Consider the following 112186-nt stretch of genomic DNA (forward strand, 5'->3'; position numbering starts at 1 on the left):
CGACCGCGAGGCCGTACGCGTACGAGCCGGCCGCGGGCAGGCCGGTGGAGGCCAGCCCGGCGGCGGTGAGCAGGCCGAGCAGCAGGTCGGCCGCGTACGTCACGAGCAGCGCGGCGGTCAGCCCGGCGTACCGGCCGAGCACGGTGGCGCCGAGCAGCTCCCGCCGGCCGGCCTCCTCCTCGGTGCGGGTGTGCCGGATGACGGTGAGCAGGCTGGCCAGCGCGATGATCACGATCAGGAAGCCGCTGCGCTGGGCGGTCAGCGCGCCGACGCTGTCGCCGTACACCGGGCCGAGCAGGGCCACGATCGACGGGTTGCGCGCGGTGCCGGCGGCGTAAGCGGCCCGCTGCGCGTCCGTCGGGAAGAGTTCGAAGAAGCTGGTCGCGTAGGTCATCGGCAGGACCGCGAGGACCAGCACCCAGAGCGGGAGCAGGACGCGGTCCCGGCGCAGGATCAGCCGGACCAGGTGGCGGGTGCCGGTGAGCGTGCTCATGCGGCCACCTCTTTTCGCTCGGCGGCCGCCTGAGGCACCACCGCGCTGTACTGATGATTCGCTCGCTGACGCTCGTTCATCGGATCGCCTCGGGGACCGACTCGTAGTGCCGCAGGAACAGCTCCTCGAGCGTCGGCGGCGTGCTGACCAGGCTGCGTACGCCCAGCTCGGTCAGGCGGCGCAGGGCGGTGTCCAGGGCGGCGGCGTCCACGTCGAAGCGCACCCGGTTGCCGTCCACCCGCAGGTCGTGCACGCCGGGCAGGTCGGCCAGCCCGTCCAGTGGGGCGGCGAGCTCGGCGTCGATCGAGGTGCGGTGCAGGTGACGCAGCTCGCCGAGGGTGCCGGACTCCACGGCGCGGCCGTTGCGGATGATCGTCACCCGGTCGCAGAGCGCCTCCACCTCGGCGAGGATGTGGCTGGAGAGCAGCACGGTGCGTCCGTCCTGCTTGGCCCGGCGTACCCAGTGCTGGAAGACCTCCTCCATCAGCGGGTCCAGCCCGGAGGTCGGCTCGTCGAGGATGAGCAGCTCGACGTCGGAGGCGAGGGCCGCGACCAGGCCGACCTTCTGCCGGTTGCCCTTCGAGTAGGCCCGGCCCTTCTTGCGCGGATCCAGCTCGAAGGACTCCAGCAGCTCGGCCCGGCGCTTGGGGTCGAGCCCCCCGCGCATCCGGCCGAGCAGGTCGATCACCTCGCCGCCGCTCAGGTTGGGCCAGAGCGTGACGTCGCCGGGGACGTACGCCAGGCGGCGGTGCAGGGCGACGGCATCCCGCCAGGGATCACCGCCGAGCAGCCGGACGGCCCCCGCGTCCGCCCGCAGCAGGCCGAGCAGCACCCGGATGGTGGTCGACTTACCGGCGCCGTTGGGCCCCAGGAAGCCGTGCACCTCGCCGGAGCGGACGGTCAGCTCGAGTCCGTCGAGCGCTCGGGTCCGGCCGAAGGTCTTCACCAGGCCGGACACCTCAATTGGGGTTTCCATGCTTCGGAAGCTACGCTCGTTTCACAAACTTGTGAAGACAGTAAGAGCTGAGGCACCATCAGCTTCACGACTTTTTAACGCGAGGAGCGACCGCCGATGTCTGACGACCACCGCCCGGCCCCGAGCGAGGAGGAGGTCCACCTCTTCGTCGAGCGCATGGCGATGGCCTTCGCGGACGTCGGCTTTCCCCGGATGGCCGGCCGGGTGCTCTTCACCGTGATGAGCGCGGACGGCCCGTTGACCGCCGCCGAGATCGCCGAGCGCCTCGGGGTCAGCGCGGCGGCGGTCTCCGGCGCGGTCCGCTATCTGACCCAGTTCAGCATGCTGATCCGCGAGCCGGTCAAGGGCTCCCGGCGGGACCGCTACCGGATGCCGGACAACCCCTGGTACGAGGCCACCATCACCAAGACCGGCCTCTACAAGAACTTCATCGACATCGCCAGCGGCGGCGTCGAGGCGCTGCACGGGCGGACGACCGCGGCCGGCGAGCGGGTGGCCGAGATGCGGGACTTCTTCCTCTTCGTACAGGAGGAGATCGACGCCCTCGGCGCGCGGTGGCGGGCCCGGCGGGCCGCGACCGGGCACGGCGACCGAGCCGACTGAACGATCAGCTCTGGTTGCCCCAGCGGGCCTGCTCCAGGAGGTCCATCGCGCGCACCCGGCCCTCCGGGCTGTCGTCGGCGCGCAGCAGGGCCGTCGCCTCGTCCACCGCGTCGGTGAGCACCCGCCACTGCGCGTCCCGCTCCCGCACCAGATCCGACTGGGCGGCGAGCTGCCGGCTCTTCACCCACAGCTCGACGAAGACCGACACCTTGGCCCGCAGCACCCACGGATCGAACGGCTTGGTCAGGTAGTCGACCGCGCCGACCGCGTAGCCGCGCAGGGCGAGCTGGGCGTCCTTGTCCGCCGCGGTGAGGAAGATGATCGGTACGTGCCGGGTCCGCTCCCGCCGCTTGATGTGGGTGGCGGTCTCGAAGCCGTCCATGTCGGGCATCTGGGCGTCGAGCAGGATGACTGCGAAGTCGTCCACCAGGAGCTGCTTCAGCGCCGCCTCGCCGCTCTCCACGGCAACCGACTGCACCGGAAGCCCCTGGAGGATCGCCTCCAGCGCCATCAGGTTCTCCCGCCGGTCGTCCACCAGCAGCGCCTTGGCCGTCTGGGTCACGAAGTCTCCTCGCCTCGGCTGCGGCTGATCCAGGACGCCATCATCTCGATCAACTCGTCCAGGTCCACCGGCTTGGTGATGTAGTCGCTGCCCCCGGCCGTGATCGCCGACTCCCGGTCACCGGGCATCGCCTTCGCGGTCAGGAACACGATCGGCAGGTCCGCGAAGCGGTGGTTGCGGCGGATCTGCCGGGTCGTCTCGTACCCGTCCTGGTCGGGCATCATCGCGTCCATCAACACGATGTCCACCTCCGGATGCTCGGCCAGCTGGCGGACGCCGTCCGCCCCGTTGTCCGAGTACAACACGGTCATCCCATGAAGTTCCAACGCGGAGGTAAGGGCGAACACGTTGCGGACGTCGTCGTCGACGATCAAAACCGTCACGCCCTCCAGCCGGCGGGTAGCCGGGGTCTCCACCGGCTGGGGCAGCTCCATCGGCATCAGCAGGGACGACGGCAGGCCCGCGCGGCTCGGCGAGGGCGGCGCCGGCGCCACCACCGCATCCGGCGCCAGCACGTCCGGTACGAAGAGGGTGAACGTCGAGCCCTGCCCGGGCGCCGACGAAACGGTGATCGTGCCGCCGATCAGGCGGGCCAGGTCCCGGCTGATCGACAGGCCCAGCCCGGTGCCGCCGTACCGCCGGCTGGTGGTGCCGTCGGCCTGCTGGAACGCCTCGAAGATCAGCGAGAGCTTGTCGTCCGAGATGCCGATACCCGTGTCGATCACCGTGAACGCGATGACCCGCTGGGCGTTGGTCAGCGCCGGCACGTCGAAGACCGCGTTCTCGGCGGCCGGGGCGATGCGCAGCGTCACGGCGCCCTGGTCGGTGAACTTCACCGCGTTGGAGAGCAGGTTGCGCAGGATCTGCTGCAACCGCTGGGCGTCGGTGACCAGGGCCGGCGGCAGCTCCTTGCTGACCCGGACCTGGAAGTCGAGGCCCTTCTCCTCGGCCTGCGGGGCGAACGCCTGCTCGACGTAGCCGCGCAGCTCGGAGAAGCGCAGCTCGGTCGGCTCGACGTCCATTCGGCCCGCCTCGATCTTGGCCAGGTCCAGGATGTCGTCGATCAGGGAGAGCAGGTCCGATCCGGCGCTGTGGATGGTGCGGGCGAACTCGATCTGCTTCGGCGTGAGGTTCTGCTCCGGGTTCTCCGCGAGCAGCCGGGACAGCAGCAGCAGCGAGTTCAACGGCGTCCGCAGCTCGTGGCTCATGTTCGCCAGGAACTCCGACTTGTACGCCGAGGCCCGGGTGAGCTGCTGCGCCTTCTCCTCCAGCCCGAGCCGGGCGAGCTCGATCTCCCGGTTCTGCGTCTCGATGTTCGTCTTCTGCTCGGAAAGCAGCTTCGCCTTGTCCTCCAGTTCGGCGTTGGTGCGCTGCAGCTCCGCCGACTGGTCCTGGAGTTCGAGCGCCAGCCGCTGCGACTGGGACAGCAACTCCTCCGTACGCCGGTTGGCCTGGATGGTGTTGACCGCCACGCCGATGGTCAGCACCAGCCGCTCCAGGAACGCCAGGTGCAGCTCGGAGAAGGTGGTCACGCCGGCGAACTCGATCACCCCGAGCAGCTCGCCCTCGAAGAGGACCGGCAGCACCACCAGGTCGGCGGGGGGCGTCTCGGCCAGCCCGGAACGCAGCACCAGGCGCCCGTCGGGCTGGGCGTTGACCCGGATGGTCCGCCGGGAGAGGGCGGCCTGCCCGACCAGCCCCTCGCCGGGCCCGAAGGTCACGTCGTGTCCGCGCGCCACGTACCCGTACGAGGCGGTGAGCCGCAGCCGCATGCTCCCCTCGGAGCTGTCCACCAGGAAGAACGCGCCGAGCTGCGCGTCGACCAGCGGGGTCACCTCCATCATGATCATGCGGCAGACCTCGCCGAGGTCCCGCTGACCCTGGAGCAGGCCACCGATCCGGGCCAGGTTGGAGTCCAGCCAGCCCTGCTCGGCGTTCTTCTTGGTCGTCTCCCGGAGGGTGACGATCATCTGGTTGATGTTGTCCTTCAGCTCGGCGACCTCGCCCTGGGCCTTGACCGCGATCCGCTGGGTCAGGTCGCCGCGGGTCACCGAGGTGGAGACCTGGGCGATGGCCCGGAGCTGGGTGGTGAGGGTCGAGGCGAGCTGGTTGACGTTCTCGGTGAGGTCCCGCCAGGTGCCGGAAACGCCCTTCACCTGCGCCTGACCACCCAGCTTGCCCTCGGTGCCCACCTCGCGGGCCACCCGGGTCACCTCGTCGGCGAACGACGACAGCTGGTCCACCATCGTGTTGACCGTCGACTTCAGCTCCAGGATCTCGCCCTGCGCGTCGACGGTGATCTTCTGCGACAGGTCACCCTTGGCGACCGCGGTGGTGACCGAGGCGATGTTGCGCACCTGCGACGTCAGGTTCGACGCCATCGAGTTCACGTTGTCGGTCAGGTCCCGCCAGGTGCCGGAAACCCCCTTCACCTGCGCCTGACCACCCAGCTTGCCCTCGGTGCCCACCTCACGGGCCACCCGGGTCACCTCGTCCGCGAACGACGAGAGCTGGTCCACCATCGTGTTGACCGTCGACTTCAGCTCCAGGATCTCGCCCCGCGCGTCCACCGTGATCTTCTGCGACAGGTCACCCTTGGCCACCGCCGTCGACACCTGGGCGATGTTCCGCACCTGGGCGGTCAGGTTCGACGCCATCGAGTTCACGTTGTCGGTCAGGTCCCGCCAGGTGCCGGCGACCCCCCGGACCTGGGCCTGACCGCCGAGCTTGCCCTCGGTGCCCACCTCACGGGCCACCCGGGTCACCTCGTCGGCGAACGACGAGAGCTGGTCCACCATCGTGTTGACCGTCGACTTCAGCTCCAGGATCTCACCCCGGGCGTCGACGGTGATCTTCTGGCTCAGGTCGCCCTTGGCGACCGCGGTGGTGACCGAGGCGATGTTGCGCACCTGCGACGTCAGGTTCGACGCCATCGAGTTCACGTTGTCGGTCAGGTCCCGCCAGGTGCCGGAAACCCCCTTCACCTGCGCCTGACCACCCAGCTTGCCCTCGGTGCCCACCTCACGGGCCACCCGGGTCACCTCGTCGGCGAACGACGACAGCTGGTCCACCATGGTGTTCACGGTGTTCTTCAGCTCCAGGATCTCGCCCTGCGCATCCACCGTGATCTTCTGCGACAGGTCACCCTTGGCCACCGCCGTGGAGACCTGCGAGATGTTCCGTACCTGGCTGGTCAGGTTGCCGGCGAGCTGGTTGACGTTCTCGGTGAGGTCCCGCCAGGTGCCGGAGACGCCCCGGACCTGGGCCTGGCCCCCGAGCTTGCCCTCGATGCCCACCTCACGGGCCACCCGGGTCACCTCGTCCGCGAACGACGACAGCTGATCCACCATCGTGTTCACGGTGTCCTTGAGCTCCAGGATCTCGCCCTGCGCGGCCACCGTGATCTTCTGCGACAGGTCGCCCCGGGCAACCGCGGTCGAGACCTGGGCGATGTTGCGCACCTGCGACGTCAGGTTCGACGCCATCGAGTTCACGCTGTCGGTCAGGTCCTTCCAGGTGCCGGCGACGTTCGGCACGTCGGCCTGGCCGCCCAGCTTGCCCTCGGTGCCCACCTCCCGGGCCACCCGGGTCACCTGCTCGGCGAAGAGCCGCAGGGTGTCGGTCAGCGAGTTCATGGTGTCGGCCAGCTCGGCGACCTCGCCGCTCGCCCCGACCGTGATCTTCTGCGACAGGTCACCCTTGGCCACCGCGGTCGCCACCTGGGAGATCGACCGCACCTGGCCGGTCAGGTTCGACGCCATGGTGTTCACCGAGTCGGTGAGGTCCTTCCAGGTCCCGGCGACGCCGCGTACGTCGGCCTGGCCGCCGAGCTTGCCCTCGGTGCCCACCTCGCGGGCCACCCGGGTCACCTCGTTGGAGAAGGAGGAGAGCTGGTCCACCATCGTGTTGACCGTGCGGCCGATGCGCAGGTACTCACCACGCAGCGGGCGGCCGTCGATCTCCAGTGCCATGTGCTGGGAGAGGTCGCCGTCGGCCACCGCCACGATGACCCGGGCGATCTCGGTGGTCGGGCGCCCAAGGTCGTCGATCAGCGAGTTGACCGCCCGCTGCCCCTCCGCCCACGAGCCGTCCAGCCCCTCGTCGTCGAGGCGCTCGGTCAGCCGGCCGTCCCGGCCGACCACCCGGCTGATCCGGCGCAGGTCGTGGTGCTGCCGCTCCTGAAGTGACACCACGTCGTTGAAGGCGTCGGCCACCTCACCGGCCAGCCCGGCCCGCCGGGGCAGCCGGACCCGGAGGTCGCCCCGGCGTACCCGCCGCAGCGCCTCCACCATTTCGCCGAGGAGCACCTCATGGTCGTCCGCGGCTACCGACTGTTTCGCCGTGGTCATCATTCCTCGCTCAGCTCGGGGCCAACCGGCTCGTGCCGACACGCAGCCATCCCACCATTCTGCCCGCGTCACGTCGAGGCGACGACCTGCTGGCACGCGGCACGCGTACGCGTCGTGACCGGTCCCACGCGGAGTGCGATCGGAAGACGGCTTGGCACCCGAGGTGCCGGCGGTACAGGATACGGGGGTGTCAGCGGAGGCGGAGCCGGCGATGAACGGCGGCTCGGACGAGCATGTCCGGCGGGTCCGGCTCCCCGCGGACCGGCGTACGCCCGCCGCCGCGCGGGCGCTGGTCCGGTCCGTTCTGGCCGAGGCGAACCTGGACGAACTGCTCAACGAGGCCCTGCTCCTCACCACGGAACTCACCACGAACGCCGTCGAGCACGCGCGTACCGAGCTGGACATCGAGGTCGAAGCCGACGGAACGGGACTGACCGTGACGGTCACCGACTTCGCGTCCGGGCCGGTGGAGGAGCTGGTGGTCGGCGTCCGTAACGACGCCTCGGAGATCACCGAGGTGGCCGAGCGCGGGCGCGGGCTGCTGCTGGTGGACCACTTCGCCAGCCGGTGGGGCACCACCTACGTGCCCACCGGTAAGGGTGTCTGGTTCCGGCTCGACCGGCCCGACGCGGCGCCGTCCGACCGGCCGGCGGCGGCCGAGACCCGCACCGCGGTGGCCGGCCCGGGCAACACCGGGGAGAGCACCCCGAGCGCCGCCGCGATGAGCGAGCTGATGCAGACCAACCCCGACCCGTACGCGGACGACCCGCTGCCGGAGTTCGCCACCGACCTGCTGACCCGGCTCGCCGAGATGGTCGGCGCGGCGGGCGGCGTGGTCCGGCTGGACCGGGGCGACGGGCAGGGCGTCCAGCAGCTCGCCCGGTACGGCCGGCCGCTCCGGGAGGGGCACGACCTGCTCCGGGTGCCGCTCGCCGTGCACCGCCCGTACGCGGGGGAGCTGGAGCTGGACGCGGCGCCCTCGGCGTACGCCCGGCCGCTGGCCGTGCTCGCCGCCGAGCGGCTCTCGCTGCACCTGGAGAACGACCGGCTGCGCCGGGCCGATATCCGCCGGTCGGCCTGGCTGACCTTCCTCGCCGAGGCGAGCGAGCTGCTCGCCCAGTCCCTCGACGTCGAGCTGACCATGGCGCTCATCCCGCAGCTGGTGGTGCCCCGGCTCGGCCAGTGGTGCGCGGTGCACACCACCGACGAGTGGGGCCGGCTCCGCCTCGCCGCGTCCAGCCACGCCGACGAGGCGGTGCTGCCGCAGCTGCACCGGGTGCTCCAGGAGACGGGGCCGGACTCGATCCAGGCCCGGCTGCGGGAGGCGTCCCGGAGCGCGTCGCAGGTGCCGCTGAGCGGGCCGATGGAGGGCTTCGCGGTGCCGCTGATCGCGCGCGGCCAGCGGCTCGGCACCCTGGCGGTCGGCCGGCACCAGCGGCACCGGCACGACCCGGACGAGGTCTCGGTGCTGGAGGACGTGGCCCGGCGGGCCGCCCTCGCCATCGAGAACGCCCGCATCCATGCCGAGCGGCGTCGGGTCGCGCAGACCCTCCAGCAGTCGCTGCTGCCCCCGGTGCTGCCCGTGGTCGAGGGCATCGGCTTCGCCGCCGAGTACGTCCCGACCGGCGACGAGGCGGAGGTCGGCGGCGACTTCTACGACGTGCTGCCGCTGTCGGACGGCCGCTGGCTGGTGGTCATCGGCGACGTCTCCGGCAAGGGCGTGCAGGCGGCGGCGGTGACCGGCCTGGTGCGGGACGTGATCCGGGTGCTGGTCGGCGACGGCAAGCCGCTGCCGGAGGTGCTGGGCCGGCTCAACGAGACGCTGGTCGAGCGCGGTGGCGGCCGGTACTGCACGCTGGCGCTGGCGGCGGTCGGGCCGGGCGAGGGCCAGCGGCTCGACGTCTCCCTGCACCTGGCCGGGCACGACCGTCCGGTGCTGCTGCGCTCCGGCGGCGGAGCCGCCTTCGTCGGCACCGGCGGCACCGCGCTCGGGCTGCTCGACTCGATCGCCACCCCCACGGCCGAGCTGACGCTCGGGCCGGGCGACACGCTGATCTTCTACACCGACGGGGTCACCGAGCGGCGGCGTGGCCGGGAGCTGTTCGGGGTCGACCGGCTGCGCGAGTCGGCGGCCCCGCTCGCCGGCTACTCCGCCGACGTGGTCGCGGCCCGCCTGCGCGCCACGGCGATCGGCTTCTCCGTCGAACCGCCCCGCGACGACATCGCCGTCCTCGTCCTCCGCAACGACGCCCTCTGACCGGCCCGCCCGGCGCCGGGTCAGAGGCCGCCGGGGAGGCGGCCGGGGGCCAGGCGGTGGTGCGGGTCGAGGTGGGCCTTCGCGCTGCGGAGGCGGGGCAGGGCGGGCAGCTCGCCCCAGAGGTCGACGGCCCAGCGGACCGGGGCGGGGGCGGAGACCACCACGCACCGGCCCTGGCGCGCCACCAGGACCCCGCGCACCGCCGCGAGGATCGACGCCACCCGCTCCGGCGGCATCGAGCCGGGCAGCGCGGCGTGCACGGTGCCCACCCCGGCGGAGCCGCGGACCGGCACCACCGCGCCCGCCGCGTCGCGCAGCGCGTAGACCGCCGCGTGCAGGTCGTTGATGGGCACCTCGATCCGCAGCGCGGTGTCACCGGGACCGAACGGGTAGCGCCCCCACCACTCGGGCGCCGCATGACTGGCGACCGCCTCGCCGCCGAGCACCGCGACCAGTTGGTCGGCCCGCTCCGCGACGTCCGCCGGGCCGCCCTCCAGCAGCACCACCAGGCTGCCCGCCGCGGCCGGCCCGGCCGACCGCCCGGTCACCGCCGGGTGGTCGGGGCGCCCGACGACCGAGGGGTGCGACGGGTGGACCCGACGGCGCGGCAGCGGCACCGGCACGGGCAGGTCCAGCTCGACGGCCGCCGGGTAGAGCCGGGCGGCGAGCACCGCCCGGACCAGGTCGTGCACCTCCAGCGGGGTCCAGACCGGGCGGGACACCCAGACCCGGCCGGCCGGCATGGTCTGCACCTGCATGGTGGCCGAGACGAGCACCCCCAGCCCGCCCTGCGAGCCGCAGAGCAGCCGGGCCACGTCCAGCCCCGGCAGGTCACCCCGGCCGAAGAGGGCCGCCGCGCCGCCGGCCGCCGCCGGGGCGGCGGGCGCCGGGGCGGCGGGCGCCGGATCGGCGGGCGCCGGGGCGGCCCGGCCCAGCAGCGCGGTGCCGGCCTCGCCCAGGCTGACCAGCTCGCCGTCGGCGTCCAGGTAGCGCAGGCCGACGAGCTGGGCGCACGGGGTGCCGTGCCGCAGCCGCAGCGGGCCGGCCTCGTCGGCGGCGAGCACCCCACCCAGGGTCGCTCCGGGGGAGGGCGCGTCGATCGGCAGCCGCCGGCCGGTGCGTTCCAGGGTCGCCTGCACCGCCCGCAGCGGGGTCCCCGCGCCGACCTCGGCCACCGCCGAGCCCTGCGGCTCGTGCCAGATCCCGGCCAGCCGCCCGGTGTCGAGCATGATGTCGACGTGTTCCGGGGCGGCACCCCAGTCGATCTTGGTGCCGGCACCGCGTGGCACCACCGTGAGGTCATGCGCGGCGGCCAGCCGCAGCACCTCGGCCGCGGCGTGCGGACCGCCCGGCACCGCCACCCAGCGGGCGGTCCGGCCGGCCACCTCGTCGGCCGGACCGGCGAAGCGGGCGAACGGCGGGCCGCAGATCTCCGCCAGTCGCCGGGTGATCTCGAGGGCTCCGGGTCGGTTGGTGGAACTCGCTGCAGCCGCCATGGCGGTCATCGTACACATGTTCGAAAGACCCGTCGGCGAGTCGCCGGAATCCGCTGGCGCGCCCGCCCGGCGGCCGGGTCCCGGCCGGTAACCTGACGCCGTGACCACCGAGACCCCCGACACCTCGCCCGTGCCCGTGGCCAAGCGCGTCCAGACCGAGCGCACCCACCACGGCGACACCGTCGTCGACGAGTACGCCTGGCTGGCCGCCAAGGACAACCCGGAGACGATCGCCTATCTGACCGCGGAGAACGCCTACACCGAGGCGCGCACCGCGCACCTGGAGGCGCTGCGCGGCGAGCTGTTCGAGGAGACCCGCCGGCGCACCCAGGAGACCGACCTGTCGGTGCCCACCCGCAAGGACGGGTACTGGTACTACACCCGCACGGTCGAGGGCCAGCAGTACGGCGTGCAGTGCCGCCGGGCCGTCCGGGACGGCGAGACCGCGCCCCCGATCAGCGCCGACGGCGCCCCGCTGGACGGCGAGGAGGTGCTGCTCGACGGCAACCTGCTCGCCGCGGGGCACGACTTCTTCGCCCTCGGCGCGTTCGACGTCAGTCCGGACGGGCGCTGGCTCGCCTACTCGACGGACTTCGCCGGGGACGAACGGTTCACCCTGCGGGTCAAGGACCTCAGCACCGGCGAGGTGCTGCCCGACGAGATCCCGGACACCTTCTACGGCACCGCCTGGTCCAGCGACGCCTCCACGCTGTTCTACGTCACCGTGGACGACGCGTGGCGGCCCAACCGGGTGTGGCGGCACGCCGTCGGCACCCCGTCGAGCGACGACGTGGTGGTCCACGAGGAGGACGACGAGCGCTTCTGGGTGGGCGTCGAGCTGACCCGCTCCGAGCGCTTCGTGGTCATCGACATCCACAGCAAGATCACCAGCGAGGTACGGGTCATCCCGGCCGCCAACCCCACCGGCGAGCCGGCCGTCGTGGCCCCCCGCCGGCAGGGCGTCGAATACTCGGTCGAGCACCACGGGCACCGGTTCCTGATCCTGCACAACGACGGCGCGGAGGACTTCGCGCTGGCGTTCACCTCGGCGGACACGCCCGGCGACTGGACGCCGCTCATCCCGCACACCCCCGGCACCCGGCTGGAAGCCGTCGACGCGTTCGAGAACCACCTGGTCGTCTCGCTGCGCAGCAACGGGCTGACCGGGCTGCGGGTGCTGCCGGTCGGCGGCGGCGACGCGCACGACATCGACTTCCCCGAGCCGATCTACAGCGTCGGGCTGGACGCCAACCCGGAGTACCGCACCACCGAGGTGCGGCTGCGCTACACCTCGCTGGTCACCCCCGACTCGGTCTACGACTACGACCTGGTCACCCGGCAGATGGTGCTGCGCAAGCAGAAGCCGGTCCGCCCCGGGCCGGACGGGCGGGCGTACGACCCGGCCGACTACGAGCAGCACCGGGACTGGGCGCTCGCCGACGACGGCACCCGGGTGCCGATCTCGCTGGTCTGCCGCAGGGACACCCCGCGCGACGGCTCCGCCCCCGCCGTCATCTACGGCTACGGCTCGTACGAGGCGAGCATGGACCCGTGGTTCTCCATCGCCCGGCTCAGCCTGCTCGACCGGGGCGTCATCTTCGCCGTGGCACACATCCGGGGCGGCGGTGAGCTGGGCCGGCGCTGGTACGACGAGGGCAAGCTGCTGGCCAAGAAGAACACCTTCACCGACTTCGTGGCCTGCGCCCGGCACCTGGTCAAGGCCGGCTGGACGGCCGGCGACCGGCTCGTCGCCCGGGGCGCCTCGGCCGGCGGCCTGCTCATGGGCGCGGTGGCCAACCTGGCCCCGGACGCGTTCACCGGGATCGTCGCGCAGGTGCCCTTCGTGGACGCGCTCACCTCGATCCTCGACCCGTCCCTGCCGCTCACCGTCACCGAGTGGGAGGAGTGGGGCAACCCGCTCGACGACCCCGAGGTGTACGCGTACATGAAGTCGTACACCCCGTACGAGAACGTGGCCGCGGTCGACTACCCCGCCATCCTCGCGGTGACCAGCCTCAACGACACCCGGGTGCTCTACCACGAGCCGGCCAAGTGGATCGCCCGGCTGCGGGCCGTCTCGCCCGCGGGCGACTACCTGCTGAAGACCGAGATGGGCGCCGGGCACGGTGGCCCCAGCGGCCGGTACGACGCCTGGCGCGAGGAAGCGTTCATCAACGCCTGGATCCTGGACCGCCTGCACCGCGCCTGACGGGAAAGGAGGGGCCCCTTCCTAACGCCTCGTGCATAGGAGGGGGCCCCGCCTAACACCCGGTGCCGAGGGCCGCCGCCAGCACCGCGGGGTCGACGTTGCCGCCGGTGATCACGGCGACCGTGCGGCCGGCGGGCAGCTCGTCGCGGTGGAACAGCCGGGCGGCCAGCGCGACCGCGCCGCTCGGCTCGACCACCAGCCGGGCGTCCCGGACCAGCCGGCCCAGCGCCGCACCGATCTCCTCCTCGGACACGGTGACGATCGCGTCGAGCCGCTCCCGCAGGTGGGCCAGGGTCAGCTCGGACAAGTTGGTACGCAGGCCGTCCGCGCTGGTCCGGTAGGTCCGCTCGACGTCCCACACCACCACCTCACCGGCGGCCAGCGAGTCCCGGGCGTCGGCGGCCAGCTCCGGCTCCACCCCGATCACGGCGGCCGACGGGCGCAGCGCCTTCACCGCCGTGGCCACGCCCGAGGAGAGGCCCCCGCCGCCCACCGGCACCAGCACCACGTCCACCTCGGGCAGGTCGGCGACGATCTCCAACCCGATGGTGCCCTGCCCGGCGATGATCCGCGGATCGTCGAAGGGTGGCACCAGGACGGCGCCGGTGTCGGCCACGATCCGCTCCGCCTCGACCAGCCGGCGGGCCGGCGACACGAGCCGCACCTCGGCGCCGAGCGCCCGGATCCGGTCCACCTTGACCTGCGGCGCGCCCGCCGGGACGACCACCGTGCACGGCACGCCGAACGCCCGGGCCGCGTACGCCAGGGCCTGGCCGTGGTTGCCGGAGGAGTGGGTCACCACGCCCCGGAACCGGGCGGCCGGGTCGAGCCGGGCCACCGCGTGGGTCGCCCCCCGCAGCTTGAACGAGCCCACCGGCTGCAGGCACTCCGGCTTGAGGCACAGCTCGTCGTCCCAGAGCGTCGGCAGCAACGGGGTACGCACCACCGTCCCGGCGACGTCGTCGGCGGCGAGCCGGATGTCGGCGATCGAGACCAGCTCCATCGCCCCATCCTGCCCGGTGCCGGGAACTTCGGCCGCCCGGGACAGGGGCACCTAGACTGCGCCGGGTGAGCGCGGATGACGAGCGGGGCACCGAAGCGGCACCGGGTGCGGCCCGGCGCGGGCCGACCTGGGTGATCCTCGCCGTGGTGGCCGCTGCGCTGCTGGTCTGCTGCTGCTCCGCGGTGATCGGCCTGGCCGTCTCCTGGTCCGCCGGCCTCTTCGGCGGCCGCTGACCGAACCCGCGGTGATAAGCGGGGGCCCCGCTTCTACCGGAGGCGTTAAGAGGGGGCCCCTCCTTGCACCAGGGCGGCCGCCTCGCCGGTGCGGACCATGCGCTGCCAGCGCAGCCGGTTGCCGACTGCGGCGGTGACCACCGACTGCACCACCACCAGGCACATCACCTGCCGGTAGACGAGCTGCTGGAACGGCAGCGTCCACAGCGGGCCGAACCGTTCCCGGTCCAGCCGCAGCGCGTACGCGGCGGTGCCGGCCTGGAGCAGGAGCAGGCCCAACCAGGCCAGCGCCAGCTCGGACCAGGGCAGGAAGAGCAGCCCGTAGAGGGCGAACACGTCCACCGCCGGCGCGGCCAGCGGCAGCACGATCTGGAAGACGGTCAGGTACGGCAAGCCCCGCCGGCCGAGCTTGCCGCCGGCCCCGGGCTCACGGAGCGCGTGCCGGTGCTTCCACATCGCCTGCATGGTGCCGTAGCACCAGCGGTAGCGCTGCCGCCAGAGTTGCCGCAGCGACGACGGCGCCTCGGTCCAGGCGATCGCGGTCTCCTCGTACACCACCCGCCAGCCGGCCCGGAGCACCTTCATGGTCAGGTCGGTGTCCTCGGCGAGGGTGTCGGCGGGGACCCCACCGACGGCGAGCAGCACCTCGCGGCGGAACGCCCCGATCGCGCCGGGGATGGTCGGCATGCACTCCAGCACGTCGTACATCCGGCGGTCGAGGTTGAAGCCGATCACGTACTCCAGGTGCTGCCAGCGGCCGAGCAGCCGCTGCCGGTTGGCGACCTTGGTGTTGCCGCTGATCGCGCCGACGGTCGGGTCGGCGAAGCCCTGGACCAGCCGGTAGACGGTGTCCGGCTGGAAGACGGTGTCCCCGTCGACCAGCACCAGCAGGTCGGCGCGGGCGGCGCGGATGCCGGTGTTCAGCGCGGCCGGCTTCCCGGCGTTGGCCTGCCGGATGACGCGTACGCCGCGCAGCCGCATCCGCTCGACGATGTCGGCGGTGCCGTCGCTGGACCCGTCGTCCACCACGATCACCTCCAGCGCCGGGTACGCGCTCGCGATCAGGGACCGCACGGTGGCGGCGATGTTCGCGGCCTCGTTGTACGCCGGCACGATCACCGACACCGGCGCGACCACCTCGGGCAGGCGGCGCCGGGGCCGGCGGACCCGGCGCAGGTGCAGCCGGGCGCAGACCACCTGCACCGCGAGCCGGGCCACGCCGAGCACCAGGGCCACCCCGAGCAGCAGGTTCATCGCCGAGGTCAGCCACCCGGCACCGGTCTGCGCCCAACGCAGCGCGGTGCCGCTCAGCCGGGCGCCGGTGCCGGCGGGCAGCATCGACGCGGGCGCGCCGATCCCCTCCGACACGGTGGTGAACCGGTAGCCCTGCCGGGCCAGCTGGGGCAGCAGCTGGTCCAGGGCGGCCACCGTCTGGCTGCGGTCCCCGCCGGCGTCGTGCATGAGCACCACCGCGCCGGCGCCGCCGGGCGGGGTGGCGGACCGGACGATGGCCGGCACGCCGGGGCGCTGCCAGTCCCTGGCGTCCCGATCGGCGAGCACCGCCACGTGGCCGCTGCCGGCGGCGGCCCGCATCGCCGCGTACTGCGGCTGGGTCAGCGAGGTCGTGATCGACGAGAAGGGGAGCCGGAGCAGGGTCACCTCGCGCCCGGTCGCCCCGGCGATCGCGTTCCGCGTCCAGGAGAGCTCGGCCGCGGCCCGCCAGCCCGGCACCGCGCCGAGGTCCGCGTGCGTGAAGGTGTGCGAGCCGATCTCGTGCCCCTCGGCGAGGATCCGCCGGACCAGCTCGGGATGCTCGTTCACCCGGGCACCGACCACGAAGAAGGTGGCGTGGGCGTGGTGCCGGCGCAGCACGTCGAGGATCTGCGGGGTCCAGCGGGGGTCCGGACCGTCGTCGAAGGTCAGCGCCAGGGTGCGCGCCGGCAGCCGCCGGGTGACCGGCGTCGGGCCGTCCAGCCGCAGCACCGGGCCACCGGTGGTGACCTGCCGGGGCGCGAGTGCGGCGGGCGCGCCGGACGGGCCGGCACCGCCGCCGACGTTGGTGACCAGAGCGTTGAAGCTCAGCGCCGCGAGCAGGACGAACAGGCTCAGCAGGAGGAGGAACCAGTGGGCCCGGGGGTCGGGGCGGGCGACGTGTCTCGCCATCGTCAGGGCTTGCCCGGGGTCCGGCTCGGCTTCGCGGTGCTGCGCCGCACGTCGCCCTGGCCCGGATTGCTGGTCGACGGCTGCGGGGCCGGCACGCTGGCGGCCCGGGTGGTGGTCGCCCCGGTGGGGCCGGGTGCGGATGACCGCAGGGGCGCGCCGGTGCTGGTCGCCGGTGCGGGCCGGAGGCTCGGGCTGGTCGCCTGCTGCGGCTGCCCCGGAGCGTCGACCCCGGCCTCGATCGGGGGCTGGCCCCTCGTGTCCGACCAGCCGGGGATCGGCACCGAGGAGTCGAAGAAGAGCCCGGCGAGGATCAGACCGAGGCTGGTGAGCAGGCCGAGGCCCATCGCGCTGCCGGCGATCACGGTGAGCCGGCGACGCCGCCCGGTCCGGTCGACGAAGACCGGTGGGGCGCCACCGGACTGGTTCTGCATGCTGCTCTGCTCTCCTGCTGTTCCGCTCCGCGCCGGCCGTTGCGGCCGGGACCCGGGGGCCCGGCGGTGGGCCTCCCGGTCCCAACAGCGCCGGCAGCGGATGCCGCGTCACATCAGGTTGTCCGCAGCTCCTCCACCGTCGTGCTGGCGCGCAGGAAGAGCAGGCCGACGCCGACCGTCACCAGCATCGCGGCCAGGCCACCGGCCGCGAACCAGGCGAGCTGCTCCCACGGTACGTCCGGCGTCACGGTCACCTTCGGCACCCACTCGGTGCGGACGTGCTGTGCCCGGGTCAGCGGATCGCTGCACAGCCGCTCCCCGGCGTCGCAGATCTCCTCCGGGTAGCCCCCGCCGCTCGGTGCCCGGTACACACCTCGCACGAGCAGGTAGCCGACGGTCAGGGCGAGGGCGATGGCCGGCACCGCCGGGACGAGCGACTGCCAGAGCAGGGAACGGCCGACTGTCGCCCGGGGCACCCCCGTCGCCACCAGCGCCGCGTACGCCCGCCGTCGGGTGGTGACCCCTTCCACCACCGCGACCAGCAGCCCGCCGGCCGCGATCGCCACCGCCACCGCGACGGCGAGGCCGACCAGGTCCAACGCGCGGAGGTAGAAATCCTCCGCGGCACCGAACCCGCCGCCGGTCCGCCGGTGCAGCTCGGCCTCGGCGAGGAAGTTGGCGCGGAACCCGGCGGCGCCCGCGCCGAAGATGAGCGCGGCCAGCAGTGCGGCGAAGGTGCGGCTGCCGGCCCACGGGTCGGCCGTCAGCCGGCGCGCGGCCAGCAGCGCCGCCGGGCGGCGGGCATACCGGTGCAGCACCCGGCCGGCGGCGTGGGAGATCCAGCCGGTGCCGGCCACCACGCCCACCATGGCGGCCAGGCCGCCGCCGATCAGCAGCGTCGGCAGCAGCCACAGCGGCGGTTCTTCGTACCGCCGCTCGTACCAGAGCCCCACCGGTCGGACGGCGGCGAACATGGCCAGCCCGAGCAGGATCAGCAGGCCCGGCCACGGCCAGGGTGCCCGGGTGCGGACCCGGCGGACCACGCCGAAGGGGGAGGTGGTCACCCGACGCAGCAGAACCGCGCTGGCCAGGGCGGCCACCAGGGGCAGCCCGACCACCACCGCCACGATCACCGCCAGGGTCGGACGGACGTCGGTGGGCAGCGGCAGTCGCCCGCCGGGGTCGGGCCGGTGCAGCACCCGGCGACCGACCAGGTGGACGGCGAGGCCGGTCAGGGTGCCGAGCAGGCTGGCCAGCCCGGTCTCCACGACCGCGATCCGGGTGACCTGACCGGGGGTCGCCCCGGCCAGCCGGAGCGCGGCCAGCCGCCGGTCCCGGGCCGGCGCGCCGAGCCGGGCGCACTGCCCGGCCAGGGCGAGCACCGGGACGCAGAGCAGTAGCAGGGCGAACGCGACGCCGCCGCGCAGCCCCGGCTCGCGCAGCAGCTCGTTGGTGTACTGCTCGGACCAGCGGTTCAGGTTGTCGTCGGTGGCCGGCGGGGTCGGGATGGCCAGCACGGTCAGCGCGGCCAACCCGGCCAGCGTGGCCAGGGCCGCGCTCAGCCCGGTCAGCACGACCCGGACGGTGTCGGTCCGGGTGCCGGCCACGGCGAGCCGGAGCAGGGTCCCCGGCCTCACCGGTGACCGCCCGGCACCGGCGCGTCCAGACCGAGGCCCGAGTGGTCCATCCTCCCGTCGCGCAGCGTCACCTCGCGGTCGGCGTACGCGGCGATCCGCGGCTCGTGGGTGACCAGCACGACCGTGGTGCGCTGTTCCCGGGCGAGCCGGACGAGCTGGGTGAGCACCTGCTCGCCGGTGAGGGTGTCCAGCGCACCGGTCGGCTCGTCGGCGAAGAGCACCCGGGGCTCGGTGACCAGGGCCCGGGCGGTCGCGCAGCGCTGCTGCTGCCCGCCGGACATCTCACCCGGCCGGGCGTCGGCCACCTCGGCCACGCCCAGCCGCTCCAGCCAGCCGAGCGCCGCCGTCCGCGCCTCTCGCCGCCCCGTGCCGGCGAGAAGCAGCGGAAGGGCGACGTTCTCCGCCGCGGTCAGCTCGGCGACGAGCTGGCCGAACTGGAAGAGCACCCCGAACTCGGTACGCCGCAGCCGGGATCGGGCGGCCTCCGACCACAGGTCGATCCGTTCGCCCCGCCAGATGACCTGCCCGGCGTCGGGGCGGAGGAGGCCGGCGAGGCAGTGCAGCAGGGTGGATTTGCCGCAGCCGCTCGGCCCGGTGACGGCGACGATCTCCCCCTCCGCCACGTCGAGCGTCACCCCGCGCAGCGCGGGGGTCGGGCCGTACGAGCGGACCACGCCGCGCGCCTCCAGATACGTCACGAGTGCACCTCCCGGTGCCAGTCGGCGACCCGCTCCAGGGTGGTGTGCAGCCACTGGAGGTCGGCGTCGAGATGGGCGATGGCGAAGTCGGCCGCGATCACCTCGTCGAGGCTGGCCGTGGGGGCGCTCTTCACCGCGGTCAGCTCGCGCAGTCGCGCGGTGTGCGCCCGGCGCTGGGCGATCAGGTAGTCGCGCGCCCGGTCGGCGTCGGCGACCAGCAACGCGACCACCACCTTGGCGAAGAGGGTGCTCGCCACGTACGGCATGGGCGGCTCGACGGCGCCCAGCCACCGGTCGAGGGTGACCCTCCCGTCCCCGGTGAGCGCGTACGCCGTGCGATCCGGGCCGCCCTCGCGCTCCTGCCCGGCGGCGATCACGAGCCCGTCCCGCTGGAGCCGAGCGAGGGTCGCGTAGACCTGCCCGAAGGCGAGCGGGCGGGCCCGGGGCAGCCGCTCGTCGTGGGCGCGCTTCAGCTCGTACCCGTGCCGGGGTCCGGTCGCGAGCAGACCGAGCAGGACGTGCGAAGTGGACACCCGGCCACTATTCACTCAGCGAATAGCACTGTCAAGAGCGGCCCGCGCGGCGCGGTGCCGCACGGGCCGGGACGGTTCAGGGAGTCCAGCCGGGCTGGCGCCCGGTCCGCCCGAGCAACCGGTCCAGCGGGGTCGCGTCCGGCGTGGTGGGTACGGGCGCGCCGAAGGCGCCCATCTGCTGGCCGGTGTCGCCCATCTTGTCCATGAAACCGTGCCCCGCCGCCAGCACCGCCGGGTCGACCTCCAGCCGCTGGCCGGTCGCCCGGGCCAGGTCCCAGCCGTGCACGGTGAGGTCGATCAGCGCCATCTCGCCGACCGTCTCCTGCGGCAGCCCCATCCCGGGCGAGACACCCTCCAGCGCCGCCGGGTCGGACCAGGCCTCGACCAGCCGTTCCGTCTCCGCCGCGAAGCGGTCCCGCCAGCCGTCGGTCAGGTGATCGGTCTTGCCCGACCAGTCCACGTCCCGTCGCCGGGCCAGGTCCTGGAAGTTGACCACCACGGTGAACAGGTGGCCGAGCAGTTCGCGCACCGTGTAGTCCGGGCACGGGGTGGGCAGGTCGAGCTGGTCGTCGGAGATGCGCTGGACCACCGCCACCGTCCGGGGCGCGGCGACGGCCAGCAGCTCACTAGTCTTCGTGGTCATAGGGCCAGCGTATGAAGGTGGTCTTGAAGAAATGCGACACGAACCGCGGCAGGACAGTCGGGGCATCCTGGACCCCGGCCGGCTGCTGCGGCGGGTCGACTTCCGCCGCCGGCTGCCCGCCCCGGCGCTGCGCCCGTACGTCGAGCACTACTGGCTCGTCGACTGGGCGCTGACCGAGCCGTTCGACCAGCGGGTGGTGCCGCACCCCGCGGTCAACGTGGTGTTCCAGGCACCGCCCGACGGCCCGGAGACCGCTGAGATCGCCGGGGTCGACACCGGCCTGTTCACCGTCACGCTGCACGGCGTCGGCCGGGTCACCGGGGTGCAGTTCCGTCCCGGCGGCTTCCGTCCCTTCTGGCGCCGGTCAGTGGCCGAGCTGACCGGGCAGCGCCGCCCGCTGCCCGCCGGGCCGGCGCCCACCGGGCCGTTCGCCGCCGGCCCGGTCTGCCCCGGCACCGACGACGACCGGTGCCGCCAGGTGGACGACCTGCTCAACGCCTGGGCCCCGGAACCGGACCCGTTCTCCGCCGAGGCCACCGCGCTGGTCGAGGAGATCCGCGCCGACCGGAGCATCCTGCGGGTGGACGACTTCGCCCGGCGGCACGCCGTCTCGACCCGGCGGCTCCAGCGGCTCTTCCTAGACCACGTCGGGGTCGGCCCGAAGTGGGTGATCCGGCGGTACCGGCTCCAGGAGGCGATCGAGCAGGCCGCCGCCGGGCCGCTGGACTGGGCCCGGGTCGCCGCCGACCTGGGGTACGCCGACCAGGCCCACCTGGTCCGCGAGTTCACCGCGGTCACCGGGGTCTCCCCCGCCGCGTACGCTCGCTCGCTGGTCCCGTCCGACGGCGGGTGACCGGCGGGGTCAGCGGCGGCGGACGGCGACCACCGCGACGTCGTCGTGGATCTCCGGGGGCGCCAACTCGACCAGCAACCGCTGGCAGAACTGGTCCAGGTCGTCGTCCACCCGGGCGGCGACCACGCTCAACGCGGCCAGCCCGTCGTCGATGGTGGCGTCCCGGCGCTCGATCAGCCCGTCGGTGTAGAGCACCAGGGTGGACCCGGCCGGCAGCACGAACTCCAGGTCCGACGGGCGCGGCGCGCGGACCCCGAGCAGCGGGGCGGAATGCTGCACGAACTCCACCCGCCCGTCCCGGCTGATCAGGGCGGGCAGGTGCCCGGCGCTGGCGAGCCGGACCAGCCCGCTGCCGGGGTGCAGCAACAGCAGGCAGACGGTGGCCTGCTCGTTGGGAAGCAGGGTGCGCATCAGCTCGTTGACCCGGTCCAGGATCACCCCGGGCTGGTGCCCCTCCACCGCGTACGCCCGCACCGCGTGCCGCAGCTCGGCCATCACCGTGGCGGCGTGCAGCGAGTGCCCGGCCACGTCGCCCACCGCCACGAGCAGGTGCCCGTCGAGCATCACCAGCTCGTAGAAGTCGCCGCCCACCTCGGTCCGGGCGCTGGCCGGCTCGTACCGGACGGCCAGGTCGAGGCCAGCGATCTCGGGCAGCCGGCGGGGCAGCAGGCTGCGCTGGAGGGTGACCGCGATCCGGTGCTCCTCGTCGAAGGAGCGCTGCGCCTCCGCCGCCGACGCGACGGCCTGGGCGAGCTGCACCAGCACCGGCGTACGGACGGTCTGGGTCGCGGTCGGCACCACCACGTAGAGCGGGGGCCGGTCCTCGCGCAGCCGGGCGGCGGCCACCGTGACGCTGTCGCCGGCCGGCCAGTCGACCAGGCCCCAGTTGCCCGGTTCGTCGATCCGGACCGTGGTGCCGATCGGCACTCCGGTGTCGTCCACCGTCCACGGCACGAGCCTCGGCGCCTCGTCCGGCCCGGCGGCCACCCCGGCCAGGCAGTCCCCGTCGAAGGTCTCGGCGACCACCGCCGCCGGGCTCCGGAAGATACGCGCCGCGCTGGCGGCCGCCGCCTCCAGCAGCCGGACGAAGTTCGACGCGGCGTGCATCTGCACGGTGGCGTCGGCCAGCGCGGCCAGCCGCTCGGCGAGCAGCTCGGCCCGGCGGCGGGCCTGGTAGTAGCGGAGCACGGCGTACGTGGTGGCGACCAGTTCCTCCGGCTCGATCGGCTCCGCCAGGTACGCGTCCGCGCCCCGGGTCAGCCCCTGGGCCCGGTCCCCCACGTCCACGGCGTGTGCCGAGACGTGGATGACCGGGGTCGCCGGGTAGGTCTCCTTGATCCGCTCGCAGACCTCGAAGCCGCTCATGTCGGGTAGCCGGACATCGAGCACCACCACGTCGATCCGGCCGGCCGCCATCCGGCTGAGCGCCTCGGCGCCGTTCTCCGCCTCGATGGTCGCGAAGCCGGCCCGGGTCAGCCAGCTCACCAGCAGATAGCGCTTGGTACGACTGTCGTCGACCACCAGTACGGTCGCCGTGCCGCCCTCCACGTCACGCTCCGCCCACCGGGAGGACGACCGTGAAGGTGCTGCCCCGGCCGAGCTCGCTGGACAGCTCCAGCGTCCCGCCGAGCAGCGTCACCAGCCGCCGTGCGTACGGCAGTCCGAGGCCGGTGCCACCGGCCCGGGTCTCCCCGGGCACCTGGTAGAACTCCTCGAAGATCCGTTCCTGTAGCTCGGGCGGGATGCCGACGCCCGTGTCGGTGACCGACAGCGACCAGGCGTCGTCCCGGCGGTCCGCCCGCAGCCGCACCTCACCCCGCTCGGTGAACTTCAGGCCGTTGTGCAGCAGGTTGCGCAGCACCTGGGCCAGCAGCACCTCGTCGGAGCGGACCGTCGCCGGGGCCGGCGGCTCCTCCACCATCAGCTCCACCGCCGACCGGGTGGCCAGCGCCCGCAGGGTGCCGCGGAGCTGCCCGAAGAGCCCGCGCAGGTCGACCTCCGCCCAGTTCGGCTCGATCCGGCCCGACTCGGCCTTGGCCAGGTCGAGCAGCTCGTTGACCAGGGTGAGCAGGTCGGACGCGGAGGACCGGATCAGTCCCACCTGCTGGGCCTGCTCGGAGGTGAGCGGGTCGGAGGCGGAGTCGGCGAGCAGCCGGCCCAGCCCGATGATCGCGGTGACCGGGGCCCGCAGCTCGTGGCTGACGTTGGCCAGGAACCGGCTCTTCGACTCGCTGGCCGCCCGGAGCTGGGCGGACTTCTCGTCCAGCTCGGCGTAGAGCGCCACCACACCGCGGTTGGTCTCCTCCAGCTCCGCGGTGAGCTGGTTGTAGAGCGCCATCACGCCCCGGTTGGTCTCCTGCAGCTCCGAGTTGAGCACCTCCAGCTCGTCGCGCTGGGTGCGTACCTCGTCGAGGGCGGCGATGAGCTGCGCGTTCTGGTCGGCCAACTCGTCCAGCGCGGTGCCCGGAGCGCTGCTGGCCAACTCCGCACGGAGTTCGGCGAGGCGCTCCGGCGTCAGTGCTTGGGCAGCGGCCGGGACACGTCGGGACATCCTCACGACCGTATCGCCCTCGTCCTGCACCACGCCCAGCATGTCCACCAGGCGTGCCACGGCACCGGACTGCGGCTCGTACCGGCCGTCGGGCAGCGGGCCCACCGGAGCCAGGTCCACCCGGAGCGCGGGCCGGCCGGAGCGGGCGTCCACGTCGAGCACGAAGGTGACGTCGGCACCGTCGGCCGTGCGCAGCAGGTCCCGGGCGACCTCGCTGAGCGCGGTGGCGAGGCGTACCTGGTCCTGGTGTTCCAGCCCGACGGCGGCGGCCACCTCCCGCCCGCGCTGCCGGACCAGGAAGATGTCCTGCTCCACGCGGAGTGCCATCTGCAGCAGCGGTTCCGACGGGTCGGGGCCGGTCATGGCTCCCCCCGGGCGACCAGCACACAGGCGTCGTCGCGGCGGATCCCGGCGTCCCGGAGCAGCGTCGCCGCGGCCGCCAGGGGCGAGCGCGCGGCGAGGCCGGGGTAGTCGGCGAGGTCCCAGCGATCCACCACGCCGTCGCTGTGCATGACGAGCAGCGCGCCGGGCGGGAACGGGTAGTGGTACTCGCGCACCACCGGGCGCTGGTGGCCGGCGATGCCGGGCAGCGAGACCAGGCCCCGCCGCCGCTCGCCCGACCCCACGATCATGGCTGCGATGTTGCCCAGGCCGGCGTACCGGAGCAAGCCTGACGCGGCGTCCAGCTCGGCGACCGCCAGGGCGGCCCCTCGGGTGTGCGACATGGTCGCGTGCAGATGCTGGACCACGCCGGCCGGCGGCCCGGCCGGCGCGGCGCGGAACGCGGCGAGCGCGGCCCCGCTGGCCGCGGCGGCCAGCGGCCCGTGTCCGAGGCCGTCGCAGACCAGCACCTGGCGCCGGCCGTCGACGACTCGGACCGCGTACGCGTCGCCGCTGACCTGCTCGCCGGTGATCGGCCGGGTCAGCCCGGCGGCCCAGTCCGGCTCCGGCAGCGGCCCGTCCCAGACCTGGACGGCCAGCACCGTGCCCCGCCCGGGCAGCGAGTATCCGTCGAACCAGCTCGCCTGCCGGACGATCGCACCCAGGCCGATGCCGAGGGTGCCGGTGGTGGAGTGCCCGTCCACGGAGGAGAGGGCGAGGTCGGCCATGCCGGGGCCGGAGTCCATCGCCACCAGCTCCACCCCGGCCCGCGCGGCCCGGCGTACCGGCCGGAGCAGCAGCGAGCCCTCCTGGGCGTGCTTGACCAGGTTGCTGATCAGCTCGGCGCTGACGATGGCGAGGTCGGCGACGCGCTGCTCGCTGAGTTCCAGCTGCCGCCCGAGGCGCTCGGCCGCCCGGCGCACACCGCTGGCCCCGCCACCGCTCTCCACCCGGAACCAGAGGCCGTGGTCGGAGACCACGTCGGCGTTCATCGAGACCACTTGGTGACGGTGATCCGGGTGCCCTCGCCCACGGCGGTCGCGATGTCGAACTCGTCGACGAGCCGGCGGGCGCCGCTGAGCCCGAGGCCGAGCCCGCCGCCGGTGGTGTAGCCGTCGGTGAGGGCCAGGTCGACGTCGGGGATGCCGGGGCCCTGGTCGACGAAGAGGATGCGCACCCCGCGCCGGCGGCCGTCCTCGACCGTGACCACCTCGGCGGTGCCCCCGCCGCCGTAGATCAGCGTGTTCCGAGCCAGTTCGCTGGCGGCGGTGACCAGCTTGGTCTGGTCGACCAGCGAGAGCTTGACCGCGACGGCGGTGGTTCGCACCAGCTGCCGCACCCGGACCACGTCCTCGTCGCTGCGGATCGCCTGGGCCGCCGGCACCCCCAGGTCGACTCCGGCGGTCATGACGTGGCCGTCGTCTCGGCGTCCTCGTCGCCGTCGACCTCGACCCACTCGTCGGCCCGGGCCGCCGCGATCAGCTCCATGCCGCGTTCGACGTTCAGCGCGGTACGGATGCCGTTGAGCGACAGCCCCAGCTCGACCAGGGTGATGGCGACCGCGGGACGCATCCCGACCACCACCGTGTCGGCGTCCAGCACCTTGGAGATGGACGCGATGGTGGAGAGCATCCGGCCGACGAAGGAGTCGACGATGTCCAGCGCGGTGATGTCGATGATCACGCCGTGGGAGCCGGTGGCGACGATCCGCTCGGCCAGGTCCTCCTGGAGCTGGACGGCCGTCTGGTCCGACATGTCGACCTGGATGGAGACCAGCAGGATGTCGCCGATCTTGAGAATCGGCACCCGCTCCATCAGGCCTCCCGACGCGGGCGGCGGGTGGTGGTCTCGACGCCGGTCAGCCGCAGCACGTGGCGCAGCGCGTCGGCGAGGCTCGCCTTGGTGGCGATGTCACCGAACTCGATACCGAGGGCGACGATCGTCTGGGCGATCTGTGGCCGGATACCGGAGATGATGCAGTCGGCGCCCATCAGCCGGGCGGCCACCACGGTCTTCAGGATGTGCTGGGCGACCTGGGTGTCCACCGCCGGCACGCCGGTGATGTCGATGATCGCGTAGGGCGACCCGGTGTCGACCAGGGTCTGGAGCAGCCGCTCCATCACCACCTGGGCGCGGGCCGAGTCGAGGGTGCCGACCAGCGGGACGGCGACCACGCCCTCCCACAGCTTCACCACCGGGGTGGAGAGCTCCAGGAGCTGCTCCGCCTGGTCGGCGATCAGGCTCTCCCGGGTGCGGACGAAGCTCTCGAAGGTGAACAGGCCCATCTGGTCGATCAGCGAGGTGAAGCCCAGGAAGTCGCGCAGGATCTGCGTGTCCTGACTCGTCTCCATCAGCTCCAGCAGGGCGTCCTTCAGGGCGAAGACGCTGATCGCGGTCTCGGTGGCGCTGAACCCCTGCTGGGCCCGGCCCCGGGACAGCTCCGTCAGCACGGCGCGCAGCTCGCCGCCGTGCTGGTCGGCCAGGTCAGTCAGTCCGTCCTGCAACGCGTCGATCATGGTACGGTGCAGCTCGCGCACCTGCCGGGCCAGTTCCGCCTGGCTGAGCCGGCCCCGCAGCGAGGCGGTGACGATCTCCGTCCAGCGCTCGATCAGCCGGTCGGTGTGCTCACTCAGCAGGCGGGCGAGCCGACCACTCGTTTCGGCGCTCAACGCCATCGTGACCTCCCTGAACTCTGGACGGGCGGACTCTATCATCGGCAGTCCGGTAAGTAGTTGCCGCGCGGCAAAGGCATGATCGAGCGCACCCGGGTCGGCTCCCGTTCTGCACACCACCCGCTTCGTGGGATACCGTTCCACCGAACACAGGAGGTCGGCGAATGTCCCTGACGGTGCAGACGGAACAGCGCGGCGACGTGGTGGTCGTGTCGGTCGCGGGCGAGCTGGACATGGCGACGGCACCGCAGCTGCAGGACCAGATCACGGATCTGTTGGACAAGGGGCGCAACCGCCTCGTCTTCGACCTGGCAGACGTGTCGTTCTGCGACTCCACCGGACTGTCGGTCTTCGTCCGCGCCAAGAACAGCTGCGACGAGGCCGGCGGTGTGGTCCGGCTGGCCGCCCCGCAGCGCGGCGTGCTCCGCATCCTCGAGGTCAGCGGCCTGGTCGAGGTGCTGCACACCTACCCGACCGTGGAGCAGGCGGTCGCGGGCGACCCGACGCCGGCCTCCTCCTGACCGCTCCCCCTCACCGCTCGTCCTCGATGTGACGGGGACGGGCGATCACCATGCCCGCCGTCGTCTGCACGGCGAGCGCCACCAGCAGAAAGCCGATCGGCGCGGTCCAGCCCCCCGTCACCTCGTAGAGGATGCCGACCAGCAGCGGGCCGAGCGCCGCGATCAGATACCCGGTGCTCTGCGCGAAGGCCGACAGCGCCACGGTGCCCTCGGCCGTCCGGGCACGCAGCCCGATGGTGGTCAGGATCAGCGGGAACGCGCCCTGGCCGAGGGCGAGCAGCAGCACCCAGAGCGGCGCCGCACCGTGCGGCGCGAGGGCCAGGCCGACGTACGAGGCCGTGGAGAAGACGGTCAGCGCGAGCACCAGCGGCCGCAGCGTGCGCAGCCGGCCGGCCAGGGTCGGCATGACCAGCGCCACCGGCACGCCGAGCGCGGTCACCCCGGCGAGCAGCAGTCCGGCGGACTCGGGTGCGTAGCCGGCGTCCCGGAAGAGCTGCGCCAGCCAGCCCATGATCGCGTACCCGCTGAGCGACTGCGCCCCGAAGTAGACCGCCATGGCCCAGCCGAGCCGGGTGTGTCCGGGGCGCACCCGCGCCGGGGTGGCGGCGACCACCGCCGGGGTCGCCGTCCGCCGGGCCGCGCGGGCCCGCAGCGCCAGCGGCACCCAGGGCAGTACGGCCACCGCGGCCAGCCCCGCCCAGACGCCGAGCCCGGCCCGCCAGGAGCCGAAGGCGTGCGCCACCGGCACCGCCGAGGCGGCGGCCACCGTGGTGCCCACGGTCAGGGTCATCGTGTACGCCCCGGTGACCAGCCCGGTGCGGTGCGGGAAGTGCTGCTTGACCAGCATCGGCAGCAGGATGTTCGCCACCGCGATGCCGGCCAGGGCGAGCGCGCTGGTGAGCACGAAGACCGCCGCCGAGTCGGTGACCACCCGGAGCACCTGCCCGACGGTGAGCGCCAGCATGGCCAGCACCAGCACCCGGGCCGCCGGCCAGCGGCGGACCAGCCACGGGGTGAGCGCGCCGAGCCCGGCGAAGGCGATGGTGGGCAGCGTGGTGACGAGGCCGGCCATCGTGCCGGAGAGGCCCAGCCCGCCGCGTACCTCGTCGAGCAGGGCGCCGAGGCTGGTCACCGCGGCGCGCAGGTTGAGCGCGACCAGCAGCATGCCGACCAGCACCAGCGCGCCGCCCCGGGCCGGGGTGATCGGGCGCGGGGGCGCGACCGCGTCCGGGGCCGGTCCGGGCGTCACGTCGGTGGTCGGCGCGTCGGTGACGATGGTCCGCTCGGCGGCGGTGGCCTCGGTGCAGGCGGCTGGCGGGGTCATGACCTCGAACCTACAATCATGGGATGAATTTCGGCAGGAGTTGTAACCGGTGACACCCCCCGTCGATTCCCTCGCGGTGCCCCCGCGCGGTCACCGGGTACGCCAGACGATCGAGCAGCTCCGGGCCCGGATCCTCGGCGGCGAGTGGCCGGTGGGCACCCGGATCCCCACCGAGCCCCAGCTGGTCGCCGCGCTCGGCGTCGGGCGGAACACGGTCCGCGAGGCGGTCCGCGCGCTGGTGCACGCCGGGGTGCTGGAGCCCCGTCAGGGCTCCGGGACGTACGTGGTGTCCACCGACGAACTGGCCCCGGTGGTGGCCCGCCGGCTCACCGACGACCGGATGGCCGAGGTGATCGAGGTCCGGCGCGCCTTCGAGGTGGAGGCGGCCCGGCTCGCCGCGGTACGGCGTACCCCGGCGGACCTGGCGGCGCTCGACGGCGCGCTCGCCGCGCGGGAGGCCGCCTGGCGCTCCGGCCGGGTGGACGAGTTCGTCGACACGGACGCCGCGCTGCACACCGCGGTGGTGGCCGCCGCGCACAACGCCATGCTGGCCGAGCTCTACGCCTCCGTCGGCACCGCGCTGCGCAGCACCGTCGCCCAGTCGATGGGCGACGCCCTGGTGCCCGAGCGGTACGTCGACCACTCCCGACTGGTGGCCGCGATCCGGGACGGCGACCCGGCGCGGGCGGCCATCGAGGCCGGCGCTTTTCTGGAGGGCCCGGGGGAATAGGTTGTCCCGGACCGAAAACCGGACAGCACGGGAGTGCGGATGTTCAAGGGCTTCAAAGACTTCATCATGCGCGGCAACGTCGTCGACCTGGCGGTCGGTGTCGTCATCGGCGCCGCGTTCACCGGCGTGGTCACCCAGCTGACCAAGTCGTTCCTGGAACCGCTGGTCCGCGTGTTCATCCTGCTGATCACCGGCAGCAACAAGGGCATCAGCGGGACCACGCCGATGTTCCGCGGCGAGATCCCGTTCGACTGGGTGGCCTTCGTCAACGCGGTGATCACCTTCCTGCTCACCGCGGCGGCGCTCTACTTCCTCGTGGTCTACCCGATGAACAAGCTCGCCGAGCGGCGTCGCCGCGGCGAGGAGCCCCCGCCGAAGGCCCCCAGCGAGGAGATCAAGCTGCTCACCGAGATCCGCGACGCGCTGCTCGCCGGCAACCACGCCACGCCCGGCCAGCGGGGCGCGCTGGACGACGTGCTGGGCCGCCGGCAGGAGCCGCCGGCCCCGCGCTGACCCAGCACCCGCACACCGGCCCCCGTGGGAATCCCGCGGGGGCCGGCCCATGTCGAACACATGTTCGATAGAGTCCCGGTCATGGAGCAGCGCAGGCACTGGTGGAACGGGAAATGGGGGCGGCTGGCCCGGCGGGACGTCTTCCTCCGGGTGGACGGCGACCGCTGGCACGTGGAGCAGCGCGCCGGGGGCGCCGAGGGGGTCTCCCAGTTCTACGAGTACGCCAGCGTGGACGAGGCGGAGGAGACGGTCCGGGCGCTGCTGGAGGGGACGGACAGCTGGCGGGAGCTCTCGCCCCGCCCGCCGAGCGGCTGGACCCCGCCCGTTTAGTGCCCGGGCGGTCCGGGAACCGCGCCTGCATGAGCCAGCGCGGTACGCAGCAGGAGAGCGTCTCCCGGGTCACCACCGGCATGCGGGTGATCGACTCGACCGGCGTCGAGGTGGGCACGGTGGATCTCGTCCAGCGCGGCGACCCGGCCGCCGTGACCGTGCAGGCGCCCGCTCCGGTGGACCCGGGGAGCAGCCTGGACGAACTGATCGAGTCGGCGGCGGTCGAGGAACCGGACGTTCCGGCCGATCTGGCCGCCCGGTTGCTGCGCAGCGGCTACCTGAAGGTCTCCACCGAGCTGGCCCGCAGCGGCGCGGTCTACGTGCTGGCCGACCGGATCGCCGCCGTCACCGACGACGGCGTACGCCTCGACGTCCCCGCCGCGGAGCTGCCCGAGGAGGAGTGACCGCGGGGCGTCCTGGCCGGGCCGGACCGCCTGGTCAGCCGACCCGCGCCGGGGCGGCCGGCGCGGCGTCCGGCTCCGCCGCCACGGGCGGCGCCGGGCGGCGGCGGAAGAGCAGGAGCATCAGCCAGCCGGCGACGAGGCCCCAGAAGGCGCCGCCGACGCCGAGCAGGCTCACCCCGGATGCGGTGACCACGAAGGTGACCACGGCCGCCTCGCGGGCGTCCGGCTCCGCGACGGCCGCCGAGACCGCGCCGGCCAGCGCGCCGAGCAGCGCCAGCCCGGCCACCGCCTCGACCAGGATCGGCGGGGCGAGCAGCACCAGGGCGGTCGCCACGCCGGCCCCGAGCCCGAGCAGTGCCATGCCGATCCCGGCGGTGACCGAGGCGATCCAGCGCCGGTCCGGGTCGGGGTGGGCGTCCGGGCCGGCGGCCAGGGCGGCGGTGATCGCGGCCAGGTTCACCGCGTGCCCGCCGGCCGGCGCGCCGAGCGCGGTGGCGAGCCCGGTGACCCGGAGCGCGGAGCCGAGCGGGGCCCGGTAGCCGTAGCCGGCGAGGACGGCCGTCCCGGGCACGTTCTGCGCGGCCATGGTGACCAGGAAGAGCGGCAACGCCAGGCCGACCACCGCGGGCACGGTCCAGGTCGGCGTGGTCAGCGCGACGCTCGGAGCGAGGTGCGTCGGGGCCGGCCCGGACGCGGTCAGCGCGATGGCCACCGCGGCCACGGCCAGCGCCCCGGGCACGGCCCAGCGGCGGGCGAACCGGTGCAGCAGCAGCCAGGCGAGCACCACCGGTCCGGTCAGCCGGGGCACCTCGACCAGCGCCCGGACGGGCGCGGTGCAGAGCGGCAGCAGCACCCCGGCGAGCATGGCGCTGGCGATCGGGCCGGGGATCGCGGCGACCGCGCGGCCGAGCGCCGGGACGAGTCCGGCGGCGGCGATCAGCACCCCGGTGAGCAGGAACGCGCCGACCGCCGCCGGCCAGCCGCCGGGCACCGGGCCGGTGGCCACCAGGAGCGCGGCGCCCGGGGTGGACCAGGCGACGGCCAGCGGCATCCGGTGCCGCAGCCCGAGCCAGACGGCGCAGCATCCGGTGGCGACGCAGAGCGCGAGCAGCCCGGAGGCGGCCTGCGCCTCGTCGGCGCCGACCGCGCGCAGCCCGGCGAGGACGACCGTGAACGAGCTGGCGAAGCCGACCAGCGCGGTGATCACGCCGGCCAGCACGGGTTGCAGTCGCCCTGCCATGCCATCCTCCGTCCGCCGTTCCGTTTACGGAACGACACGGTGTAGGACGATAGCCCCCATGGCAGCTGCCCCACCAGCCGGTGACCACACTGCGGAAGAGGTCGGCCGGCGGATCCGCGCCCTCCGCGAGGAACGGGGGATGTCCCTGTCCACGCTGGCCCGGCTCGCCGGCGTCGGGAAGGCCACCCTCTCCGGGCTGGAGAACGGCACCCGCAACCCGACCCTGGAGACCCTGTACGCGGTCACCGCACAGCTCGGCGTACCGCTCACCGCCGTGCTCGCCGGGCCGGCCGGGACGCCGACCGTGCGCGGCGCCGCGGTGGACGCCACCCTGCTGGAGGTGTTCACGGAGAGCGACGCGACCTACGAGCTGTACCGGATGCGGGTCAGCCCCGGCCCGCCGCAGCTCTCCCCCGCGCACCAGACCGGGGTCACCGAGCACGTCACCGTCTTCTCCGGCGTGCTGCGCGCCGGGCCGGTGGACGCCCCGATGACCGCCGGACCCGGGGAGTACCTGCGCTGGACGTCGGACGTGCCGCACAGCTACGCCGCCGTCGGCGACGAACCGGTCCGGGCGAGCCTGCTCCTGCGCTACCCGCGCGGCTGAGCACCCTGGACGGCGAGGACCCAGACATGCCGATCTTTCCTCGGCATACCCGGTGTGTAGAGACGGGGATGGTGTCTTCTTGGCAAGCTTGACCCCATGACGCTGATCCTCCGCTCGGCCATCCTCAACGACGTCGGCCTCGTCCGCACCAACAACGAGGACTCCGCCCTCGCCGGTGACCGCCTGGTGGCGGTGGCCGACGGCATGGGCGGCCTCCCCGCGGGCGAGGTGGCCAGCGAGATCGTCATCCGGATCCTGGACGAGCTGACCCCGCCGACCGTCCCCGACGAGGCCGCCGACGCGCTGCGCGCCGTGGTGAGCACCGCCAACCAGCGGATCCGGGCCGCCATCACCGTCGACCCCGCCCGCGACGGCATGGGTACGACGCTCACCGCCAGCCTGCTCGCCGATGACACCCTGGTCCTGGCGCAGGTCGGCGACTCCCGCTGCTACCTGCTGCGCGACCACGAGCTGACCCAGCTCACCCGGGACGACACCTTCGTGCAGGCGCTGGTCGACCAGGGGGCGCTCTCCCCCGACCAGGCCCGGCACCACCCGCAGCGCTCCCTGGTCACCCGGGCGGTGCAGGGCTCGGACGCGCCGCCGGCCATCGGCATGCTCACCGTGTTCCCCGGCGACCGGCTGCTGCTCTGCAGCGACGGCCTCTCCGACTACGTGGAGGATCCCGCCATCGCCTCCGCGCTGGCCACCTACTCCGACCGGCAGCAGTGCGGCGAGCAGCTGGTGAAGCTCGCCCACCAGGCCGGCGCGCCGGACAACGTCACCGTCATCGTCTCCGACGTCACCGAGGGCTGAGCGGGCCGATTCCGGTTGCGCGGTCCGCCGGACCGGGTTGGGATGGGCCAATGCGCATTCGCCGGCTGGCCGCCGAGGAACGCCCGACCACCAGCTTCCCGCTCCAGGCGTACGCGTTCGAGGCGTCGCCGATGGCCCCGTCCCGGACCGAGGAGTTCCGCGAGTACCTGCCGTACAACGCGGGCAACCGCACGCTGGTGGTCGAGGAGGACGGCAGCACCACGGCCACCGCCTCGGCGATCCCCATGCGGCAGAACCTGCGCGGCGCAGTGCTCCCGATGGCCGGCCTGGCCGGCGTGGCGACCCACCCGCTGGCCCGGCGGCGCGGCCACGTCCGGAACCTGCTCCACCGGCTGCTCGACGAGGTGCGGGCGGAGGGGCACGCGCTAACCGCGCTCTACCCGTTCCGCGCCTCGTTCTACGAGCGCTTCGGATACGTGGGGCTGCCCCGGCGCCGTACCGCCGTCTTCGGCCCGGCCGACCTGGCCCCGCTGCTCCGCGCCGAACTGCCCGGCGAGGTGGTCTGGGAGCGGATCGGCGCCGGCTACGACACGTGGCGCGGGTACACCGAGCGCTGCCTGCGCGAGCGGCACGGGTTCGCGCTCTTCCCCGACTTCCGGGCGGTCGGGCAGCGCGACCGGGACGACCGCTGGCTGCTCAGCGCCGTCCGCGACGGCGAGACGGTCGGCGCGGTCACCTACCGGATCGACGACCACGGCGGCGAACTGATCGCCGACGACCTGCTCGTCTCCGACCCGTACGCCCGGGCGTCGCTGCTCCAGTTCTTCGCCCGGCACGTCGACCAGGTGGACCGGATCAGCCTCCGGCTCCCCGCGGACGAGCTGCCCGAGCTGTGGCTCACCGACCTGGCCGTGCACGTGGAGGCACGGGTGTCCCGGCCCGGGTCGCCCGCGCCGATGGCCCGGCTGCTGAGCCTGGACGCGCTCACCGGCCTGCCGACCGGGGCCGGCCGGGTCCGCGTCGAACTGGTCGGCGACCGGTGGCTGGCCGGCAGTCACCTGCTCGACGGCGCCACCGGCAAGCTGGAGCTGCTGCCGGGCGACAGCACCGCCGTGGGCAGCGTGCCGACCGCGACGCTCACCGCCGCCGGGCTCTCCGCCCTGGCGTACGGGGTGCTCGACCCGGCCGAGGTCGCCATCCGGGGGTTCGGGGAGGTACCGGCGGACGCGGCCGCCGAACTGCGCCAGCTCTTCCCGCGCGAACTGCCGTACCTCTTCGCCGACTTCTGATCTCGTCTCCGGTGGCGGAGCGGGGGTAGGGTCGCGCGCGTGCCGGAGTGGTTGCAAGCGGGTCTCTGGGGGCTGCTGGCCGGGTCCGCCCTGTTGATCGGGGCGGCGGTCGGATTCTTCGCGCGGGTGCCGCGCCGGGTCGTCGCGTCCGTGATGGCGTTCGGCGCCGGGGTACTGCTCTCCGCCGTCTCGTTCGAGCTGATCGCCGAGGCGCACGAACAGGGCGGCCTGCTGCCGGTGACGATCGGGGCGGCGGCCGGGGCGCTCGCCTACACCGGGGCGAACGTGCTGCTGGCCCGGCGCGGCGCCCGGCACCGCAAGCGCTCCGGCGACGAGCAGCCGTCCGAACAGGAGCAGCCCGGCTCGGGCTCGGCCATCGCGGTCGGCGCGCTGCTGGACGGCGTACCGGAATCGGTGGTGATCGGCGCGAGCCTGCTGACCGGCGGTCCGGTCAGCCTGGTCACGGTGATCGCGGTCTTCCTCAGCAACGTGCCGGAGGGCCTGTCCAGCGCCGCCGGCATGCGCCTGGCCGGCCGGACCAGGCGGTACGTCTTTCTGCTGTGGACGGCGATCGCCCTGGTCAGCGGCGTCGCGGCGCTCGCCGGCTACACGCTGCTCGGCGGCGCCCCGCCGGAGGTGCTGGCGACGATCACCGCGCTGGCCGCCGGCGCGATCCTCGCGATGATCACCGACACCATGGTCCCCGAGGCGTTCGAGGACGCCCACCTGCTGGTCGGCCTGATCACCGTCCTCGGCTTCCTGACCGCCTTCGCCCTCTCCCACGTCTGACGCCCTGCGGGGTGGCCGGGCCGGCTTAGCGGTGGGTTAAGGATCCGGTGGACGGTCGTGCGGGGGCGGGGGACGCTCCTAGCATCGGGCGGGTGCGGGTGAAGTCGGCTGTCGTCCTTGTCGTCCTCGGTCTCGCCGGCGCCACGCTGCCCGCCTGCGGGTCCGACGAGCCGGCCGGGCCACGCGTCGCCGCACCCGTCGCGGCAACCGGCACCGCCGCCCCGCCGAGCACCACTCCGACGCCCGTCCCGACCGCCCGGAGCGGTCTCGGCGCCGCCCCGCCGAGCCCCTCGACGCCCGCCTTCCGCGCGGGCAACCCGGCCGGTCACGCCGCGGTGCCCGCCGAGGCGCGCGCGGTGGACACCTCGCACCCGACCCGTACGGTCGGCACCGGCACCCCCGCGAGCTGCACCTCGGCGGCGGTGGTCAAGGCCGTGGCGGCCGGCGGGATCATCACCTTCGACTGCGGTCCGGCCCCGGTGACCATCCGGATGACAGCCACCGCGAAGGTGGTCAACGCGCACGGGCCGCGGATCGTGCTGGACGGGGGCGGCAAGGTCACGCTGAGCGGCGGCGGCGAGCGCCGGATCCTCTACCAGAACACCTGCGACCGGGCCCAGGGGTGGACCACCTCGCACTGCCAGAACCAGGACCACCCGCAGCTCACGGTGCAGAACCTGACCTTCGCCGACGGCGACTCCACCGGCGACCGGACCGAGGGCGGGGGAGGCGGCGCGATCTTCGTCCGGGGCGGCCGGTTCAAGGTGGTCAACTCGCGCTTCGTCGGCAACCGCTGCGACCGCACCGGCCCCGACCTGGGCGGCGCGGCGCTCCGCGTGCTCAGCCAGTACGAGAACAAGCCGGTGTACGTGGTCAACAGCACCTTCACCGGCGGGAACTGCGCCAACGGCGGGGCGACGAGCAGCATCGGCGTCTCCTGGACGGTGCTGAACAGCGTCTTCCGCGACAACCGGGCGGTCGGCAGCGGGGCGAATCCGGCCCGGTCCGGCACTCCGGGCGGGGGCAGCGGCGGCGCGATCTACTGCGACGGCAACGAGTTCACCGTGCGGATCGCCGGCACGATCATCGAGGGGAACCGGGCCACCGAGGGCGGCGGCGCGATCTTCTTCGTCAGCAACAACCGCACGGGCACCCTCCGGATCGAACACTCGACCCTGCGCCGCAACCCCAGCCAGGGCTTCGAGACCACCGGCTTCCCCGGCATCTTCTTCCTCGGCGCCCGCCCACCCACCGTCCTCTCCTCCTCCCTCACCCGCTGACCCCCGCACCCCGCCGGGTTGATCAAGAAGTTTGCGTCGGAGTTGATCTCCCTGGAGACCGAAACTCCTTGATCAACGGGTCAGTAGGGGTTGGGGTGGCCGGGGAGGCGGGCCTTGAGGAGGGCGGCGGGGCGTCCGGGGAGGGTGGGGTCCGGGGAGAGCGGCGGGGCCGGGGTGCCGGCGCGGTGGGAGATGCCGGCGAACAGGTCCCTCAGAGCGGTGACCGCGTCGGCCCTCGGGGTCCAGCCCAGCTCGGTCTCGGCGCGGTCGCTGGACATCAACGGGGCGTTCAGCGCCAGGTCGACCCAGCCGGCGTCGACCGGTTGCAGCCGCGCGCGCCAGGTCAGCGCCGCCGCCGCGCGCAGCACCGGCGCCGCCACCGGCACCGTCCAGCCGTGGAAGTGCCGGGCCACCAGCTCCGGGGTCAGCACCGGGTCCGCGGCGACGTTGAAGGCGCCGCGCGCCTCACCCAGGACCGCCCTCGCGTACGCGTCGGCCACGTCGTCGGCGTGCACGGCCTGCATGCGCAGGCGACGGTTGGTCGGTACCAGCGGGATCCGGCCGTACCGGAGCAGCTGGACCGGGACCAGTGGGCCGAGGAAGTAGCGGCTGATCTCCGTGCCGGCGTCCCGCTGGAAGATCAGCCCCGGCCGCAGCCGGACCACCCGCAGCCCCGGGTGCTCCCGCTCGACCGTGTCGAGCAGCCCCTCCACCTCCGCCTTGTCCTCGCTGTACGAGGACCCGGGCACCCCGGTCGCCGGCCACCGTTCACTGACCGGATGATCCTTCGGCCCGGGCGCGTACGCCCCGACCGACGAGGCGTACACCAGGGCAGGGACGCCGGCCCGGACGGCCGCGTCGAGCACCGCGCGGCTGCCGCCGACGTTGGTCCGGTAGAGGGTGCGCCGGTCGTGGCTGGGCTGGATCTGCCAGGCCAGGTGCACCACCACCCGCGCCCCGGCGAAGATCGCGGTCAGCCGCCCGGCCGCGTCCGGCGCCCCGACGTCGCAGGAGTGCCACTTCACCCCGTCGTACGGCTCTCCCGCGCTCGGCCCGGGCAGCCGCCGCGCCACCCCGACCAGCTCCGGCCCGGACTCCCGCCGCAGCCGGCGCAGCAGCGCCGTCCCCACGTTGCCGGTGGCCCCCACGATCACGATGCGCATACCGGTGCCGTACCCGTTGAAGCGGACACCAACCCCCGGACCGGTCAGGGCCGGGGGTTGGTGCGCACCCAGCTCTTCTCCCCCTGCCGGCGGCCCAGGGTGGCGGCCAGGCAGCGCGGGCAGACCCAGCCCTCCGGGTCGGCCTCGGTGAGTACGTCGGTGGCCGAGTAGTCGAACGGCACGTGCGGGAAGCGCCGCAGCCGGGTACGGCTCAACGGCAGCCCGCAGAGCGTCTGGTTCTGCCCCGGCAGCCAGGCGTGCACCTCACCACCGGGCCGGCGCACCCCGTCGAGGCCCGGCACCTCGCTCGACGCGGCGACCGCGGGCGTGCTGCTCAGCCTCATGCCGGAGCCGGTTCCCCGCCCCGGCGATCCCATGCCCGGCGCTTGTCGGAAGATCGACGGCGGGGGAAGCCGGAAGGCCCGCGCGGGCGGGTTCCGGTAGCCTGGGCGGGCGGGCCGCTAGCTCAATGGCAGAGCTGTGGACTTTTAATCCATAGGTTCAGGGTTCGAGTCCCTGGCGGCCCACCATTTTCCGCCGCTGAGCCGCGGGAACGCCGGGAAGATCATCGGGCCCAGTCCGGGCACAAACGACGGTGGGCAACGCTCGGACTCGGCGGGCCTGAACAAGATCGGCCCCCGACCGCATCTCTGCTGGTCAGGGGCCGTCTTCGCACCTGGTGGCGGGTAGCGGACCCGAACCTCGGCGGCTTTCGCGGCGGACTTAGCGGCCGCTCCTGCGCGGCCCACGGGCGACCGCCCAACAGGGCATCGAGATCAATCGGCCCGGCCCGACGACTTCGGAGAAGATCAGCGGATCCCGATCGCGAGCTGCGTGTTGACCTGACGCACCTGGCTCGGCAGCGTGAACAGGTCGATCAGGACGCCCACGCCGAAGATGCCGACGGTGAACAGGTAGAGCAGACCCCGTCCGGTCTTGCCGAGGTAGAACTGGTGGCCACCGAAGACGCCGAGGAAGAACCAGAACAGGTAGGCGATACCGGTCTGCTTCTGGCGAACCTGCACGAGCATCGGCTGCGGCGAGGCGGTCGGCTGAGACATGGATGTACTCCTGATCTATGAGGCGGGTTCAGGCAGCGCCGACGCACGGGGTGCGTTCCCGCGCCTCGGGGAACATGGTCTTGCTTGCCAGATGGCAACAGTGCAGCAGAGGTTAGTTGGAAAGATCAACACCGTGATATCGGCCGTAGGGGCTGCAAGACCTCGGAGACCTGGCGGAGCAAGATCATCCAGCGCGGCGAGATTTGTCGACAGTCGGTCCGTATGCGTTGACCGGTCCGACAGCCACGGCACTGCGGGGCGCATGTCGCCCTTCATTAATGGGTGGCGTGAGCTCAGGGAGCCGAGCAGGCTTCGGTCGCATGACGAGCAGCGATCTGTGGGACGAGGACACTGCGGAGCGTTATGACGCCATCTCGGCGGAGATGTTCGCGCCCGACGTGCTCGACCCTGCCGTGGAGTTCCTGGCCCGCCTTGCGGGTGGCGGTCCGGCGTTGGAGTTCGCGATCGGCACGGGGCGGGTCGCGATCCCGCTCGCTGCCCGAGGCATCTCGGTCACCGGGATCGAGCTCTCCCAGCCGATGGTCGACCGGCTGCGACGCAAGGTACCCGCGCAGGAGCTGCCGGTGGTGGTGGGCGACATGGCCACCACCACCGTCCCCGGTCGCTTCTCGCTGGTGTACGTCGCGTGGAACAGCATCGGGAACCTGTGTACGCAGGACGAGCAGGTGCAGTGCTTCCGCAATGCGGCCCGGCACCTGTTGCCGGGGGGTCGATTCGTCGTCGAGCTGTGGGTGCCCGGCATCCGGCGGTTTCCGCCGGGGCAGTCGGCGGTGCCGTTCGAGGTGACCGACCGGCACGTCGGCTTCGACACCTACGACATGGTCACCCAGCAGGGGACGTCGCACCACTACCGGCGGCTGGAGGACGGGAGCGTCCGCTACGGCTACAGCAACTTCCGCTACATCTGGCCGGCCGAGTGCGACCTGATGGCTCGGTTGGCCGGGCTGACCCTGGAGCAGCGGGTGGCGGACTGGACCGAGGCGCCGTTCACCTCGGACAGCGAGAGCCACGTGTCGGTCTGGCGCAAGCCGCTCGACGCCGCTGACCAGGGTTAGCCAGCCGAGCTGGCAGGTTTTGTCCTGCGTGGTCCGGAGGCCGCTGCCGCGCCGGCACCGGCAGCCTGCCGCACGGTGGTGCCGAGCACGTGGGCGATGACGCCACCGACTCTGACCCCGCTCCCGCTCGCCCGGGGCAGCCGACCCCGGGCGAGCGGCCCGGCGCTGCGCTGACGCTAGGCGCGCCGCTGCCACCAGCGGCGCTTCTCGGCCGGCGCCGGCGCCGGCTCCTCCTGCTCATCGTCCTGCGCGGCGCGGGCCAGCACCGCCGTCGCCAGCGCCCGGTCGTCCGGGCGGCAGCCGGGCGTGACGAGCATCAGCTGCGCCAGCGACTCCTCGATCGTGACCAGCCGGTTCGCCGCCACGGCCGCGTCGAGCCGGGCCCGGACCACCTGGCGGACCTCCGCCCGCAGCTCGGGCTCCCGGTACGCGGCGGTGACGAGCGCGAACAGCGCCGCGTCGGCGACCCAGTCCTCGACGCCGAAGGCGAGGTCCACCAGCACCTCGCGCCGGACCGAGGTCGACCACGGCTGGTCCTTGGCGTGGTGCAGGATGCCGAGGCACACCCACGGCTGCATGAGCCGGTACCAGTAGGTCGGCGTCGACGTGGCCAGGTGCTGCCAGCGCGCGGTGTCCGGCGGACCGGGCAGGTGGGCGAGCAGCCCGAGCAGGTCGGCCAGGGGCAGCTCACCGAGGGGGGCGGCCTTCACGTACCCGGAGAGCGGCGACGCCCACGGCTCCCCGGCGACCTCCTGCAGCAGCCGGACCGCGGCGCCCGACGGCGCAGGCCCGGCGGGCACCGGCTCGGTGCCGTCGTACCGCCAGATCGCGTACCGACCGGGCCGTACGGGCGTGCGGATGTCGGGGGCCGGGAACTCGGCGATGCCGATGTCGACCGGGCCGGCGACCCGGTGGCAGGCGGTCATGGCGCTCGCCGGCTCCGCCGCCGACAGCCCGAGGCCGGTGACCTCAAGCTGCTCGCCCCGGGCCCGGCGGCCACCGATCTCGTTGGCGACATTGGTGATCGCCTCGCTCGGCATCGGCACCCAGTTGAGCCAGGGGCGCTTCGCTCCCGCCAGGGCGAACACCACGTCGGTCATCCCGCACGGGTGTGGATCGTCGTGTACGGCCACCAGGTGCGCGACGTCGCCGGACGCGCGGAACCGCACCGCGTGCCGGGCCGCGTCGCGGTGCGGAAAGTTGGGGTCGTCCGCCATCTGACGCAGGTCGGCATCGGCATCGCCGGAAAGCATGGCGCGGAGCGTAACAACCCGGGCGGTCCATGGGGGACCCCGCCGACGGGCCGGGCAGCACTCCCGGCGACACACCGCCGACCCCTCGTGTCCTTGATCCGGCTGCGTACGCCGTTCACCCTGGTACGACGGTGGGGAACACGCGACGCCCGGGAGGTACCGATGACCGGTAGGCGGGAGACCGTGGAGGTCGACCCGGTGGTGTTCCGCGCGGTCTACGACTCGCCCGCCTCGCTGCCGGGCCGGCACCGCTGGACCACCCCCGAGTCGGACGTACGCCGGCTGGAGAAGCTGCTGAACATGCCGACGCGCAGCATCGGCGCGCCGCTCTGGGTCAGCGGCGACGAGCCGGACTGCCCGAAGTGCGGTCGCCGGGTGAACTGGTACGACATCGTCTCCTCGGCCCTGCACGGCGTGCACGACCGGGCGATGATCGCCCGGGTGATCCTCGGCGAGCGCAAGTACGTCAACACCGAGGTTCCCGACGCCATCCCCGGGGTGCACTGCGCCGACTGCCGCACCGCTATCGACGGCCTGCGCAGCTTCAAGTGCCACAACTGGGCGTACGCCTTTGAGGCGCTGGAGGAGATCGTCGAGCGGATGTCCGGCGGGGTGGGGCAGCCGGCACAACGCCGGCCCGCCTCGTCCTGACCCGCGGCTGAGAGCTGTCTGAGACTTCGGTGCCCTGACCGGCATTCACCCGCCATCCTCCAGGTGAACGGAGTATGAACGGTGGGTGAGGTGGATTCATGACTGACGCCGTGGCGACGGACGTCCCGGACATCAGCGCCGACTGGTACCGCGACATCGTCCAGTTCGCCGACCACACCCCGCAGCCGGTCCAGTGGTTCGCCACCCACTTCACCGAGGGAGCGATCGTGCTGCTCGGCATCCTGATGGTGCTGGCGGCGCTGACCAGGCTGGTCGGCGGCGACCTCCGGGGCCGGGCACTCGCCCTGGCCGCGCCGGTGGCGGTGATGCTGGCGTACGGCGCGAGCGAGGGGCTCAAGGACCTGGTCGCCGAGGACCGGCCCTGCCGCAGCCCGGCCGACCTGGTGATCGTCGCCGGCCACTGCCCGGCGGTCGGCGACTGGTCGTTCCCCAGCAACCACGCCACCATCGCGGGCGCGTTGGCCGCCACCGCGCTGCTGCTGCACCGGCGGATCGGCCTGGTGGCCGCACCGCTGGCCCTGCTCGCCGCGTTCTCCCGCACCTTCGTCGGGGTGCACTACCCGCACGACGTGGCCGCCGGCCTGCTGCTCGGCGTCGTGGTCGGCACCCTGCTCACCCCGCTCGCCGCCCGGCCCCTGGCCGAGATGCTGCACCGCCTCCAGCGCCCGGCCACCGCCCCACCCCACCCCGCCCGCCGCTGACCCGGCGTCCCGCCCCGGAGACCCGGTCTCGCCCCAGGCCCGTGGTCGCCAACGCCGGGCGCCGGAGCGGCCGGTTACCGTTGCCGGTGTGCGGGCGGAGGTGGGCGAGACGATCGGTTTCTCGGTGCTCGGCTCGATCAGGGTCGTCCGCGCCGGCGCCGAGCTGCCGCTGGGCGCCCGCCAGCAGCGCCTGGTGCTCGCGATGCTGCTGGTCCGGGCCGGTTCACCGGTCTCCCTCGCCGAGCTGGTCGACCTGCTCTGGGACGAGGAGCCCCCGGCCAGCGCCGCGAACGTCGTGCACCGGCACGTCGGCATGCTCCGGCGCCTGTTCGAGCCCGGCCTGCCCACCCGGGCGGCGGGTCGGCACATCCTCCGGGAGCTCTCCGGCTACCGGCTGCGCGCCGACGAGGAGTCCCTCGACCTGCTGAAGTTCCGGTCGCTGAGCCGGCTGGCGGGCCGGAGCCTGCAGGACGGCGACCCGGAGTCGGCGCTGCGGCATTCCCTCGACGGGCTGCGGCTGTGGCGCGGCCGGTGCGCTGCCGGGCTGGAACCGGCGTCCCGCCTGCATCCCGCGTTCCTCGCCGTGGAGGCCGAACGCGCCGAGGCGGTGCGCACGGCCGCCGACGCCGCCGAGCGCTGCGGCCGGATGAGCGCGGTGTTGGCGCCGTTGCGGCAGGCCGCCGAGCAGCACCCGCTCGACGAGTCGCTGCAGAGCCGGTTGCTGCTGGCGCTGGCCGCCGACGGCCGCCAGGCGGAAGCCGTCGAGGTGTACCGGGTGGTGCGCCGCCGGCTCGCCGACGACCTGGGCGTCGATCCGGGCGAGGAGCTGCGGGAGGCGTACGACCGGCTGCTGCACCAGCGCACCCGGCCGGCGCGTACCGAGCCGCCGGCGCCGCTCCCGCGGCCCGCGCAGCTGCCGCCGGACCTGCCCTTCTTCAGCGGCCGGGACGACTTGATCGCGGAGGCCCGCGCGGCGGTCGCGCGCCCGGGCGGGCCGGCGGTGCTCGCGATCGACGGCATGCCGGGGGTCGGCAAGACCGCCCTCGCCGTCCACCTCGCCCACGGGTTCGCCGGCGGTTACCCGGACGGGCAGCTCTATGTCGACCTGCGCGGATACGACGGGCGGGAGCCGGCGATGAGCCCCGCCGAGGCGCTGCGCGGCTTCCTCGGCTCGCTCGGGGTGCCGCAGGAGGGCATTCCCGCCGAGCTGCACGCCCAGGCGGGCATGTACCGCAGCAGCCTTGCCGGCCGGCGCCTGCTGATCGTGCTCGACAACTGCCGGGACGCCGAGCAGATCCGGCACCTGCTGCCGGGCGGCCCCGGCTGCCTGGTGATCGTCACCAGCCGCAGCCGGCTCAGCACCCTGCTGACCACGGCCGGCGCCCACCCGTTGCCGGTCGGCCTGCCGAGCGTCGACGAGGCCCGCGCGGCGCTCCTGGGGCCGCTCGGCGCCGGCCGCGTCGCGGCGGATCCGGCCGCGATCGACGCCATCATCGCCAGCTGCGGGCGGCTGCCGCTCGCGCTGGCCGTGGTGGCCGCCCGCGCGGCGAGCCTGGCGGGGACGTCATCGACGCAGATCGCCGCCGAGCTGGCCCGAGCGCCGGGGAGCCTGGACGGCTTCGACGACGACGATCCGCAGACCGGCCTGCGTGCCGTCTTCTCCTGGTCCTACCAGGCGCTCTCCGCCCCGGCCGCCCGGCTCTTCCGGCTACTGCCGATCCACCCTGGCCCCGACATGTCGATCGCCGGGGCGGCGGGCCTGGCCGGCGTGCCGCTGCGGAGCGCGCGGGCACTGCTCGGCGAGCTGAGCCGCGCGCACCTGATCGGCGAGGATCTGCCGGGCCGCTACCGCACCCACGATCTGCTGCTGGCCTACGCCACGGAGCTGGGCGAGGAACACGACGGCCCGGCCGAGCGCGCCGCCGCGGAGCTGCGCTGCCTGCGGTTCTACCGGGCCACCGGCTATGAGGCGCACCGCTGGCTGCTGACCTCCGAGTACCAACCGATGATCGAGCCGGGGCCGGGCGAGACACCGCTGCGCTTCGCCGGGCACGGCGACGCCATGCGCTGGTTCACCGCCGAGCGGCAGGTCCTGACCGCGCTGATCGGCCGGGCCGCCCGCCAGGGCCGGCACACCGAGGCCTGGCAGCTCGCCCTGGGCATGCAGCACTTCTTCGAACGCAGCGGCCGGTGGATCGACTGGACGACGACCGGCGAGGTGGCCCTCGAGGCCGCCCGGGCGGGCGGCGACCTGGTCGGGCAGGCCCGGATGCACCGCAGCCTGGCCGGCGCGGCCTACTTCCGGCACGAGCACGAGACCGCGATCGGGCACCTCGACCAGGCGCTCGAGCTGCTCGCCCGGCTTGGCCTGCACGGCGAGATGACCAGGGCCGCGATCAACCGGGCGATGATCCTGGCCGCCCAGGGGCGACACGAGGAGGTCGTCCGGGCGCTCTCCGCGGCGGTGGGGCCATGGACGGCCGGAGACCACAAACTGCTCGCGGACGTCCTGGTGATCATGGCCACGAGCTACGCCGAACTGGGCCGGGAGGAAGACGCCGTGCGCTGCGCCGAGCAGGCGATGGCGCTGTCGCGCGGAGCACGGTACCGGCTGGGCATCGCCGAGGCGTGGGAGGTGTTCGGCCGGGTGCACTCCGCCCGCCGGGAGCTCGGCAGGGCGGTCGACTGCTGGCGCGAGGCGGCCGTCGCCTACCAGGAGGCCTCGGCGTCGGCGCCGGCCGCGGAGGTGCTGGCAATGCTCGGCGACGCCCTCGCCGCCGCCGGCGATCAGGACGCCGCGGTGCGGGCGTGGCGGGAGGCGCTGACCCTGATCCCGTCCGCGCAGACGCCGACCGCCCGGCGGCTGGCCGGCCTGCTCGCGGTGGTCACGTCGCATCCCTGACCGACTGCGATCGGTGACGGCACTCGATCCGCACTTGCGCGTCAGTTCATTCACATCGATCGTCCCTAGGCTCGTGCCTCAGCCACCGTTGCTCCTGCCTGTGGGGGATGCCGTGCTGCGGGAACCCGACGAATCACCGGCCGGCCGGGCCGAGCGCATGACCGCGCTCCATGCGGACCACGCCCGCGCCGTGCTGCGTCTCCTGCTCGTGCTGACCCGCAGCCAGCGGCAGACCGCCGAGGATCTGCTCCAGGAGACGATGCTGCGGGCCTGGCGGCACCTCGACTCGGTGCCGGCCGAGCCCGACGCCGCCCGCCGGTGGCTGCTGACCGTCGCCCGGCGGCTCGTCATCGACGGCGTCCGGCTGCGGCGGGGCCGCCCGGCCGAGGTCCATCTCGTCGACATGACCTGGATTCCCGCTGGTGACGACACCACCGGCGCCGCACTGGCGGCGCACGCCATCCGGCATGCGCTCGGCCGGTTGAGCCCGGCGCAGCGCAGTCTGCTCTCCGACGTCTACCTGGTCGGGCGGTCAGCGGAAGAGGTCGCCGGCCGGCTGGGCGTGCCGATCGGCACGGTGAAGTCCCGGACCCACCATGCGCTGCGCGCCCTGCGCACCGGCCTCGAGGCGGCCTGAGCAGGGACGACTCCGCGGGCTGGCGGTCGTCGCTGAGTCGAAGCTCATAGTGCCGCAGCGCGCGCCCCTGTCATGCTGTGGCGATCGTGGCAACCGGCCCTGGACGGATCGCAGCAAGATGACCAGCCCGCTCTCGTTCGCGGTTCTCGGCCCGGTGCGCGCCTGGCGCGGCCAGTCCGAAATCGGTCTGGGCACCCGGCAGCAGCGGCTGATCCTGGCGTTGCTGCTCGCCCGGGCCGGCGGCGCGGTCAGCGTCGCCGAGCTCGTCGACCTGCTCTGGGAGTCCGACCCCCCACCCAGCGCGGTCAACGTGGTGCACCGGCACGTCGGGATGCTCCGGCGGCGCTTCGAGCCGGGCCTGCCGACGCGGGCAGCGGGCTCGGTGCTGATCCGCGACGGCGCCGAATACCAGCTGCGGATCGACGGCGAATCGCTCGACCTGCTGCGGTTCCGGCGCCTGGTCGCCGAGGCCGGTGGCGGCTTCGGCGAGCCGGCCGTCGAGCTCTACCGGGAGGCGCTGGCGCTGTGGCGCGACCGGTGCGCCGCGGACCTGCAGGCCGGCCGCCGGGCTCATCCGGAGTTCGTCGCGGTCGACGGCGAGCGGGTTGCGGCCGTCCGGGCGGCGGCCGACGCCGCCTTGCGGGCCGGGTGCGTTCCCGCAGTGCTGCCCGCGATCCGGCTGGCCGCCGAACACGAGCCGCTGGACGAGGCACTACAGGCGCGGCTGCTCCTCGCGCTCGCCGCGGACGGCCGGCGGGCCGAGGCCCTCGCGGCTTATGCCGACATCGAGCACCGGCTCGCCGACGAGCTCGGCATCCAGCCGGGCGGCAACCTGCGCGCGGCGCGGGACAGCCTGCTCGACCACGACTTCCCGGGCGACGGCCCCAGGTCGCGGCGCGGCGTCAGACCGGCCATCATTCGGTCCGGAGCGCCGCCCATCGGCGCGGAGGCCGAATTTGGCCGCCCGGCCTTCATTCGGTCCGGAGCGCCGCCTGGCGGGGCGGAGGCCGAATTATGGCCACCGGCCGAGCTGAAGTTGTCGCAGCCGACCCGGGTCGAGCCGCCGGCGCAGTTGCCGGCCGACCACCCCCACTTCACCGGCCGCCGCGGCGTCCTGGCCGCCGCGGCGGAGCTGCTGGCCGGAGACCGGCAGACCACGGCGCTGGTCATCGACGGAATGCCCGGTGTCGGGAAGACCACCCTCGCGGTGCACCTGGCCCACCGGCTGGCCGCCCGCTACCCCGATGGGCAGCTGCACGCGGACCTGCGGGGTTTCGACTCCGGCGAGTCGGTGATGGCACCGGGGGAGGCGTTGCGCGGCTTCCTCTGGTCTCTCGGGGTCGCCCCGGCCGCGATCCCGGCCGAGCTGCACGCCCAGGCCGGCCTCTACCGCAGCATCCTGGCCGAACGCCGGATGCTGATCCTGCTCGACAACTGCCGCGACTGGGACCAGATCCGGCACCTGCTGCCCGGCACCGGCGGCAGTCTCGTCATCGCCACCAGCCGCCGCCGGATCACCGGCCTGGCCACCCCGGTCGGCGCCCAACCGCTGCACCTCGACCCGCTGACCGACGCCGAGGCCCGCGAGCTGCTCGCCCGCCGGCTCGGCGACGCGGTGGCCGCCGACCCGGCCGCCGTCGACGAGATCATCGCGCGGTGTGGCCGGCTGCCGCTCGCCCTGGCGCTGGTCGCCACCCGCAGCGTCGGCCGGCCCGGGCTCAGCCTGCCCGCGGTCGCCGGTGAGCTGGCCGAGGCCGACGGCCGGCTGGCCGGCTTCGGGGACGCACACGCCCATCTGGAGGCGACCTTCTCCTGGTCCTACCGGGCCCTGACTCCCGAGGCAGCCCGGCTCTTCCGGCTGCTGCCCCTGCACCCGACCGGGGAGCTGACCACCGAAGCGGCGGCCGCCCTGGGCGGCCTGTCCCTGCGCGCCGCCCGCGGCCTGCTCGCCGAGCTCGGGGCGCAGCTGCTGGTCCAGCCCGGCGACGGCCGGTGGCGGATGCATGGTCTGCTGCGCGCCTATGCCGTGGAGCTCGGGGAGGAACACGACGACGCGGCCGAGCGGAACGCCGCCATCGAGCGGGTCCACGACTATTACCAGCGGAGCTGCTCTGGCACCGGTGACCCGGACGCGGCGCCGGTGGGCGCCGCGTCCGGGGCCCTCGCTCAGTACCGGTAGGCGCGGATGATGGTCTGCTTGACCGTGTTACCGCTGGTGTCCGTCGCGGCGGCCCGCAGCGAGACGAAGCCGGTGCCGGCCGGGTTGCGCACCCAGGCGACCCCCTTCTCGCCGGACCGCTGCACCGTCAGCTGCTGCCAGGTCTGGCCGTCGTCGAAGGACGCCTCGACGGTCAGGCTCGTGGTCTGGCCCGGCTCCGCCCCGATCTGACGGTCGAGCGAGACCGGGATCGCGAACAACTGGTCGGCCGGCGCCCGGTTGTCGATGTCGAGCTCCGGGGTGAACCGGACCGCCGTCAGCGGCAGCTTCACCAACTCGCCGTCGGCCACGTGTCCGGACTTGAAGGTCCACTCCGCGTCGACCACCGTCGAGAGGCTGAACACCGGGTCGCTGCGGAAGGTCGCGGCCAGCCGGTAGTCACCCGTCTCCGCGGGCACGTGCCAGGCCCAGGGCGTCTCGGTCCCGTCGCCGACCTTGACCCCGTTGCGGTAGAGGCTCACGTCCACGCTGCCGCCGCGAGTGAACCGGAAGCCCATGTGCCCGGAGCCGTCGCCGTGCAGCGGCCCCGGCCCGCCGATCTGGTCACCCCAGTACCGGGTGGCGAACTGCTGGCCGAAGTTCGGCTCCGGGAAGACCGGCCCGGCCACCGCGTTGGCCCACTTCACGTTGTACGTGCGGCCGGCCTTGAAGCTGGTCCACGCCGACTCGTAGTACGTGAACCGCCGCTGGAACGAGGTCGACTGCCACACCGCCTGCTTGTCCTGGTTGTAGTACTCGGTGATGGTGTTCGGCGCGTCGTAGGAGAAGCTCGGCTGGGCCTGGTACTCGTCGCGGTAGACCGGCGAGTTGCCGGGCGCGTGCGCGATCGCGGTCCGCGACACCGGTACGCCGGCCACGTCCGCGCTGATCTGGGAGCGGACCGTGGCGAAGTCACCCGCGTGCAGCTTGCGGGTCAGCCCGGTCATCATCTTCTCCGGCTCGTAGAGGTAGACCCGGTAGACGTACGGAGTGTTGTACACGCTGCCGTTCTGGGCCACCCCGGCCCAGATCGCATTGACGTACGAGACGAAGCCGGGCGTCTTGCCGGTCCCGATCTGCGCGGTCCGCACCTTGTCGAACGGGACGTTCATCAGCACGCCGTACGGGTCGTTGCTGCCCCAGATCTCCGGCTGCTCGGTCCGGATCGTCCAGCCGGACTCCTGCCAGACCGCAGCGGCCTTCGAGTTCGGCACCGACACCGCGATCGGCTTCGCCTGGCGGGTGTCCATGGTGAGCGCCTGATCCTTGGTCATGTCGAGGCTCGGGCGCACCAGCGTGGTGATGTCCGGGTTCGCCCAGTCGCCGGTCAACAGGTAGGTCTGGACCAGGTAGCGGCCCGCGCGGACCCGGTACCTGGTGGTCGCGGGGTCGTCGAACACCAGGACGGTCTGCCGGTCCAGGTCGGTCAGGACGGTCACCCAGCCCTGCTCGGCCGTGGGCGCTCCGCCGTCCGGCCCGATGAACTTGACGGTCAGGTCGTGGCGGACGACGTCGAGCGCGACCGGGGTCTGCACCTGCGCGCCGCCACCGGTGGCGGTCACCTCACCGCCGAAGTAGCGGTCCGGCAGGTCCGTGCCGGCCTGCACGTTGACGGTCACGGTGGCGGTGCCGCCGGCCGGGACCGTCACCGAGGAGGCGCTGAGGCTGAACAGGCCGGCCGGCGCCGGGGCGCCGTCGGCGTCCTTGGCGTCGAGGGAGACGGCCAGGGTGAGGTCGGCAGAGCCGCCGTTCGCGTACGTGACGGTGCGCTGCTGCGCGGTGGTGTTCCGCTCGAAGGCGATGCTGACCGGGCTCGCCGTGACGTCCTGCCGGATCGCCCGGGCGACGTTGAGGAAGCCCGCGCCCTGCTCGTAGACCCCGATGGCGGCGTTCGGCTGCGCGGCCGCCATCAGCGTGGACTTGATCCGCTCAGGCGCCCAGTCCGGGTGCTGCTGGAGCAGGATCGCCGCCGCGCCGGCCACGTGCGGAGTCGCCATCGAGGTGCCGGAGAGGCTGGCGTACTGCGGGTTCTCGTCGTCCGGCCACAGGTCCGAGGTCGAGCTGCGGGCGGCGACGATGCCGACGCCGGGCGCGGTGATGTCCGGCTTGATGCCGGCGTCACCCACGCGCGGACCCCGGCTGGAGAACTCGGCAAGCTCACCGGTCTTGGTCACGGCGCCCACGGTCAGCGCCTCGGCCACGTCGCCGGGCGAGCTCACCGTGGACTCGCCGGCCAGGCCGGAGTTGCCCGCGGCGACGACGAAGAGCACGCCGTAACGGTGGGTGAGGTCGGCCAGGGCAGCCTCGATCGGGTCGGTGTCCGGGCTGTCCGGGCCACCGAGGCTCATGTTGGCGACCTTGACGCCCTGCTGCGCCGCCCAGGTCATGCCGGCCACGATCGCCGACTCCGGGCAGCCCTCCTGCATGCAGACCTTGGCGCTGTAGATGGTCGCGCCGGGCGCCATGCCCTTGTAACGGCCCTGCGACGCGGCCCCGCTGCCGGCGATGGTGGAGGCGACGTGGGTGCCGTGGCCGACCCGGTCCAGGTTGTCCGGGTCCGAGGTGAAGTTCTCCGCGGCGGCGACGCGGTCGGCCAGGTCGGGGTGGGTCAGGTCGACGCCGGTGTCGATCAGGCCGACCTTCACCCCCGTGCCCGTCCAGCCGGCCTGCCAGGCCTGCGGCGCGCCGGTCAGCGGGACGCTGACGTCGAGGGTGGGGTGGCGCAGCCCGTCGAGCCAGATCTTGTCGAACCCGGCCCGCAGTTGCCGCTCGGTGCCACTCGTGGCGGATGTGAGGCTGTTCCAGAAGGACACCGCGTCCGCGCGGTTCTCCGCGACCGCGCTCAATCCGGAGAGTTCCCGGGTGGTCCGGGCGCCGGCGAGGCGGGCGGGGGCGGCGCCGCTGTGCTGGACGATGAGCGGCAGGGTGGCCCGGGTGTCGTCGTAGCCGAACCCGACCTGCATCGAGATGTCGAAGAGCCGCTCGTCGAGCTTGCCCCGGTTGAGCAGGCCGACGGCGTCGGCGGGGATGACCCGCACGTCCTTGCCGGCGCTGTGGGTGATGAACGGGATCCGTTCCCGTCCCTTGCCCGGCACGACGTCGACGGCCGTCTGGCCATTCTTGGTGCTGACGTGGACGGTGTCGCCGGTGAGCAGAGTGACCGTCCGGGGTTTGGACGCGACCGCGGGTGGGGTCGCCGGCTTCGCGGCCTGCGGCTGCGCCGACGCCGGTGAGGCGCCCGGTGTCACCGCCGAGACGCCCAGCACGAGTAGTGCCAGCGCCGATATCTTGCGAACTGAACGCATCTTTCTCCCTGGATGAGCGCGAGAGGTAATCCGGGTGGTCCGGACGTGACCGGCGGGTGAAAGTTCACCTGGAGTGATCTGGGTCACAGTCGCGCCATCGCAGACCTGGGCGATCCGGCGTCTACCAGGCCCAGGTGGCGAGAAGGAGGGTGAGCGTGGTGGCCAGGATCAGGAACGGGCCGAAGGGCAGGTGGCTGGACCAGCGGACCCGACGGGCCGCCAGCAGCGCCAGGCCGACCAGCGCGGCGAGAGCGAGGCTGAGCACCAGGCCGGCGATCAGCACCGGCCAGCCGTACCAGCCGAGCAACGCCCCGGCCCCGAGCGCGAGCTTGGCGTCGCCGAGCCCGAATCCGCGCCAGCCGAGCAGCAGGGTGGTGCTCGCGAAGCCCACCCCGAGGACGAGCCCGGCCGCGACGGCGCGCAGCCAGGGCGCCGGCCCCGCCCCGGCCAGCGCCACAACCCCGAGCAGCGCCCAGGTGCCGGCCGCGGCCGGGTAGGTGAGCCGGTCCGGCAACCGGTGCACGGCGAGGTCGACCAGGGCCAGCGGCACCGCCCAGGCGAGCCACCACGCCATCGCCGCGCGCTCGCCGACCGGCCCGCCGGCCAGCACGACCACCGCCGTCACGGCCACCAGGGCCAGTTCCACCCCGCCGGGTGCCGCGCCGATCCGGTCGCGGCACGCCGGGCAGCGGGCCGAGCGCCGGCAACGGCCGGTCCAGGCCGATCGGCGCGCCGCAGCCGTCGCACCCCGTCCGGTCCGGCGATCCCGGGGGTACGGCGTACCGGGCGACCGCCAGCCGGATCAGCGGTACGACCGCCAGGGCGGCGAGCAGGCGTACCGCCGGACGGCCGGTGGCGGTCGCCGGGCGGGTGCGCCGGACCCGTTCGGCGGTCACGCCGGTTTCCCCGAGCGGTTGCACACCGTTCCACTATGGAGCACGGAGAGTGATTTTCCCCCGCCGGATGTGTGAATCGACGACGGCGCCCGGCAGCATGCCACCGGCCGACTGGTGGTGCGCCCGGCGTCCCCGTCGAAGCCGGCCCCGACATCCGGGGGCGGATCGGGCGCGACCGCGCACGGGAGCGGGGCCGGAACGACCGGTCAGACGCCGAAGGCCAAGCCCTCGCCGTCCCGGGCCGGGGCTCCGAGGTCGACGGAGCCGGCCGGCGCGCCCCCGGCGATGGCGGCGGGCGCCTCCCGGGCCACCGCCGACGACGAGGGGATCAACCAACCGCTGGCGATCTCGGCGGTGCTGGCGGTGGCGAGCATCGTCGGCGCGCAGATCGGCCTGCGCCGCCGCCCGGCCGCCCGCGCGCTGGTCACCGGCCGCCACCGCAAGGACTGACCGGGCCACCCGGTAGGGCGAGGGTCAGGGGAGGCGGGCCTCGAGACGGCCGTCGACGATGCGGGTGGGGAGGACGACCTGGTCGTTGCCGGACGGGCCGTGCACCACCTCGCCGCCGTTGAGCCGGAACGCGCTGCCGTGCCACGGGCAGACCACGCAGGCATGCCCGTCGATTTCCTGCACGTCGCCCTCGCCGAGCGGTCCACTCTGGTGCGGGCAGCGCTCCAGCATCACCGTCACGTCGTCGCCGTGCCGGTAGAGGATCACCGAGACGTCGTCGATCTCGCGGGTGACCAACTGCCGCTGCGGCAGGGTGGTCAGGTCGCCCACCGGGTGCCAGCCCTCGCTGATCAGGTGCAGCTCGGAGATGCTCTGGCTGACCTGGGCGCCCTGCTTGTACGCGAGGTGCCCGCCCAGGTACGCCCCGCCGCTCGCGGCCGACAGGCCGAGGTACGCCAGCGCCCGACCCATGCCGTGCCGGCCGTTCAGCCGGGCCACGAGGGAGCCCGCGTACAGGCTCAGACCCACGACGTTCGCGGCGGCGTGCACCAGGCCGACCCGGCGCTGGTCGCGGGCGAGCCCGGCCCAGTCGTTGAGCCCGGCCACGGCCGCCGGCAGTGCGCTGGCCGTACCGACCCCGATCAGGGCGGTGGCCGCCTTACGCTGGCCGGGCAGCAGATCGACGATCGCCGCCGAGATCCACGCGCCCACCGGCACCTGCACCATCGCCGGGTGCAGCGGGTGCCCCAGCCAGACGCCGTGCAGCAGGTCCCGGATCCGCTGCGAGCGCAGGGTGCCCTGGACGGCGCGCTGTAACCGGTCACCCGCCCGGTCCAGCGCCGTGGCCTGTTCGAGTTTCGTCAGAAGTTCGCGCACCTTCTCCGACTTCCCGGCAGGAGCGACCGCAAACCGGGTGACGGGTACAGAGCACGCCGGTCACCCGATCGAGGGTCACAACCCGACACGCCCACATCATCTGGTGTTCTGGCTTTTCCGTCACCACTACATCTAGGATCACTCGTACTGCTGGTTCGACCTCATGGTCGGCCAGGCGCGGCGCCCGCCAGGTGCCGCGCCGAACAGGGAACCCGGTGCGAATCCGGGACTGCCCCGCAGCGGTGAGCGGGAACGACCGCCGTCATCAGCACTGGGCCCGACGGGGCCTGGGAAGCGACGGCCAGTAGGCAAGCGCGGAGACGCGCCGGCCCGCGAGTCCGAAGACCTGCCAGCAGGGCGTGCCGTCCGGCGCGCGTACCACCTCGAGGCCTCGCGGGAGGGCCGCCGAGCCGTACGGAGCATCGCCGGCACACCGACCGGCGGCGGTCCGGCGTGCCGTCGCGCCCTCCCGGGCGGTCCACATCGACCACTCAGGGGAGCACATGACGGCGGCATCCACCCTCGCCCCGCCCGCGGCGGAAGCACTGCGGGAACTGTTGCACCGGCACCACCACGACCTGCCCGACACCGACCCGGACCGGATCCTGGCCCTGGTCGAGTCGGGGCGTACCGCCCGGGCCGACCAGGCCGAACTGATTGAGCTGGCGATCGCGGCGGCGGCCGGCCTGACCGCCGAGGAACCCGCGTACGCGAAGCTCGCCGCGCGGCTGCTCGCCGGGCGGATCGCGGACGAGACGGCCGCGCAGGGCATCGACAGTTTCAGCGACAGCGTCGCCGCCGCGTACGCGGAAGGGCTGCTGGACCCCGGATTCGCCGGCTTCGTCGCGGCGCACGCCGACGCCCTCGACGGCCTCGTCGACCACGCCCACGACGACACGTTCGAGTATTTCGGCCTGCGCACGCTGTACGACCGTTACCTGCTGCGCCACCCCGGCGGCCGGGCGGTGCTGGAACGGCCGCAGCACTTCTGGCTGCGGGTGGCCGCCGGCCTGTCGGACACCGTCGAGGAGGCCGGCGAGCTGTACCGGGCGATGGCCGGGCTGGCCTACCTGCCCAGCTCGCCGACGCTGTTCAACGCCGGCGCCCGGCACCAGCAGCTCTCCTCCTGCTTCCTGGTCGACTCGCCCCGGGACGAGCTGGAGTCGATCTACGAGCGCTACACGCAGGTGGCGAAGCTGTCCAAGTTCGCCGGGGGGATCGGCATCTCGTGGTCCCGGGTGCGCTCGCGGGGGTCGCTGATCCGGGGCACCAACGGCCGGTCCAACGGCATCGTGCCCTGGCTGCGCACGCTGGACGCCAGCGTGGCGGCGGTCAACCAGGGCGGCCGGCGCAAGGGCGCGGCCTGCGTGTACCTGGACACCTGGCACGCCGACATCGAGGAGTTCCTGGAGCTGCGGGACAACACCGGCGACGACGCCCGGCGTACGCACAACCTCAACCTGGCCAACTGGGTGCCGGACGAGTTCATGCGCCGGGTCGAGGCGGACGCCGACTGGTCGCTCTTCGACCCGAAGGAGGTGCCGGAACTGGTCGACCTCTGGGGTGACGAGTTCGACGCCGCGTACCGGGCGGCGGAGGCGGCCGGCCGGGAGGTACGGACCCTGCCGGCGCGCACCCTGTACGCGCGGATGATGCGGACCCTGGCGCAGACCGGCAACGGCTGGATGACCTTCCGGGACGCGGCGAACCGGACCTGCAACCAGGTCGGCAACGGTGGCGGGGTGTTGCACCACTCCAACCTGTGCACCGAGATCCTCGAGGTGACCAGCGACGACGAGACCGCCGTCTGCACCCTCGGCTCGATCAACCTGGCCGCCCACCTGCTGCGCCCCGGCGGGCCGGGGGCCGCCGCGGGCGTGGACTTCGCGGCGCTGGCGCGGACCGTACGCCTCGCGGTCGGCGCGCTGGACCGGGCGATCGACCGGAACTGGTTCCCGACCGAGCAGGCGGCCACCGCACACCGGCGGTGGCGACCCCTCGGTCTCGGCGTGATGGGGCTGGCCGACGTGTTCGCCGCGCTGCGGCTGCCCTTCGACTCCCCGGCGGCGCTGGCGCTCTCCACCCGGATCGCCGAGGAGATCGCTCTGGCCGCGTACGACGCCTCGGCGGACCTGGCGGCGGCCCGCGGGGCGCACCCGGCGTACCCGCTGACCCGGGCGGCCGGCGGGGTGCTGCACCCGGACCACTGGCCGGACGCCCGGCCCGCCCGGCCGGACGCCTGGGCGGCGCTCCGTGAGAAGATCGCCCGGCACGGGCTGCGCAACTCGCTGCTGGTGGCGATCGCCCCGACGGCGACGATCGCCTCGATCGCCGGCTGCGCCGAGTGCGTGGAGCCGCTGGTCTCCAACGTCTTCAAGCGGGAGACCCTGTCCGGGGAGTTCCTCCAGGTCAACCGGTACCTGGTCGCCGACCTGAAGCGGCTGGGCCGGTGGACGCCGCAGACCCGGGGCGCGATCAAGCGAGCGGACGGCTCGGTGCAGGACCTGGACCTGCCGGCGGAGCTGAAGGCGTTGTACCGCACCGCCTGGGAGCTGCCACAGAAGGCGCTGATCGACCTGGCCGCCGCGCGGGCGCCCTACGTCGACCAGTCGCAGTCGCTCAACCTGTTCCAGGCCGCCCCGACCATCGGCCGGCTCTCCTCGATGTACGCGTACGCCTGGCGGGCCGGCTTGAAGACCACCTACTACCTGCGCTCCCGCCCCGCCACCCGGATCGCCCAGACCACCGTGGCGGCCGAGAAGGTCCCCCTGGTCACCCTGTCCGTCAGCGACGGCGACGCGGTCGCCTGCTCCCTGGAGAACCCGGAAGTCTGCGAGGCCTGCCAGTGACGATGCTGCTCGACCCCGGCATGGACCTGACCCTGCGACCGATGCGCTACCCGGACTTCTACGAGCGGTTCCGGGCCGCCATCCGCAATACCTGGACCGTGGAGGAGGTGGACCTGGCCTCCGACGTACCCGATCTGGCGAAGCTCTCGGCCGGCGAGCGGCACCTGGTCCACCGGCTGGTGGCGTTCTTCGCCACCGGCGACTCGATCGTGGCGAACAACCTGGTGCTCAACCTCTATCAGCACGTCAACGCGCCGGAGGCGCGGCTGTACCTCTCCCGCCAGCTCTACGAGGAGGCGGTGCACGTGCAGTTCTATCTGACCCTGCTGGACACCTACCTGCCGGACCACGCCGAGCGGGCGAAGGCGTTCGCGGCGATCGAGCACATCCCGTCGATCCGCGACAAGGCGGAGTTCTGTTTCCGGTGGATCGACTCGATCGGGGAACTGCACCGGCTGGAGACCCGGGCGGAGCGCCGCGGGTTCCTGCTCAATCTGATCTGCTTCGCCGCCTGCGTGGAGGGACTCTTCTTCTACGGCGCCTTCGCGTACGTCTACTGGCTGCGCTCGCGCGGCCTGCTGTCCGGCCTGGCCACCGGCACCAACTGGGTGTTCCGCGACGAGTCGATGCACATGGAGTTCGCCTTCACCGTGGTGGACACCGTCCGGGCCGAGGAGCCCGAGCTCTTCGACGTCGCCATGGCGGAGCAGGTCCGGCAGATGCTGGACGAGGCGGTCACGGCGGAGCTGGCCTTCGCCCGCGACCTCTGCGGTGACGGCCTGCCGGGCATGAACACCGCCGACATGCGGCGTTACCTGGAGTACGTGGCGGACGCCCGGCTCGCCCGGCTCGGGCTTGCACCGGCGTACGGGTCGACCAACCCGTTCCCGTTCATGGAGTTGCAGGACGTGCAGGAACTGACCAACTTCTTCGAGCGGCGGGTGTCGGCGTACCAGGTGGCGGTCGGCGGCGCGGTCAGTCTGGACGACGAGTTCTGAGCGACGGGTGGTCCGGGTCCGCACCGCACGGACCCGGACCACCCGGTACGTACTGCCCGGCCGTCACTTGACCGCCCGTCGAATCATGGCGGGATGAGCGTGTTCGACGACGGAACGGTGCTGGGGCTCCTCCGCCTGCTGATCGTGGTCCTGAGCCTCTTCCTGATCGGAGTCGGCATCCGGACCGCCGTGACACGTCAGGTCCCGCCGCTCTGGCTCCGCTTCGCGCGTCCGGGCCGGACGGCGCGCACCCAGCCCGTCCGGATCGGTGGTGGCGTCGCGCTGGTCGGTGCGAGTCTCCTGCTCCAGCAGGTGCCGTTCCTGATCCAGATGCCCCACGCGCTCGCCGGCACGCTGCTCATGGTGGCGCTGGCCCTCGTGATCACCGCAATGGGATGGCTCCTCCTGCGCCGGGACTGACCCACCGCCTGGCCCGCCGCCAAGGACCTCGCCGTGGTTGATCCGTCCAGGTCATCAAGTTCGTAGTCTCTCCGCACGAGTCACCAGAGCAGGACCGGGAGCGACGCCGTGCATGACGACGACGAGGCACCGCCCGCCGCTGGGCGGAGGCCGGTGGCTGGCCCCGCAGAGGCGGGAAGCCTGGCGCGGCGGCCACCGTCGAGGGCATGCTGACCCGATGGGGGTACGCGTCGAGCACGCCGGACCGGTGACCACGGTGATCCTGGACCGGCCGGAGGCCCGCAACGCCGTCGACGGCCCGACCGCCCGGGCCCTGGCGGACGCCTTCCGCGCCTTCGAGGCCGACCCGGACGCGGCGGTCGCCGTGCTCTGGGGCGCCGGTGGCACGTTCTGCGCGGGCGCCGACCTCAAGGCCATCGGTACGCCGCGCGGCAACCGGGTCGAGCCGGAGGGCGACGGCCCGATGGGTCCGACCCGGATGCGGCTGTCCAAGCCGGTCATCGCCGCGATCTCCGGGTACGCCGTGGCCGGCGGCTTGGAGCTGGCGCTCTGGTGCGACCTGCGGGTGGCCGAGTCGGACGCCACGCTGGGGGTGTTCTGCCGGCGGTGGGGCGTACCCCTGATCGACGGCGGGACGGTCCGCCTGCCCCGGCTGATCGGCGAGAGCCGGGCCATGGACCTGATCCTCACCGGCCGCCCGGTCCCCGCCGCCGAGGCGTACGCGATGGGTCTGGTGAACCGGCTGGTGGCGCCGGGTGAGGCCCGGGCGGCGGCCGAGCGGCTCGCCGCGGAGATCGCCCGCCACCCGCAGACCTGCCTGCGCAACGACCGGGCGGCGCTGCTCGCCAACGCCGGCCTGCCAGAGCCGGAGGCGATGGCCACCGAACTGGCCTTCGGCATGGAGTCGCTGATCACGGACGCGATGAAGGGAGCGGCCCGGTTCACCGCCGGCGCGGGCCGGCACGGTGCCGCCCCGGAGGACGACACCGCGCGCGCCGAGGCGAGGGAGAGGTCTACCTGACGACCTCGGCGTGGGCCGGCGGCTCGACCTTTACCGGCAGGCCGTAGTCGGAGAAGGCCATGGTCACCTGGACGCTCGTCGGCGGACCGGTCTGTCCGTCCTTGTTCCAGACGAGGGTGACTTCGTAGTCCAGTTTGGCGATCCGGTCGTCGGCGTCGAGCGTCACGTCACCCACGACCTTCTCGCGCCCCAGCGGGGCGCCGGCATCGAAGCCGGCGGCCTTGCCGGTGGGCTCGACGCTGAAGTGATAGGCCCGCTGGCCGGTCTTGGTGACCGTCGCGCCGTTCTCCTTCAGCACCTGGAACAGCCCGTCCTGGCCCGAGGAAGCACCCAGGGCGCCGCCCATCGCCACGTCGAAGGGCAGGAAATCCCGCTTGCCCGGGTACCGCTTCCAGGGCATCTTCCGGTTGCCGTCGGCTCCGCCGACGTAGTACACCCCGTCGACCAGCCGGTCCTCCTGGAAGCTCAGCCCATCCGGGAACGGCGTGCGCAGGTAGCCGCTGGCCGTTGCCGGGTCGAATGCGCCCGTCGTGGTCTCCGACCAGTTCGGATCGACCTGGACGGCCCTGCGCACCGTGACCCGGTAGCTGGTGTTCTCGCTCGCGGCGACGGCGGCGGCCAGCTCCATCCGTGGGGACGCGACTGCCGGCGAGGACGCCTCGGCGACGACGGCCGGGCGGTCTGGCGTCGGCCGGTGGACCAGCGTGGCCGTACCGACCGTGCCGAGCGCGAGCACGGCGAGGGTGCCGCTGACGAGGGTGCCGGTCCGACGGCGGCGGGCCCGGCGGCCCCGCTCCAGCAGCATGCCGGCCGGCGCGGCCGAGTCCGGCTCGCCGTCGACGAGGGCGTGCAGCCGGCTGGCGAGTCGCTCATCGAGGTTGGTCATGCGAGGTCACCTGCTTCCCGTGTAGGAGGGCTGTTGCAAGAGGTGGCGGAGCTTGTCCAGGGCCCGGGAGTGCTGGCTCTTGACCGTGCCGACGGAGCAGCCCAGCAGCCGGGCCACCTCCCGCTCCGGCAGGTCCTCGTAGTGGCGCAGCACCACCACCGCGCGCTGCCTCGGCGGCAACGCGCGGAGCGCCCGACGCAGCCCGACGGCGTCGTGGTCGGGATCGGCCTGCGGCGCGGCCCGGTCGGGGACCTCGGCGACGAGGTTCTCCCGCCGGCGCCGCCGCCAGAACGAGGTGTGGTTGTTCACCAGTGCCCGGCGAAGGTAGGCGTGCAGGTCGTCGCTGTGGGACAACCTGCGCCACCGCTCGTACATCCGGACCAGGCTGTCCTGGAGCAGCTCCTCGGCCCGCCACCGGTCCCCGGCCAGGAGCATGGCCAGCCGGATGTGGCGGCGCCAGGCCTCCTCGACGAAGGCCACGTACGCGGCGTCCGCCGTCGACAGTCGCGTGTTCTGGTCGGTCACGCCCCTACCACGCACCGACCTTCCGAAAGGTTGTCCGGCCCGGGCCGGACGATCACTTCAGACTGCGCAGCGCGTCCTCGATGGCGCGGTGGAAGGTCGGGTACGCGTAGATCATGTGCCGGAGCTGGCTGATCGGGACGGCCGCGTGCACCGCCACCACCAGCGCCGCCAGCACCTCGCCACCGGCCGGGCCGACCGAGGTGGCGCCGACCAGCACGCCCTGGTCGGCGTCGGCGATCAGTTTGATGAAGCCCGCGTTACCCGCCTTGTGGATCCAGCCCCGGGCGGACGCGGTCAGGTCGGCGTACCCGATCTGGAGGTTGATGCCGCGGTCGCGGGCCTGCTGCTCGGTGAGGCCGACCGCGCCCACCTCGGGGTCCGTGAAGGTGACCCGGGGCAGCGCCCGGTAGTCGGCGATGGGGACGCTGCCGGCGGCGGCGGACGGCCCGCCGGCGCTCATCGCCCCGCCGACCGCGCTGACCACCCCGGCCGCGCCGCCGACCACGCTGGCGGTGCCGCTGGCGTCCGGGCCGCCCTGGGTGCGCCGCATGTGGTCGAGCACGTCGGCGACGACGATGCCCGCCTGGTACATGGCGATGTGGGTGAACGCGCCCTCGCCGGTGAGGTCGCCGACCGCCCAGATCCCCTCGGTGACGTGCATCCGCTCGTTCACCGGCAGGTAGCGCTGCCCGGCGTCCAAATCGACCGTGTCCAGGCCCAGCTCCTCCAGGTGCGCCCGGCGGCCGGTCACCACCAGCAGCTGCGCACCGGTGTACGCGGCGCCGTCGGCGTGCACGGTGAAGGTGGCACCGTCGTGGCTGACCCGCTGGGCGCGCACCCCGGTCTCGATGGTCACTCCGTCGGCGCGCAGCGCCGTCGCGGCGATCTCGGCGGCCTCCGGCTCCTCGACGGCGAGCACCCGGTCGGCCGCCTCGATCACGGTCACCCGGACGCCGAACCGGGCGAAAACCTGGGCCAGCTCCAACCCGATCGCCCCGCCGCCGAGCACCAGCAGCGTCTCCGGCAGCTCCTCGACCTCGATCGCCTCGTGGTTGGTCCAGTACGGGGTGTCGGCCAGCCCGTCGATCGGCGGGACGGAGGGGCGGGTGCCGGTGCCGAGCACGATCCCGAACCGGGCCTGGAAGACCTGGTCGCCGACGCGTACCCGGCCCGGGCCGTCGAGCCGGCCGCTGCCCCGGACGAACCGGCCGCCCTTGCCGGTGAAGCGGTCCACCGCCACCGTGTCGTCCCAGGTGTCGGTGGCCTCCTCGCGGATCCGCTTCGCCACCGGCGCCCAGTCGGGCCGCACCTCGGCCGAGCCGGCCAGCTCGTTGACCCGGTGCGCCTCGGCCAGCGCGTTGGCCGCCCGGATCATCATCTTGCTGGGAACGCAGCCCCAGTACGGGCATTCGCCGCCGACCAGGTCCCGCTCGATCCCCACGACGGTGAGGCCGGCCTCGGCGAGCCGCCCGGCCACCTCCTCGCCGCCGACCCCGAGCCCGACCACGACCACGTCCACCAGTTCCGGCTCCGCCATCCCGTCAGCATTCCGCACCGCCGGGTCGTCGGCCACCAGACCGGGCCGGAATTCCCGCGCCGGTAATCCTCGGGACCGCCTACCGTGGCCGGATGCACGCGCGCTTCGCCCCGGTCCGGGACTGCTTCCACGACCTCTTCGCCGCTGGCCGGGAGACCGGCGCGGCGCTGACGATCTGGTACGACGGCACGCCCGTGGTCGACCTGGCCGGCGGCTCCCGCGCGGCCGTGCCGCCCGGGAGCGCGGTTCCGGCGGCCGGGGCCGACCAGCCGTGGCGACCGGACACCCTGGTCAACGTCTATTCGGTGGGCAAGCCGGTGGCGGCGCTCTGCCTGCTCGCGCTGGTCGACCGGGGACGGGTCGACCTGGACGCGCCGGTGTCCGCGTACTGGCCGGAGTTCCGCACCCCGGCCACCGTGCGGCAGGTGCTCAGCCACACCGCCGGGCTGCCGGCGTTCCCGGTGCCCCGGCCCGCCGAGGCGGTCGCCGACTGGGGGCTGCTCTGCGCCGACCTGGCCGCCGCCGAGCCCGAGTGGGCGCCGGGGTCCGTCGCGGGCGAGCACGCCTGGACGTACGGGCATCTGGTGGGCGAGCTGGTCCGCCGGGTGGACGGGCGGCCGGTGGGGCGGTTCCTGGCCGAAGAGATCGCCGGGCCGTGGCGCCTCGACCTGGCCTTCGGGCTGGCCGCGGCGGACCAGCGGCGCTGCGCCGACCTGTCGTACGAGGATCCCGGCTGGCCGATTCGGATGCTTGGCGATCCGGGCTCGCTGCGGGCCCGGGCGCTCGGCAACCCGGCCGGCGGACTGGACCTGGCGGTGCTGAACGGCCCACGGTGGCGGTCCGCCGAGATGCCGGCGGTGAACCTGCACGCCACCGCCGCGGCCCTGGCCCGCCTGTACGCGGGCCTGCTGGCCGGCGGCACCCTCGACGGGGTGCGGCTGTTCAGCCCGGAGCTGGTCGCCGAGGCGACCCGGGTGCAGTACGACGGGCCGGACCTGGTGCTGGACCGGCGGGCGTACTGGACGTTGGGCATGCAGTGGGAGCCGGACGGGAGCTGGGGCATGGGCGGGATCGGCGGGAGCAGCGCCTGGGCCGACCCGGACCGCGGCTACACCTTCGCGTACGCGACCGCCCGCCTCGCCGACCACGACCGCGTCGAGGACCTGGTCGAGGCCCTCCACTCCTGCCTCTGACTGGTTAGGAGGGGGCCCCGGTACAACGCCAGGCGTTAACCGGGGCCCCTTCCTTTCAGGCCACCAGGGCCGGCTGGGGCGCGGGGCCGGGGAGCGGTACCGGCGTGCCGGTCGGGGTCAGGAGGGCTCGCGCGGCCACTGCCACCCGCCGCCGCTGCGGTACCAGGGCCCGCCGCACGAAGACGTCGTAGCCCTGGGCGGCCACCTCGTCGAGGATCCCGCCGTAGAGCGCGTACGCGGTGCGCATGCAGGCCTGTGAGGCGGGGACGAGCAGCGGGATGCCCGGCGCGGCGGCCAGGTAGTGGGCCTGGGCGCGGGTCACCTCGTACTCGATCAGGGCGCGGATGTTCGGGGTGGCGCGGCCGGCGGCCCGGGCGGCGAGCAGGTCGGCCCGGCTGACGTCGAACCGAGCCAGGTCCTCGTCCGGCAGGTAGGTGCGGCCCCGGTCCAGGTCCTCGGCGACGTCCCGGATGAAGTTGGTGAGCTGGAACGCGAAGCCGAGCTGCCGGGCCGGCTCCCGGGCGGCGGCCGGGTCGGAGCTGCCCAGGATCGGCAGCATCATGGTGCCGATCACGGCCGCCGAACCCTCCATGTAGTCGAGCAGGTCGTCGTAGGTCGGGTACGACGCGACCGTCAGATCCATCGCCATGCTGCGCAGGAACGCCGCGAAGTCGGCGCGGTCCAGGTCGAAGACGGCAATGGTGTGCAGCACGGCGGGGAGCAGCGGGTCGTCGGTCCGCTCCCCGTGCAGGCCGGCCAGGAAACGGTCGGACCACTGCCGGAGCCGGACGGCCCGCTCGGCGGGCGGCCGGTCCTCGGTCCGGTCGACGATCTCGTCGGCGTACCGGGTGAAGCCGTAGAGGGCGTGCACGTGCCGCCGTTTCCACCCGGGCAGCAGCCGGGTGGCGAGATAGTAGGTGCGGCCGTGACGTCGGTGCAGGTCGCGGCAGCGGTCGTAGGCAGCGGTGAGATCGGTGTCCACCGACCCTCCTCCCATTCGACGCAGCAATCGACGCAACTCGTAACCCTAAGGTACGCTCGCGCCCATGGCCAACGACGCCGCTACGGGTAACGCGCTCCGGGTCGCGCCGGCACAGCCGGGAGCGACCGGCGATCCGGTCGACGGCGTGCTGGCCGCGTTCACGATGGACCTGGTGCGGGCCGTCGACGAGACCCTGGTGGCGTTCCTCACCACCGAGGTGGACTCGCTCACCGAGATCGACGCGGCGATGGGCGGCTTCGCCGCGACGGCACGCGACTGCGTGCTGGCCGGCGGCAAGCGGGTCCGCCCGACGTTCGCGTACTGGGGATGGCGCGGGCTGACCGGCGGCGATCAGCCGCTCGCCGGGGTGCTGCCGGCGCTCGCCGCGCTGGAACTGCTGCACACCTTCGCGCTGGTGCACGACGACGTGATGGACGCCTCCGACACCCGACGGGGCCGGCCCACCGCGCACCGGGCCGCCGCCGCCCGACACCGGGCCGCCGGGCTCACCGGCGACCCGGACCGGTACGGCGAGACCGTGGCCGTGTTGATCGGCGACCTCTGCGTGGTCTGGGCCGACCGGCTGATGGCGCACGCGACGGTGCCCCCGGACCGCCTGCTCGACGTCCGGCGCTGCTACGACCAGATGCGGGTCGAGACCGTCGCCGGGCAGTTCCTCGACGTGCTCGGCGAGCACGACGCGGCGAACTGGTCGGTGGACCGGGCGCTGCGGGTGGCCCGCTACAAGACCGCCAGCTACACCGTCCAGCGCCCGCTGCTCTTCGGCGCCGCGCTGGCCGGGGCGGCTGCGGAGTCGCCGCTGATCGCCGCGTACACCCGCTACGGCCTGGCCGTCGGCGAGGCGTTCCAGCTTTGCGACGACCTCCTCGGCGTCTACGGGGACCCGACCACCACCGGCAAGCCGGCCGGGGACGACCTGCGGACCGGCAAGCCGACCGCGCTGCTCATGCTGGCCCGGCAGCTCGCCACCCCGGCCCAGCGCCGGGCGCTCGACCGGGCCGGCCCGGTCACCGGGGCCGGCGAGGTGGCCTGGCTGGCCGAGCTGGTCCGCGACACCGGGGCGGTGACCCGGGTCGAGCGGATGATCGCCGACCGGGTGACCGAGGCGCTGCGCGCGCTCGACACCGCGCCGATCGACGAAACCGCCCGCACCGCGTTGACGGGTCTCGCCACCGCCGCCACCACCCGACCGGCATGATGGGCAACTTCGTGAGGGAGGTGGTCGCGTGCGGAGCGTGACCGGACGTACCGACCGGGTCGTGGTCGTCGGCGCCGGCCTGGGCGGGCTGGCCTGCGCGCTGCACCTGGCCGGGAGCGGCCGGCAGGTGACCGTCCTGGAACGCGAGCCGGTGCCGGGCGGGCGCGCCGGCCGGCTCAGCGTCGACGGGTACGAGTTCGACACCGGCCCGACCGTGCTGACCATGCCCGACCTGATCGCCGAGGCGCTCAGCGCGGTCGGCGAGGAGCTGACCGACTGGCTCGACCTGACCCCGCTCGACCCGGCCTACCGGGCGTACTACCCGGACGGGTCGACGCTGGACGTCATCGCCGACACCACCCGGATGGCCGCCGAGATCGCCCGGGTCTGCGGCCCCCGTGAGGCCGACGGCTACCTGCGCTTCGTCGACTACGCGCGGAACCTGTGGCGGTGGGAGCGGGCCGACTTCATCGAGCGCAACCTGGACGCGCCGACCGACCTGCTCACCGGCAACCTGCTGAAGCTGCTGGCGAACGGGGCGTTCCGGCGGCTCCAGACGAAGATCAACCAGTTCTTCCGCGACCCGCGTACCCAGCGGATCTTCTCCTTCCAGGCCATGTACGCGGGCCTCGCCCCGCACGACGCGCTGGCCATCTACGCGGTCATCGCGTACCTCGACTCGGTGGCCGGGGTGTGCTTCCCGCGCGGCGGCATCCACGCGGTCTCCCGGGCGATGGCCGGCGCGGCGGAGAAGCACGGCGTGCAGATCCGGTACGGGACCACGGTGACCCGGGTCGAGACCACGCACGGCCGGGCCACCGGGGTGGTGACCGCCGACGGCGAACTGGTCCCCGCGGACGTGGTGGTGCTCAATCCCGACCTGCCGGTCGCCTACCGCGACCTGCTCCCCGCGGGCCGGCAGCGGCGGCTCACCTACTCGCCCTCGTGCGTCGTGCTGCACGTCGGTTCGACGCGGGGCTACGCGAAGATCGCCCACCACAACATCCACTTCGGGCGGTCCTGGAAGGGCACGTTCGACGAGGTGATCCGGCGAGGCGAGCTGATGACCGACCCGTCGCTGCTGGTCACGAACCCGAGCCGGAGCGACCCGTCGGTGGCCCCGGCCGGCCGGCACACCTACTACGTGCTCGCCCCGGTGCCGAACCTCGACCGGGCCCCGTTCGACTGGCCCGGCGACCTGACCCACCGCTACACCGACCAGCTCGTCGGGACGCTGGAGGAGCGGGGCTACGTCGGCTTCGGCGACGGGATCGAGGTGCTGCGCGCGGTCACCCCGGCCGAGTGGGCGGAGCAGGGCATGGCCGCCGGCACCCCGTTCGCCGCCGCACACAGCCTCTTCCAGACCGGACCGTTCCGCCCGTCCAACCTGCACCGGACGCTCGGCAACGTGGTCTTCGTCGGCTCCGGCACCCAGCCCGGCGTGGGCGTGCCGATGGTCCTGATCAGCGGCAAGCTCGCCGCCGCCCGCGTCACCGGGAGGACGTCATGACCGCCCGCGAGGGACACCTGGTCGAGCTGGTCGACGACGCCGGGCAGGTGCTCGGCGCGGCGACCGTGTCCGCCGCCCACCAGCCGCCCGGTCGGCTGCACCGGGCGTTCTCGGTGCTCCTGGTCGACCCGCAGGGCCGGACCCTGCTCCAGCAGCGGGCCGCCGCGAAGACCCGGTTCCCGCTGCGCTGGGCCAACTCCTGCTGCGGGCACCCGCTGCCGGGCCAGTCGCCGGTCGAGGCGGCCAACCGCCGCCTCGCCGAGGAACTCGGCATCGGCCCGGTCGACCTCACCGAGGTCGGGGTGTACGTCTACTACGCCGAGGACCCGGCGACCGGCCGCGTCGAGTTCGAGTACGACCACGTGCTCCGTGCCGAGGTGCCCGCCGACCTGGCCAGCCGGCCGGATCCCGACGAGGTGGCCGCCCTGCGCTGGGTCGACCCGCGCGAACTGGAGGCCGACCTCGACGCCGACCCGCGCGCGTACGCGCCGTGGCTCGGCGGGGTGGTGAACCGGCTGCTGCGGCCGGCGCGGCCCGCCGGCGAGGCGCCCGGCGCCGTCCCGGCCGACGAGGCACCGGAGCGGCCGGGTGGCCGATGAGGCGCTGAGCGCGGGGGCCGTCGCGCGCCGGCTGGGGGTCGCGGTCACCACGCTGCGCACCTGGCACCAGCGCTACGGTCTCGGTCCCAGCCAGCACGTACCGGGACAGCACCGGCGCTACACGCCGGCCGATCTCGCGCGCCTCGAGATCATGCGGCGGCTCACCGCCGAGGGGGTCACCCCGGCCGAGGCGGCCCGCTGGGCGCGGCAGGCATCCGGGGCCAGCCCGGTCGGCCTCAGGACGCGGCGTCCAGGCGACACCCGGGACGGCGGCGGGACGACCATTCCCGTCGGCCGGGCCGGGCCGCTCGCCCGGGGCCTGGCCCGCGCCGCCATGCGGCTGGACCCGGTGGCCATCGGCGAGACGATCGCGCACGCCCTCGACACCGACGGTGTGGTGGCGACCTGGGACGGCCTGCTCCGGCCGGTGCTCGCCGGCATCGGCGAGCGGCACGCCGCCACCGCCGGGCTGATCGAGGTGGAACACCTGATGTCCCGCTCCGTCTCCGAGGCGTTCGCCACGGTGGCCCGGGCGCGGCCGCCCGCCGGGCCGGCCCGGATCCTGCTCTCCTGCGCCGACGAGGAGCAGCACACCCTGCCGCTCGAGGCGCTGGCCGCCGCCCTCGCCGAGGCCGGGGTGGGCTACCGCCTGCTGGGGGCGCGGGTGCCGGAGGCGGCCCTGCTCGAGGCGGTCGCCCGGACCGGACCGGCGGCCGTCGTGCTCTGGTCGCACACCCCGGCCACCGCCGATCCCCACCAGCTCGCCGCGCTGCTCGCCGCCCCGCGCCGGCCGCTGCTGGTGCTCGCGGCGGGGCCGGGCTGGCGGGCCGAAACCCTGCCCGCCGGTGTGGCCCGCCCGGTGGACCTGACCGAGGCGGTCTCGCTGGCGCTGGCCGTCCGGGACTCGCTGGACCAGTCCGCGGCCGGCTGACCCGCCCTCCCGCTGTGGCGCTTCGTCCACTACGGTCGGAAAGTCCGCGTACCCCGACCCCCCTTCGGGAGCGACGATGCGTCCACGCGCCGCGCTGGCGCTCGCCCTCGGCCTGGTCCTCTTCCTGACCGGCTGCGGCGACCCCGGCAAGACCCAGTCCCGGGCCGGCGGCCCGCCGGCGGCCACGGCGACCCCGAAACCGAAGGCGACCCCCCAGCCGCACCCGAGCCGCACCACCCGGCCGAAGCTGCGTCCGTTGCCGAGGACGCTGCCCGCCGGCCTCCGCCGGAGCAGCGGCGACCGGGGGATCGCGCTGACCTTCGACGACGGGCCGGACCCACGGTGGACGCCGCAGGTGCTCGCCCAGTTGCGGGCGGCCCACGTCACCGCGACGTTCTGCTTGATCGGCCGGCAGGCCCGGCGCTACCCGCAGCTGGTGGCGCGGATCGTCCGCGAGGGCCACCAACTCTGCAACCACAGCTGGCGGCACGACCTCAACCTGGGCCGCCGGCCGGTCGCCGAGATCCGCGCCGACCTGCTCCGCACCAACCAGGCGATCCGGGCGGCCGTGCCGCACGCGCGGATCGCGTGGTTCCGCCAGCCCGGCGGCCGGTGGACCCCGGAGGAGGTGACCGTGGCCCGCCAGCTGGGCATGCGGTCGCTGCACTGGAGCGTCGACCCGCAGGACTGGGACGAGCCGACCGCGGCGACGATCATCAAGCGGGTGGAGTCGGCCGCCCGCCCCGGCTCGATCGTGCTGATGCACGACGGGGGCGGCGACCGGAGCCAGACGATGGCCGCCTGCCGGCAGCTGATTCCCGACCTCAACCGGCGGTTCCGGATCTCCCGGCTCCGGTGATACCGCCCCTGAGCTGCGGTTTCGCCCTCGGGTGTGCCCAGAGCCATACCGGTTTGGTCGACCGACAGGGCATGACATATGCTTCTCATGCCTCCGGCGGGGCCGGATGGGAGCAAGTCCGCTTGAAGTTGCGAGTGTGCAATGATGGCGGGGCCGCCCTCATCGTCTAGCGGCCCAGGACGCCGCCCTTTCAAGGCGGTAGCACGGGTTCGAATCCCGTTGGGGGCACGGTCCGGCATCAGGTCGGATGCAACACCAGCTAGGTCCTGTGGAGCAGTTGGAGTGCTCGCCGCCCTGTCAAGGCGGAGGTCGCGGGTTCAAGTCCCGTCAGGACCGCAAGCGCTGACGCCGCGCCTCGCATGCGCGGCGTTCTGCGTATCGGCCTGTGCGGTAGCATGAGCCGAGCACCACGGCCAGGTAGCTCAGTTGGTACGAGCGTCCGACTGAAAATCGGAAGGTCGGCGGTTCGACCCCGCCCCTGGCCACATAGCCTTTCGCCGGGCTACAGCAGCGCCGACCAGCGGAAACGCCGGTCGGCGCTTTGCTTTGCCTCCCGCCAGCCCTTCTGTCCGGTCTGCCCCTCGTTGACCCTGGGATCCCGCTGATGGCCGGCCCTAGTTGCACGTCACTCGTCCATGGCGGCGGCTCGTCGGTACCTGCACGCCGTCGACGGGCGGGACCGGGAGATCGCGAAGGCCCTGTCGGAACTGGCCGCGCACGGTGATGTTGCACGGCTGCCCCGGCACATCACCATGCGGCGCTAGTTGGTGAGTGCCATGGAGGCCTTTCCCGGGTGTTTCATGAAGCCTGGAACGGGGAGACGGCGCACTGGGCGTGCTGTAGGAGGTTCCCTCGTGACCGAGCAACAGCAGCAGATGAACATCGACATGCAGGATGCGCTCCTGGTCATTCACCGCGCTGCCGTAAGGCACCAGGACGACCAACTGCACCAGGCGGCCGGAAGCATCAGCCGAGCGCTGGAAAAGCTGGGGCAGCCGTGCCCCGAGAGACCGGAATATCGCCACTGCCCAGTGTGCAATGCCAAGCCTGGGCAGTTCTGCATAACGGTGCCGGGACGCCCGTTGGACGACTCGGCAACCACGCACCGGGAGCGGGCGACCGAGGGGGCGTGCGCCTAGTTGCACGCTAGTTGCACGGCGACCTCGGCGGCTCCCTGACCTGCCGAAATGCGGGTGCCTGAAAATCGGAAGGTCGGCGGTTCGACCCCGCCCCTGGCCACATAGCCTTTCGCCGGGCTATTGCAGCGCCGACCAGCGGAAACGCCCGGTCGGCGCTTTGCTTTGCCTCCCGCCAGCCCTTCTGTCCGGTCTGACCCTCGTTGGCCCTCAAATCACGCTGATGGCCGCCCCTTATCGCACGTTCATCTACGGACCGGGCTTGCTTCCGGGAAGATCGCCTCGGTGTGGCCGGCTCGACACCTGGCAGGGCAGCCGCCAGCGTCCCTCAACCGAAGCCGTGACCGTGCCCTCGACTGCAATGAGGAACAGCGACAGGCGCGATGCGGAAGGGGGGCGGCTAGACAGCAACAGACGGCGCGCGCCATCTCGTCCAATTTCCCGGCTCAGTCCCGTCGGAAGGCCTGGCATGCTGACGGCATGTCGAGCATTGCCGATTCTGCTACGGGCCGCCGACCGCCGCTTTTGCGCACCGTCGTCGCCGCCCAGCTTGCGCTAATCGTCGCCTTCGTCCTCGTCGCAGCAGTCTGGCTCGGCCGGATGGCCGCCGCCGAGGTGGGCCCGGACGAAATGCAGACAGGGGCGTACGACCCGAAGGACCTGGTCCCGTTCGGGATGCACGGGTGGAACCCTTTCATGTGGCTGTATGGGATCACCTCGCTGCTCTATCTCGGCGGATTGGCCAGCCCGCTGCTGGCGCTCTACTCGGCGGCGCTGCTGGCTCGGGAGCGGCACGAACTGTCACGGCGATCTCGGGTCCTCCTGCTGGTCGGGATCGTGGGCGGGGTGGCGGTGACCGTGCTCCGCTTCATTCCGGCTGGTGCCGACATGCAGGCATGGTGGCTCGACTGACTGGTGTGCATCGACAAAGCCCCGGCTGCGCGCACCGCCAGTTTGGAAGAGCGCGCTCAACCGGCCGTGATGCCCGAAACGCCTGCTCCCAGCGGCCTGGCCGCTCGCCTCTCGTGCCCGCTCGTGACCGTTGCGCCCTGGGCGACTGGCCCGTGGATGGCCCATACGCCTCTGAAGGCAACGGTGTCATCATCAGCAGCATGAGTGAGGAGCTACACCGCCTGCCGGCGGTAGAGCTGGCGAGGCTCGACCTTCCGGACGCCGCCAAAGCGATGCTCGCCCGGGGACTTCCTATCGAGGTGACAATCAGCGACTTGATGCCGACCGTCTTCTCCTCGGCTCTGGGCGACGGCGCGGTTCGCGCCACCTCAACGGACGCCTCCGCCGATGGCTACGTGATCGGCTCGATCAAGGACACGTTCGAACCAAGAGTCGACTTGGCCACCTTCGTGCTTGAACGCGGTACAGGGCATGTGCTGCTTCTTGATCAGAGTGCGGATAGGGAAGCGGGGTTCGTCAACTCGGACATTGGCAGCTTCTTGAGTTGCCTGAACGAGTTGCTGGACATCATGGCTGAAGCCCGCAGCTTCCCCGGCGATGATGAGGCAGGTGAACGGCTCTCGGCCGCTCTGAGGTCCCGCATTGCCTCGGTCGATCCCCTGGCCATTCAGAAGGACGGCTACTGGGGCATGTGGGTTGATGACCTGCTCGTCGGCTAAGAGCGGATCTCCTCGTCGGGCAGTCGTGACGGTGTCTCTCGTGATGTTCGTAGTGTTGCTGGTCGCGGTGTTCGTCTATGTAGGTTGGCGCGACCGTAGTCGGCGCCCTTCGGCTGAGGATCCGACTGCCGCACGCGACGCCAGCGCCGGTCAGACTCGGCACGAGGCAGAGCGTCACTTCGTTCAGGGTCAGGCAGCACGACGCCACACCCCCAACCGCACGTAAGCGAGCTCGCCCCGCGTCGGTGCCGGACGGGATCCTCTCGGGGTCGGCCTCGGGGCTGAGCCGGGGATCGTCCCGATGGTGCCGGGCAGGGACGCTGCGAAGACTGGTCGCATGACCTCAACCGGAGCCGTGCGCCGCATCCTCGGTCGTGTTCTCACCCCCTGGCAGGTTGCCTACGGGGCGGAGACCCGGCGACGGCTCGCCTGGTCCGTCGTCGCCGTGCCGCGCGCCCTGGCCACGCTGGCCCAGGCCGCCCGCCGGCCGGGACGGGTCCGCGGGGTGGCCCGCGCCCTGCTCGCCCTGCCGGTCGCCCTCACCGGGTCGGCGCTCACCGCCACGCTCGCCTTCCTGGTGCTGATCAACGTGCCGGCGTACGGGTTCCGCCCCTGGCTCGGGCTGGTCGAGGACACCGGGGCCGACTGGTACGCCCACTCCTGGGGCGGGCCGACCCTGGCCGGCGCCTGGGCCACCCACGCCGCCGGCGTCCTGCTGCTGGTGCTGCCGGTGGTGGCCTGGGCCGTCCGGGGCCTCACCGCCCTCCAGTGGCGGCTGACCGGGACCACCCCGAACCCGCCGGCGAACGGCGACGCCGCCCACCCGGCACCGCACCGGTCCGCCCCGCACGTCGCCGCTCCGGTCCCGCCGGCCCGGGCCGTGGTGCGGCCGTCGGGGCGGGCCGGGGTCCGGCCGGCGGGCCGGGGGCTGCACCGGGTCGCGGCCGGGCTGGCGGCACTCGGTCTGCTCGTGGCGTTCTCGCTGACCGCGCACGCCAACGGAATCGGCGACAACCTCCTCTGGACGCCCCGGGACGCGACGAGCGGCGTCGCTCTCGCGGTGACCCTCGCGCCCGTCGCGGGGTTGCTGCTGCTGCGGCGTACGGCCTGGTGGCGCGCCACTCGGCACTGACCCGACCGGCTAGCGGCCGGGGCGCTGCGGCCGGTTCTGGCTCATCCCGCTCTGGATCGCCTCCCAGACGCTCCGGCCCGCCTGGCGCAGCGTCTCCCCGGCCTGGCCGGCGAGTTGGGCCGCCCCGGCGGGCTTCCCGGCCTCGGCGCCCTGCCCCGGCCCGGCACCGGACGGCGGTGGGGCACCGCCCGTGCCGGCAGCACCCTGGCTGGTCTTCGCCTCCCCGCCGCCACCGCGCCCGGCCTGTCCACCACCGGGTCGCTCGCCCCCGCCCGGCCGGCGGGAACCCGGAGTCCCGCCGCCCGACGGGGGAACTCCCGCCCCTCCCGGCTGCTCCTGCCCCGCCCGGCCGGTGGGCGGCTCGGGGGGCTGGGCGCGGCCGGCAGGCGGCGGAGTCGGCGGGGTCGGCGGGGTCGCTGCGGTGATCCCCTCCCGTAGCGTCCGGTCGGCCACCGCGCCGACCTTCCCGATCTGCTGCCCGGCCTGGTTGACGACCGGCGCGGCCTCGCCGGTGAGCTTCTGGCCCGTCCGGTTCACGTCCTCCGGACCGGTCGCCGCGGCCCGGGCCAGCGCGTCGATGATCTGCGGGTTCCGGTCGAGGGTGGTGAGCGCCCGGTCGAGGATCTGCACCAGCTTCTCCAGGCGGACCTTGAGCAGCGCCTCGGCGCTGACCCCGGTGACGTCGAGCTCCACGCCCTCCAGGTGGACCCGGACCCCGGCATCGAGCTGGAGCAGGTTGGCCAGCCGGGCGCGCAGCGACAGGTCGGCGTCGAGTCCGTCCACCGCGAGCCGGATCTGGTCGACCGTCACCTCGGGGATGTCCAGCAGGACGTCCGGCTCCGCCGACGCCCCAGCCCGCCGGCTGAGGCGCTCGCTGGTTGGGTCCGGTTCCTGCCCGGTGGCTGCGCTCTCGCTCATGCTTCCCGCTCCCCGCTGGCCCGTCCGCCCGGGCCGGATCAGCCGCGGATACCCGGTTTCGGCCGGGGCATCCGTACCGGCCCGGGTTCGTCACCGCGCCGCCCGGGAGCGCGGTGGGCAACCCTCGGAACACTGTCGGGAAAACGGGCGCGCGATGTCCGGAAAGCTGGGGTACGCGAAGCTGCACAGCCGGGCATCAGCCGGTATGGTCCGGGCCTATGGGACAGGAGATGGCCGACCCGGATGAGGTCCGTCAGGAATTCGACCGATTCTCCCTCCGCAGCAGCCTCCTCGCCCCAGCCTCCGCCGACCGGGCGTTCGCCGTCTTCACCGGGTCGCTGACCGACTGGTGGGTGCGCGAATACACCTGGTCGGGGCCGGCGGCGCTGGCCGAGCTCGGCATCGAGCCCCGGGCCGGCGGCATGCTCTACGAGATCGGCCCGTACGGCTTCCGGAACGACTGGGGCCGGGTGCTCACCTGGGACCCGCCCCGGCGGCTGGTCTTCACCTGGCAGCTCGGGCCCGACCGGTTGCCGGTCCCGGACCCGGCGCGGGCCAGCGAGGTCGAGGTGCTCTTCCTGCCCGAGCGGTCCGAACGGACCCGGGTCGAGGTCGAGCACCGCAACTTCGACCGGCACGGCGCGGCCGCCGAGGGCTACCGCGAGGCGCTCACCGCCGGCTGGCACGAACTCCTCAGCCGCTACCTGGCCATGCTCGCCCGCACCACGGCCTGAGGTCGCTCCCGGTCAGCGGCCGAGGCCCCGGGCGTCGGCCGGGCCGCCGGTCACCCCGGTGCCGCCCAGATCGGCCCGGCGGCCCGCCTCGGCGCCCCGGCCGAAGCCAGTGCCCGCGAGCCGGCGCGGCGGGGCGGTACGCAGCCGCGGGTAGACCTCCGCGAGCCGCCGCTGGACCCGGTCGGACCGGTCGGCGAGCACCAGCGCGACCGAGGGCGCCCCGGACTCGGCGACCGCGCCGGCCTCGGCGACCCGCAACCGCTCCGCCACGGCGTGCGCGAAGCCGGCCAGCCAGGTACGCCGGAACGCGGCCGGATGCTCCCCGGCCGGCACGCCGGTCCGGGCCAGCCCGTGCGCGGCCTGCACCAGCAGCGAGGTGAAGAGCAGCTCGACCCGTTCCAGGTCGCTGGCGAAGCCGAACAGGTGCATGGCGAAGCCGTTGCCCTGCCGGCGTCGCACACAGCGGCAGCGCAGCGGGTCGGCCACCGCGGCCAGCAGGCCGGCCTTGTCCCGGGCGTACGGGGCCACCACCTCGACCACCCGGTCACCGACCGGATCGGTGGCTGGCGCGCGGGCGGCGAGCAGCGCCCGGTCGACGCCGTAGCGGGCGATCAGCTCGGTCGCCTTGGCCATGAACGCCGCCGCCTCGGCGGGCGTGCAGGCCGGGTCCTCGGCCTGGGCGAGCAGCTTGCGCACCTTGCTCAGCATCGCCTCGGACATGCCCCAGAGCTACCACAGCGCCGGTGCGGTCAGCCCACCCGGCTGCGCAGCGTCGCCACCGTGGACCCGGCGAGGGTGAGCAGGCAGTCCGGCAGCTGCCCGTCGGCCACCGCGGCCCCGAACAGCGCCTCGCCCGTGTCGGCGTCGTCGTTCGCGTACGCGCTGACGAAACGGGCCACCCAGCGGGTGTCGTAGTCGGCCTGGTCGATCCCGGGAAAGTCGAGGGCGCAGCCGCCCGCGGGAGCGTCGTCACCGACCATCGTGGCCGCCAGGCACCACGCCACCCCGTACGCGCCGGCCAGGCCGGAGCGGTCCACCACCGCGTCGAAGGTGCCCACCACACCGTCGCCGTCGCCCGCCAGTGCCGAGCGGAGCACGGCGGTCGCGTCGTCCAGCGTCTGCTGTGCTTCGTCGGTCACCTGCCGAAGCGTAGGACCGGCGGTCAAGCGGTGACCCCGGAACAGCCCGACCATCACGCTCCGTGAAACCCGCAGTCGGGCTGCCGACGGAGCGACCTCCACGGTCCCGCGTTCCGCGCCGGCACGCTAGTGTGCGCAACGGACCTTCGCCGGAGGAAGGACGACCATGCTCGTATCACGCGCGTCGCGCGCGGCCCTGTCCACGGCCTGCGCGGCGCTCCTGCTCGCCACCAGCGGCTGCGGGAGCGACAAGCCCGAACAGGCGACCACCACAACCCAGGTGCGCCTCTACGGCACCGACGGCAACATGCAGAACTCGTACGCCGACGAGCTGAAGGACCGCGCGGACCTTCTCAACGGCATGAAGGGCACGATCCCGCTCACGCCGCTGCCCGAAAGCTTCAAGGACCGGCTACGCACGGTAGACCCCAAGCTGCGGGACTACCTCTACTCGGCGGAGTCGTACGACGCGGTGGTGATCAGCGCGCTGGCCGCCCAGCTCGCCGGCGCCACCCAGCCGACCGAGATCGCCAAGCAGATCGTCGGGGTGACCACCGGCGGCCAGCGCTGCGAGGACGCGGCGACCTGCCTGCAGCTCGCCCGGGCCGGGCGGGACATCGAGTACCGCGGGGTGTCGCTGAACCGCGCCGGGTTCACCGACGCCGGCGAGCCGGCCACCGCCAGCTACGCCACCCTGCACTTCGACGACCAGAAGATCAACGACGGCAAGACCGAGTTCGTCGGCGCCGGCGACGAGTCGGCCGCGAGCACCAAGGCCCCGCCGCCGGGGAAGAAGCAGCGCGGCAGCAAGCCCGACAAGAGCGCCGGCGCCCCGCTGGTCCTCGGCGGCCTGCTGCCGAAGACCGGTGACCTGGCGCTGGCGTACCCGCCGATGGCGGCCGGGGTGGCGCTCGCCCTACGGGACATCGACGCGGCCGGCGGGGTGCTCGGCGAGCCGGTGAAGTGGATCGACGGCGACGACGGCACCGACCCGAAGGTGGCGAAGGCGACGGTGGCCTCGCACATCAGCGCGGGCGTGCAGGTCATCATCGGTGCGGCCGCCTCCGGCATCTCCCGGGCCGTGCTGCCCGACGTGGTGGCCGCCAACCGGATCCTGTTCTCCCCGTCGAACACCGACGCCGGGCTGACCACGGTGGACGACAAGGGTCTCTACTTCCGCACCGCCCCGCCGGACGGCCTGCAGGGCCGGGCGCTGGCCGACGTGATCCTGCGGGACGGCCCGCACAAGATCGCCATCGTGGCCCGTAAGGACTCCTACGGTGAGGGCCTCCAGGAGAACGTCCGCGCCGAGCTGGAGCGGGCCGGCATGGGCGCCGACCGGGTCAAGCTGCTCTCCTACGACGTGCCCGAGGGCGAGCAGCCGCTGGACTTCTCCGCCGGGGCCAAGGAGATCAAGGAGTACGGGGCGGACGCCGTGCTGGTCATCGGCTTCGGCGAGTCGGCCAAGGTGATCACCGCGCTGGCCGACGCCGGGGTGCAGCTCCGGCACTGATCGACGACGACGAGGGCCGCACCGGGCGAACCGGTGCGGCCCTCGTCGTGTCCGGGTCAGCGGGAGCGGCGCCGCTCCAGGAACTCGGTCATCCGCCGGTGCTTCTCCTCGTCCTCGAAGAGCACCGCTTGGCCGAGCAGGTCGAGTTGCGGGTGGGCGGCGGCCGGGGCGTCCACGGCCAGCTTGGTCAGCCGCAGCGCCAGCGCCGAGCCCTTCGCGATCTCGTCGAGCAGGCCGTGCGCGGTGGGCAGCAACTCCGCCGGCTCGGCCACCACCCGGTTGACCAGCCCGATCCGCAGCGCCTCGTCGGCGTCCACCCGCCGGCCGGTGAAGAGCAGCTCCTTGGCCCGGGCCTCGCCGACCAGGGCCGGCAGCCGGTGGGTCGCGCCCGCGCCGGCCAGGATGCCCAACCGCACCTCGGGCTGGCCGAACACCGCGCGCGCCGTGCACACCCGCAGGTCGCACGCGTACGCCAGCTCGGCGCCGCCGCCCAGCGCGGGGCCGTCCACGGCCGCCACGGTCGGCATCGGCAGCGCCCGGATCCGGGCGAAGGCGGCCTGGTTGATGGCGGCCAGGGCGTCCAGCCGGCCGCGCTCGCGGAGCTGGGCGATGTCCGCCCCGCCGGCGAAGATGCCGTCCGTCCCGCCGGTGAGCAGCAGCAGCCGCGGGCGCGCCTCCAGCTCGGCACAGACCGCGTGCAGCTCGGCGATCAGGTCGGCGTCGATGGCGTTGCGCTTCTCCGGCCGGTCCAGCGTGACCACCAGCCGGTCCGGCAGCTCCTCGATCCGCAGCCCGCTCATGCCTTCTGTCCGTCCTTCCACGTGTAGAAGCCCTGGCCGGATTTCTTGCCCAGCCGGCCGGCGGCCACCATCTCCGCCAGCAGCGGCGGCGGCGCGAACCGGTCCCCGTACGCGGCCTGGAGGGTGCGGGCGATGTCGAGGCGGACGTCCAGCCCGACCAGGTCGCTCAGCTCCAGCGGGCCGACCGGGTGCCGGTAGCCGAGCACCATGGCCTTGTCGATGTCGGCGGGGCTGGCCACCCCGTCGGCGACCATCCGGATCGCCTCCAGACCGAGGGTCACCCCGAGCCGGGAGGTGGCGAAGCCGGGCATGTCGCGTACGACGACGGGGTCCTTGCCCAGCCGCCCGGCGAGCGCAACGGCCGCCTCGGTGGTCGCCGGCGCGGTGGCCGGGCCGACCACGATCTCCAGCAGGGCCATTGCCCAGACCGGGTTGAAGAAGTGCAGGCCGAGGAAGTCCGCCGGGCGGTCCAGCCCTTCGGCCAGCGCGGCGATCGGGATGCTGGAGGTGTTGCTGCCGAGCAGGGCGGGACGCCGCGCCTCGGCCGCCCGCAGCACCGACCGCTTGAGGTCTGGCCGCTCGGGAACGGCCTCCACGATCACGTCCGGTCCCTCGGCGACGTCGGCGAGGCCGGCCCGCAGGGTGACCCGCTCCCGGTTCGCCGTCGCCTCCTCGCCGGTCAGCTTGCCGCGCTGGACCCCGCGCTCCCACAGCTCGCCGAGGCGGCGTACGGCGGCCGCACCGCGCTCCGCGTCCACCTCGACCAGCTCGACCGCGTAGCCGGCGCCGGCCGCCACGTACGCGATGCCGAGGCCCATCGTGCCGGCCCCGACGACCACAAAACGACCACTCATGACGTCCCCTCGCCGCGTGCGGTGGCGCGCGGGGTCTCCGGCACGCCGGGCCGCCCGCTCCGCTCGTTCCTGGATGCGACCCTATGCAGGGCCGGCCCGCCGGGCATGCGTGGGGGCGCGCCGGATCGGGTACAGACGGCCGTCGACGCCGAGGGAAGGATCGAGATGAGCCAGGCACCGGAGAACGCGGAGAGCGCCGAGACCGTGGAGACCCGCGGCGACGAGCGGGTGGACCTGCTCCGCGCGGACACCAACAACGACGGGCAGACCGACGTGTGGGTGGTGGACACCGACGGCGACGGGAAGGCCGACCTGTTCCAGTTCGACACCGACGGTGACGGCAAGGTGGACATCACGATGGTCGACATCGACGAGGACGGCACCCCGGACGAGGTGGTCGACGGCGACGGCGGCCTCCCGCCCGAGCAGACCACCCCCACCGTGCAGGTGTGAAAGGAAGGGTCCCCTGTTAACGCCTGGCGATTGCAGGGGACCCTTCCTAACGCTTGAGCTTGAGGGTGGCGAGGTAGTAGGGGCGGTCGGCCTCGTCCACGTCGACCAGGCGCCATGGCGAGCCGTGGACCAGCTCGGCCAGTTCGTCGACCGAGCACACCAGATAGTCGAACCACTCGGTGCCGAGCATCCGATAGCGCAGCCGCAGCCGGAGTTGGCCGCCGAGCCGGCCCCGCCGCCGGTTCTGTTCGTGGTAGCTCGTGTGCACCGGGTCGGTGGTGCCGTACGGGTCGGTGCCGTGCGCGATCACCTGCGCCCCCGGCCGGGCCAGCGCGGCGAGCGCGGCCAGGAAGCGAGGTGCCCGCTCCCGCCCCTCGATCAGCCCCAGGTTGTTGCCGAGCAGCAGGAAGGTGTCGTAGCGCCGCCCGTCGGCGACGTGCTCGTCGACGGTGCCGTGCACCAGGTCGCGGACGCCCCGGTGGCGGCAGACCCGCAGCGCGCCGGCCGAGGTGTCCAGCCCGGTGACCGGCACCTCCTGCTCCTGGAGGTGCAGCGCGATCCGGCCGGCGCCGACGCCGACGTCCAGCACCTGGCCGCGGACCCGGGCCACCGCCCGGTGGTCGTAGGGTTGCCAGTGCTCCGGCGGGTCCAGGTAGTGGGCGGTAGGGGCGCCGTTGACCAGGCCGTCGTCCCGCTCGATGATCTCGATGACCGGCCGGGGCAGCCGACCGCCGACCAGCGGCCGGGGCCCGATCCCGGTGGCGACGGCGTACGCGTCGCGGATCATCTCGCCGAACACGTCGCCGATCGTGGGTTCCCCGGTCACGGCGATCACGCTATCCGGGCTCCGTCCGGCTGTCGCGCCCGTATCCTGGGCGGCGTGACGGACCTGGACCGCCTGGCGGCGGAGAAGTACGTGCTACTGACGACCTTCCGGAAGGACGGTCGGGCGGTGCCGACGCCGGTCTGGGCGGTGCGGGACGGCGAGGCGCTGGCAGTGTGGACGGTGTCGGACTCCGGGAAGGTGAAACGGATCCGGCGGGACGGGCGGGTGACGGTGGCCCCGTGCGACGTGCGCGGGCGGCCGCACGGCGAGGCGGTGCCGGCGCACGCGGCGATCTACGACCTGGACGGGACCCGGCGGATCCGCGGCCTGTTGAAGCAGAAGTACCGGATGATCGGCCGGCTGAGCCTGCTCGGCAGCCGGCTGCGCCGGGGCGAGGGCGGCACGGTCGGGCTGCGGATCGTGCTCGACAGCTAGCCCGGCCCCGGACACGACGAAGGGCGGCGGGATCGTCGCTCTCGCGTACGTCCGGCCGCCCCTGATCGGAACGCCTGAGAAAACGTCCGGGTCTTCAGTCCCCCTGACGCTGCTGGGGGATCTGCCCCTGCAGCAGGGCCCGGACCTCGGACTCGCGGTAACGGCGGTGGCCACCAAGGGTCCGGATGGCGCTGAGCTTGCCAGCCTTGGCCCACCGGGTCACCGTCTTCGGGTCGACACGGAACATCGACGCGACCTCGGCCGGCGTGAGTAGCGGCTCTGGTTCGTGCGTTCGCGATGCCATCGGGGTCACTCCTCCACAGTTATAGACATCGGCCGGGGTCCCGCCGGCCGACGCGTCTCCCATGGTCCGGCTAGTCCCCGATGTCCGACATGGGCCGAACGGCTGAAGGTCCCTAGACGGACGGATGAACCATGCCCGATTTTTACGACTTTTATGCCGCAGAACCTACCTTAATCGGACTCATGATCACCGTTCGTGATGCGTCAGCTACGAGACAGTCTCGTATCGACGGTCCCTAAGCGGGCAATCCGCCCTAGTTGCAGCGCTCCAGCAACTGCACCGCCCGCCACCGGGCGACCAGCTTGTCGTACGCCCCCGAGGCCTCCTCCGCCTCGCCCCGGGAGAGCCCGGCCAGCCCGGCGGCGACCAGCTCGGTCGAGTCGTCGGCCGCGAGGGTCTGGTCCGGCAGCAGCTGCACCAGGCCGCCGTAGTCCAGCTCCACCACCGAGCGCGGGTGGAACTCCTCCAGCCAGCGGGCGGCCTCCTCGACCGCCTCGGTGATCGGCGCCTCGCCGACCGACTTGCGCAGCACCGACAGCGCCCGGGACGACCGGCGGCGCGCCTTGGAGATCTCGGTCCGGTAGCGCAGCGCCCGCCGCCCCGGCTCGGTCACCAGCTGCCGCTCCTGAGCGTCGAAGAGCACGAACCAGCGCAGCGGCACTCCCCAGGTGGCGATCTGCTCGTGCACCCGGGGCACCCCGTGCTCCAGCACCCGCGCCCCGCTGCGCCAGTCCTCCACCACCGCCTTGGCCTGCCCGGCCAGGATCGGCGGGACGAACGCGTCGGCCAGCACCGAGGGGACGCCGTCCCGGGCGCTCAGCGCCGCCTCGGCCACCCGGACCCGCAGGTTCCACGGGCAGACCAGCAGCGTGTCGTCGGTCTCCAGCACGTACGCCTCGTCGGGCAGGTCGGGCAGCCGGGTCCAGCCCGCGCCGAGCGCCTCGATCACCGTGGTCCGCTGTCGGCCCGGCCCCTCCAGCGGGGCGACCGCGCGGCCCTCGTTGACGTACCGGCGCCAGAACGACTGACGCTCCCGGTCGAAGGCGGTCAGCGGCTCGTACACGCGCAGGTAAGAAGCGAAGAGCGACGGCACGGCGCGATCCTCCCACGAGACGGGACTCGTACGCCGCCGCCGCGACGAGGGTCCGTGACGTGCGCGACAGTACGGCTGCGGCCGATATTAGGCTCAGCAGCACCGGCACCATCCCGCCGGCGTGCCATCAGGTCCGCACCTCACAAGGGCGCACACCGACACAGGAGTCAGCCATGGGCGTATTCGCCAGCACCGACGACCCGGGATCCACGGGTCACGAACAGGTCGTGTTCTGCCAGGACAAGCAGTCCGGGCTGAAGGCGATCATCGGGATCTACTCCACAGCGCTGGGCCCCGCGCTCGGCGGTACCCGGTTCTACCCGTACGCCAGCGAGGAGGAGGCCCTCGCCGACGTGCTGGACCTCTCCCGCGGCATGGCGTACAAGAACGCCCTGGCCGGTCTCGACCTCGGCGGCGGCAAGGCCGTCATCTGGGGCGACCCGGAGCAGATCAAGAGCGAGGCGCTGCTGCGCGCGTACGGCCGCTTCGTGGAGTCCCTGGCCGGGCGCTACTACACCGCCTGCGACGTCGGCACCTACGTGGCCGACATGGACGTGATCGCCCGGGAGACCCGCTACGTCACCGGTCGCAGCGTGGAGCACGGCGGCGCCGGCGACTCCTCGATCCTGACCGCCTGGGGCGTCTTCCAGGGCATGCGGGCCGCCGCCGAGCACGTCTGGGGCTCCCCGACGCTCTCCGGCCGCCGGGTCGGTGTGGCCGGCCTCGGCAAGGTCGGCAAGTACCTCACCGGCCACCTGCTCTCCGACGGCGCGGAGGTCGTGGCGACCGACGTCAACCCGAAGGCCCTGGAGTGGGTGCGCGCCAACCACCCGCAGGTCGAGCTGGTGGACGACAGCGCCGCCCTGATCGCCGCCGACATCGACGTGTACGCCCCGTGCGCGCTGGGCGGCGCGCTGAACGACGACACGGTGCCGGTGCTGCGGGCCAAGGTGGTCGCCGGCGCGGCGAACAACCAGCTCGCCCACCCGGGCATCGAGAAGGTCCTCGCCGACCGGGGCATCCTCTACACCCCGGACTACGTGGTGAACGCCGGCGGTGTGATCCAGGTCGCCGACGAGATCGAGGGCTTCAACTTCGAGCGGGCCAAGCTGCGGGCCACCCGGATCTACGACACCACCCGGGAGATCCTCCGGCTCGCCGACGACGAGGGCGTCCCGCCGGCGGTGGCCGCGGACCGGCTCGCCGAGCGGCGGATGGCCGACGTCGGCCGGCTCCGGACGATCCACCTGCGCTGAACGTCACTCCGGGGGCGGGGCGGCGGCTCCGCCCCCGGCACACCGCCTCCGAGGGTCGGCGCTAAGCTCACGATTGGGACGCTTCGTACCGGTTTGCCCGCTGTCACGGCCGGCCCCGGCACCCACTCCTTACCGGGTACAATTTGTGACGGCCGGATAACTGCGACGCGCAGGGCCGGTTGACGGTAACCCGAGGTGCCGAACGGTGGCATCCCCATGTACCGTAAGAGCCACGAGAGATGCCTGACGTCATCGGGGCCCGCCTTCGGGCTGCCCCGCATTCTGTGCGAGGGGGTCGAGCCATGGGGCGCGGCCGTGCTAAGGCCAAGCAGACGAAGGTGGCGCGGGAGTTGAAGTACCACTCCCCGAACACCGACCTCACCGCCTTGCAGCGCGAGTTGGCGGGTGCTGGTGGGAAGTCTGAGCAGCACTTCGACGACGACTACAAAGAGTATGTCGACGACGATGATGAGGATCACGCGGACGACGACCCGGACACCTGGGCCCGTCCGACCCGCTGACCTCCGGTCGCATCTGAGCACGCGGTGACTCCCCGCGTGCTCACGTATGTGCCATCCAACGCGGCGCACCAACGATCAGGGACCTTGCCGTCCCGGAGCCACTCCGGCCGACCGGCGGGTCCCTGATCGTGGACGCGTACCCTCAGCGGGGCCGGTTGTTCCAGTTGTAGAACGTCGGGATGTTCTCGAAGTGGTTCCACGCGCACACCGCGCTGGCCCCGTCGCCGCCCGACACCTCCGCCCGCAGCAGCCGCGCGGCCTCCGCCTCGTGGAGCAGTGCGGTCAACCCCACGGCGGCTTCCCGCACCCGGGCGGCGACCCGGTCCGGGTCGGCTCCCCCGACGCGCTCAGGCTGCCGGTGACCCATGGTCTCGGGCATGCTCCAACACTCCCTCCAGTAGGTGGATCTTGCTGTTGCGGCAGTGCTCGGTCTCCGTACCGTCAAAACGCCCCAGCTCGAAGTAACGGTTGGCCGCGTGGCCACCGCCGCAGAAACCGAAGTAGGGGCAGGACGACCGGCAGGCCTCGACACCCGCGAGGAACTCACCCACCCAGGGCGTACCCCCGGCGCCGGCCAGGATCTCGGCCAGCGGGGCCGTCAGCACGTTACCGCTGCTGAAGTCGCCGTACCGGGGGTCGGTGAAACCGGCCAGCTCCGGGGAGAGCACGACCACCGACCCGTCGTGGGCGACGGTGGGGATCGGGTCCAGCTGCCGGGGCAGCAGCCCGTCCGCGGTGCCGTCCAGGACGGCACCGGCGTAGCGCAGCGACCACTCCACCTCGCGCAGGTGGATCCGGGGATCCCGGCGCCAGGCAGCCACCAGCTCCGCCCAGAACCCGGTCACCGCCGCCGCGTCCCGGGCGTTGCTCCGGGTGTTGACCCCCTCGGTCTCCTCGATGTTGATCCCGAGGACGTCGCAGCCGAGATCGAGGAAGTAGTCGTACAGCTCGGTGGCGAGACCCGGCTCCGGCCGGGAGACCACCGCCAGGGCCGAGAACGGCAGCCCGTGCCGGCGCAGCGCCGCCACCCCGGCCACGATCCGGTCGTACGCCGGCCGCCCGCCCCGGGTCACCCGCTCGGCGTTGCGCTCCCGCGGCCCGTCCACGCTCACGCTGACCCGGATGCCGTGTTCGGCGAAGAAGGCGGCCCAGGCGTCGTCGATCAGCGTGGCGTTGGTCTGGACGTGGTGCTCCACCTCCGGCGCGAACGGGGCGAGCAGGGCGGCCAGGTGCTCCCGGCCGGCCGCGAGGGGCTCCCCGCCGTGCCAGACGACGGAGAAGCGGCCGGCCGCCGCCCACGGGTTCACCGACGCCGCCACCGCCGCGGCGACCGCGACCGGCATCCGCCGGTCCACCGCCCGCATCGGCAGGTAGCAGTAGGCGCAGTCCAGGTTGCAGAGTGTGGTCGGCTGCATCACCACGTACGAGGGGACGGCGGCGAGACCTCGCATTCCGGTGTGCGTACGTGCAGCCATCAACCCTCCCCCGTCCAGCCTCAGACCCTTCAGGCTAGGCGGCGATGGCCACTCGGGTGAACCCCCGATCAGGTGCCCGGATGATCACCAGAGCGTGATCAACCCCGGGTGTGCTGCCCGATCATCTGCACGTTGCCCGAACCCTCGATGATCTCGCCGGCCTGCCAGGCGTCCACGCCGCGCCCGGTCAGGGTGGCCAGCGCGCGGTCGGCGTCCTCGGCCGAGACGATGGCGAACATGCCGACGCCCATGTTGAAGGTCGCCTCCATCTCCGGGTCCTCGATCCGGCCCTTGGACTGGATCAGGTCGAAGACGGGCTGCGGCTTCCAGGTCGACCGGTTGACCACCGCGTCGACGTGCTCCGGCAGGATCCGGACCAGGTTGCCGGGGATGCCGCCGCCGGTGACGTGGGCCAGCGCCCGCACGTCGGCCTCGGCGATCAGCTTGAGGCAGTCCTGCGCGTAGATCTTGGTCGGGGTGAGCAGCTCCTCGCCGAGGGTCCGCTGCCGGCCGAAGTCCTCGATCACCACGTCCAGGCGCATCCGGGCGGCCCCCAGCAGCACGTGCCGGACCAGCGAGTAGCCGTTGGAGTGCAGGCCGGAGGAGCGCATCGCGATGACGACGTCACCCACCTCGACCCGCTCCGAGCTGAGGATCTCGCTCTCCTCCACCACGCCGACGCCGGTCGCGGAGATGTCGTACTCGTCGGGGCGCAGCACCCCCGGGTGCTCCGCGGTCTCGCCGCCGAGCAGCGCGCAGCCCGCGTAGCGGCAGCCGTCGGCGATGCCCGCGCCGATCTCGGCGACCTTGTCCGGGACGACCTCGCCGGTGGCGATGTAGTCGAGCAGGAAGAGCGGCTCGGCGCCGCAGGCGACCAGGTCGTCGACGACCATCGCGACCAGGTCGATGCCGACCGTGTCGTGGATGTCGAGCTGCTGGGCGATGACCAGCTTGGTGCCGACCCCGTCGGTGGAGGAGGCCAGGATCGGGTTCTTGTACTTCTTGGTGTCCAGCCGGAACAGGCCGGCGAAGCCACCCAGGTCACCCATGACCTCCGGGCGCCGGGTCTGCTTGACCTTGGACTTGAGCAGCTCGACCGCGCGGTCGCCCGCCTCGATCGACACCCCGGCGTCGGCGTACGAGACCGAGCGTTTGCGCGTCGTGCGGCTGGTGCCGGCCATCCAGGGCTGGCGGTCACCGCCGGCGCCCGCCGGGCTGGTTCCTGCGCCGCTGCGCTCGGACACGTGCGTCACGGTTCTCCCCTTTGGTTCTCGCGGACCGCGGTTGCGGACGCGCCCGCGTCGGGTGGTGCTATGGGCGGTTGGTCGCGCCGCTCGGAGCGGCGACCGACGGCTTCAGGTCGGGGCGCGGCGTCAGACGCGCCGAGCTGAAGTTGTCGTTGAGGCTGGCGGTGGGGTCTGCGGTGGGCTGCGACGCCGTGGCGGCGACCCGGCGGCCCACCCCTTCGAGCACGTGCTTGCCGATCAGGTTTCCGGCCGGCAGTTCGATCGGGTACTCCCCATCGAAGCACGCCCGGCAGAGCCGGGTCTTCGGCTGCTCGGTCGCGGCGATGAGACCGGGAAGCGATACGTAACCCAGCGTGTCGGCGCCGATCGACCGCCGGATGCCTTCGTTGTCCAGCCCACTGGCCAGCAGCTCCGCCCGGGTGGCGAAGTCGATGCCGTAGAAGCAGGGCCAGTTGACCGGCGGGGAGGAGATACGGACGTGCACCTCCAGCGCCCCGGCCTCGCGCAGCATCCGCACGATGGCCCGCTGGGTGTTGCCCCGGACGATGGAGTCGTCCACCACCACCAGGCGCTTGCCCCGGACGTTCTCCCGCAGCGGGTTGAGCTTGAGCCGGATGCCGAGCTGGCGCAGGGTCTGCGACGGCTGGATGAAGGTGCGCCCCACGTACGGGTTCTTCATCAGGCCCTGGCCGTAGGTGATGCCGGACTCCTCGGCGTAGCCGATGGCGGCGGGCGTGCCGGACTCGGGCACCGGGATCACCAGGTCGGCCTCGACCGGGTGCTCCCGGGCGAGCTGGCGGCCGATCTGCACCCGGGCGGAGTGCACGTTGCGGCCGGCGATCGTGGCGTCCGGCCGGGCGATGTACACGTACTCGAAGAGGCAGCCCTTCGGCTCCGGGACGGCGAACCGGGTCGAGCGCAGCCCGTCCTCGTCGATGGCGATCAGCTCGCCCGGCTCGACCTCGCGGACCACGCTGGCGCCGACGATGTCCAGCGCGGCGGTCTCGCTGGCGACCACCCAGCCGCGCTCCAGGCGGCCCAGCACCAGCGGGCGGACGCCGTGCGGGTCGCGGGCCGCGTAGAGGGTCGACTCGTCCATGAAGACGAAGCTGAACGCGCCGCGCAACTGGGGGAGCACCTCCAGCGCGGCGGCCTCGACGGAGAGATCCGGCCGGCTGGCCAGCAGCATGGTGACCAGCGAGGTGTCGTTGGTCGAGCCGTCGGAGTAGATCCCGCGCTCGGCCACCTCGCGCTGGAGCTCGGCGGTGTTGACCAGGTTGCCGTTGTGGGCCAGCGCGATGGTGGTGCCGGCGCTGGTCGCCCGGATGGTCGGCTGGGCGTTCTCCCAGGTCGAGCCGCCCGTGGTCGAGTAGCGGGCGTGGCCGATCGCCACGTGCCCGCGCAGGCTGGCCAGGGTCGGCTCGTCGAAGACCTGGGCGACCAGGCCGAGATCCTTGTAGACCACCACGCCCGAGCCGTCGCTGACCGCGATGCCGGCGGCCTCCTGGCCGCGATGCTGGAGGGCGTAGAGCCCGAAGTAGGTCAGATTCGCGACCTCCTCGCCCGGGGCCCAGACACCGAAGACGCCACACGCGTCCTGGGGGCCGGGTCGTTGGGGGTCAAGGTCGTGGCTCAGCCGGCCATCGCCTCGGGGCACCTGCCGCTCCCTCATGCTGATCTGGACTGGCCTGGCAGAGTCGGGGGGCAAGCTCCGCGTGGTCGGCCGGGACCGTCGTCGCCTGACAGTGTACGCGAATCCCGGTCGATACCGGCAGTCACGATCTGCCTGCCGACGGTAGTCCCTGCTGCCTGTCCGGGCGCCCAGTTAGAGCGGGAGATGCTCGGAGAGGTCGGCGCGGATGCCGCTGACCCGCACGCGACCCTCGGTGACCGCGTCCGCCCAGTGGAGGCGGCCGGTGGCCAGCTCCAGCCAGGTGGTCGGGTCCGTTTCCACCACGTTCGGCGGTGTTCCCCGGGTGTGTCGCGGCCCCGCCACGCACTGCACCGCGCCGTAGGGTGGAACCCGCACCTCCACCGATCGGCCGGGGGCACGCTCCGTGAGGACGGCCAAGAGAGTACGGACCGCCTCCCGGAACACCGGCCGTTCGGGCGTACGCCCCTCATCCAGGGCCGCCAACGCGGCGGCGACAGCAGCCGAATTACTGTGCGGAGAGGACACGACGGGACGATACGACCCGGCAACAGCCCGTTCGACGCCGGCCCTGGGTAGAGATGATCCGGTCAGACAAGGCATAGTTGCCGACGGTGTATTCGTACCGTGAGTGATCAACCCGGCCCGGCCGACCGGCCGGCGGGACGATCAGACCCGGAAGGCGGTGGACGTGTCAACGCACCGACGTGCCTGGAAGCAGCGGGCCGGTGTGGTCGTAGCGCTCGTTGTCGGCGCCCTGCTCACCGTCCCCGCCACACCCGCCCTCGCGGCGGGCGTCGACGTCTCCCCCGACTCGGTCACGGTCAACGCCGGCAGCGACACCACCGTGACGGTGACCATCACCCCGGGTCCCGAGGACAAGGGCGGCAGGATCACCCTGACCGGCCTCCCCTCCGGCGTCAGCTGCCCCAGTGGCTGCGGCGACTTCCAGTTCACCGGTCCGCCGCTGTCGCCCAAGACGCAGTTGCTGACCATCAAGGCGAACGACAACGCGCAGGACGCCAACACCTCGGTCACCGTGCGCGTCGAGCCCGACGGCTCCAGCCCCGGCACCGCGAACTTCTCACTGACCGTCAAGGGCAAGGCGCAGCCGACGCAGCCGCAGACGGTCAAGTCGGTCTCCGGCAAGGTCGTCATCGCGGCCAACAGCGAGCCGCTCCCGGGCGCGCTCGTCATGCTGCGGGACAGCCAGGGCAAGCAGCGCTCGACCACCACCGACGGCAGCGGGAACTTCCGCTTCAGCGGCTCGACGTCCGACCCGATCGCGCCCGGCCGCATCGACATGGGTGCCAGCAAGGACGGCGCCCAGATCACCAAGTCGATCGACGCCTCGGCCGGCCAGGCGGTGACCGGCGTACGGCTCGCCGTGCCGATCGAGGTGAAGGCCAGCCCGAGCCCGACCGCGTCGGCCAGCGAGGAGGCCCTGCCGACCGACGAGGCGACCGACGACACCGTCACCGACGCGCCGGCCAGCGACGTCGCTCAGCAGCCCGCCGCCAACCAGGACTCCGGCGGCTTCAGCTCGTGGCTGCTGATCCTGCTCGGCGGTCTCTTCGTGGCCGTGGGCGTCGGCACCATCGTGCTGCTCTACATGCGCCGCAAGAACGAGGGCGACGACGCCGACGGGGACGGTCCGGGCGGGGCCGCCGCGGCGGGCGCCGTGCCGGCCGCCCGGGGCGGCTACCGGGGCGCCGACGACCAGACCCGGGTGGTGAACGGGATGGGCGCCGGGGCGGCGCCGACGATGGTCGGCAGCAGTTCGCTCAGCGACGCGCCGACCATGATGCACCGCCCGGTCGTGGACGACGTCCCGCCGGACCCGTACGGCGCCCCGCCCGGTCCCGCCTACGGCGGCGGTCAGGCCGGCGGCTGGGCCGGCAACGGCTACGGCGACGAGGCGCCCGGCCAGGGTGGCTACGGCAACAACGCCTACGGCAACAACGCCCCCTCCTCGGGCGGCGGCTACGGCAACGCTCCGCAGTCCGGCGGCGGTTACGGCAACGCCCCCTCGTCCGGCGGCGGCTACGGCAGCCGGGACTACGGCGCCGGGGCCGGTGGCTACCCGCCCGCGCAGGGCGGCGGCTACGGCGGCGAGCGGTACGACGAGCCGACCGGCCGCTACACCGGCGACAGCACCCAGTACGCCCCGCCGGCCGACCCGTACCCGACCAGCACCTACCAGCCGGACCAGGGGCCGGGTTACGGCCGCGGCCAGGAGCAGGGCAACGGCTACGGCGCGAGCGGCGGCTACGGCGGCGGCTACGAGAGCGGCCCGTCCGGCGGCTACGACAACGGCCCCTCCGGCGGCTACGACAAGAGCCCATCGGGCGGCTACGACAACGGTTCGTCCCACGGGTACGACAACGGCCAGCCGGGCTACGACGGCTACGACCAGCGCGGCGGCTACGGCGGCAACGACGGTTACGGCCAGCAGGGTGGCTACGGCCAGCAAGGTGACTACGGCCAGCAGGGCGGCTACCCGCAGCAGGGCGGCTACGGCCAGCAGGGCGGGTACGGCCAGGAGCAGGCCCCGCAGCAGCGGAACGGCGGCTACGACAACCACGGCTACGACCAGGGCGGCCAGCACGGCGACCCGGCCCAGACCGGCCGCGGCCGCCCCGACGGTCCGCAGGAGCGCGGCGGTCGCCGCCTCGACTGGCTGGACGACTGACCCGCCGGGGCCGAGGGCCCCGACCGGAAACGACAGTGGCCGCCCGGAGGATCCGGGCGGCCACTTCGCATGTCGGGCCCCACGGGCCGCACCCGGCGGCATCTCGGCCCGGGGCACCGGGCGGCACGGATCAGGCGGCGGCGAAGTAGCCCTGCCGGAGCACCGGCACCACCTCGGAGACGCCGACCTGGACGGCGACCTCCACGTCGCCGGCGAAACCGCCCTCGACCAGTTCCCGCCCGGAGACGCAGCCGCGGACCGCGGCCGGCACGTCGGGCGTGCTGGCCAGCGCGGCCAGCGCCATCGCCGCCTCCACCGAGAGGCCGCCCGGTACGCCGGAGAGGGCGTCCAGCACGCTGGCCGCCCCCAGTTGGTCCTCCACGGAGGGCCGCAGCGAGCCGTCCGGCCAGCGCTCCCCGGCGGCCACCACGCCCACCGGGGCGTCGCTCGAGCCGTACCCGTGGGCCCGCAGCCAGCGCCCGACGGCGCGGGCGTTACGCAGGCACGCCGCGACCACGAGGATGCCGCTGGCGCTCGCCGCGGCGCTGATCGCCGAGCCGTTCGGCGACGGCAGCACCAGGTCGGTGACGACCGGTGCGGTCCGCAGCGCTGCCGGCGAGAGCGACCACGGATGCTCGGGGGTCATCTGCCGGCGGCCGACCGCGGCGACGGCTCCCACGCGACGGGCGTACTCGGCCGCCTGCTCCCCCCAGGGAAACGGGTGCACCCGCATGCCGCGACCGACCGCGACCTCGACGGCGGTGGTGAACGAGAGCACGTCCACCACCACCAGGGCCGCGCAGACCCGGCCGAGTTCCGCCGCCCCGGTCAGCCCCCAGTCGAACCGGGCGCCGGAGCCGGGTTGGGCGAAGACGGCCAAGGCCCGAGCCTCAGCGCTGATCCGGCGCGGCGGGCTGGTCCGGGTCACCGGTAGCCGTCGCGGACCCGTCCGGCCCGTCCTCGGTCGAAGTGAGGGCCTCGGGGGCGTCGACGTCGCCCGGCGCCGCATCCGCGACCGCCGCGGGCGCGTCCACGGCCCCGACCGGGGCGTCCCCGGTCGCTGCGTCGTCAGCGGTCGCCGGGTCGGCCTCGGCGGCGGTCCCGCCCGGCTGCCCAGCCTCGGTCGCGTCGTCGTCGGCCGCCCCGGCCCGGGCGATCGGCTCGGCGGCCGCCGCCTCGGTCTCGACCTCGGCCGGCTGCTCGGCGGTGGCCGGCAGGACGGTGGTGGTCCCGGTGCGGGTGGCCTCGACCTCGGTCTGGGCCGTCTCCGCACCGCCGAAGAGGCGCGGCAGGGTCGCGGTGTGCGCGGCACGCAGCTCGTCCAGGCCGATCCGGAACTGGCCGTGCACCTCCAGGGCGCCGCCGGTCGGGTCGGTGACACCGATCCGCTCCCACGGCACGCCGTGCTCGGCGCAGAGGGCGGTGAACGCCTTCTCGTGCCCACGCGGCACCGACACGAGCACGCGGCCGGCGGACTCGCTGAACAGGAAGACGAACGGCATCGACCCGTCGGCGAAGTGCTCCGGCACCGCGACCCGGGCACCCACCCCACGCCGCAGGCAGGACTCGACCAGGCTCTGGGCGAGGCCACCGTCGGAGAGGTCGTGCGCGGAGCTGAGGTGCCCCACCCGGGCGGCGTCGGCCAGCAGCCCGGCGAGCTGCCGCTCGCGGGCCAGGTCGACCTGCGGCGGGATGCCGCCGAGGTGCTCGTGGGTCACCCAGGCCCACTCCGAGCCGGAGAGCTCGACGTGCGTCTCGCCCAGCAGGAAGAGCTGGTCGTGGTCCCCGGCCGGGCGCGGCACGAAGCCCATCGGCACCCGGTCGGCGACGTTGTCCAGCACGCCGAGCACGCCGACCACCGGGGTCGGGTGGATCGCCGCCGCGCCGGTCTGGTTGTAGAAGCTGACGTTGCCGCCGGTCACCGGGATGCCCAGCTCGAGGCAGCCGTCCGCCAGGCCGCGGACGGCCTCGGCGAACTGCCACATCACGCCCGGGTCCTCCGGCGAGCCGAAGTTGAGGCAGTTGGTCACCGCGATCGGCATCGCGCCGGTCACGGCCACGTTCCGGTACGCCTCGGCCAGCGCGAGCTTCGTCCCGTGGTACGGGTCGAGACGCGCGTACCGGCCGTTGCCGTCGACGGAGAGGGCGACGCCGAGGCCGGTCCGCTCGTCGATGCGGATCACGCCGGAGTCCTCCGGCTGGGCGAGCACGGTGTTGCCCAGCACGTACCGGTCGTACTGCTCGGTGACCCAGGTCTTGTCGGCCAGGTTCGGCGACGCGATCATCCGCAGCACGGTCTCGCGCAGCGCGTCCGGGGTGGTCGGCCGCGGCAGCGTCTCCGCCCGGTCGGCCTGGAGCAGGATCAGGTCGGCCGGCTCGCGCATCGGGCGGGCGTAGACCGGCCCGTCGTCGACCAGCGAGCCCGGCGGCACGTCGACCACCGCGTAGTCGCGCCAGGTGATCAGCAGCCGGCCCGGCTGGCCGTCCGTCGCGGGCGGGGTGACCTCACCGATCGCGGTGGCGAGCACGCCCCACTTCTCGGCGGTCTTGAGCACCGCCTCCAGCTTGTCGGGGGCGACGACCAGCAGCATCCGCTCCTGGGACTCGCTGGCCAGGATCTCGTGCGGCTCCATCGAGGGCTCGCGCAGCGGGACCCGCTCGAGCCAGACCCGCATGCCGGTGCCGGCCGCCGCGGCGGTCTCGGTGAGCGCGCAGGTCAGGCCGGCGCCGCCGAGGTCCTGGATGCCGACGACCAGCTCGGCGTCGTACAGCTCGAGGCACGCCTCGATCAGCAGCTTCTCGGTGAACGGGTCGCCCACCTGCACCGACGGGCGGCGCTGCTCGCTGCCCTCGTCGAAGGTGGCGCTGGCCAGCACCGACACGCCGCCGATGCCGTCCCGGCCGGTCTTGGCGCCCATCAGCACCACCACGTTGCCGGGGCCGGCGGCCTCCTTCTTCTGCAGCCGGTCGACCGGCAGCACGCCGAGGCAGAGCGCGTTGACCAAGGGGTTGCCCTGGTAGCAGGGGTCGAAGACGACCTCACCGCCGATGTTCGGCAGGCCCAGGCAGTTGCCGTAGCCGCCGACGCCGGCCACCACGCCGGGCAGCACGCGGGCGGTGTCCGGGTGGTCGGCCGCGCCGAAGCGCAGCGGGTCCATCACCGCGACCGGGCGGGCACCCATGGCGAGGATGTCCCGGACGATGCCGCCGACGCCGGTCGTCGCGCCCTGGTACGGCTCGACGAAGCTCGGGTGGTTGTGCGACTCGACCTTGAAGGTCACCGCCAGGTCGTCGGAGACCCGGACCACGCCGGCGTTCTCCCCGATGCCGGCAAGCAGCCGGTCGCTCGGCGGGGCCTTCTCGCCGAACTGGCGCAGGTGCACCTTGCTCGACTTGTAGGAGCAGTGCTCGCTCCACATGATCGAGTACATGGCCAGCTCGGCCTGGGTGGGCCGGCGGCCGAGGATGTGCCGGATCCGGTCGTACTCGTCGTCCCGCAGCCCCAGCTCCGCGTACGGCTGAAGCTCGTCCGGGGTGTCCGTGGCCCCGGACACGGTGTCCACGCCGGGGGCCCAGTCGTCGACCGGGCCGGCCTGCGGCACCACGCCCGGCGTCTCCCGCAGCCCCGCGTCCGGATGGGTAGTCATGACCTCTCCTCGCTGCGCTCGCCGCCGTACGGGCGGGTGAGCCGACCGATGATCCCGCCGTGCACCGTCACGCCGGCGCCCCCACCAGGTGCTTGAGCACCGAGGTGAAGAAGCCGAGACCGTCCAGGGAGGGGCCGGTGAGCTCCTCCACCGCGTGCTCGGGATGCGGCATGATGCCGACCACGTTGCCGGCCTCGTTGGTGATCGCGGCGATGTCGCGCTGCGATCCGTTGGGGTTGCCGCCGAGGTAGCGGGCGACCACCCGACCCTCGGCCTCCAGCCGGTCCAGCGTCGCCGGGTCGGCGACGTAGCAGCCCTCGCCGTTCTTGACCGGGACCAGCACCTCCTGGCCCGGCTGGAACGCGTTGGTCCAGGCGGTGCCGACGGCCTCGATGCGGAGGATCTGGTCCCGGTTGCGGAAGTGCAGGTGCTGGTTGCGGGTGAGCGCGCCGGGCAGCAGGTGGGCCTCGCAGAGGATCTGGAAGCCGTTGCAGATGCCGAGCACCGGCAGGCCGCCCTTGGCGGCGGCCACGATCGTCTCCATCACCGGGGCGAACCGGGCGATGGCCCCGCAGCGCAGGTAGTCACCGTAGGAGAAACCCCCGGGCAGGACGACGGCGTCCACCCCGTGCAGGTCCGGGTCGCCGTGCCAGAGCCGCACCGCCTCGGCGCCGGCGATCCGGACGGCGCGGGCCGCGTCCCCGTCGTCGAGCGAGCCGGGGAAGGTCACCACACCGACGCGGGCGGTCACGGGCGTGCGTCCACGGTCTCGTCGGTCTCGACCACGCGGACGGTGAAGTCCTCGATGACCGGGTTGGCGAGCAACTTGTCGGCGATCTCGCGGGCCCGGTCCAGGTCCGGTTCACCGGTGAACTCGATCTCGATCCGCCTGCCGATCCGGACCGAGGCGACGTCGCTGACGCCGAGCCGGGGCAGCGCGTTTGCGACGGCCTGGCCCTGCGGATCGAGGATCTCGGGCTTGAGCATGACGTCGACGACGACGCGAGGCACGGGGCACTCCTGACTGTGTACGCAGTTGGGTGCCGGCCCACAACGGGGCGAGCGCAGCCAGCCTACCTGGCAGATACCGCCCCGCCCGCACCGGCCGGGGCCAGTTCAGGTAGTGATCGGCGTAACCGGCCGCCGGGACGGAACGGCGATGCGGGTTCGTTGCGACGTCGATACGAATTCGTTGCCCGGCACGCCGACGCGGCCCCATTGACACCCACTTCCACCAGGCATTTTCCGGCCCGGCACCGGCCCTTCGACCGGTTTCCGCCAGCCGGCCCGGGCGAGTGGCGGCAATCGATGATGTCCATCGACAAGAGCGATCAGAATCTTGGGTCGAGACACCCGCCAACCCGTGGCATGCATCGCCGAAGGTCGATGCAGTCACCCGATCTCGCCGCCCACGGGGTGAGCATCCGGAATTACGGCAGTGACGCGTACAACCGGGCCTGGATCACCTCGATGGCCGGTGTCTGACGGTTAGCGCCCGGTGCGGCGCGGATGGGTCGGAGGCACCCCGACCGTCCGCGCCGCGCCGTTTTTCAGCATCCGATCAGGTGAACAATGCGCGCGTTCGGGCAGCCGACCGGCTGACAGCATCGGAAACGTGCTGGTCGTGACGACGGATCAACTGCCCGGCTACGAGATCCGCCAGATCCTCGGCGAAGTGGTCTCCTCCATGGCGAGGACCCGGAACCCCTACCGCGAGGGGGTCAAGAACCTGCGCGGCGGCGCCTACGACCCGATGGCTCCGGACAACCTCACCCGCTGGCGCACCGACTCGGTGGCGCGGCTCGGCGAGGAGGCCCGCCGGCTCGGCGCGAACGCGGTGATCGGCATGCGGTTCGACAGCCGGGACTGCGGCGAGATGTGGATGGAGATCTGCGCCTACGGCACGGCGGTGATCGTCGTACCCAAGATGCCCGACGTCATGCCGGCCGACCAGCCCATGGTCGCGGCCGAGACCGCCCACGAACCGGAGATCGCCGAGGCCCCCGGCGGCATCGCCGAACCCGCAAGCGCCCCCAACCTCTCGTCCGCGGCCGAAACCCCCACCCGCGACTCCTGACCCCGGCCGCTTCTCGGGTCGGGCGAGGCGATCAGAGGATGGGGGGTGGGGTGTAGGCGGCGGCGTCGGGGTGGCGCTCCACGATCTTGGCGATGCGGGCGGTGACGCGGTCCACCTGGGCGGCGGCGGCGCCGACGAAGGCGTTGCGGTCGGCAACCATGGCGTCGATCTCGGCGCGGGTCAGGCCCAGCCGGCCGTCCGCGGCGAGGCGGTCGAAGAGGTCGTTCTCGGCCGCGCCCTTCTCCCGCATGGCCAGCGCCACGGCCACCGCGTGCTCCTTGATCACCTCGTGCGCGACCTCCCGGCCGACGCCGCGCCGGACCGCCGCCACCAGGATCTTGGTGGTGGCCAGGAACGGCAGGAAGCGCTCCAACTCCCGGTTGATCACCGCCGGGTACGGGCCGAACTCGTCGAGCACGGTGAGGAAGGTCTGGAACAGCCCGTCGGCGGCGAAGAACGCGTCCGGCAGGGCGACCCGCCGGACCACCGAGCAGGAGACGTCCCCCTCGTTCCACTGGTCGCCGGCCAGCTCGCCGACCATCGACAGGTAACCCCGGATGATCACCGCGAAGCCGTTCACCCGCTCCGACGAGCGGGTGTTCATCTTGTGCGGCATGGCGCTGGAACCCACCTGGCCGGGCTTGAACCCCTCGGTGACCAGCTCCTGGCCGACCATCAGCCGGATCGTGGTGGCCAGCGACGACGGCGCGGCGGCCACCTGGGCCAGCGCGGAGAGCACGTCGAAGTCCAGCGAACGCGGGTAGACCTGGCCGACGCTGTCCAGCACCCGGGCGAAGCCCAGGTGCTCGGCGACCCGGCGCTCCAGCTCGGCCACCTTGTCGGGGTCGCCGTCGAAGAGGTCCAGCTGGTCGGCGGCGGTGCCCACCGGCCCCTTGATGCCGCGCAGCGGGTACCGGTCGATCAGGTCCGTCAGCCGCTCGTACGCGATGAGCAGCTCCTCGGCGGCGGAGGCGAAGCGCTTGCCCAGCGTGGTGGCCTGCGCGGCGACGTTGTGCGACCGGCCGGTCATCACCAGGCCGGAGTACTCGTGGGCGTGCCAGGCCAACCGGACCAGGGTGGCCACCACCCGGTCCCGGATCAGCTCCAGCGAGGCGCGGATCTGGAGCTGCTCGACGTTCTCGGTGAGATCCCGCGAGGTCATCCCCTTGTGCACGTGCTCGTGCCCGGCGAGCGCGCTGAACTCCTCGATCCGGGCCTTCACGTCGTGGCGGGTGACCCGCTCGCGCGCCGCGATCGAGGCCAGGTCGACCCCGTCGACCACCCGCTCGTACGCCTCGACCACCCCGTCCGGCACCGGCACGCCGAGGTCCCGCTGGGCCTTCAGCACGGCGAGCCAGAGCCGCCGCTCCATCCGTACCTTCTCCTCCGGGGACCAGAGGGCGACCAGTTCGGGCGAGGCGTACCGGTTGGCGAGCACGTTCGGGATCGTCGTCACGGCCCTCATTCTCCCGTACCCAGCTGCCGGGCCCGAACGCGGTGGCCGACGCGAGGGTGAGACGGCGAGGTATACAACGACGTATACTGCGCGGTATGACGATGATGATGCGCGTGAGTCCGGAGACCAGAGAGCAGGTGCTCCGGGTCGCCGCCGAGGACTACGGCGGAGTCAGCGCGGACGAGGCCGTCAAGCGGCTGCTCCAGGAACACTGGCAGGCCAAGGCCGTCGCCGCCATGGACCACTACCGCGCCGTCGACCAGGAAGGATGGGCCGAATACCTGGTGGAGGCCGACGGCTGGCACCGCGCCGACGCCCCGATCGGCGACCCCTGGGACGAGGAGGCGTGACGCGACGGGTCCGTCCCTGGGAGGTCTGGTGGCTCGACTTCGACCCCACCTCTGGACACGAGCAGCGAGGACACCGCCCCGCGCTGGTGGTGTCGTCCGCCTTCCACCTCGCCCTCACCGGCAGCGCACTGGCCAGCGTCCTGCCGCTGACCACCCGCGAGCGTCCTCACTGGCTGCACCGGGTGAGGATCGAGCTTCCCGGTCAGCGCAGCGGCTGGGCGATCACCGAGCAGATCCGCACCGTCTCCACCGGCCGGTTCACCGGCCGTGGCCCCATTCACCGGCTGACCCCGGAGCAGATCGCCGAGGTGCGTGAGGTCCTCCGCCAGATGATCGACCTCTGATCAGGAGGGGTCGGCTCGCGTCACCGCCACCTCAACTCGCCGCGATGGCGGGGTCGAGCGCGATCCGGGTCATCTGTTCCACGCTGAGCAGGAACTGCGCGTCGTTACCCCCGTACTGCACCTTGAGGTAGGTCCCGTCAGGCCGGAGCACGTCGATCCGGCGGGCGGCGGGTAGGCCGCCCGGCGGCGGTGAACCGGCCGCGACCACCCCTCCGTCCAGGTACCTGACCTGCTCCCCGCCCGGCCCGGTCGACACGCCGCATGCCTGCCAGAGCGGGTCGTCCGAGCATCGGAAGTAACTAGTCACTTCGGCCTTCTTCACCGGTCGTTGCACGGAGATTCCGATCCGTCCTCGCGTCTCGCCGCGGATCGCAGCCCCGAAAGCTTGGAAGCCGGGACTGCGCAGGCTGCCCGCCCAGTAGAAGGACAGCGACGGGGCGTCCTGGGTCGGCTTGGACCAGACGTCCGGGTCGCCCCGTTGCACTCCGACGACCCAGCGCAGCTCGGGTGCCTCCCGGCGCAGGGCCTCGGTCACCGCCGCCTGGAATCGCCTACCACCTGGCGAGTCCACCTCCCGCATCCGCGGGTCGGTCGGCACGACGGTGGCGGGCGAGGGCGAGACCGCCGGCAGCACACCGGTTTTCCGTGCCGACCCGTCGACCATCAGGCCGGCGCCGAGCGTCACCGCGAGCACCGCGGCGGCCGCGACCCCGCACACGCCGGCCCGGCGAACCCGGATCAGCCGCCGCTGTCGCTTGATCACCTGGTCCAGGTCGATGGCGGTCGGCGGCGGGTCGCCGATCGCCGCGTCGAGGAGCTCCCGGTACGTCACGCGAACCTCCCTGCCCGCAGTGCCGGCTGGTCGGCGGCCAGCAGGCGGAGCGTCTCCAGCGCCCGGGCGGCCTGGCTCTTCACCGTGCCGGTGGTGACGCCGAGGATCTCGGCGGTCTCCTCGACCGACAGGTCGCAGTAGAAGCGCAGCACCAGCACCGCCCGCCGCCGCTCGGGCAGCTGACCCAGCAGCTCGAGCAGCAGCTCGCGGTCGGCCAGCGACGGTCCGGTGTCCGGCGCCGGGGCGTCCGGGATCTCGTCGGTGCTGCGTTCCCGCCGCCACGGCCGGCGCCGTTCGTCGAGCCAGGCGTGGGTGAGCACGCGCCTGACGTACGCGTCGACGTTCTCCGCCGCGCGCACCCGCCGCCACCCCCGGTAGAGCTTGCCGAGGGTGATGGAGACGAGGTCGTCGGCGGTGTGCCAGTCCCGGCAGAGCAGGTACGCCGTGCGGCGCAACTGCTCCAGCCGGGCACCGACGAACTGCCGGAACTCGTCCTCGTCCGCCCGCCTCACCCGGTCCGCCTTCGACGCCTCATGTCCAAGGGACGGAACCCGGGGCGGTGGAGGTTGCTCGGGTCAGCGTTCGAGGATCGCGGTCACGCCCTGCCCGCCGGCCGCGCAGATGGAGATGAGGCCCCGGCCACTCCCCTTCTGGTCGAGCAGCTTGGCCAGGGTGGCCACGATCCGGCCGCCGGTGGCCGCGAACGGGTGCCCGGCGGCCAGCGAGGAGCCGTTGACGTTGAGCCTGTCCCGGTCGATCGCGCCGAGCGGCGCGTCCAGGCCCAGCCGCTCCTTGCAGAACTCCGGCGACTCCCAGGCGGCCAGGGTGGCCAGCACCTGCGAGGCGAACGCCTCGTGGATCTCGTAGAAGTCGAAGTCCTGCAGGGTCAGGCCGGCGCGGGACAGCATCCGGGGCACCGCGTACGCGGGGGCCATCAGCAGCCCCTCGTCGCCGTGGACGAAGTCGACCGCGGCGGTCTCGGACCAGGAGAACCAGGCCAGCACCGGCAGGTGGTGCTCCCGGGCCCACTCCTCCGAGGCGAGCAGCACGGTCGAGGCTCCGTCGGTGAGCGGGGAGGAGTTGCCGGCGGTCATGGTGGCCCGCTCGGCGTCCGCGCCCCTGGTGCCGAAGACCGGCTTGAGTGAGCCGAGCTTCTCCAGGGTGGTGTCCGGGCGGAGGTTCTGGTCCCGGGTCAGCCCCAGGTAGGGGGTCATCAGGTCGTCGAAGAACCCCTTCTCGTACGCGGCGGCGAGCCGCTGGTGCGAGCGGAGCGCCAACTCGTCCTGGGCGGGCCGGTCGACGTTCCAACGCAGCGCCGTCTTCGCCGCGTGCTCCCCCATGGACAGTCCGGTGCGCGGCTCCGCGTTGCGCGGGATCTCCGGCTTGAACGGCTGGAGCGGGCGGAGCTTCGCGGCGACCTTCAGCCGCTCCCCGAGGGTGCGGGCGGAGTTGAGCTGGATCAGGGTGCGGCGCAGGTCCTCGTTGATCGCCAGCGGCGCATCGGAGGTGGTGTCCACGCCCCCGGCGATGCCGACCTCGATCTGCCCGAGGGCGATCTTGTTGGCGACCAGGATCGCGGCCTCGAGTCCGGTGCCGCAGGCCTGCTGGATGTCGTACGCGGGGGTGTGCGGGTCGAGCCGGGAGCCGAGCACCACCTCGCGGGTGAGGTTGAAGTCCCGGGAGTGCTTGAGCACCGCGCCGGCGACCACCTCGCCGACCCGCTGCCCGGCGAGGCCGAACCGGGCGACCAGGCCGTCCAGCGCCGTGCCGAGCATGTCGGCGTTGGACGCGTGCGCATAGCGCGAGTTGGACCGGGCGAAGGGGATGCGATTGCCGCCGATGACCGCGACCCGCCGGACACTCTGCACGATCGGCCTCCTTGGAAGGTGTTGCCCGAACCCTACTCGCCAGTAGGCTACGCCCATGACCGACAGGTACGCGAGCTTCGTCCAAACGGGGGCCGGCCGCGCGCTGGTCAAGCGCCTCGGCCTGCCCGATCCGCCTCGACTGCGCCGCCACACGCCGGGCGACCCGCTCGTTCCCGGGCCGGTCCTGCTCGGCTCCGCGACTGGTGGCCGGCTCGCCGAGCCGATCGGCAAGATCCTGACCGCTGGTGGGGTGGAGCTGGTCGACCCGGCCGCCACCACCGACGGCGCCACGCGCTTCGCCGCCCTGGTGTACGACGCCACCGGCATCACCGACTCCACCGGGCTGCGCCAGCTCTACGACTTCTTCCACCCGCACGCCCGGGCGCTGCTCGCCAGCGGCCGGGTGGTGGTGCTGGGCACCCCGCCGGCCGAGTGCGGTTCGCCCCGCGAGGCGACCGCGCAGCGCGCCCTGGAGGGGCTCACCCGCAGCATCGGCAAGGAGTTCGGCCGGGGCGTCACCGCCCAGCTCGTCTACGTCACGAAGGACGGTGACGCCGGCACCCCGGTCAGCCTGGAGGCCACCCTGCGCTTCCTGCTGTCGGGCCGGTCCGCGTACGTCTCGGGTCAGGTGATCCGGGTCGGCGCCGGCACCGCCGTCGCGCCGGCCGACTGGGACCGCCCGCTGGACGGGCAGGTCGTGCTGGTCACCGGGGCGGCCCGGGGCATCGGCGCGGCGCTGGCCAGGGTGCTCGCCCGGGACGGCGCCCGGGTCGTCGCGCTGGACGTGCCGGCCGCCGGGGACGCGCTGGCCGAGGTCGCCAATGAGATCGGCGGCAGCGCGGTGCAGCTCGACCTGACCGCGCCGGACGCCCCGGCCCGGCTGGCCGACCACCTGGCCGGCCGGCACGGCCGGGTCGACGTGGTGGTGCACAACGCCGGCATCACCCGGGACAAGACCCTGGGCCGGATGGACGCGGACCGCTGGGACCAGGTCATCGACGTGAACCTGTCCAGCCAGGAGCGGATCAACGACGTGCTGCTGGAGCGCGACCTGATCCCGGCGGGCGGGCGGATCGTCTCGGTCTCCTCGATCGCCGGCATCGCCGGCAACCGGGGGCAGACCAACTACGCGACCAGCAAGGCCGGCGTGATCGGCCTGGTCGACTCGCTCGCCCCGGTGCTGCGCGAGCGGGGCGTCAGCCTCAACGCGGTCGCGCCCGGCTTCATCGAGACCCGGCTGACCGCCCGGATCCCGCTGATGATCCGGGAGGCCGGGCGGCGGATGAACAGCATGGCCCAGGGGGGCCTGCCGGTGGACGTGGCCGAGACGATCGGCTGGTTGTCCTGGCCGGCGACCGGTGCGGTCACCGGCAACATCGTCCGGGTCTGCGGCCAGAGCCTGCTGGGGGCGTGATGGCACGGGGTAAGCAACGACGGTCGGAGGAGCCGGCCGAGGAGCTGTCGGTGCACGAGCTGATCGACGGCCCCACCGAGGACCTCACGGCGGCCCGGAAGGCGGCTGCGGCGTCGGGCGACGTCCCCGGACCCTCGGTCGAGGCGACTCAGGACCTCTCCGGCCTGGCCGACGAGCGGACCCGGGACCTCTCGACGGCGGCCGCGGCGCTCCACGGGGACGCGTCGGCCGGCCGTCGGCCGGCGGCGGCGACGCTGACCGCCCCGGACCGCAGCGGTCCGGCGGGACGGGTCCGAATCGAGCTGCCCCGGATGCCGGCGGCCGGCGCCCTCTACCGGCGGGCCCTGCTCGGCGCGCTGCCCGGTATGGGCGGCCGGCGCGGCCGGGACGTCCCGGAGGTGGAGCTGGCGGTGAGCGGGGTGACCGTGGACCCGGCGCACCTCGCCGACTACGACCGGGTCTGCGGGTTCCGGCTCGCCGACCGGCTGCCGGCCACGTACGTGCACGTGCTGGGCTTCCCGCTGGCGCTGCGGCTGATGACGCTCGCGGAGTTCCCCATCCCGCTGACCGGGGTGGTGCACGTGGCGAACCGGATCACCGTGCACCGGCCGGTCGAGGCCGGCGAGACCCTGGACTTCCGCGCGTACGCGGAGAACCTGCGCCCGCACGATCGGGGCCGGCAGCTCGACGTGGTGCTGGTCGGCTCGGTCGGCGGCGAGGAGGTCTGGCGGGGCGTCTCGACGTACCTCGGGAAGGAGCGCGGGGCCGGCGGCGGCCCGCGGCGCGACCCCGGGGACCGCCCGACCCCGCCGGCCTCGTCGGCGCACTGGCGGGTGGCCCCGCGGGTCGGGACCGACTACGCCCGGGTCTCCGGGGACCACAACCCGATCCACACCTCGCGGCTGGGAGCGCGGCTGTTCGGCTTTCCGCGCCCGATCGCGCACGGGATGTGGAGCAAGGCGCGGTGCCTGGCGGCGCTGGAGAGCCGGCTGCCGGCGGCGTACACGGTGGACGTGTCGTTCAAGCTGCCGGTGCCGTTGCCGTCGACGGTGGCCTTCAGCGCCACCGCCACCGGCGAGACCTGGGATTTCGCCCTGCACGACGCGCGGCACGGCCGGCCGCACCTGGTGGGCACCGTCCGCTGACGTTCGGCGGCGCGGCAGGCTGACCGGCTGATCCGGCGACTCGGCCCGCGGCCGGTGTGCGAGCACCGAGCATGAGGGCATGGGGGACGTGCTCGACCTGCTGCACCAGTCGGTGACCTCGCCGTGGGTGTACGTGGTGATCATCGCGGTCACGGCGGTCGACGCGTTCTTCCCCGCGGTGCCGGGCGAGACCGTGGTGATCACCGCCGGGGTCTTCGCGGCCGGCGGGGAGCCCCACCTGCTCGGGGTGATCGTGGCCGCCGCGCTCGGTGCGCTGGTCGGCGACCACATCTCGTACGGCATCGGGCGCGGCGGCGGCGCGCACCGGCTGGCCCGGCTGCCCGCCGACAGCCGGCGGCGGGCCGGTTCCGAGTGGGCCCGCCGGGCGGTCGACCGGCGCGGCGGGATCATCCTCACCACCGCCCGGTACATCCCGGGCGGCCGGACCGCGGTCACCCTGACCATGGGCGCGGTCGGCTATCCGCTGCGCTGCTTCCTGCTGTACGACGCGGTGGCCTGCGGTAGCTGGGCGATCTACTGCGGGCTGCTCGGCTACTTCGGCGGGCTCGCCTTCGAGCGCGACCCGGTCCGGGCCCTGCTCGTCGGTGTCGGCCTGTCCCTGGCGGTCACCGGGCTGGTCGAGGTGTTCCGCTGGACCCGGCGCCGGGCCCGCACCCGCGCCGCCGCCGGCCGCTGACCACTCCAGGAGCCTTCCTTCAGTCGGCCGGCGGACGCCAGGTGACGCCGCGCAGGAGCTGGTCGGCGCCGAGCCAGGCCACGTTCATCATCCGGGTGGCGGTCTTCTCCGGGTCGGCCTCGGGGTGGTCGGCGAGCCAGTCGGCCAGTGACTCGGTGGCGCCGACCAGGGCGTACGCGACCACCTCCAGGTCGGTGGCGCCGACCTCGCGCCCCTTGGCCCGCAGGGCGTGGTCCAGCATTCCGGCGACCACCTCGACCAGCCGGCCGCGCATGGTGGCCAGCTCGGCGGCGAACGGCTGGGAGCCGCGCGCCTGCCGGTAGAGCACCGCCCAGCCGTCCCGGTGCGCCCCGACGAAGCCGAAGAAGGCGCGCAGCCCGCGCCAGAGCCGATCGTCGGCGGGCAGGTCCGGGGCGGCCGCCCCGGCGATGGCCTCCATCATCCGGGTGCCCTCCCGGTGCAGGCAGGCGACGAAGAGCTCCTCCTTCGTCCCCAGGTACGCGTAGACCATCGGCTTGGAGATGCCGGCGTCGTCGGCGATCTCGTCCATGCTGGCCGCGTGGAAGCCCCGGCGGGAGAAGACCTTGACCGCCGCGTCGAGCATCTGCTGCTCGCGGACGGCCCGGGGCAGGCGCTTGAAGGTGGGTGTGCTGGACACCTTGCGAGCATACCTACTCGTGCGTAAGGTTACGCGGGAGTAACCAAAGTCGGACCGCCCCGAGAGGTGCATCCCCCATGACTGACTTCGACCCGGCCAGCTTCGCGAACGTCGGCCCCAAGGAGTTCGCGCAGCTGGTCAAGTCCACCCCCGACGACAAGATCGCCGAGATCATGTCCGGTGACCTGCGCGGCAAGGTTCTGAGCGAGGTCTTCAACCGGATGCCGACGCTGTTCCGCGCCGACCGCGCCGGCTCCACCAACGCGGTCATCCACTGGAACATCACCGGTCGCCCGGACGGTGGCACCGACACCTACGAGATCGTCATCGAGAACGGCACCTGCACCGTCTCGGAGACCCCGACCCGCGACCCGAAGCTCAGCCTCACCATGGGCCCGGTCGAGTTCCTGAAGATCGTCTCCGGTGGCGCCAACCCCGTCATGATGTTCATGACCGGCAAGCTGAAGGCCAAGGGCGACCTGGGCCTGGCGGCCAACATCGCCAACCTGTTCGACATCCCCAAGGCCTGAGATGGTGGAGTTCTCGCTCGACCTGAACGAGGAACAGCGGGACCTTCGCGACTGGGTGCACGGCTTCGCCGCCGAGGTCGTGCGCCCGGCCGCGGCCGAGTGGGACGCACGGGAGGAGACTCCCTGGCCGATCATCCAGGAGGCCGCGAAGGTCGGCCTGTACGGGTTCGAATTCCTCGCCACCTGCTGGGCCGACCCCACCGGCCTCTCGCTCCCGATCGCCAGCGAAGAGCTCTTCTGGGGCGACGCCGGCATCGGGCTGGGCATCTTCGGCACCTCGCTCGCGGTCGCCGCCATCTACGGCGCCGGCACCCCGGACCAGCTCGTCGAGTGGGTGCCGCAGTGCTTCGGTGACGTCGACCAGCCCGCGGTCGCCGCGTTCTGCACCACCGAGCCGGAGGCCGGCTCCGACGTCGGGTCGATGCGTACCCGCGCCGCCTACGACGAGGCCACCGACGAGTGGGTGCTGAACGGGCAGAAGGCGTACGCCACCAACGGCGGGATCGCCGGGGTGCACGTGGTCACCGCCTCGGTCGACCCCGAGCTGGGCTCCCGGGGCCAGGCGGCGTTCGTCGTACCGCCGGGCACGCCGGGGCTCAACGCCACCCGCAAGCTGCGCAAGCTCGGGCTGCGCGCGTCGCACACCGCCGACGTCTTCCTCGACGACGTACGGGTGCCGGGACGCTGCCTGCTCGGCGGCCGGGAGGCCCTGGACGAGCGGTTGGCCCGGGCCCGGTCCGGGCAGCGCGCCTCCGGCCAGGCCGCGATGCGCACCTTCGAACTGTCCCGCCCGACCGTCGGCGCCCAGGCGCTCGGCGTGGCCCGCGCCGCGTACGAGTACGCCCTGGACTACGCGAAGGACCGGGTCCAGTTCGGACGGCCGATCATCGAGAACCAGGCGGTCGCGTTCGCGCTCGCCGACATGAAGATGGAGATCGACGCGGCCCGGCTGCTGGTCTGGCGGGCCTCCTGGATGGGCCGCAACAACCGGCCGTTCACGGCGGGCGAGGGCTCGATGTCCAAGCTCAAGGCCGGCGAGGTCGCCGTCTCGGTGACCGAGAAGGCGGTCCAGCTCCTCGGCGGCGCCGGCTTCCTGCGCGACCACCCGGTGGAGCGGTGGTACCGCGACGCCAAGATCTACACCATCTTCGAAGGTACCTCCGAGATCCAGCGGCTGGTCATCTCCCGGGCCATCTCCGGGATGCAGATCCGCTGATCGCCGGCGGACCCCGACCCGACCCGCGCCGACACCCGCTGTGCCGAGCGGTACGTCGACGCGGGTCGGGCCGCCGGTCCACCTTCCACACCGACCGTAGGGCGGCGACCGCGCAGGGTGCAAACCGGCCGGCAAAGGACCGCGCCGACTGGGCTCCCCGCCTCCAGGCATGCATGATCGGGAGAAACTCTCGCCGAAGGAGGGCCGCGACTTGGACCTGCCGTTCATCGTCGCCACGCTGACCCGACGCGGACTGCTCACCCCGGGCCGCCCGATCCGGGTCGCCTCCCAGCTGAACGCGCTGCGCAGGTGGGGCTGGAGTCTCGCCGGCGAGCTGCGCCAGGCGGCCGCGCGCGACCCCGGCCGGGTCGCCGTCGTCGACGAGCACGGTGCCACGCTGACGTACCAGGAACTGCTGGACCGCTCCGAGCGGCTGGCCCGGTCGATGCGGGCCGGGCTCGGCGTGCAGGCCGGCGACCGGATCGGCGTGCTCTGCCGCAACCACCACGGGCTGATCGAGGCGGTCGTCGCGGCGATGCTGCTCGGCGCGGACGCCGTACTGGTCAACACCGGGCTCTCCGCGGCGCAGCTCGCCACCGTGGCCGAGGAACAGGCGCTGCGGGTGCTGGTGCACGACGCCGAGTTCGCCGAGCGGATCCTCGGCCTCCCCGCCGACCTGCACCGGGTCGACGAGCGCGGGCACGAGGAGCTGATCGCCGGCGCCCTCCCCGGGGACCAGCTCCAGCCGCCCGAGCGGGACGGCCGGACCATCGTCCTCACCTCCGGCACCACCGGCGCGCCGAAGGGGGCCCGGCGCCCCACCCCGCACGGCTTCGGCCCGCTGGTCTCGATCATCGACCGCATCCCGCTGCACGTCCGGGACACCGTGATGATCGCCGCGCCGATCTTCCACACCTGGGGGTACGCCGCCCTCCAGGTGTCGTTCGCGCTGCGCGCCACCATCGTGCTGCACCGCCGGTTCGACCCGGCCGCCACGCTCGCCGCCCTGACGGCGCAGCACTGCGACGCGCTCTTCGCCGTACCGGTGATGCTGCAACGGCTGATGGAGGTGCCGGCGCCGGACCCACGGCCGCCACTGAAGGTGGTCGCGGTCAGCGGCTCCGCCCTGCCCGGCGGGCTGGCCACCGCCTTCATGGACCGCTACGGCGACTGCATCTACAACCTCTACGGCTCGACCGAGGTCTCCTGGGCGTCCATCGCCGGCCCGGCCGACCTGCGCCAGGCGCCCAACACGGCCGGCCGCCCGCCGCACGGCACCCGGCTGGAGATCCTCGACGACGCCGGCGAGCCGGTCCGGGACGGCGTGGTCGGGCGGATCTTCGTGGGCAACGAGATGCTCTTCGAGGGGTACACCTCGGGGGCCACCCGGGAGAGCCACGACGGCCTGCTGAACACCGGCGACCTGGGTCGGGTCAGCGCCGACGGCCTGCTCTTCGTCGACGGGCGGGCCGACGACATGATCGTCTCGGGCGGCGAGAACGTCTTCCCTTCCGAGGTGGAGGACCTGATCGCCCGGTTGCCGCAGGTGCGCGAGGTCGCGGTGATCGGCGTACCGGACGCGGAGTACGGCCAGCGGCTGGCCGCGTTCCTGGCCCTGCAGGCGGGCGAGCAGCTCGACCCGGAGGCGGTCCGCGAGTACGTGCGGCACTACCTGGCGCGGTTCTCGGTGCCCCGGGACGTGATCTTCGTGAAGTACCTGCCGCGGAACGCCACCGGCAAGGTGCTCGCTCGGGAGCTGCGCCGCTACTACGGGTGAGACAGCGCCCACAGGGGACGCTCAGATTTGCCCCCGTACGGTACCGTTTCACCGCCGGCGGTCCCCGGCGGATCCGTTCTCTCGTGCGGGAGCTGCTCCATGGTTCGACTCCGCCGGCGCTGGGCACTGGGTCTCCTTCTCGGTGGTGCCTCGGCGGCCGCCCTCGGCATCACCGAACCCGTCCTCGGCCACCACCGCACCGGCACCCTGGTCCGCCGGCCCGGCCCGCCCGTGCCACTCGAGAACCGCGCCGCCGGGGAGCCCTGGTGGCCGGACGGCGGCGCCCCGGCCGCCGACGACCAGCAGCGGCAGATCCAGGGGTACGCCTCGGCGACCAGCGTCGCCCCCGGCGAGTCCATCGACTTCCACGTCGCGGTCAACCCCGCCGGCCCGTTCCGGATCTCGATCCACCGCCTCGGCTGGTACGCCGGTGCCGGCGCCCGCACCGTGCTGACCAGCCGGGAGTTCCAGGGCACCCCGCAAGCCGTGCCGCCCGCCGACCCGCGGACCGGGGCCATCGCCTGCCGGTGGCCGGTTTCCTGGACCCTCCGGGTGCCCGACCACTGGACGTCCGGCCTCTACCAGGCCGTCTTTCACTCAACCGACGGCTGGCGGGCCTGCACCCCCTTCGTGGTCCGCGACGACCGGCGCGCCGCCGCGCTCTGCGTGGTGCTCCCGGTGACCACCTGGCAGGCGTACAACCAGTGGCCGGCGGACCGGCGCAACGGCAAGAGCCTCTACAACGGCTACCGCGCCACCGGGCAGCGGGATCCCCTGCTCCGGGCCCGGGAGGTCTGCTTCGACCGGCCGTACCCCAACGACGGCACCCCCAGCCAGTTCAGCAAGGACGAGGACGCGATCCGGTGGCTGGAACGCAGCGGGTACGACCTCAGCTACGCGACCAGCCTCGACCTGCACTCCGGCCGGCTCGACCCGAAGCGGTACCGGGGGATCGTGTTCTGCGGGCACGACGAGTACTGGTCCCGGGAGATGCGCCAGGCGGCCGAGGCGGCGGTGGCCGCCGGCACCAGCCTCGCGTTCTTCGGCGCCAACAGCATCTACTGGCACGCCCGGATCCGCCCCGGTGACGACGGCCGGCCGGAGCGGGTGGTCGCCTGCGCCAAGGCCCTCGCCGACCCGGACGCGGACGCCGCCGGCCCGACCACCACCTGGCGCGCCCTCGGCAACCCCGAGCAGGCGCTGCTCGGGGTGCAGTACAACGGCGTGGTGCTGACCCCGCAGCCGCTGGTGGTGCGATCGGCGGACCACTGGGTCTGGGCCGGCACCGGGGTGAAGAACGGCGACCGGATCCCCGGGCTGATCGGCGGCGAGGCGGACGGGTTCCGCCGCGGCGGCCATCACCCGACCGGGGTGGACGCGGCGATCCTCAGCAAGTCGCCGTACCCGGCGGCCGAGGGCGGGCGCCGGGTGCAGAACGCCCACGTGTACGAGACGACGAACGGCACCGTCGTCTTCGCCACCGGCACCCTCAACTGGACCATGGCGCTGAACCGGCAGGGCGTCCAGGACGAGCGGATCAAGCGGGCCACCGCCAACGTCCTCGACCGGATGGTCAACCGGTCGGCCGGCGCCACAGGCCGGGGACGACCGGCCCCACCCGCGCGCCCATAGCCGGCCGGCCCGGCGTCGCCCGCCGCGCCTTCGCCGGCGGCGGCCGTTGCCGGTCAGGCGGGAACGATGATCTCGCCGGCGACCGCAGCCGCGGCGATGTCGGTGCGGTGGTGCGAGCCGGCCAGCTCGATGCCGCGGACCAGGGCGTACGCGGCGTCCCGCGCGGCGGCGAGGTCCGGGCCGGTGGCCGTACCGCAGAGGACCCGGCCCCCAGCGGAGCGCACGGTGCCGTCGGCGTCCCGGCGGGTGCCGGCGTGGATGACGCCCGGGCGGTCGGCACCGGTGATCACGTCGCCGGTACGCCGTGCCGCCGGGTAGCCCTCGGCCGCCACCACGACGGTGACCGCCGCGCCCTGCCGCCAGCGCAGCGGCGGGTGCGCGGCGAGCGTGCCGGTGGCGGCGGCGTGCAGCAGCCCGGCGAGCGGGGTCTCCAGCAGCGCGAGGACGACCTGCGTCTCCGGATCGCCGAAGCGGGCGTTGAACTCGATCACGCGGGGCCCGGCGGCGGTGATCGCCAGACCGACGTAGAGCAGGCCGGCGAAGGGGGTCCCCCGGCGGCGCATCTCGGCCAGCGTCGGGTGCACGACGTCGCGCATCACCTCGTCGACCAGCCCGGACGGCGCCCAGGGCAGCGGCGCGTACGCCCCCATGCCGCCGGTGTTCGGCCCGGTGTCGCCGTCGCCGACCCGCTTGAAGTCCTGCGCGGGCAGCAGCGGCACGGCGGCCTCGCCGTCGGTGACCACGAACAGGGACACCTCCGGCCCGGCGAGGTACTCCTCGATCACCACCCGGCCGCACTCCTGTGCGTGCTGCTCGGCGACCGCCCGGTCGCCGGTCACCACGACGCCCTTGCCGGCGGCCAGCCCGTCGTTCTTCACCACGTACGGCGGCCCGAACTCGTCCAGCGCGGTGCCGGTGCTCGCCCCGTCCGTGCAGGTGTACGCCCGGGCGGTGGGCACGCCGGCGGCGGTCATCACGTCCTTGGCGAACGTCTTGGAGCCCTCCAGCCGGGCCGCCTCGGCCCCCGGGCCGAACGCCGGGATGCCCTTGGCGCGTACCGCGTCGGCGACCCCGGCCACCAGCGGCGCCTCCGGGCCGATCACCACCAGGTCGACGCCGACCTCCACGGCGAGCGCCGCCACGGCCGCCGGGTCGGTGGGGTTCACCTCCCGCAGCTCGGCCACCGCCGCGATGCCGGGATTGCCCGGCGCGGCGACCAGCAGCTCCACCCCCGGATCGCCGGCCAGCCCCAGGGCGAGCGCATGCTCCCGCCCACCACCACCCACAAGAAGAACCCGCACGACCCCGCATCCTACTGACACCCCACCCCACCCCCGTTGATCATGAAGTCAGCGGCACGATTTGAGATCGACCTTGCCGCCAACTTCATGATCACCGGGAGGCGAGTGGGGTGGGGTCAGGGCAGGAGGGGGTGGCGGAGGACGTTTTCTTCGCGGCCGGGGCCCAC

At 73.4% G+C, this 112186-nt stretch carries 108 protein-coding genes, 4 tRNA genes, 1 pseudogene and 1 riboswitch (2 of these 114 only partly in view); of the genes and pseudogenes, 58 read left to right on the forward strand and 55 right to left on the reverse strand.

Annotated features, from left to right (window positions below; all coding sequences use genetic code 11):
- Positions 1-493, reverse strand: partial view of an ABC transporter permease gene (locus Q2K19_RS09710; RefSeq protein ID WP_302769647.1) — the start only. The gene continues 1100 nt to the left of window position 1, outside the view; 493 of the gene's 1593 nt are visible here — the first part of the coding sequence; it begins with the start codon at positions 491-493; its stop codon lies beyond the left edge, outside the window.
- Positions 494-569: 76 nt separating this feature from the next.
- A complete protein-coding gene (locus Q2K19_RS09715) occupies positions 570-1469 on the reverse strand; it encodes an ABC transporter ATP-binding protein (RefSeq protein ID WP_302769649.1) in 900 nt (299 codons plus the stop codon).
- Between the two features lie 96 nt (positions 1470-1565).
- On the opposite strand from Q2K19_RS09715, the gene Q2K19_RS09720 reads away from it, so the two are divergent.
- Positions 1566-2072, forward strand: a complete 507-nt coding sequence (locus Q2K19_RS09720) for a GbsR/MarR family transcriptional regulator (RefSeq protein WP_302769651.1) — start codon at positions 1566-1568, stop codon at positions 2070-2072.
- Between the two features lie 4 nt (positions 2073-2076).
- Here Q2K19_RS09720 and Q2K19_RS09725 read toward each other — a convergent pair whose 3' ends face one another.
- The gene (locus Q2K19_RS09725; RefSeq protein WP_302769653.1) at positions 2077-2634 is read right to left on the reverse strand and encodes a response regulator; all 558 of its coding nucleotides are present in this window, start codon (positions 2632-2634) and stop codon (positions 2077-2079) included.
- Positions 2631-6983, reverse strand: a complete 4353-nt coding sequence (locus tag Q2K19_RS09730; RefSeq protein ID WP_302769655.1) for a HAMP domain-containing protein — start codon at positions 6981-6983, stop codon at positions 2631-2633. Before Q2K19_RS09730 ends, Q2K19_RS09725 begins: the two co-directional genes overlap by 4 nt.
- Before the next feature lie 187 nt (positions 6984-7170).
- On the opposite strand from Q2K19_RS09730, the gene Q2K19_RS09735 reads away from it, so the two are divergent.
- Positions 7171-9240, forward strand: a complete 2070-nt coding sequence (locus Q2K19_RS09735) for a SpoIIE family protein phosphatase (RefSeq protein WP_302769658.1) — start codon at positions 7171-7173, stop codon at positions 9238-9240.
- Between the two features lie 20 nt (positions 9241-9260).
- Here the strand turns inward: Q2K19_RS09735 and Q2K19_RS09740 are convergent, their stop codons facing one another.
- On the reverse strand, positions 9261-10736 hold the full coding sequence (locus tag Q2K19_RS09740; RefSeq protein ID WP_302769661.1) for an FAD-binding oxidoreductase: 1476 nt from the start codon (positions 10734-10736) through the stop codon (positions 9261-9263).
- A gap of 100 nt (positions 10737-10836) precedes the next feature.
- On the opposite strand from Q2K19_RS09740, the gene Q2K19_RS09745 reads away from it, so the two are divergent.
- Positions 10837-12945: a S9 family peptidase gene (locus tag Q2K19_RS09745; protein WP_302769664.1), complete on the forward strand. Its 2109-nt coding sequence runs from the start codon at positions 10837-10839 to the stop codon at positions 12943-12945.
- Positions 12946-12997: 52 nt separating this feature from the next.
- Here the strand turns inward: Q2K19_RS09745 and Q2K19_RS09750 are convergent, their stop codons facing one another.
- Positions 12998-13948 (reverse strand): threonine ammonia-lyase, encoded by a 951-nt coding sequence (locus tag Q2K19_RS09750; RefSeq protein WP_302769666.1) that lies wholly within the window; start codon positions 13946-13948, stop codon positions 12998-13000.
- A 65-nt stretch (positions 13949-14013) separates the two neighbouring features.
- Here Q2K19_RS09750 and Q2K19_RS09755 point away from each other — a divergent pair, with 65 nt between their 5' ends.
- Positions 14014-14181 carry a hypothetical protein gene (locus Q2K19_RS09755; protein WP_302769668.1) on the forward strand — a complete coding sequence of 56 codons (168 nt, stop codon included), beginning with the start codon at positions 14014-14016 and terminating at the stop codon, positions 14179-14181.
- 45 nt (positions 14182-14226) lie between these two features.
- Here Q2K19_RS09755 and Q2K19_RS09760 read toward each other — a convergent pair whose 3' ends face one another.
- From Q2K19_RS09760 to Q2K19_RS09785, 6 genes are all read right to left on the reverse strand, one after another.
- Positions 14227-16344, reverse strand: coding sequence for a bifunctional polysaccharide deacetylase/glycosyltransferase family 2 protein (locus Q2K19_RS09760; protein WP_302769671.1), 2118 nt, complete (start codon positions 16342-16344; stop codon positions 14227-14229).
- Positions 16345-16346: 2 nt separating this feature from the next.
- Positions 16347-16775 (reverse strand): hypothetical protein, encoded by a 429-nt coding sequence (locus tag Q2K19_RS09765; protein WP_302769673.1) that lies wholly within the window; start codon positions 16773-16775, stop codon positions 16347-16349.
- Positions 16776-16888: 113 nt separating this feature from the next.
- A complete protein-coding gene (locus Q2K19_RS09770; protein ID WP_302769676.1) occupies positions 16889-18412 on the reverse strand; it encodes an FtsX-like permease family protein in 1524 nt (507 codons plus the stop codon).
- Positions 18409-19110, reverse strand: coding sequence for an ABC transporter ATP-binding protein (locus tag Q2K19_RS09775; RefSeq protein ID WP_302769679.1), 702 nt, complete (start codon positions 19108-19110; stop codon positions 18409-18411). The genes Q2K19_RS09770 and Q2K19_RS09775 overlap by 4 nt, the downstream gene beginning before the upstream one ends.
- On the reverse strand, positions 19107-19643 hold the full coding sequence (locus Q2K19_RS09780) for a PadR family transcriptional regulator (protein ID WP_302769682.1): 537 nt from the start codon (positions 19641-19643) through the stop codon (positions 19107-19109). The genes Q2K19_RS09775 and Q2K19_RS09780 overlap by 4 nt, the downstream gene beginning before the upstream one ends.
- Before the next feature lie 76 nt (positions 19644-19719).
- Positions 19720-20286, reverse strand: coding sequence for a TIGR03086 family metal-binding protein (locus tag Q2K19_RS09785; RefSeq protein WP_302769685.1), 567 nt, complete (start codon positions 20284-20286; stop codon positions 19720-19722).
- Between the two features lie 31 nt (positions 20287-20317).
- Here Q2K19_RS09785 and Q2K19_RS09790 point away from each other — a divergent pair, with 31 nt between their 5' ends.
- A complete protein-coding gene (locus tag Q2K19_RS09790; protein ID WP_302769688.1) occupies positions 20318-21139 on the forward strand; it encodes a helix-turn-helix domain-containing protein in 822 nt (273 codons plus the stop codon).
- Between the two features lie 9 nt (positions 21140-21148).
- Here Q2K19_RS09790 and Q2K19_RS09795 read toward each other — a convergent pair whose 3' ends face one another.
- Genes Q2K19_RS09795 through Q2K19_RS09820 form a run of 6 tightly spaced genes read right to left on the reverse strand, consistent with a single transcriptional unit; the run spans position 21149 to position 26746 of the window.
- Positions 21149-22687, reverse strand: coding sequence for a SpoIIE family protein phosphatase (locus Q2K19_RS09795; RefSeq protein ID WP_302769690.1), 1539 nt, complete (start codon positions 22685-22687; stop codon positions 21149-21151).
- A gap of 1 nt (position 22688) precedes the next feature.
- On the reverse strand, positions 22689-24053 hold the full coding sequence (locus tag Q2K19_RS09800) for a sensor histidine kinase (protein ID WP_302769692.1): 1365 nt from the start codon (positions 24051-24053) through the stop codon (positions 22689-22691).
- The gene (locus tag Q2K19_RS09805; protein WP_302772387.1) at positions 24050-25063 is read right to left on the reverse strand and encodes a SpoIIE family protein phosphatase; all 1014 of its coding nucleotides are present in this window, start codon (positions 25061-25063) and stop codon (positions 24050-24052) included. Before Q2K19_RS09805 ends, Q2K19_RS09800 begins: the two co-directional genes overlap by 4 nt.
- The gene (locus Q2K19_RS09810) at positions 25060-25479 is read right to left on the reverse strand and encodes an ATP-binding protein (RefSeq protein WP_302769694.1); all 420 of its coding nucleotides are present in this window, start codon (positions 25477-25479) and stop codon (positions 25060-25062) included. The genes Q2K19_RS09805 and Q2K19_RS09810 overlap by 4 nt, the downstream gene beginning before the upstream one ends.
- Positions 25476-25886 (reverse strand): STAS domain-containing protein, encoded by a 411-nt coding sequence (locus tag Q2K19_RS09815; protein WP_302769697.1) that lies wholly within the window; start codon positions 25884-25886, stop codon positions 25476-25478. The genes Q2K19_RS09810 and Q2K19_RS09815 overlap by 4 nt, the downstream gene beginning before the upstream one ends.
- Positions 25886-26746, reverse strand: coding sequence for an STAS domain-containing protein (locus Q2K19_RS09820; RefSeq protein ID WP_302769699.1), 861 nt, complete (start codon positions 26744-26746; stop codon positions 25886-25888). Before Q2K19_RS09820 ends, Q2K19_RS09815 begins: the two co-directional genes overlap by 1 nt.
- 161 nt (positions 26747-26907) lie before the next feature.
- On the opposite strand from Q2K19_RS09820, the gene Q2K19_RS09825 reads away from it, so the two are divergent.
- Positions 26908-27264 (forward strand): STAS domain-containing protein, encoded by a 357-nt coding sequence (locus Q2K19_RS09825; protein WP_091337275.1) that lies wholly within the window; start codon positions 26908-26910, stop codon positions 27262-27264.
- A gap of 10 nt (positions 27265-27274) precedes the next feature.
- Here the strand turns inward: Q2K19_RS09825 and Q2K19_RS09830 are convergent, their stop codons facing one another.
- Positions 27275-28588: an MFS transporter gene (locus Q2K19_RS09830; protein WP_446839676.1), complete on the reverse strand. Its 1314-nt coding sequence runs from the start codon at positions 28586-28588 to the stop codon at positions 27275-27277.
- Between the two features lie 49 nt (positions 28589-28637).
- On the opposite strand from Q2K19_RS09830, the gene Q2K19_RS09835 reads away from it, so the two are divergent.
- The 4 genes from Q2K19_RS09835 (at position 28638) to Q2K19_RS09850 (ending at position 30565) form a co-directional block, all read left to right on the forward strand.
- Positions 28638-29318 (forward strand): FadR/GntR family transcriptional regulator, encoded by a 681-nt coding sequence (locus tag Q2K19_RS09835; RefSeq protein ID WP_302769702.1) that lies wholly within the window; start codon positions 28638-28640, stop codon positions 29316-29318.
- A 39-nt stretch (positions 29319-29357) separates the two neighbouring features.
- A complete protein-coding gene (mscL, locus tag Q2K19_RS09840) occupies positions 29358-29831 on the forward strand; it encodes a large conductance mechanosensitive channel protein MscL (RefSeq protein ID WP_302769704.1) in 474 nt (157 codons plus the stop codon).
- Positions 29832-29912: 81 nt separating this feature from the next.
- The gene (locus Q2K19_RS09845; protein ID WP_302769705.1) at positions 29913-30161 is read left to right on the forward strand and encodes a hypothetical protein; all 249 of its coding nucleotides are present in this window, start codon (positions 29913-29915) and stop codon (positions 30159-30161) included.
- A gap of 29 nt (positions 30162-30190) precedes the next feature.
- The gene (locus tag Q2K19_RS09850) at positions 30191-30565 is read left to right on the forward strand and encodes a hypothetical protein (RefSeq protein WP_302769707.1); all 375 of its coding nucleotides are present in this window, start codon (positions 30191-30193) and stop codon (positions 30563-30565) included.
- A gap of 34 nt (positions 30566-30599) precedes the next feature.
- Here the strand turns inward: Q2K19_RS09850 and Q2K19_RS09855 are convergent, their stop codons facing one another.
- Positions 30600-31805 (reverse strand): benzoate/H(+) symporter BenE family transporter, encoded by a 1206-nt coding sequence (locus Q2K19_RS09855; protein WP_302769710.1) that lies wholly within the window; start codon positions 31803-31805, stop codon positions 30600-30602.
- Positions 31806-31944: 139 nt separating this feature from the next.
- Between Q2K19_RS09855 and Q2K19_RS09860 the strand changes: the two genes are divergently transcribed.
- The 5 genes from Q2K19_RS09860 (at position 31945) to Q2K19_RS09880 (ending at position 36547) form a co-directional block, all read left to right on the forward strand.
- Complete coding sequence (locus Q2K19_RS09860) at positions 31945-32412, forward strand: helix-turn-helix domain-containing protein (RefSeq protein WP_302769712.1); 468 nt, start codon at positions 31945-31947, stop codon at positions 32410-32412.
- A gap of 96 nt (positions 32413-32508) precedes the next feature.
- Positions 32509-33228, forward strand: a complete 720-nt coding sequence (locus Q2K19_RS09865) for a PP2C family protein-serine/threonine phosphatase (protein WP_302769714.1) — start codon at positions 32509-32511, stop codon at positions 33226-33228.
- 50 nt (positions 33229-33278) lie between these two features.
- A complete protein-coding gene (locus tag Q2K19_RS09870) occupies positions 33279-34478 on the forward strand; it encodes a GNAT family N-acetyltransferase (protein ID WP_302769717.1) in 1200 nt (399 codons plus the stop codon).
- Between the two features lie 39 nt (positions 34479-34517).
- Positions 34518-35267 (forward strand): ZIP family metal transporter, encoded by a 750-nt coding sequence (locus Q2K19_RS09875; RefSeq protein WP_302769720.1) that lies wholly within the window; start codon positions 34518-34520, stop codon positions 35265-35267.
- 92 nt (positions 35268-35359) lie between these two features.
- A complete protein-coding gene (locus tag Q2K19_RS09880) occupies positions 35360-36547 on the forward strand; it encodes a hypothetical protein (RefSeq protein ID WP_302769722.1) in 1188 nt (395 codons plus the stop codon).
- A gap of 80 nt (positions 36548-36627) precedes the next feature.
- Here the strand turns inward: Q2K19_RS09880 and Q2K19_RS09885 are convergent, their stop codons facing one another.
- Together Q2K19_RS09885 and Q2K19_RS09890 are read right to left on the reverse strand one after the other, a co-directional pair.
- Positions 36628-37710, reverse strand: a complete 1083-nt coding sequence (locus Q2K19_RS09885; protein ID WP_302769725.1) for an NAD-dependent epimerase/dehydratase family protein — start codon at positions 37708-37710, stop codon at positions 36628-36630.
- 44 nt (positions 37711-37754) lie between these two features.
- Positions 37755-38054, reverse strand: coding sequence for a hypothetical protein (locus tag Q2K19_RS09890; RefSeq protein ID WP_302769727.1), 300 nt, complete (start codon positions 38052-38054; stop codon positions 37755-37757).
- Positions 38055-38165: 111 nt separating this feature from the next.
- Between Q2K19_RS09890 and Q2K19_RS09895 the strand changes: the two genes are divergently transcribed.
- A tRNA-Lys gene (locus tag Q2K19_RS09895) sits at positions 38166-38240 on the forward strand.
- 279 nt (positions 38241-38519) lie between these two features.
- On the opposite strand, the gene Q2K19_RS09900 is transcribed toward Q2K19_RS09895, so the two are convergent.
- Complete coding sequence (locus Q2K19_RS09900) at positions 38520-38771, reverse strand: TM2 domain-containing protein (RefSeq protein WP_302769729.1); 252 nt, start codon at positions 38769-38771, stop codon at positions 38520-38522.
- Between the two features lie 320 nt (positions 38772-39091).
- On the opposite strand from Q2K19_RS09900, the gene Q2K19_RS09905 reads away from it, so the two are divergent.
- Complete coding sequence (locus Q2K19_RS09905; protein WP_302769732.1) at positions 39092-39847, forward strand: class I SAM-dependent DNA methyltransferase; 756 nt, start codon at positions 39092-39094, stop codon at positions 39845-39847.
- A gap of 176 nt (positions 39848-40023) precedes the next feature.
- On the opposite strand, the gene Q2K19_RS09910 is transcribed toward Q2K19_RS09905, so the two are convergent.
- Positions 40024-41100, reverse strand: a complete 1077-nt coding sequence (locus Q2K19_RS09910) for a hypothetical protein (protein WP_302769734.1) — start codon at positions 41098-41100, stop codon at positions 40024-40026.
- Positions 41101-41262: 162 nt separating this feature from the next.
- On the opposite strand from Q2K19_RS09910, the gene Q2K19_RS09915 reads away from it, so the two are divergent.
- From Q2K19_RS09915 to Q2K19_RS09935, 5 genes are all read left to right on the forward strand, one after another.
- Positions 41263-41751 (forward strand): hypothetical protein, encoded by a 489-nt coding sequence (locus Q2K19_RS09915; protein ID WP_302769735.1) that lies wholly within the window; start codon positions 41263-41265, stop codon positions 41749-41751.
- A gap of 98 nt (positions 41752-41849) precedes the next feature.
- Positions 41850-42473: a phosphatase PAP2 family protein gene (locus Q2K19_RS09920; RefSeq protein WP_302769736.1), complete on the forward strand. Its 624-nt coding sequence runs from the start codon at positions 41850-41852 to the stop codon at positions 42471-42473.
- An 88-nt stretch (positions 42474-42561) separates the two neighbouring features.
- Complete coding sequence (locus Q2K19_RS09925) at positions 42562-45375, forward strand: AfsR/SARP family transcriptional regulator (protein WP_302769739.1); 2814 nt, start codon at positions 42562-42564, stop codon at positions 45373-45375.
- A gap of 157 nt (positions 45376-45532) precedes the next feature.
- A complete protein-coding gene (locus Q2K19_RS09930) occupies positions 45533-46012 on the forward strand; it encodes a sigma-70 family RNA polymerase sigma factor (protein ID WP_302769741.1) in 480 nt (159 codons plus the stop codon).
- A gap of 118 nt (positions 46013-46130) precedes the next feature.
- Positions 46131-48191, forward strand: a complete 2061-nt coding sequence (locus tag Q2K19_RS09935; RefSeq protein ID WP_302769743.1) for an AfsR/SARP family transcriptional regulator — start codon at positions 46131-46133, stop codon at positions 48189-48191.
- Here the strand turns inward: Q2K19_RS09935 and Q2K19_RS09940 are convergent.
- Positions 48179-51514 carry a S8 family peptidase gene (locus Q2K19_RS09940; RefSeq protein WP_302769746.1) on the reverse strand — a complete coding sequence of 1112 codons (3336 nt, stop codon included), beginning with the start codon at positions 51512-51514 and terminating at the stop codon, positions 48179-48181. The two genes, Q2K19_RS09935 and Q2K19_RS09940, sit on opposite strands and share 13 nt — an antisense overlap.
- A 121-nt stretch (positions 51515-51635) precedes the next feature.
- Positions 51636-52410, reverse strand: a pseudogene (locus Q2K19_RS09945) (prepilin peptidase).
- 285 nt (positions 52411-52695) lie between these two features.
- Here Q2K19_RS09945 and Q2K19_RS09950 point away from each other — a divergent pair.
- On the forward strand, positions 52696-52860 hold the full coding sequence (locus tag Q2K19_RS09950; RefSeq protein WP_302769749.1) for a hypothetical protein: 165 nt from the start codon (positions 52696-52698) through the stop codon (positions 52858-52860).
- A gap of 24 nt (positions 52861-52884) precedes the next feature.
- Here the strand turns inward: Q2K19_RS09950 and Q2K19_RS09955 are convergent, their stop codons facing one another.
- Positions 52885-53736, reverse strand: a complete 852-nt coding sequence (locus Q2K19_RS09955) for a Rieske (2Fe-2S) protein (RefSeq protein ID WP_302769751.1) — start codon at positions 53734-53736, stop codon at positions 52885-52887.
- 151 nt (positions 53737-53887) lie between these two features.
- A riboswitch (cobalamin riboswitch) is annotated at positions 53888-54104 on the forward strand.
- Positions 54105-54239: 135 nt separating this feature from the next.
- Between Q2K19_RS09955 and Q2K19_RS09960 the strand changes: the two genes are divergently transcribed.
- The 4 genes from Q2K19_RS09960 to Q2K19_RS09975 all read left to right on the forward strand — a co-directional run bounded on the left by Q2K19_RS09960 (position 54240) and on the right by Q2K19_RS09975 (position 59024).
- Positions 54240-56585, forward strand: a complete 2346-nt coding sequence (locus Q2K19_RS09960) for a ribonucleoside-diphosphate reductase subunit alpha (RefSeq protein WP_302769754.1) — start codon at positions 54240-54242, stop codon at positions 56583-56585.
- 2 nt (positions 56586-56587) lie between these two features.
- Positions 56588-57583 (forward strand): ribonucleotide-diphosphate reductase subunit beta, encoded by a 996-nt coding sequence (locus tag Q2K19_RS09965; protein ID WP_302772392.1) that lies wholly within the window; start codon positions 56588-56590, stop codon positions 57581-57583.
- 93 nt (positions 57584-57676) lie between these two features.
- Complete coding sequence (locus Q2K19_RS09970; protein WP_302769756.1) at positions 57677-58003, forward strand: hypothetical protein; 327 nt, start codon at positions 57677-57679, stop codon at positions 58001-58003.
- 217 nt (positions 58004-58220) lie between these two features.
- On the forward strand, positions 58221-59024 hold the full coding sequence (locus Q2K19_RS09975; protein WP_302769758.1) for a crotonase/enoyl-CoA hydratase family protein: 804 nt from the start codon (positions 58221-58223) through the stop codon (positions 59022-59024).
- Here the strand turns inward: Q2K19_RS09975 and Q2K19_RS09980 are convergent.
- The 3 genes from Q2K19_RS09980 to Q2K19_RS09990 are packed head-to-tail and all read right to left on the reverse strand — an operon-like array spanning position 59017 to position 61972.
- Positions 59017-59910, reverse strand: coding sequence for a hypothetical protein (locus Q2K19_RS09980; RefSeq protein ID WP_302769760.1), 894 nt, complete (start codon positions 59908-59910; stop codon positions 59017-59019). The genes Q2K19_RS09975 and Q2K19_RS09980 overlap by 8 nt on opposite strands.
- A gap of 6 nt (positions 59911-59916) precedes the next feature.
- Positions 59917-60435, reverse strand: a complete 519-nt coding sequence (locus Q2K19_RS09985) for a SigE family RNA polymerase sigma factor (protein WP_302769762.1) — start codon at positions 60433-60435, stop codon at positions 59917-59919.
- Between the two features lie 52 nt (positions 60436-60487).
- On the reverse strand, positions 60488-61972 hold the full coding sequence (locus tag Q2K19_RS09990) for a dihydrolipoyl dehydrogenase family protein (RefSeq protein WP_302769764.1): 1485 nt from the start codon (positions 61970-61972) through the stop codon (positions 60488-60490).
- A gap of 92 nt (positions 61973-62064) precedes the next feature.
- Between Q2K19_RS09990 and Q2K19_RS09995 the strand changes: the two genes are divergently transcribed.
- Complete coding sequence (locus tag Q2K19_RS09995; protein WP_302769767.1) at positions 62065-63165, forward strand: serine hydrolase domain-containing protein; 1101 nt, start codon at positions 62065-62067, stop codon at positions 63163-63165.
- A gap of 55 nt (positions 63166-63220) precedes the next feature.
- Here the strand turns inward: Q2K19_RS09995 and Q2K19_RS10000 are convergent, their stop codons facing one another.
- A complete protein-coding gene (locus Q2K19_RS10000) occupies positions 63221-64147 on the reverse strand; it encodes a phytoene/squalene synthase family protein (RefSeq protein ID WP_302769769.1) in 927 nt (308 codons plus the stop codon).
- Positions 64148-64211: 64 nt separating this feature from the next.
- On the opposite strand from Q2K19_RS10000, the gene Q2K19_RS10005 reads away from it, so the two are divergent.
- The 13 genes from Q2K19_RS10005 to Q2K19_RS10065 all read left to right on the forward strand — a co-directional run bounded on the left by Q2K19_RS10005 (position 64212) and on the right by Q2K19_RS10065 (position 73164).
- A complete protein-coding gene (locus Q2K19_RS10005; RefSeq protein WP_302769771.1) occupies positions 64212-65366 on the forward strand; it encodes a polyprenyl synthetase family protein in 1155 nt (384 codons plus the stop codon).
- Positions 65367-65394: 28 nt separating this feature from the next.
- A complete protein-coding gene (crtI, locus tag Q2K19_RS10010; RefSeq protein ID WP_302769773.1) occupies positions 65395-66876 on the forward strand; it encodes a phytoene desaturase family protein in 1482 nt (493 codons plus the stop codon).
- Complete coding sequence (idi, locus tag Q2K19_RS10015; RefSeq protein ID WP_302769775.1) at positions 66873-67475, forward strand: isopentenyl-diphosphate Delta-isomerase; 603 nt, start codon at positions 66873-66875, stop codon at positions 67473-67475. The genes crtI and idi overlap by 4 nt, the downstream gene beginning before the upstream one ends.
- Entirely contained in the window at positions 67465-68406 is a 942-nt protein-coding gene (locus tag Q2K19_RS10020; RefSeq protein ID WP_302769778.1) for a MerR family transcriptional regulator, read from the forward strand. The genes idi and Q2K19_RS10020 overlap by 11 nt, the downstream gene beginning before the upstream one ends.
- A 76-nt stretch (positions 68407-68482) precedes the next feature.
- Positions 68483-69265: a polysaccharide deacetylase family protein gene (locus Q2K19_RS10025; RefSeq protein ID WP_302769781.1), complete on the forward strand. Its 783-nt coding sequence runs from the start codon at positions 68483-68485 to the stop codon at positions 69263-69265.
- Between the two features lie 155 nt (positions 69266-69420).
- A tRNA-Glu gene (locus tag Q2K19_RS10030) sits at positions 69421-69493 on the forward strand.
- 34 nt (positions 69494-69527) lie between these two features.
- Positions 69528-69601, forward strand: a tRNA-Asp gene (locus tag Q2K19_RS10035).
- 75 nt (positions 69602-69676) lie between these two features.
- A tRNA-Phe gene (locus Q2K19_RS10040) sits at positions 69677-69750 on the forward strand.
- Between the two features lie 150 nt (positions 69751-69900).
- The gene (locus Q2K19_RS10045; RefSeq protein ID WP_302769784.1) at positions 69901-70029 is read left to right on the forward strand and encodes a hypothetical protein; all 129 of its coding nucleotides are present in this window, start codon (positions 69901-69903) and stop codon (positions 70027-70029) included.
- Between the two features lie 90 nt (positions 70030-70119).
- Positions 70120-70404 (forward strand): hypothetical protein, encoded by a 285-nt coding sequence (locus Q2K19_RS10050; RefSeq protein ID WP_302769786.1) that lies wholly within the window; start codon positions 70120-70122, stop codon positions 70402-70404.
- Positions 70405-70881: 477 nt separating this feature from the next.
- Positions 70882-71313 carry a hypothetical protein gene (locus Q2K19_RS10055; RefSeq protein WP_302769788.1) on the forward strand — a complete coding sequence of 144 codons (432 nt, stop codon included), beginning with the start codon at positions 70882-70884 and terminating at the stop codon, positions 71311-71313.
- A gap of 200 nt (positions 71314-71513) precedes the next feature.
- Entirely contained in the window at positions 71514-72032 is a 519-nt protein-coding gene (locus Q2K19_RS10060) for an SUKH-4 family immunity protein (protein WP_302769790.1), read from the forward strand.
- Positions 72033-72369: 337 nt separating this feature from the next.
- Positions 72370-73164 (forward strand): hypothetical protein, encoded by a 795-nt coding sequence (locus tag Q2K19_RS10065; protein ID WP_302769792.1) that lies wholly within the window; start codon positions 72370-72372, stop codon positions 73162-73164.
- Between the two features lie 9 nt (positions 73165-73173).
- Here the strand turns inward: Q2K19_RS10065 and Q2K19_RS10070 are convergent, their stop codons facing one another.
- On the reverse strand, positions 73174-74082 hold the full coding sequence (locus tag Q2K19_RS10070) for a hypothetical protein (protein ID WP_302769794.1): 909 nt from the start codon (positions 74080-74082) through the stop codon (positions 73174-73176).
- Positions 74083-74300: 218 nt separating this feature from the next.
- Here Q2K19_RS10070 and Q2K19_RS10075 point away from each other — a divergent pair, with 218 nt between their 5' ends.
- Positions 74301-74816 (forward strand): SRPBCC family protein, encoded by a 516-nt coding sequence (locus Q2K19_RS10075; RefSeq protein WP_302769795.1) that lies wholly within the window; start codon positions 74301-74303, stop codon positions 74814-74816.
- Between the two features lie 12 nt (positions 74817-74828).
- Here the strand turns inward: Q2K19_RS10075 and Q2K19_RS10080 are convergent, their stop codons facing one another.
- Positions 74829-75536, reverse strand: coding sequence for a DUF2786 domain-containing protein (locus tag Q2K19_RS10080; RefSeq protein ID WP_302769797.1), 708 nt, complete (start codon positions 75534-75536; stop codon positions 74829-74831).
- Positions 75537-75565: 29 nt separating this feature from the next.
- Positions 75566-75955: a hypothetical protein gene (locus Q2K19_RS10085; RefSeq protein ID WP_302769799.1), complete on the reverse strand. Its 390-nt coding sequence runs from the start codon at positions 75953-75955 to the stop codon at positions 75566-75568.
- A gap of 166 nt (positions 75956-76121) precedes the next feature.
- On the opposite strand from Q2K19_RS10085, the gene Q2K19_RS10090 reads away from it, so the two are divergent.
- On the forward strand, positions 76122-77468 hold the full coding sequence (locus Q2K19_RS10090; protein ID WP_302769802.1) for an ABC transporter substrate-binding protein: 1347 nt from the start codon (positions 76122-76124) through the stop codon (positions 77466-77468).
- A gap of 56 nt (positions 77469-77524) precedes the next feature.
- On the opposite strand, the gene Q2K19_RS10095 is transcribed toward Q2K19_RS10090, so the two are convergent.
- A complete protein-coding gene (locus Q2K19_RS10095; protein WP_302769805.1) occupies positions 77525-78268 on the reverse strand; it encodes an enoyl-CoA hydratase/isomerase family protein in 744 nt (247 codons plus the stop codon).
- A complete protein-coding gene (locus Q2K19_RS10100) occupies positions 78265-79122 on the reverse strand; it encodes a 3-hydroxyacyl-CoA dehydrogenase family protein (RefSeq protein ID WP_302769807.1) in 858 nt (285 codons plus the stop codon). Before Q2K19_RS10100 ends, Q2K19_RS10095 begins: the two co-directional genes overlap by 4 nt.
- A 165-nt stretch (positions 79123-79287) precedes the next feature.
- Here Q2K19_RS10100 and Q2K19_RS10105 point away from each other — a divergent pair, with 165 nt between their 5' ends.
- Complete coding sequence (locus Q2K19_RS10105) at positions 79288-79575, forward strand: hypothetical protein (protein WP_302769809.1); 288 nt, start codon at positions 79288-79290, stop codon at positions 79573-79575.
- A gap of 46 nt (positions 79576-79621) precedes the next feature.
- Here the strand turns inward: Q2K19_RS10105 and Q2K19_RS10110 are convergent, their stop codons facing one another.
- Positions 79622-80401: a class I SAM-dependent methyltransferase gene (locus Q2K19_RS10110; protein WP_302769811.1), complete on the reverse strand. Its 780-nt coding sequence runs from the start codon at positions 80399-80401 to the stop codon at positions 79622-79624.
- 54 nt (positions 80402-80455) lie between these two features.
- On the opposite strand from Q2K19_RS10110, the gene Q2K19_RS10115 reads away from it, so the two are divergent.
- On the forward strand, positions 80456-80836 hold the full coding sequence (locus Q2K19_RS10115; RefSeq protein ID WP_302769813.1) for a PPOX class F420-dependent oxidoreductase: 381 nt from the start codon (positions 80456-80458) through the stop codon (positions 80834-80836).
- A 94-nt stretch (positions 80837-80930) separates the two neighbouring features.
- On the opposite strand, the gene Q2K19_RS10120 is transcribed toward Q2K19_RS10115, so the two are convergent.
- Both Q2K19_RS10120 and Q2K19_RS10125 read right to left on the reverse strand, forming a co-directional pair.
- Entirely contained in the window at positions 80931-81140 is a 210-nt protein-coding gene (locus Q2K19_RS10120) for a BldC family transcriptional regulator (RefSeq protein WP_007073996.1), read from the reverse strand.
- Between the two features lie 253 nt (positions 81141-81393).
- Entirely contained in the window at positions 81394-82233 is an 840-nt protein-coding gene (locus tag Q2K19_RS10125) for a hypothetical protein (RefSeq protein ID WP_302769815.1), read from the reverse strand.
- Positions 82234-82406: 173 nt separating this feature from the next.
- On the opposite strand from Q2K19_RS10125, the gene Q2K19_RS10130 reads away from it, so the two are divergent.
- The gene (locus Q2K19_RS10130) at positions 82407-83489 is read left to right on the forward strand and encodes a Glu/Leu/Phe/Val family dehydrogenase (RefSeq protein ID WP_302769817.1); all 1083 of its coding nucleotides are present in this window, start codon (positions 82407-82409) and stop codon (positions 83487-83489) included.
- A 302-nt stretch (positions 83490-83791) separates the two neighbouring features.
- A complete protein-coding gene (locus Q2K19_RS10135) occupies positions 83792-84010 on the forward strand; it encodes a DUF3073 domain-containing protein (protein WP_091668151.1) in 219 nt (72 codons plus the stop codon).
- A gap of 142 nt (positions 84011-84152) precedes the next feature.
- Here the strand turns inward: Q2K19_RS10135 and amcA are convergent, their stop codons facing one another.
- The 5 genes from amcA to Q2K19_RS10160 all read right to left on the reverse strand — a co-directional run bounded on the left by amcA (position 84153) and on the right by Q2K19_RS10160 (position 88911).
- On the reverse strand, positions 84153-84389 hold the full coding sequence (gene amcA / locus Q2K19_RS10140) for a multiple cyclophane-containing RiPP AmcA (protein WP_302769821.1): 237 nt from the start codon (positions 84387-84389) through the stop codon (positions 84153-84155).
- Positions 84358-85461, reverse strand: a complete 1104-nt coding sequence (gene amcB / locus Q2K19_RS10145) for a cyclophane-forming radical SAM peptide maturase AmcB (protein WP_302772394.1) — start codon at positions 85459-85461, stop codon at positions 84358-84360. Before amcB ends, amcA begins: the two co-directional genes overlap by 32 nt.
- A gap of 122 nt (positions 85462-85583) precedes the next feature.
- Positions 85584-86738, reverse strand: coding sequence for a phosphoribosylformylglycinamidine cyclo-ligase (gene purM / locus Q2K19_RS10150; protein ID WP_302769824.1), 1155 nt, complete (start codon positions 86736-86738; stop codon positions 85584-85586).
- A 58-nt stretch (positions 86739-86796) separates the two neighbouring features.
- Positions 86797-88389: an amidophosphoribosyltransferase gene (gene purF / locus Q2K19_RS10155; protein WP_302769827.1), complete on the reverse strand. Its 1593-nt coding sequence runs from the start codon at positions 88387-88389 to the stop codon at positions 86797-86799.
- Positions 88390-88557: 168 nt separating this feature from the next.
- Positions 88558-88911, reverse strand: a complete 354-nt coding sequence (locus Q2K19_RS10160; protein WP_302769830.1) for a sterol carrier family protein — start codon at positions 88909-88911, stop codon at positions 88558-88560.
- 103 nt (positions 88912-89014) lie between these two features.
- Here Q2K19_RS10160 and Q2K19_RS10165 point away from each other — a divergent pair, with 103 nt between their 5' ends.
- Positions 89015-91075 carry a carboxypeptidase regulatory-like domain-containing protein gene (locus Q2K19_RS10165; RefSeq protein ID WP_446839675.1) on the forward strand — a complete coding sequence of 687 codons (2061 nt, stop codon included), beginning with the start codon at positions 89015-89017 and terminating at the stop codon, positions 91073-91075.
- 130 nt (positions 91076-91205) lie between these two features.
- On the opposite strand, the gene Q2K19_RS10170 is transcribed toward Q2K19_RS10165, so the two are convergent.
- The 4 genes from Q2K19_RS10170 to purS all read right to left on the reverse strand — a co-directional run bounded on the left by Q2K19_RS10170 (position 91206) and on the right by purS (position 95733).
- Positions 91206-91955, reverse strand: a complete 750-nt coding sequence (locus Q2K19_RS10170) for a 2-phosphosulfolactate phosphatase (RefSeq protein ID WP_302769835.1) — start codon at positions 91953-91955, stop codon at positions 91206-91208.
- A 10-nt stretch (positions 91956-91965) separates the two neighbouring features.
- A complete protein-coding gene (gene purL / locus Q2K19_RS10175) occupies positions 91966-94722 on the reverse strand; it encodes a phosphoribosylformylglycinamidine synthase subunit PurL (protein WP_302769837.1) in 2757 nt (918 codons plus the stop codon).
- A 67-nt stretch (positions 94723-94789) separates the two neighbouring features.
- Positions 94790-95473: a phosphoribosylformylglycinamidine synthase subunit PurQ gene (gene purQ, locus Q2K19_RS10180; RefSeq protein WP_302769840.1), complete on the reverse strand. Its 684-nt coding sequence runs from the start codon at positions 95471-95473 to the stop codon at positions 94790-94792.
- On the reverse strand, positions 95470-95733 hold the full coding sequence (gene purS / locus Q2K19_RS10185) for a phosphoribosylformylglycinamidine synthase subunit PurS (protein WP_302769844.1): 264 nt from the start codon (positions 95731-95733) through the stop codon (positions 95470-95472). Before purS ends, purQ begins: the two co-directional genes overlap by 4 nt.
- Positions 95734-96220: 487 nt before the next feature.
- On the opposite strand from purS, the gene Q2K19_RS10190 reads away from it, so the two are divergent.
- Entirely contained in the window at positions 96221-96799 is a 579-nt protein-coding gene (locus tag Q2K19_RS10190; RefSeq protein ID WP_302769846.1) for a YbjQ family protein, read from the forward strand.
- A 31-nt stretch (positions 96800-96830) separates the two neighbouring features.
- Here the strand turns inward: Q2K19_RS10190 and purB are convergent, their stop codons facing one another.
- Complete coding sequence (gene purB / locus Q2K19_RS10195) at positions 96831-98255, reverse strand: adenylosuccinate lyase (protein WP_302769847.1); 1425 nt, start codon at positions 98253-98255, stop codon at positions 96831-96833.
- A 95-nt stretch (positions 98256-98350) separates the two neighbouring features.
- On the opposite strand from purB, the gene Q2K19_RS10200 reads away from it, so the two are divergent.
- Together Q2K19_RS10200 and Q2K19_RS10205 are read left to right on the forward strand one after the other, a co-directional pair.
- Positions 98351-98605, forward strand: coding sequence for a hypothetical protein (locus Q2K19_RS10200; RefSeq protein ID WP_302769848.1), 255 nt, complete (start codon positions 98351-98353; stop codon positions 98603-98605).
- Complete coding sequence (locus Q2K19_RS10205; RefSeq protein ID WP_302769852.1) at positions 98602-98949, forward strand: type II toxin-antitoxin system PemK/MazF family toxin; 348 nt, start codon at positions 98602-98604, stop codon at positions 98947-98949. Before Q2K19_RS10200 ends, Q2K19_RS10205 begins: the two co-directional genes overlap by 4 nt.
- Positions 98950-98980: 31 nt before the next feature.
- On the opposite strand, the gene Q2K19_RS10210 is transcribed toward Q2K19_RS10205, so the two are convergent.
- The 3 genes from Q2K19_RS10210 to Q2K19_RS10220 form a co-directional block, all read right to left on the reverse strand.
- Positions 98981-99781, reverse strand: coding sequence for a hypothetical protein (locus Q2K19_RS10210; protein ID WP_302769855.1), 801 nt, complete (start codon positions 99779-99781; stop codon positions 98981-98983).
- Positions 99778-100293, reverse strand: coding sequence for a SigE family RNA polymerase sigma factor (locus Q2K19_RS10215; protein ID WP_302769857.1), 516 nt, complete (start codon positions 100291-100293; stop codon positions 99778-99780). Before Q2K19_RS10215 ends, Q2K19_RS10210 begins: the two co-directional genes overlap by 4 nt.
- 63 nt (positions 100294-100356) lie before the next feature.
- A complete protein-coding gene (locus Q2K19_RS10220) occupies positions 100357-101649 on the reverse strand; it encodes an acetyl-CoA C-acetyltransferase (protein WP_302769859.1) in 1293 nt (430 codons plus the stop codon).
- 55 nt (positions 101650-101704) lie between these two features.
- Between Q2K19_RS10220 and Q2K19_RS10225 the strand changes: the two genes are divergently transcribed.
- The 3 genes from Q2K19_RS10225 (at position 101705) to Q2K19_RS10235 (ending at position 104905) form a co-directional block, all read left to right on the forward strand.
- Positions 101705-103063 (forward strand): 3-oxoacyl-ACP reductase, encoded by a 1359-nt coding sequence (locus Q2K19_RS10225; protein ID WP_302769862.1) that lies wholly within the window; start codon positions 101705-101707, stop codon positions 103061-103063.
- Positions 103064-103317: 254 nt separating this feature from the next.
- Positions 103318-104208 carry a MaoC/PaaZ C-terminal domain-containing protein gene (locus Q2K19_RS10230; RefSeq protein WP_446839757.1) on the forward strand — a complete coding sequence of 297 codons (891 nt, stop codon included), beginning with the start codon at positions 103318-103320 and terminating at the stop codon, positions 104206-104208.
- 79 nt (positions 104209-104287) lie between these two features.
- Complete coding sequence (locus Q2K19_RS10235; protein ID WP_302769867.1) at positions 104288-104905, forward strand: DedA family protein; 618 nt, start codon at positions 104288-104290, stop codon at positions 104903-104905.
- Between the two features lie 19 nt (positions 104906-104924).
- Here Q2K19_RS10235 and Q2K19_RS10240 read toward each other — a convergent pair whose 3' ends face one another.
- Positions 104925-105563 (reverse strand): TetR/AcrR family transcriptional regulator, encoded by a 639-nt coding sequence (locus Q2K19_RS10240; RefSeq protein WP_302769870.1) that lies wholly within the window; start codon positions 105561-105563, stop codon positions 104925-104927.
- 77 nt (positions 105564-105640) lie between these two features.
- Between Q2K19_RS10240 and Q2K19_RS10245 the strand changes: the two genes are divergently transcribed.
- From Q2K19_RS10245 to Q2K19_RS10260, 4 genes are all read left to right on the forward strand, one after another.
- Positions 105641-106093, forward strand: coding sequence for an SCP2 sterol-binding domain-containing protein (locus Q2K19_RS10245; protein ID WP_302769872.1), 453 nt, complete (start codon positions 105641-105643; stop codon positions 106091-106093).
- A gap of 1 nt (position 106094) precedes the next feature.
- Positions 106095-107309: an acyl-CoA dehydrogenase family protein gene (locus Q2K19_RS10250; RefSeq protein ID WP_302769875.1), complete on the forward strand. Its 1215-nt coding sequence runs from the start codon at positions 106095-106097 to the stop codon at positions 107307-107309.
- A 211-nt stretch (positions 107310-107520) separates the two neighbouring features.
- Positions 107521-109086, forward strand: a complete 1566-nt coding sequence (locus tag Q2K19_RS10255; RefSeq protein ID WP_302772395.1) for an AMP-binding protein — start codon at positions 107521-107523, stop codon at positions 109084-109086.
- A 99-nt stretch (positions 109087-109185) separates the two neighbouring features.
- Positions 109186-110718 (forward strand): N,N-dimethylformamidase beta subunit family domain-containing protein, encoded by a 1533-nt coding sequence (locus Q2K19_RS10260; protein ID WP_302769876.1) that lies wholly within the window; start codon positions 109186-109188, stop codon positions 110716-110718.
- A 53-nt stretch (positions 110719-110771) separates the two neighbouring features.
- Here the strand turns inward: Q2K19_RS10260 and purD are convergent, their stop codons facing one another.
- Together purD and Q2K19_RS10270 are read right to left on the reverse strand one after the other, a co-directional pair.
- On the reverse strand, positions 110772-112019 hold the full coding sequence (purD, locus tag Q2K19_RS10265) for a phosphoribosylamine--glycine ligase (protein ID WP_302769879.1): 1248 nt from the start codon (positions 112017-112019) through the stop codon (positions 110772-110774).
- Positions 112020-112135: 116 nt separating this feature from the next.
- On the reverse strand, positions 112136-112186 hold the 3' end of the coding sequence (locus tag Q2K19_RS10270) for an adenylosuccinate synthase (protein WP_302769882.1). It continues 1239 nt past the right edge of the window; the window shows 51 of its 1290 coding nt (coding positions 1240-1290); its start codon lies off the right edge, out of view; the stop codon is at positions 112136-112138.

It is taken from the genome of Micromonospora sp. NBRC 110009 (genome assembly GCF_030518795.1).
In the GTDB taxonomy this organism is placed as follows: Bacteria; Actinomycetota; Actinomycetes; order Mycobacteriales; family Micromonosporaceae; genus Micromonospora.

Bases quoted from the DNA above. Each gene is read 5' to 3' on its own strand.
- Q2K19_RS09820 (WP_302769699.1), bottom strand. From the start codon at position 26,746: ATGGCGTTGAGCGCCGAAACGAGTGGTCGGCTCGCCCGCCTGCTGAGT.
- Q2K19_RS10260 (WP_302769876.1), top strand. From the start codon at position 109,186: ATGGTTCGACTCCGCCGGCGCTGGGCACTGGGTCTCCTTCTCGGTGGT.
- Q2K19_RS09790 (WP_302769688.1), top strand. From the start codon at position 20,318: ATGCGACACGAACCGCGGCAGGACAGTCGGGGCATCCTGGACCCCGGC.
- Q2K19_RS09980 (WP_302769760.1), bottom strand. From the start codon at position 59,910: ATGACCAACCTCGATGAGCGACTCGCCAGCCGGCTGCACGCCCTCGTC.
- Q2K19_RS10235 (WP_302769867.1), top strand. From the start codon at position 104,288: ATGGGGGACGTGCTCGACCTGCTGCACCAGTCGGTGACCTCGCCGTGG.
- Q2K19_RS10245 (WP_302769872.1), top strand. From the start codon at position 105,641: ATGACTGACTTCGACCCGGCCAGCTTCGCGAACGTCGGCCCCAAGGAG.
- purL (WP_302769837.1), bottom strand. From the start codon at position 94,722: ATGACTACCCATCCGGACGCGGGGCTGCGGGAGACGCCGGGCGTGGTG.
- Q2K19_RS09950 (WP_302769749.1), top strand. From the start codon at position 52,696: ATGGCGGCGGGCGCCTCCCGGGCCACCGCCGACGACGAGGGGATCAAC.
- Q2K19_RS09910 (WP_302769734.1), bottom strand. From the start codon at position 41,100: ATGCTTTCCGGCGATGCCGATGCCGACCTGCGTCAGATGGCGGACGAC.
- Q2K19_RS10065 (WP_302769792.1), top strand. From the start codon at position 72,370: ATGACCTCAACCGGAGCCGTGCGCCGCATCCTCGGTCGTGTTCTCACC.
- Q2K19_RS09970 (WP_302769756.1), top strand. From the start codon at position 57,677: ATGAGCGTGTTCGACGACGGAACGGTGCTGGGGCTCCTCCGCCTGCTG.
- Q2K19_RS10135 (WP_091668151.1), top strand. From the start codon at position 83,792: ATGGGGCGCGGCCGTGCTAAGGCCAAGCAGACGAAGGTGGCGCGGGAG.
- Q2K19_RS10080 (WP_302769797.1), bottom strand. From the start codon at position 75,536: ATGTCCGAGGCGATGCTGAGCAAGGTGCGCAAGCTGCTCGCCCAGGCC.
- Q2K19_RS10105 (WP_302769809.1), top strand. From the start codon at position 79,288: ATGAGCCAGGCACCGGAGAACGCGGAGAGCGCCGAGACCGTGGAGACC.
- Q2K19_RS09750 (WP_302769666.1), bottom strand. From the start codon at position 13,948: ATGGAGCTGGTCTCGATCGCCGACATCCGGCTCGCCGCCGACGACGTC.
- Q2K19_RS09890 (WP_302769727.1), bottom strand. From the start codon at position 38,054: ATGAGGCTGAGCAGCACGCCCGCGGTCGCCGCGTCGAGCGAGGTGCCG.
- Q2K19_RS09995 (WP_302769767.1), top strand. From the start codon at position 62,065: ATGCACGCGCGCTTCGCCCCGGTCCGGGACTGCTTCCACGACCTCTTC.
- Q2K19_RS09730 (WP_302769655.1), bottom strand. From the start codon at position 6,983: ATGACCACGGCGAAACAGTCGGTAGCCGCGGACGACCATGAGGTGCTC.
- Q2K19_RS09900 (WP_302769729.1), bottom strand. From the start codon at position 38,771: ATGTCTCAGCCGACCGCCTCGCCGCAGCCGATGCTCGTGCAGGTTCGC.
- Q2K19_RS09885 (WP_302769725.1), bottom strand. From the start codon at position 37,710: ATGCGCATCGTGATCGTGGGGGCCACCGGCAACGTGGGGACGGCGCTG.
- Q2K19_RS10070 (WP_302769794.1), bottom strand. From the start codon at position 74,082: ATGAGCGAGAGCGCAGCCACCGGGCAGGAACCGGACCCAACCAGCGAG.
- Q2K19_RS09930 (WP_302769741.1), top strand. From the start codon at position 45,533: ATGACCGCGCTCCATGCGGACCACGCCCGCGCCGTGCTGCGTCTCCTG.
- Q2K19_RS09830 (WP_446839676.1), bottom strand. From the start codon at position 28,588: ATGACCCCGCCAGCCGCCTGCACCGAGGCCACCGCCGCCGAGCGGACC.
- idi (WP_302769775.1), top strand. From the start codon at position 66,873: ATGACCGCCCGCGAGGGACACCTGGTCGAGCTGGTCGACGACGCCGGG.
- Q2K19_RS10250 (WP_302769875.1), top strand. From the start codon at position 106,095: ATGGTGGAGTTCTCGCTCGACCTGAACGAGGAACAGCGGGACCTTCGC.
- Q2K19_RS09920 (WP_302769736.1), top strand. From the start codon at position 41,850: ATGACTGACGCCGTGGCGACGGACGTCCCGGACATCAGCGCCGACTGG.
- Q2K19_RS09965 (WP_302772392.1), top strand. From the start codon at position 56,588: ATGCTGCTCGACCCCGGCATGGACCTGACCCTGCGACCGATGCGCTAC.
- Q2K19_RS10045 (WP_302769784.1), top strand. From the start codon at position 69,901: ATGGCGGCGGCTCGTCGGTACCTGCACGCCGTCGACGGGCGGGACCGG.
- Q2K19_RS10005 (WP_302769771.1), top strand. From the start codon at position 64,212: ATGGCCAACGACGCCGCTACGGGTAACGCGCTCCGGGTCGCGCCGGCA.
- Q2K19_RS09915 (WP_302769735.1), top strand. From the start codon at position 41,263: ATGACCGGTAGGCGGGAGACCGTGGAGGTCGACCCGGTGGTGTTCCGC.
- Q2K19_RS09760 (WP_302769671.1), bottom strand. From the start codon at position 16,344: ATGGCGAGACACGTCGCCCGCCCCGACCCCCGGGCCCACTGGTTCCTC.
- Q2K19_RS09720 (WP_302769651.1), top strand. From the start codon at position 1,566: ATGTCTGACGACCACCGCCCGGCCCCGAGCGAGGAGGAGGTCCACCTC.
- Q2K19_RS10025 (WP_302769781.1), top strand. From the start codon at position 68,483: ATGCGTCCACGCGCCGCGCTGGCGCTCGCCCTCGGCCTGGTCCTCTTC.
- Q2K19_RS09765 (WP_302769673.1), bottom strand. From the start codon at position 16,775: ATGCAGAACCAGTCCGGTGGCGCCCCACCGGTCTTCGTCGACCGGACC.
- mscL (WP_302769704.1), top strand. From the start codon at position 29,358: ATGTTCAAGGGCTTCAAAGACTTCATCATGCGCGGCAACGTCGTCGAC.
- Q2K19_RS09805 (WP_302772387.1), bottom strand. From the start codon at position 25,063: ATGAACGCCGACGTGGTCTCCGACCACGGCCTCTGGTTCCGGGTGGAG.
- Q2K19_RS09940 (WP_302769746.1), bottom strand. From the start codon at position 51,514: ATGCGTTCAGTTCGCAAGATATCGGCGCTGGCACTACTCGTGCTGGGC.
- Q2K19_RS09865 (WP_302769714.1), top strand. From the start codon at position 32,509: ATGACGCTGATCCTCCGCTCGGCCATCCTCAACGACGTCGGCCTCGTC.
- amcA (WP_302769821.1), bottom strand. From the start codon at position 84,389: ATGCCCGAGACCATGGGTCACCGGCAGCCTGAGCGCGTCGGGGGAGCC.
- Q2K19_RS09815 (WP_302769697.1), bottom strand. From the start codon at position 25,886: ATGGAGCGGGTGCCGATTCTCAAGATCGGCGACATCCTGCTGGTCTCC.
- Q2K19_RS09715 (WP_302769649.1), bottom strand. From the start codon at position 1,469: ATGGAAACCCCAATTGAGGTGTCCGGCCTGGTGAAGACCTTCGGCCGG.
- Q2K19_RS10225 (WP_302769862.1), top strand. From the start codon at position 101,705: ATGACCGACAGGTACGCGAGCTTCGTCCAAACGGGGGCCGGCCGCGCG.
- amcB (WP_302772394.1), bottom strand. From the start codon at position 85,461: ATGCGAGGTCTCGCCGCCGTCCCCTCGTACGTGGTGATGCAGCCGACC.
- Q2K19_RS09800 (WP_302769692.1), bottom strand. From the start codon at position 24,053: ATGACCGGCCCCGACCCGTCGGAACCGCTGCTGCAGATGGCACTCCGC.
- Q2K19_RS10055 (WP_302769788.1), top strand. From the start codon at position 70,882: ATGTCGAGCATTGCCGATTCTGCTACGGGCCGCCGACCGCCGCTTTTG.
- Q2K19_RS10060 (WP_302769790.1), top strand. From the start codon at position 71,514: ATGAGTGAGGAGCTACACCGCCTGCCGGCGGTAGAGCTGGCGAGGCTC.
- Q2K19_RS10100 (WP_302769807.1), bottom strand. From the start codon at position 79,122: ATGAGTGGTCGTTTTGTGGTCGTCGGGGCCGGCACGATGGGCCTCGGC.
- Q2K19_RS09855 (WP_302769710.1), bottom strand. From the start codon at position 31,805: ATGGCAGGGCGACTGCAACCCGTGCTGGCCGGCGTGATCACCGCGCTG.
- Q2K19_RS09785 (WP_302769685.1), bottom strand. From the start codon at position 20,286: ATGACCACGAAGACTAGTGAGCTGCTGGCCGTCGCCGCGCCCCGGACG.
- Q2K19_RS09905 (WP_302769732.1), top strand. From the start codon at position 39,092: ATGACGAGCAGCGATCTGTGGGACGAGGACACTGCGGAGCGTTATGAC.
- Q2K19_RS09975 (WP_302769758.1), top strand. From the start codon at position 58,221: ATGGGGGTACGCGTCGAGCACGCCGGACCGGTGACCACGGTGATCCTG.
- Q2K19_RS10075 (WP_302769795.1), top strand. From the start codon at position 74,301: ATGGGACAGGAGATGGCCGACCCGGATGAGGTCCGTCAGGAATTCGAC.
- Q2K19_RS09960 (WP_302769754.1), top strand. From the start codon at position 54,240: ATGACGGCGGCATCCACCCTCGCCCCGCCCGCGGCGGAAGCACTGCGG.
- Q2K19_RS10200 (WP_302769848.1), top strand. From the start codon at position 98,351: ATGACGATGATGATGCGCGTGAGTCCGGAGACCAGAGAGCAGGTGCTC.
- Q2K19_RS10095 (WP_302769805.1), bottom strand. From the start codon at position 78,268: ATGAGCGGGCTGCGGATCGAGGAGCTGCCGGACCGGCTGGTGGTCACG.
- Q2K19_RS09870 (WP_302769717.1), top strand. From the start codon at position 33,279: ATGCGCATTCGCCGGCTGGCCGCCGAGGAACGCCCGACCACCAGCTTC.
- Q2K19_RS10130 (WP_302769817.1), top strand. From the start codon at position 82,407: ATGGGCGTATTCGCCAGCACCGACGACCCGGGATCCACGGGTCACGAA.
- Q2K19_RS09860 (WP_302769712.1), top strand. From the start codon at position 31,945: ATGTCCCTGTCCACGCTGGCCCGGCTCGCCGGCGTCGGGAAGGCCACC.
- Q2K19_RS09850 (WP_302769707.1), top strand. From the start codon at position 30,191: ATGAGCCAGCGCGGTACGCAGCAGGAGAGCGTCTCCCGGGTCACCACC.
- Q2K19_RS09825 (WP_091337275.1), top strand. From the start codon at position 26,908: ATGTCCCTGACGGTGCAGACGGAACAGCGCGGCGACGTGGTGGTCGTG.
- Q2K19_RS10090 (WP_302769802.1), top strand. From the start codon at position 76,122: ATGCTCGTATCACGCGCGTCGCGCGCGGCCCTGTCCACGGCCTGCGCG.
- Q2K19_RS09810 (WP_302769694.1), bottom strand. From the start codon at position 25,479: ATGACCGCCGGAGTCGACCTGGGGGTGCCGGCGGCCCAGGCGATCCGC.
- Q2K19_RS09935 (WP_302769743.1), top strand. From the start codon at position 46,131: ATGACCAGCCCGCTCTCGTTCGCGGTTCTCGGCCCGGTGCGCGCCTGG.
- Q2K19_RS09740 (WP_302769661.1), bottom strand. From the start codon at position 10,736: ATGGCGGCTGCAGCGAGTTCCACCAACCGACCCGGAGCCCTCGAGATC.
- Q2K19_RS10120 (WP_007073996.1), bottom strand. From the start codon at position 81,140: ATGGCATCGCGAACGCACGAACCAGAGCCGCTACTCACGCCGGCCGAG.
- Q2K19_RS09990 (WP_302769764.1), bottom strand. From the start codon at position 61,972: ATGGCGGAGCCGGAACTGGTGGACGTGGTCGTGGTCGGGCTCGGGGTC.
- Q2K19_RS09845 (WP_302769705.1), top strand. From the start codon at position 29,913: ATGGAGCAGCGCAGGCACTGGTGGAACGGGAAATGGGGGCGGCTGGCC.